The organism is Pseudomonas citri (assembly GCF_025336485.1).
In the GTDB taxonomy this organism is placed as follows: Bacteria; Pseudomonadota; Gammaproteobacteria; order Pseudomonadales; family Pseudomonadaceae; genus Aquipseudomonas; species Aquipseudomonas citri.
In genome coordinates this window covers 1-113,685 of the sequence record NZ_JAODAB010000005.1, presented here as the reverse complement: position 1 = coordinate 113,685, position 113,685 = coordinate 1, and the positions used below count along the sequence as shown (strand labels likewise).

105 protein-coding genes and 3 pseudogenes (1 of these 108 only partly in view) are annotated in these 113,685 nt (G+C 61.9%); 35 read left to right on the top strand and 73 right to left on the bottom strand.

The features are described 5' to 3' along the window. The 18 genes from tilS to rpsB form a co-directional block, all read right to left on the bottom strand. On the bottom strand, window positions 1-574 hold the 5' end (the start) of the coding sequence (gene tilS, locus N4Q37_RS07700) for a tRNA lysidine(34) synthetase TilS (RefSeq protein WP_260956622.1). Its footprint begins 752 nt before the window's first position; only the first 574 of its 1,326 coding nucleotides appear in the window; it begins with the start codon at window positions 572-574; the stop codon falls past the left edge of the window. 133 nt (window positions 575-707) lie between these two features. Continuing rightward, entirely contained in the window at window positions 708-1,655 is a 948-nt protein-coding gene (locus N4Q37_RS07695) for an acetyl-CoA carboxylase carboxyltransferase subunit alpha (RefSeq protein ID WP_260956620.1), read from the bottom strand. A gap of 149 nt (window positions 1,656-1,804) precedes the next feature. After that, a complete protein-coding gene (gene dnaE / locus N4Q37_RS07690; RefSeq protein WP_260956618.1) occupies window positions 1,805-5,326 on the bottom strand; it encodes a DNA polymerase III subunit alpha in 3,522 nt (1,173 codons plus the stop codon). 82 nt (window positions 5,327-5,408) lie between these two features. Next, window positions 5,409-6,050 carry a ribonuclease HII gene (rnhB, locus tag N4Q37_RS07685; protein WP_260956616.1) on the bottom strand — a complete coding sequence of 214 codons (642 nt, stop codon included), beginning with the start codon at window positions 6,048-6,050 and terminating at the stop codon, window positions 5,409-5,411. Further along, window positions 6,047-7,177, bottom strand: coding sequence for a lipid-A-disaccharide synthase (gene lpxB / locus N4Q37_RS07680; RefSeq protein WP_260956614.1), 1,131 nt, complete (start codon window positions 7,175-7,177; stop codon window positions 6,047-6,049). Before lpxB ends, rnhB begins: the two co-directional genes overlap by 4 nt. Window positions 7,178-7,179: 2 nt before the next feature. Then, the gene (lpxA, locus tag N4Q37_RS07675; protein WP_260956612.1) at window positions 7,180-7,956 is read right to left on the bottom strand and encodes an acyl-ACP--UDP-N-acetylglucosamine O-acyltransferase; all 777 of its coding nucleotides are present in this window, start codon (window positions 7,954-7,956) and stop codon (window positions 7,180-7,182) included. Then, entirely contained in the window at window positions 7,953-8,393 is a 441-nt protein-coding gene (gene fabZ / locus N4Q37_RS07670; RefSeq protein ID WP_260956610.1) for a 3-hydroxyacyl-ACP dehydratase FabZ, read from the bottom strand. Before fabZ ends, lpxA begins: the two co-directional genes overlap by 4 nt. Before the next feature lie 105 nt (window positions 8,394-8,498). Beyond that, complete coding sequence (gene lpxD, locus N4Q37_RS07665; protein WP_260956609.1) at window positions 8,499-9,554, bottom strand: UDP-3-O-(3-hydroxymyristoyl)glucosamine N-acyltransferase; 1,056 nt, start codon at window positions 9,552-9,554, stop codon at window positions 8,499-8,501. A 3-nt stretch (window positions 9,555-9,557) separates the two neighbouring features. Continuing rightward, window positions 9,558-10,061, bottom strand: coding sequence for an OmpH family outer membrane protein (locus N4Q37_RS07660; RefSeq protein ID WP_260956608.1), 504 nt, complete (start codon window positions 10,059-10,061; stop codon window positions 9,558-9,560). A 45-nt stretch (window positions 10,062-10,106) separates the two neighbouring features. Continuing rightward, window positions 10,107-12,482 carry an outer membrane protein assembly factor BamA gene (gene bamA / locus N4Q37_RS07655; RefSeq protein WP_260956607.1) on the bottom strand — a complete coding sequence of 792 codons (2,376 nt, stop codon included), beginning with the start codon at window positions 12,480-12,482 and terminating at the stop codon, window positions 10,107-10,109. A gap of 74 nt (window positions 12,483-12,556) precedes the next feature. After that, entirely contained in the window at window positions 12,557-13,909 is a 1,353-nt protein-coding gene (gene rseP, locus N4Q37_RS07650) for an RIP metalloprotease RseP (RefSeq protein WP_260956606.1), read from the bottom strand. 52 nt (window positions 13,910-13,961) lie between these two features. Further along, a complete protein-coding gene (gene ispC / locus N4Q37_RS07645) occupies window positions 13,962-15,152 on the bottom strand; it encodes a 1-deoxy-D-xylulose-5-phosphate reductoisomerase (RefSeq protein ID WP_260956604.1) in 1,191 nt (396 codons plus the stop codon). Beyond that, entirely contained in the window at window positions 15,149-15,955 is an 807-nt protein-coding gene (locus tag N4Q37_RS07640) for a phosphatidate cytidylyltransferase (protein WP_260956602.1), read from the bottom strand. The genes ispC and N4Q37_RS07640 overlap by 4 nt, the downstream gene beginning before the upstream one ends. Beyond that, complete coding sequence (uppS, locus tag N4Q37_RS07635; protein WP_260956600.1) at window positions 15,955-16,710, bottom strand: polyprenyl diphosphate synthase; 756 nt, start codon at window positions 16,708-16,710, stop codon at window positions 15,955-15,957. The genes N4Q37_RS07640 and uppS overlap by 1 nt, the downstream gene beginning before the upstream one ends. Before the next feature lie 13 nt (window positions 16,711-16,723). Beyond that, the gene (frr, locus tag N4Q37_RS07630) at window positions 16,724-17,281 is read right to left on the bottom strand and encodes a ribosome recycling factor (protein ID WP_260956598.1); all 558 of its coding nucleotides are present in this window, start codon (window positions 17,279-17,281) and stop codon (window positions 16,724-16,726) included. Further along, on the bottom strand, window positions 17,278-18,021 hold the full coding sequence (gene pyrH, locus N4Q37_RS07625) for a UMP kinase (RefSeq protein ID WP_003198235.1): 744 nt from the start codon (window positions 18,019-18,021) through the stop codon (window positions 17,278-17,280). Before pyrH ends, frr begins: the two co-directional genes overlap by 4 nt. 214 nt (window positions 18,022-18,235) lie before the next feature. Further along, a complete protein-coding gene (tsf, locus tag N4Q37_RS07620; RefSeq protein WP_260956587.1) occupies window positions 18,236-19,102 on the bottom strand; it encodes a translation elongation factor Ts in 867 nt (288 codons plus the stop codon). Between the two features lie 193 nt (window positions 19,103-19,295). Then, complete coding sequence (gene rpsB, locus N4Q37_RS07615; RefSeq protein WP_033034560.1) at window positions 19,296-20,033, bottom strand: 30S ribosomal protein S2; 738 nt, start codon at window positions 20,031-20,033, stop codon at window positions 19,296-19,298. A 347-nt stretch (window positions 20,034-20,380) separates the two neighbouring features. On the opposite strand from rpsB, the gene map reads away from it, so the two are divergent. The 4 genes and pseudogenes from map to N4Q37_RS07595 all read left to right on the top strand — a co-directional run. After that, entirely contained in the window at window positions 20,381-21,163 is a 783-nt protein-coding gene (gene map, locus N4Q37_RS07610; protein WP_053118843.1) for a type I methionyl aminopeptidase, read from the top strand. Window positions 21,164-21,201: 38 nt separating this feature from the next. Beyond that, window positions 21,202-23,904, top strand: a complete 2,703-nt coding sequence (locus N4Q37_RS07605; RefSeq protein ID WP_260956577.1) for a [protein-PII] uridylyltransferase — start codon at window positions 21,202-21,204, stop codon at window positions 23,902-23,904. Window positions 23,905-23,966: 62 nt separating this feature from the next. Then, window positions 23,967-25,166, top strand: a complete 1,200-nt coding sequence (gene dapC / locus N4Q37_RS07600; protein WP_260956575.1) for a succinyldiaminopimelate transaminase — start codon at window positions 23,967-23,969, stop codon at window positions 25,164-25,166. A gap of 254 nt (window positions 25,167-25,420) precedes the next feature. After that, window positions 25,421-25,661: pseudogene (locus N4Q37_RS07595) on the top strand (Fis family transcriptional regulator); the annotation flags it as partial. A 37-nt stretch (window positions 25,662-25,698) separates the two neighbouring features. Here the strand turns inward: N4Q37_RS07595 and N4Q37_RS07590 are convergent. Continuing rightward, a complete protein-coding gene (locus N4Q37_RS07590) occupies window positions 25,699-26,058 on the bottom strand; it encodes a DUF6124 family protein (protein WP_260956574.1) in 360 nt (119 codons plus the stop codon). A gap of 608 nt (window positions 26,059-26,666) precedes the next feature. Between N4Q37_RS07590 and N4Q37_RS07585 the strand changes: the two genes are divergently transcribed. The 5 genes from N4Q37_RS07585 to N4Q37_RS07565 all read left to right on the top strand — a co-directional run bounded on the left by N4Q37_RS07585 (window position 26,667) and on the right by N4Q37_RS07565 (window position 30,267). Continuing rightward, window positions 26,667-27,062 carry a type II toxin-antitoxin system PemK/MazF family toxin gene (locus N4Q37_RS07585; protein ID WP_260956572.1) on the top strand — a complete coding sequence of 132 codons (396 nt, stop codon included), beginning with the start codon at window positions 26,667-26,669 and terminating at the stop codon, window positions 27,060-27,062. A 95-nt stretch (window positions 27,063-27,157) separates the two neighbouring features. Further along, window positions 27,158-27,520 carry an ArsC family reductase gene (locus tag N4Q37_RS07580; protein WP_260956570.1) on the top strand — a complete coding sequence of 121 codons (363 nt, stop codon included), beginning with the start codon at window positions 27,158-27,160 and terminating at the stop codon, window positions 27,518-27,520. A 32-nt stretch (window positions 27,521-27,552) separates the two neighbouring features. Continuing rightward, window positions 27,553-28,587: a 2,3,4,5-tetrahydropyridine-2,6-dicarboxylate N-succinyltransferase gene (gene dapD, locus N4Q37_RS07575; RefSeq protein WP_260956568.1), complete on the top strand. Its 1,035-nt coding sequence runs from the start codon at window positions 27,553-27,555 to the stop codon at window positions 28,585-28,587. 73 nt (window positions 28,588-28,660) lie between these two features. Beyond that, window positions 28,661-29,866 carry an aminotransferase class V-fold PLP-dependent enzyme gene (locus N4Q37_RS07570; protein WP_260956565.1) on the top strand — a complete coding sequence of 402 codons (1,206 nt, stop codon included), beginning with the start codon at window positions 28,661-28,663 and terminating at the stop codon, window positions 29,864-29,866. Continuing rightward, window positions 29,863-30,267, top strand: coding sequence for a SufE family protein (locus N4Q37_RS07565; RefSeq protein ID WP_260956563.1), 405 nt, complete (start codon window positions 29,863-29,865; stop codon window positions 30,265-30,267). The genes N4Q37_RS07570 and N4Q37_RS07565 overlap by 4 nt, the downstream gene beginning before the upstream one ends. A 41-nt stretch (window positions 30,268-30,308) precedes the next feature. Here N4Q37_RS07565 and tcdA read toward each other — a convergent pair whose 3' ends face one another. Then, a complete protein-coding gene (tcdA, locus tag N4Q37_RS07560; RefSeq protein WP_260956561.1) occupies window positions 30,309-31,127 on the bottom strand; it encodes a tRNA cyclic N6-threonylcarbamoyladenosine(37) synthase TcdA in 819 nt (272 codons plus the stop codon). Between the two features lie 209 nt (window positions 31,128-31,336). On the opposite strand from tcdA, the gene dapE reads away from it, so the two are divergent. The 3 genes from dapE to N4Q37_RS07545 all read left to right on the top strand — a co-directional run bounded on the left by dapE (window position 31,337) and on the right by N4Q37_RS07545 (window position 33,754). Further along, the gene (gene dapE / locus N4Q37_RS07555; protein ID WP_260956559.1) at window positions 31,337-32,488 is read left to right on the top strand and encodes a succinyl-diaminopimelate desuccinylase; all 1,152 of its coding nucleotides are present in this window, start codon (window positions 31,337-31,339) and stop codon (window positions 32,486-32,488) included. After that, window positions 32,488-33,297 (top strand): putative RNA methyltransferase, encoded by an 810-nt coding sequence (locus N4Q37_RS07550; protein WP_260956557.1) that lies wholly within the window; start codon window positions 32,488-32,490, stop codon window positions 33,295-33,297. Before dapE ends, N4Q37_RS07550 begins: the two co-directional genes overlap by 1 nt. Before the next feature lie 79 nt (window positions 33,298-33,376). After that, window positions 33,377-33,754, top strand: a complete 378-nt coding sequence (locus N4Q37_RS07545; RefSeq protein WP_260956555.1) for a hypothetical protein — start codon at window positions 33,377-33,379, stop codon at window positions 33,752-33,754. 82 nt (window positions 33,755-33,836) lie between these two features. On the opposite strand, the gene N4Q37_RS07540 is transcribed toward N4Q37_RS07545, so the two are convergent. After that, window positions 33,837-34,046 carry a cold-shock protein gene (locus N4Q37_RS07540; RefSeq protein WP_053152705.1) on the bottom strand — a complete coding sequence of 70 codons (210 nt, stop codon included), beginning with the start codon at window positions 34,044-34,046 and terminating at the stop codon, window positions 33,837-33,839. A gap of 250 nt (window positions 34,047-34,296) precedes the next feature. Between N4Q37_RS07540 and plsB the strand changes: the two genes are divergently transcribed. The 3 genes from plsB to N4Q37_RS07525 are packed head-to-tail and all read left to right on the top strand — an operon-like array spanning window position 34,297 to window position 37,974. Next, the gene (gene plsB, locus N4Q37_RS07535; protein WP_260956550.1) at window positions 34,297-36,798 is read left to right on the top strand and encodes a glycerol-3-phosphate 1-O-acyltransferase PlsB; all 2,502 of its coding nucleotides are present in this window, start codon (window positions 34,297-34,299) and stop codon (window positions 36,796-36,798) included. Window positions 36,799-36,852: 54 nt separating this feature from the next. Continuing rightward, on the top strand, window positions 36,853-37,251 hold the full coding sequence (locus N4Q37_RS07530) for a YbaY family lipoprotein (protein WP_260956548.1): 399 nt from the start codon (window positions 36,853-36,855) through the stop codon (window positions 37,249-37,251). Between the two features lie 33 nt (window positions 37,252-37,284). Beyond that, window positions 37,285-37,974 carry a DUF4197 domain-containing protein gene (locus N4Q37_RS07525; protein ID WP_260956546.1) on the top strand — a complete coding sequence of 230 codons (690 nt, stop codon included), beginning with the start codon at window positions 37,285-37,287 and terminating at the stop codon, window positions 37,972-37,974. A 67-nt stretch (window positions 37,975-38,041) separates the two neighbouring features. Here the strand turns inward: N4Q37_RS07525 and N4Q37_RS07520 are convergent, their stop codons facing one another. Together N4Q37_RS07520 and N4Q37_RS07515 are read right to left on the bottom strand one after the other, a co-directional pair. Further along, window positions 38,042-41,107, bottom strand: a complete 3,066-nt coding sequence (locus tag N4Q37_RS07520; protein ID WP_260956544.1) for an efflux RND transporter permease subunit — start codon at window positions 41,105-41,107, stop codon at window positions 38,042-38,044. Between the two features lie 5 nt (window positions 41,108-41,112). Continuing rightward, entirely contained in the window at window positions 41,113-42,213 is a 1,101-nt protein-coding gene (locus N4Q37_RS07515) for an efflux RND transporter periplasmic adaptor subunit (RefSeq protein ID WP_260956543.1), read from the bottom strand. A 95-nt stretch (window positions 42,214-42,308) separates the two neighbouring features. Between N4Q37_RS07515 and N4Q37_RS07510 the strand changes: the two genes are divergently transcribed. Further along, window positions 42,309-42,944, top strand: coding sequence for a TetR/AcrR family transcriptional regulator (locus N4Q37_RS07510; protein WP_260956541.1), 636 nt, complete (start codon window positions 42,309-42,311; stop codon window positions 42,942-42,944). On the opposite strand, the gene N4Q37_RS07505 is transcribed toward N4Q37_RS07510, so the two are convergent. Then, window positions 42,941-43,723: a class I SAM-dependent methyltransferase gene (locus N4Q37_RS07505; RefSeq protein WP_260956539.1), complete on the bottom strand. Its 783-nt coding sequence runs from the start codon at window positions 43,721-43,723 to the stop codon at window positions 42,941-42,943. The two genes, N4Q37_RS07510 and N4Q37_RS07505, sit on opposite strands and share 4 nt — an antisense overlap. A 91-nt stretch (window positions 43,724-43,814) precedes the next feature. On the opposite strand from N4Q37_RS07505, the gene N4Q37_RS07500 reads away from it, so the two are divergent. Further along, a complete protein-coding gene (locus N4Q37_RS07500; RefSeq protein ID WP_260956538.1) occupies window positions 43,815-44,435 on the top strand; it encodes an energy transducer TonB in 621 nt (206 codons plus the stop codon). Window positions 44,436-44,441: 6 nt separating this feature from the next. Here the strand turns inward: N4Q37_RS07500 and N4Q37_RS07495 are convergent, their stop codons facing one another. From N4Q37_RS07495 to ppc, 7 genes are all read right to left on the bottom strand, one after another. Next, a complete protein-coding gene (locus tag N4Q37_RS07495) occupies window positions 44,442-45,119 on the bottom strand; it encodes an extensin-like domain-containing protein (RefSeq protein ID WP_390897912.1) in 678 nt (225 codons plus the stop codon). Window positions 45,120-45,156: 37 nt separating this feature from the next. Beyond that, window positions 45,157-45,978, bottom strand: coding sequence for an isocitrate lyase/PEP mutase family protein (locus tag N4Q37_RS07490; protein ID WP_260956535.1), 822 nt, complete (start codon window positions 45,976-45,978; stop codon window positions 45,157-45,159). Window positions 45,979-46,010: 32 nt separating this feature from the next. Next, on the bottom strand, window positions 46,011-46,871 hold the full coding sequence (locus tag N4Q37_RS07485; protein WP_260956533.1) for a DUF72 domain-containing protein: 861 nt from the start codon (window positions 46,869-46,871) through the stop codon (window positions 46,011-46,013). Continuing rightward, a complete protein-coding gene (locus N4Q37_RS07480; RefSeq protein ID WP_260956531.1) occupies window positions 46,871-47,179 on the bottom strand; it encodes a hypothetical protein in 309 nt (102 codons plus the stop codon). The genes N4Q37_RS07485 and N4Q37_RS07480 overlap by 1 nt, the downstream gene beginning before the upstream one ends. Before the next feature lie 194 nt (window positions 47,180-47,373). Then, the gene (gene tsaB, locus N4Q37_RS07475; protein WP_260956529.1) at window positions 47,374-48,051 is read right to left on the bottom strand and encodes a tRNA (adenosine(37)-N6)-threonylcarbamoyltransferase complex dimerization subunit type 1 TsaB; all 678 of its coding nucleotides are present in this window, start codon (window positions 48,049-48,051) and stop codon (window positions 47,374-47,376) included. A 93-nt stretch (window positions 48,052-48,144) separates the two neighbouring features. After that, entirely contained in the window at window positions 48,145-48,792 is a 648-nt protein-coding gene (adk, locus tag N4Q37_RS07470; protein ID WP_260956527.1) for an adenylate kinase, read from the bottom strand. Between the two features lie 289 nt (window positions 48,793-49,081). Continuing rightward, window positions 49,082-51,712 (bottom strand): phosphoenolpyruvate carboxylase, encoded by a 2,631-nt coding sequence (gene ppc / locus N4Q37_RS07465; RefSeq protein ID WP_260956525.1) that lies wholly within the window; start codon window positions 51,710-51,712, stop codon window positions 49,082-49,084. Window positions 51,713-51,904: 192 nt separating this feature from the next. On the opposite strand from ppc, the gene N4Q37_RS07460 reads away from it, so the two are divergent. The 3 genes from N4Q37_RS07460 to N4Q37_RS07450 all read left to right on the top strand — a co-directional run bounded on the left by N4Q37_RS07460 (window position 51,905) and on the right by N4Q37_RS07450 (window position 53,813). Beyond that, window positions 51,905-52,249: a pilin assembly protein gene (locus tag N4Q37_RS07460; RefSeq protein ID WP_260956523.1), complete on the top strand. Its 345-nt coding sequence runs from the start codon at window positions 51,905-51,907 to the stop codon at window positions 52,247-52,249. A gap of 310 nt (window positions 52,250-52,559) precedes the next feature. Next, the gene (locus tag N4Q37_RS07455; RefSeq protein WP_260956521.1) at window positions 52,560-52,973 is read left to right on the top strand and encodes a DUF4398 domain-containing protein; all 414 of its coding nucleotides are present in this window, start codon (window positions 52,560-52,562) and stop codon (window positions 52,971-52,973) included. Between the two features lie 51 nt (window positions 52,974-53,024). Further along, window positions 53,025-53,813 carry an OmpA family protein gene (locus N4Q37_RS07450; protein ID WP_260957036.1) on the top strand — a complete coding sequence of 263 codons (789 nt, stop codon included), beginning with the start codon at window positions 53,025-53,027 and terminating at the stop codon, window positions 53,811-53,813. Window positions 53,814-53,885: 72 nt separating this feature from the next. On the opposite strand, the gene N4Q37_RS07445 is transcribed toward N4Q37_RS07450, so the two are convergent. The 14 genes from N4Q37_RS07445 to N4Q37_RS07380 all read right to left on the bottom strand — a co-directional run bounded on the left by N4Q37_RS07445 (window position 53,886) and on the right by N4Q37_RS07380 (window position 69,408). Continuing rightward, window positions 53,886-54,215, bottom strand: coding sequence for a hypothetical protein (locus N4Q37_RS07445; RefSeq protein ID WP_260956518.1), 330 nt, complete (start codon window positions 54,213-54,215; stop codon window positions 53,886-53,888). Beyond that, window positions 54,212-55,117 (bottom strand): alpha/beta hydrolase, encoded by a 906-nt coding sequence (locus tag N4Q37_RS07440; protein WP_260957034.1) that lies wholly within the window; start codon window positions 55,115-55,117, stop codon window positions 54,212-54,214. Before N4Q37_RS07440 ends, N4Q37_RS07445 begins: the two co-directional genes overlap by 4 nt. A gap of 83 nt (window positions 55,118-55,200) precedes the next feature. After that, on the bottom strand, window positions 55,201-56,478 hold the full coding sequence (locus tag N4Q37_RS07435) for a flavohemoglobin expression-modulating QEGLA motif protein (RefSeq protein WP_260956516.1): 1,278 nt from the start codon (window positions 56,476-56,478) through the stop codon (window positions 55,201-55,203). A 36-nt stretch (window positions 56,479-56,514) separates the two neighbouring features. Continuing rightward, window positions 56,515-57,066, bottom strand: a complete 552-nt coding sequence (locus N4Q37_RS07430) for a hypothetical protein (RefSeq protein WP_260956514.1) — start codon at window positions 57,064-57,066, stop codon at window positions 56,515-56,517. 142 nt (window positions 57,067-57,208) lie between these two features. After that, the gene (locus N4Q37_RS07425) at window positions 57,209-57,925 is read right to left on the bottom strand and encodes a TetR/AcrR family transcriptional regulator (RefSeq protein ID WP_260956513.1); all 717 of its coding nucleotides are present in this window, start codon (window positions 57,923-57,925) and stop codon (window positions 57,209-57,211) included. Window positions 57,926-58,026: 101 nt separating this feature from the next. Further along, complete coding sequence (gene lysS / locus N4Q37_RS07420; RefSeq protein WP_260956511.1) at window positions 58,027-59,529, bottom strand: lysine--tRNA ligase; 1,503 nt, start codon at window positions 59,527-59,529, stop codon at window positions 58,027-58,029. A gap of 89 nt (window positions 59,530-59,618) precedes the next feature. After that, window positions 59,619-60,714 (bottom strand): peptide chain release factor 2 gene (gene prfB / locus N4Q37_RS07415; protein ID WP_260956508.1). Its coding sequence is split into 2 segments (ribosomal slippage): window positions 59,619-60,641 and window positions 60,643-60,714, totalling 1,095 coding nucleotides; the frame shifts between segments, so codons are not numbered across the junction. 247 nt (window positions 60,715-60,961) lie between these two features. Next, window positions 60,962-61,963 carry a response regulator gene (locus N4Q37_RS07410; protein WP_260956506.1) on the bottom strand — a complete coding sequence of 334 codons (1,002 nt, stop codon included), beginning with the start codon at window positions 61,961-61,963 and terminating at the stop codon, window positions 60,962-60,964. Between the two features lie 46 nt (window positions 61,964-62,009). Next, window positions 62,010-63,020, bottom strand: a complete 1,011-nt coding sequence (gene cheB, locus N4Q37_RS07405) for a chemotaxis response regulator protein-glutamate methylesterase (protein WP_260956504.1) — start codon at window positions 63,018-63,020, stop codon at window positions 62,010-62,012. Beyond that, window positions 63,017-65,302: a hybrid sensor histidine kinase/response regulator gene (locus N4Q37_RS07400; RefSeq protein ID WP_260956502.1), complete on the bottom strand. Its 2,286-nt coding sequence runs from the start codon at window positions 65,300-65,302 to the stop codon at window positions 63,017-63,019. The genes cheB and N4Q37_RS07400 overlap by 4 nt, the downstream gene beginning before the upstream one ends. After that, window positions 65,299-65,970 (bottom strand): chemotaxis protein CheW, encoded by a 672-nt coding sequence (locus N4Q37_RS07395; RefSeq protein WP_260956500.1) that lies wholly within the window; start codon window positions 65,968-65,970, stop codon window positions 65,299-65,301. Before N4Q37_RS07395 ends, N4Q37_RS07400 begins: the two co-directional genes overlap by 4 nt. Next, window positions 65,967-67,253 (bottom strand): CheR family methyltransferase, encoded by a 1,287-nt coding sequence (locus N4Q37_RS07390; protein ID WP_260956497.1) that lies wholly within the window; start codon window positions 67,251-67,253, stop codon window positions 65,967-65,969. Before N4Q37_RS07390 ends, N4Q37_RS07395 begins: the two co-directional genes overlap by 4 nt. Further along, a complete protein-coding gene (locus N4Q37_RS07385) occupies window positions 67,250-67,786 on the bottom strand; it encodes a chemotaxis protein CheW (RefSeq protein WP_260956495.1) in 537 nt (178 codons plus the stop codon). The genes N4Q37_RS07390 and N4Q37_RS07385 overlap by 4 nt, the downstream gene beginning before the upstream one ends. Further along, a complete protein-coding gene (locus tag N4Q37_RS07380; RefSeq protein WP_260956491.1) occupies window positions 67,786-69,408 on the bottom strand; it encodes a methyl-accepting chemotaxis protein in 1,623 nt (540 codons plus the stop codon). Before N4Q37_RS07380 ends, N4Q37_RS07385 begins: the two co-directional genes overlap by 1 nt. A gap of 236 nt (window positions 69,409-69,644) precedes the next feature. Here N4Q37_RS07380 and ydcS point away from each other — a divergent pair, with 236 nt between their 5' ends. The 5 genes from ydcS to N4Q37_RS07355 all read left to right on the top strand — a co-directional run bounded on the left by ydcS (window position 69,645) and on the right by N4Q37_RS07355 (window position 75,230). Beyond that, on the top strand, window positions 69,645-70,796 hold the full coding sequence (gene ydcS, locus N4Q37_RS07375) for a putative ABC transporter substrate-binding protein YdcS (protein ID WP_260956489.1): 1,152 nt from the start codon (window positions 69,645-69,647) through the stop codon (window positions 70,794-70,796). A gap of 155 nt (window positions 70,797-70,951) precedes the next feature. Continuing rightward, the gene (locus N4Q37_RS07370; protein ID WP_260956487.1) at window positions 70,952-71,989 is read left to right on the top strand and encodes an ABC transporter ATP-binding protein; all 1,038 of its coding nucleotides are present in this window, start codon (window positions 70,952-70,954) and stop codon (window positions 71,987-71,989) included. Between the two features lies 1 nt (window position 71,990). Further along, a complete protein-coding gene (locus N4Q37_RS07365; protein WP_260956485.1) occupies window positions 71,991-72,938 on the top strand; it encodes an ABC transporter permease in 948 nt (315 codons plus the stop codon). Next, window positions 72,928-73,746, top strand: coding sequence for an ABC transporter permease (locus N4Q37_RS07360; RefSeq protein ID WP_260956483.1), 819 nt, complete (start codon window positions 72,928-72,930; stop codon window positions 73,744-73,746). The genes N4Q37_RS07365 and N4Q37_RS07360 overlap by 11 nt, the downstream gene beginning before the upstream one ends. A gap of 59 nt (window positions 73,747-73,805) precedes the next feature. After that, a complete protein-coding gene (locus tag N4Q37_RS07355) occupies window positions 73,806-75,230 on the top strand; it encodes a gamma-aminobutyraldehyde dehydrogenase (protein ID WP_260956480.1) in 1,425 nt (474 codons plus the stop codon). A 54-nt stretch (window positions 75,231-75,284) separates the two neighbouring features. On the opposite strand, the gene N4Q37_RS07350 is transcribed toward N4Q37_RS07355, so the two are convergent. The 3 genes from N4Q37_RS07350 to N4Q37_RS07340 are packed head-to-tail and all read right to left on the bottom strand — an operon-like array spanning window position 75,285 to window position 76,281. After that, window positions 75,285-75,686, bottom strand: a complete 402-nt coding sequence (locus N4Q37_RS07350; RefSeq protein WP_260956479.1) for a type II toxin-antitoxin system VapC family toxin — start codon at window positions 75,684-75,686, stop codon at window positions 75,285-75,287. After that, window positions 75,686-76,093, bottom strand: coding sequence for an AbrB/MazE/SpoVT family DNA-binding domain-containing protein (locus N4Q37_RS07345; protein WP_260956477.1), 408 nt, complete (start codon window positions 76,091-76,093; stop codon window positions 75,686-75,688). The genes N4Q37_RS07350 and N4Q37_RS07345 overlap by 1 nt, the downstream gene beginning before the upstream one ends. A gap of 2 nt (window positions 76,094-76,095) precedes the next feature. After that, window positions 76,096-76,281, bottom strand: a complete 186-nt coding sequence (locus tag N4Q37_RS07340; protein WP_260956475.1) for a hypothetical protein — start codon at window positions 76,279-76,281, stop codon at window positions 76,096-76,098. A gap of 335 nt (window positions 76,282-76,616) precedes the next feature. On the opposite strand from N4Q37_RS07340, the gene N4Q37_RS07335 reads away from it, so the two are divergent. Beyond that, window positions 76,617-78,242 (top strand): glucan biosynthesis protein D, encoded by a 1,626-nt coding sequence (locus tag N4Q37_RS07335; protein WP_260956473.1) that lies wholly within the window; start codon window positions 76,617-76,619, stop codon window positions 78,240-78,242. 123 nt (window positions 78,243-78,365) lie between these two features. On the opposite strand, the gene N4Q37_RS07330 is transcribed toward N4Q37_RS07335, so the two are convergent. From N4Q37_RS07330 to N4Q37_RS07320, 3 genes are all read right to left on the bottom strand, one after another. Continuing rightward, window positions 78,366-79,472 (bottom strand): NADH:flavin oxidoreductase/NADH oxidase, encoded by a 1,107-nt coding sequence (locus N4Q37_RS07330; protein WP_260956471.1) that lies wholly within the window; start codon window positions 79,470-79,472, stop codon window positions 78,366-78,368. 312 nt (window positions 79,473-79,784) lie between these two features. Continuing rightward, window positions 79,785-81,494, bottom strand: coding sequence for a single-stranded-DNA-specific exonuclease RecJ (recJ, locus tag N4Q37_RS07325; protein WP_260956469.1), 1,710 nt, complete (start codon window positions 81,492-81,494; stop codon window positions 79,785-79,787). A gap of 99 nt (window positions 81,495-81,593) precedes the next feature. Next, window positions 81,594-82,136, bottom strand: a complete 543-nt coding sequence (locus tag N4Q37_RS07320; RefSeq protein WP_260956467.1) for a YaeQ family protein — start codon at window positions 82,134-82,136, stop codon at window positions 81,594-81,596. A 138-nt stretch (window positions 82,137-82,274) separates the two neighbouring features. Between N4Q37_RS07320 and N4Q37_RS07315 the strand changes: the two genes are divergently transcribed. Beyond that, window positions 82,275-83,474: a CaiB/BaiF CoA transferase family protein gene (locus tag N4Q37_RS07315; RefSeq protein WP_260956465.1), complete on the top strand. Its 1,200-nt coding sequence runs from the start codon at window positions 82,275-82,277 to the stop codon at window positions 83,472-83,474. A gap of 222 nt (window positions 83,475-83,696) precedes the next feature. Here N4Q37_RS07315 and N4Q37_RS07310 read toward each other — a convergent pair whose 3' ends face one another. The 11 genes from N4Q37_RS07310 to ffh all read right to left on the bottom strand — a co-directional run bounded on the left by N4Q37_RS07310 (window position 83,697) and on the right by ffh (window position 94,204). Beyond that, window positions 83,697-83,984, bottom strand: coding sequence for a DUF3509 domain-containing protein (locus N4Q37_RS07310; protein ID WP_260956463.1), 288 nt, complete (start codon window positions 83,982-83,984; stop codon window positions 83,697-83,699). Between the two features lie 185 nt (window positions 83,985-84,169). Next, window positions 84,170-85,540: a transporter substrate-binding domain-containing protein gene (locus N4Q37_RS07305; protein ID WP_260956461.1), complete on the bottom strand. Its 1,371-nt coding sequence runs from the start codon at window positions 85,538-85,540 to the stop codon at window positions 84,170-84,172. A gap of 118 nt (window positions 85,541-85,658) precedes the next feature. Further along, the gene (gene thrC, locus N4Q37_RS07300) at window positions 85,659-87,068 is read right to left on the bottom strand and encodes a threonine synthase (RefSeq protein WP_260956459.1); all 1,410 of its coding nucleotides are present in this window, start codon (window positions 87,066-87,068) and stop codon (window positions 85,659-85,661) included. A gap of 105 nt (window positions 87,069-87,173) precedes the next feature. Next, window positions 87,174-88,478, bottom strand: coding sequence for a homoserine dehydrogenase (locus N4Q37_RS07295; RefSeq protein ID WP_260956457.1), 1,305 nt, complete (start codon window positions 88,476-88,478; stop codon window positions 87,174-87,176). A gap of 131 nt (window positions 88,479-88,609) precedes the next feature. Continuing rightward, complete coding sequence (locus tag N4Q37_RS07290) at window positions 88,610-89,341, bottom strand: thioredoxin fold domain-containing protein (RefSeq protein WP_260956456.1); 732 nt, start codon at window positions 89,339-89,341, stop codon at window positions 88,610-88,612. A 261-nt stretch (window positions 89,342-89,602) separates the two neighbouring features. Beyond that, on the bottom strand, window positions 89,603-90,499 hold the full coding sequence (xerD, locus tag N4Q37_RS07285; RefSeq protein WP_260956454.1) for a site-specific tyrosine recombinase XerD: 897 nt from the start codon (window positions 90,497-90,499) through the stop codon (window positions 89,603-89,605). A 132-nt stretch (window positions 90,500-90,631) separates the two neighbouring features. Next, entirely contained in the window at window positions 90,632-90,982 is a 351-nt protein-coding gene (gene rplS, locus N4Q37_RS07280) for a 50S ribosomal protein L19 (protein ID WP_003175895.1), read from the bottom strand. Window positions 90,983-91,027: 45 nt separating this feature from the next. Beyond that, complete coding sequence (trmD, locus tag N4Q37_RS07275; RefSeq protein WP_260956452.1) at window positions 91,028-91,801, bottom strand: tRNA (guanosine(37)-N1)-methyltransferase TrmD; 774 nt, start codon at window positions 91,799-91,801, stop codon at window positions 91,028-91,030. Then, a complete protein-coding gene (gene rimM / locus N4Q37_RS07270; protein ID WP_260956450.1) occupies window positions 91,783-92,319 on the bottom strand; it encodes a ribosome maturation factor RimM in 537 nt (178 codons plus the stop codon). The genes trmD and rimM overlap by 19 nt, the downstream gene beginning before the upstream one ends. A 5-nt stretch (window positions 92,320-92,324) precedes the next feature. Beyond that, window positions 92,325-92,576 (bottom strand): 30S ribosomal protein S16, encoded by a 252-nt coding sequence (rpsP, locus tag N4Q37_RS07265; protein WP_007927680.1) that lies wholly within the window; start codon window positions 92,574-92,576, stop codon window positions 92,325-92,327. Between the two features lie 251 nt (window positions 92,577-92,827). After that, the gene (gene ffh / locus N4Q37_RS07260; protein ID WP_260956443.1) at window positions 92,828-94,204 is read right to left on the bottom strand and encodes a signal recognition particle protein; all 1,377 of its coding nucleotides are present in this window, start codon (window positions 94,202-94,204) and stop codon (window positions 92,828-92,830) included. Window positions 94,205-94,400: 196 nt separating this feature from the next. On the opposite strand from ffh, the gene N4Q37_RS07255 reads away from it, so the two are divergent. The 7 genes from N4Q37_RS07255 to cmoB all read left to right on the top strand — a co-directional run bounded on the left by N4Q37_RS07255 (window position 94,401) and on the right by cmoB (window position 102,907). Continuing rightward, window positions 94,401-95,213, top strand: a complete 813-nt coding sequence (locus N4Q37_RS07255; RefSeq protein ID WP_260956441.1) for a cytochrome C assembly family protein — start codon at window positions 94,401-94,403, stop codon at window positions 95,211-95,213. 12 nt (window positions 95,214-95,225) lie between these two features. Next, entirely contained in the window at window positions 95,226-96,461 is a 1,236-nt protein-coding gene (locus N4Q37_RS07250; protein WP_260956439.1) for an HlyC/CorC family transporter, read from the top strand. Window positions 96,462-96,580: 119 nt separating this feature from the next. Continuing rightward, on the top strand, window positions 96,581-97,891 hold the full coding sequence (locus N4Q37_RS07245) for an MFS transporter (RefSeq protein WP_260956437.1): 1,311 nt from the start codon (window positions 96,581-96,583) through the stop codon (window positions 97,889-97,891). Between the two features lie 203 nt (window positions 97,892-98,094). Next, on the top strand, window positions 98,095-100,509 hold the full coding sequence (gene lon, locus N4Q37_RS07240) for an endopeptidase La (RefSeq protein WP_260956435.1): 2,415 nt from the start codon (window positions 98,095-98,097) through the stop codon (window positions 100,507-100,509). A 215-nt stretch (window positions 100,510-100,724) separates the two neighbouring features. Then, window positions 100,725-101,117, top strand: a complete 393-nt coding sequence (locus N4Q37_RS07235; RefSeq protein ID WP_260956433.1) for a protease inhibitor I42 family protein — start codon at window positions 100,725-100,727, stop codon at window positions 101,115-101,117. 93 nt (window positions 101,118-101,210) lie between these two features. Next, window positions 101,211-101,954 (top strand): carboxy-S-adenosyl-L-methionine synthase CmoA, encoded by a 744-nt coding sequence (cmoA, locus tag N4Q37_RS07230; protein ID WP_260956431.1) that lies wholly within the window; start codon window positions 101,211-101,213, stop codon window positions 101,952-101,954. Beyond that, window positions 101,951-102,907, top strand: coding sequence for a tRNA 5-methoxyuridine(34)/uridine 5-oxyacetic acid(34) synthase CmoB (gene cmoB / locus N4Q37_RS07225; protein ID WP_260956429.1), 957 nt, complete (start codon window positions 101,951-101,953; stop codon window positions 102,905-102,907). Before cmoA ends, cmoB begins: the two co-directional genes overlap by 4 nt. Before the next feature lie 111 nt (window positions 102,908-103,018). Here cmoB and tadA read toward each other — a convergent pair whose 3' ends face one another. The 7 genes and pseudogenes from tadA to N4Q37_RS07195 form a co-directional block, all read right to left on the bottom strand. Then, entirely contained in the window at window positions 103,019-103,516 is a 498-nt protein-coding gene (gene tadA, locus N4Q37_RS07220; RefSeq protein WP_260956427.1) for a tRNA adenosine(34) deaminase TadA, read from the bottom strand. Further along, a complete protein-coding gene (locus tag N4Q37_RS07215) occupies window positions 103,516-104,892 on the bottom strand; it encodes a multicopper oxidase family protein (protein WP_260956425.1) in 1,377 nt (458 codons plus the stop codon). Before N4Q37_RS07215 ends, tadA begins: the two co-directional genes overlap by 1 nt. 153 nt (window positions 104,893-105,045) lie before the next feature. Further along, window positions 105,046-105,570, bottom strand: coding sequence for a helix-turn-helix transcriptional regulator (locus tag N4Q37_RS07210; RefSeq protein WP_260956423.1), 525 nt, complete (start codon window positions 105,568-105,570; stop codon window positions 105,046-105,048). Window positions 105,571-105,574: 4 nt separating this feature from the next. Further along, window positions 105,575-105,848, bottom strand: a pseudogene (locus N4Q37_RS27690) (hypothetical protein). A gap of 242 nt (window positions 105,849-106,090) precedes the next feature. After that, complete coding sequence (locus N4Q37_RS07205) at window positions 106,091-106,498, bottom strand: DUF6632 domain-containing protein (RefSeq protein ID WP_260956422.1); 408 nt, start codon at window positions 106,496-106,498, stop codon at window positions 106,091-106,093. Window positions 106,499-106,700: 202 nt separating this feature from the next. Next, the gene (locus N4Q37_RS07200; RefSeq protein ID WP_260956419.1) at window positions 106,701-107,564 is read right to left on the bottom strand and encodes a class I SAM-dependent methyltransferase; all 864 of its coding nucleotides are present in this window, start codon (window positions 107,562-107,564) and stop codon (window positions 106,701-106,703) included. 40 nt (window positions 107,565-107,604) lie between these two features. Continuing rightward, complete coding sequence (locus N4Q37_RS07195; RefSeq protein WP_260956413.1) at window positions 107,605-108,498, bottom strand: NAD(P)/FAD-dependent oxidoreductase; 894 nt, start codon at window positions 108,496-108,498, stop codon at window positions 107,605-107,607. A 107-nt stretch (window positions 108,499-108,605) separates the two neighbouring features. Here N4Q37_RS07195 and N4Q37_RS07190 point away from each other — a divergent pair, with 107 nt between their 5' ends. Next, on the top strand, window positions 108,606-109,250 hold the full coding sequence (locus N4Q37_RS07190) for a TetR/AcrR family transcriptional regulator (protein ID WP_260956411.1): 645 nt from the start codon (window positions 108,606-108,608) through the stop codon (window positions 109,248-109,250). Window positions 109,251-109,388: 138 nt separating this feature from the next. Here N4Q37_RS07190 and guaA read toward each other — a convergent pair whose 3' ends face one another. The 4 genes and pseudogenes from guaA to N4Q37_RS07170 all read right to left on the bottom strand — a co-directional run. Next, on the bottom strand, window positions 109,389-110,966 hold the full coding sequence (gene guaA, locus N4Q37_RS07185) for a glutamine-hydrolyzing GMP synthase (protein WP_260956408.1): 1,578 nt from the start codon (window positions 110,964-110,966) through the stop codon (window positions 109,389-109,391). A 79-nt stretch (window positions 110,967-111,045) separates the two neighbouring features. Next, entirely contained in the window at window positions 111,046-112,515 is a 1,470-nt protein-coding gene (gene guaB / locus N4Q37_RS07180; RefSeq protein WP_260956406.1) for an IMP dehydrogenase, read from the bottom strand. Window positions 112,516-112,692: 177 nt separating this feature from the next. Continuing rightward, window positions 112,693-113,250 carry a sugar ABC transporter ATPase gene (locus N4Q37_RS07175; RefSeq protein WP_260956404.1) on the bottom strand — a complete coding sequence of 186 codons (558 nt, stop codon included), beginning with the start codon at window positions 113,248-113,250 and terminating at the stop codon, window positions 112,693-112,695. Window positions 113,251-113,316: 66 nt separating this feature from the next. Next, window positions 113,317-113,610 (bottom strand): annotated as a pseudogene (locus N4Q37_RS07170) (TSUP family transporter); the annotation flags it as partial. Between the last annotated feature and the right edge of the window lie 75 nt (window positions 113,611-113,685).

Sequence of the window (113,685 nt, the reverse complement as noted above, 5' to 3'; positions counted from 1 at the left end):
GATGGTCGTCGTTGGAGGGGTCCTCGATCCAGCTCAAGCCTTGTTGCGTGGCATAGGCCTCCAACTCCGCGCGGGACACATCGAGCAGTGGCCGCAATAAATGCCCTTGGCCCAAAGGGCGCTGCCGCGGCATCGCCGCCAAGCCCCTCACCCCTGCCCCTCGCAACACGCGAAACAGCAGCGTTTCAGCCTGATCGTCGCGGTGCTGGGCAGTGAGCAGCACCTCATTACTATGGAGCGCGGCGGCGAACGCGGCATAACGCGCTTCCCGCGCGGCGCGCTCGACACTGGCGCCGGGCAGGACCTGGACACTCACTATCTCCAGCGGCACGCCAAGCGCCTCGCACACCGAACGGCAATGACCCGGCCAGGCATCCGCCGCCGCTTGAAGGCCGTGGTGAACATGGATGGCGCCCAGGGGGGGCAGGGAATGGTGGGTTGCGAGAGACGCGAGCAGATGCAACAGGACGGTGGAATCGAGGCCGCCGGAGAAGGCGATGCGCCAGGTGGCGGCGTTGCGCCAGGGGGCTAACTGGGTGAGGAGGCGGGTGGGTAGATCCGCACAGGAGTTCATAGGATTTCAGCCCTGGCACAAAACCAATGTGGGAACGAGCCTGCTCGCGATAGCGGCGTTGCATGTGCCGCCGTCATCGCGAGCAAGCTTTGCTCCCACGGACTCGCTCCCACATAGGGGTATTGCAGTCGGATCAGAGACCGTAGCTCATCAACCGCTCGTAGCGACGGGCCAGCAAGGTGTCGTTGTCGAGTTTTTTCAGCGTCGCCAGTTGTGCGCTCAGCTCAGCACGGATCAATGCCGCCGCTGCGGCTGGGTCACGGTGGGCGCCGCCCACGGGCTCATTGATCACTTTGTCGACGATGCCCAAGCCTTTCAGGCGCTCGGCGGTAATGCCCATGGCTTCAGCCGCATCCGGCGCCTTCTCGGCGGTTTTCCACAGGATCGATGCACAGCCTTCCGGCGAGATCACCGCGTAGGTGGAATATTGCAGCATGTTCAGTTGGTCGCAGACGCCGATGGCCAGTGCGCCGCCGGAACCGCCTTCGCCAATCACGGTGGCGATGATCGGGGTCTTCAGGCGCGCCATGACCCGCAGATTCCAGGCAATCGCTTCGCTCTGGTTGCGTTCTTCGGCGTCGATGCCCGGGTAGGCGCCCGGCGTGTCGATGAAGGTCAGGATCGGCATCTTGAAGCGCTCGGCCATTTCCATCAGGCGGCAGGCCTTGCGATAGCCTTCCGGACGCGGCATGCCGAAGTTGCGACGCACCTTCTCGCGCACTTCGCGGCCCTTCTGATGACCGATGACCATGACCGGCTGGTCGTCCAGGCGCGCGACGCCGCCGACGATCGCGGCGTCGTCCGCGAAGTGACGGTCACCGTGCAACTCATCGAACTCGGTGAAGATGTGGTCGATGTAGTCCAGGGTGTAGGGACGACGCGGGTGACGCGCCAGGCGCGCGATCTGCCAGCTGGTCAGCTTGCCGAAGATGTCTTCGGTCAGCGTGCGGCTTTTGTCCTGCAGACGAGAGATTTCATCGCCGATATTCAGTGAATTGTCATTACCGACCAAGCGCAACTCTTCGATCTTGGCTTGCAGGTCGGCGATCGGCTGTTCGAAATCTAGAAAATTCGGGTTCATAGGCGTCCGTCTAGGGTCACGTCCAAGAGAGCTTGGGCCGGCCGGTTGTCTATTCGCGCCCTACCTTAAGGGAGAGGCGCGTTCAGGTCGAGATTAAAAATTCGGGTCGGGATCAGGGGCGCTCTGGTTGCAAGAGTGGCCCCTGGCCGTCAACGGTATTGGAGGAAGACGTTGTCTTTACCAAACTGGTCACGCAACGCTTGAATCAACGCATCCGCCGGATCGATCCGCCAGCCTTCGCCAAACTGCAGCACAGCCTTGGCGTCGGGGCGCACATACTCCATGGTGATCGGGCAAGCGCCGCGATGACGCTGGAACAACTCGCCCAGCCAACGCAACTGATCGCCCTTGAGATCCTGGGTCTGCAACTTCAGGCGCAGGCTCTCGGCCAGGTTGGTGCGGGCGTCCTCCATGCTCATCACCCGCTTGACCCGCAGCCGCAGGCCACCGGAGAAGTCGTCGTTGCTGACCTCGCCTTCGACCACCACCATCGCGTCGGTCTGCAACAGCGATTGCGCCGAATGGAACGCATCGGCAAACAACGACGCCTCGATCCGTCCGGAGCGGTCATCCAGGGTGATGAAGCCCATCTTGTCACCCTTTTTGTTCTTCATCACCCGCAAGGCAATGATCATACCGGCAACCGTCTGCGTATCGCGAGCCGGCTTGAGGTCGATGATCCGCTGACGGGCGAAGCGGCGGATTTCGCCTTCGTATTCGTCGATGGGGTGACCGGTAAGGTAGAGCCCCAGGGTGTCTTTCTCGCCCTTGAGGCGTTCCTTGAGGGTCAGTTCCTTGGCCTTGCGATGATTGCCGTAGACATCGGCGTCTTCCTCGACGAACAGGCCGCCGAACAGGTCGGCGTGGCCGCTGTCGTGGGTCCGCGCCGTCTGCTCGGCCGCTTTGATCGCTTCTTCCATGGCCGCCAGCAACACCGCCCGGTTGCGGTCGATGTTGGCCTGGTAGGCCTTGGGTTCATCGTGGAAGTACGGGCCCAGGCGGTCCAGCGCGCCACTGCGGATCAAGCCGTCGAGGGTGCGCTTGTTGATGCGCTTGAGGTCGACCCGGGCGCAGAAATCGAACAAATCCTTGAACGGGCCGTCCAGACGCGCCTCGGTGATGGCCTCCACCGGCCCCTCGCCGACGCCCTTGATCGCGCCCAACCCGTAGATGATGCGACCTTCGTCGTTCACCGTGAACTTGAACTCGGAAGTGTTCACGTCCGGTGCGTCGAGGCGCAGCTTCATGGTCCGCACTTCCTCGATCAAGGTCACGACCTTGTCGGTGTTGTGCATATCCGCCGAGAGCACGGCGGCCATGAACGGTGCCGGGTAATGGGCCTTGAGCCAGGCCGTCTGGTACGACACCAGGCCGTAGGCGGCGGAGTGGGATTTGTTGAAGCCGTAGCCGGCGAACTTTTCCACCAGGTCGAAGATGTTGCCGGCCAGGTCCGCATCGATGCCGTTGCTCGCACAACCTTCGATGAAACCGCCGCGCTGCTTGGCCATTTCCTCGGGCTTTTTCTTACCCATCGCCCGACGCAGCATGTCCGCGCCGCCGAGGGTATAGCCGGCCATGACCTGGGCAATCTGCATCACCTGTTCCTGGTACAGGATGATGCCGTAGGTCGGCGCCAGCACAGGCTGGAGGCCGTCGTACTGGTAGTCCGGGTGCGGGTACGCCAGCTCGGCGCGCCCGTGCTTGCGGTTGATGAAGTCGTCCACCATGCCCGATTGCAGCGGGCCCGGACGGAACAGGGCCACCAGTGCGATCAGGTCTTCCAGGCAGTCGGGCTTGAGCTTCTTGATCAGCTCCTTCATGCCCCGGGATTCAAGCTGGAACACCGCCGTGGTCTCGGCCTTTTGCAGCAGGCTGTAGGTCGGCTTGTCGTCCAGCGGGATGAAGGCGATGTCCAGCGGTTCTTCGCCGACCTTGGCCCGGTCGCGGTTGATGGTTTTCAGCGCCCAGTCGATGATGGTCAGGGTCCGCAGGCCGAGGAAGTCGAACTTCACCAGGCCCGCCGCCTCGACGTCATCCTTGTCGAACTGGGTCACCAGGCCGTCACCCTCTTCGTCGCAATAGATCGGCGAGAAGTCGGTCAGTTTGGTCGGTGCGATCACCACGCCCCCGGCGTGCTTGCCGACGTTACGCACCACACCTTCGAGCTTGCGGGCCATCTCCCAGATTTCCGCGGCCTCTTCATCGACCTTGATGAAGTCCCGCAGGATTTCCTCCTGCTCGTAGGCCTTTTCCAGGGTCATGCCGACTTCGAACGGAATCATCTTCGACAGACGGTCCGCCAAGCCGTAGGACTTACCCTGCACCCGCGCCACGTCGCGCACCACCGCCTTGGCGGCCATGGAACCGAAGGTGATGATCTGGCTCACCGCGTTGCGACCGTACTTCTCGGCCACGTAGTCGATCACCCGGTCCCGACCGTCCATGCAGAAGTCGACGTCGAAGTCGGGCATGGAAACCCGTTCCGGGTTGAGGAAACGTTCGAACAGCAGGTCATATTCCAACGGGTCGAGGTCGGTGATCTTCTGCACGTAGGCCACCAGCGAGCCGGCACCCGACCCACGGCCGGGCCCCACCGGCACGCCGTTGTTCTTGGCCCACTGGATAAAGTCCATCACGATCAGGAAGTAACCGGGAAAGCCCATCTGGATGATGATATCCAGCTCGAAGTTCAAGCGGTCGACATAGACCTGGCGCTTGGCTTCGTAATCTTCGGTGGTGTCCTTGGGCAACAGGACGCTGAGGCGCTCTTCGAGGCCATCGAAGGACACCTTGCGGAAATACTCGTCGATGGTCATGCCATCGGGGATCGGGAAGTTGGGCAGGAAGTGCTTGCCCAGCTTCACTTCGATGTTGCAGCGCTTGGCGATCTCGACGGTGTTTTCCAGCGCCTCGGGCAGGTCGCTGAACAGCTCGGCCATCTCCTCGGCGCTCTTGAGGTACTGCTGATCGCTGTAATTCTTCGGCCGGCGAGGATCGTCCAAGGCCCGCCCCTCACCGATGCAGACGCGGGTCTCGTGGGCTTCGAAATCTTCCTGCTTGATGAAGCGCACGTCGTTGGTCGCCACCAGCGGCGCGCCGATCTTGTCGGCCAGGGCCACGGCAGCGTGCAAGTGTTCCTCATCGTTGGCGCGATTGGTGCGCTGAACCTCGACGTAGAAGCGATCCGGGAATACCGCCATCCATTCACGGGCCAGTTTCTCGGCTTCATCGGGATTGCCACCGAGCAGGGCCAAGCCGATCTCACCTTCCTTGGCCGCCGACAGCATGATCAGGCCTTCGCTGGCCTCGGCGACCCATTCGCGCTCGATGATAATCGAGCCATTGCGCTGGCCATCGATAAAGCCGCGGGAGATCAGCTCGGTGAGGTTGCGGTAACCCAGGGGGTTCATCACCAACAGGCTGATACGGCTCAGCGGGGCATCGGGGTCCTTGTTCGACAACCACAGGTCGGCGCCGCAGATCGGCTTGATCCCGGCCCCCATGGCGGTCTTGTAGAACTTGACCAGGGAACACATGTTGTTCTGGTCGGTGACCGCCACGGCAGGCATGTTCATGCCCGCCAGGGTCTTGACCAGCGGCTTGATCCGCACCAGGCCATCGACCAGGGAATATTCAGTGTGCAGGCGTAGATGAACGAATGAAGCCGGCATAGTGATCCTGCGTTAGGTCATGAAAACAACAAGGCCCGGATTGTACCGGGCCTTGGGTAAAACATCAGCCTGCAACCGGGCTTTAGCTTTCGATCAACCCTTCACGAGCCTCATAGGCCAGCCGCACCGGGGCGAACGAACGCCGGTGGATGGGTGTTGGCCCAAGGCGTGCCAGGGCTTCGAGGTGAACGGGCGTCGGGTAGCCCTTGTGACTGCCAATGCCGTAGCCCGGATAGACCAACTCGAACGCCGCCATCTCGCGGTCGCGACTGACCTTCGCCAGGATCGAGGCCGCGGCGATGGCCGGCACCTTCGCGTCGCCCTGGACGACCGCCTCGGCACGCATCGACAGTTTCGGGCAGCGATTACCGTCGATCATCGCCAGTTTCGGCGTGATGTGCAGGCCCTGCACGGCACGCTGCATGGCGAGCATGGTGGCGTGGAGGATATTGAGCTTGTCGATCTCTTCGACTTCGGCCCGGGCAATGCACCAGCTCAAGGCTTTTTCGCAGATCTCGTCGTAGAGTTTTTCGCGACGGGCCTCGGTGAGTTTCTTGGAGTCATTGAGGCCGAGAATCGGACGAGTGGGATCCAGGATCACCGCCGCTGTCACCACCGCGCCACACAATGGGCCGCGACCGACCTCGTCGACACCGGCCACCAACTCTTCCACCTCGGCGACCAGATTGAAGTCCAGGCCCATCTGCTGCTTCGAATGGTTCATGGTTTTGCGCCGATCAAGATCAATACCGCGTCTGCGGCCTGGTTGGAAGCATCGCGACGCAAGGTCCGGTGGATCTCGTCAAAACCGCGGGTTTGTTCCTCGCCACCGTCGATCAGCGGCGAAAGCGTGTTGGCCAGCGCCTCGGCGGTCGCCGCATCCTGCAGCAACTCCGGCACCAGCAAGCGCTGGGCCAGCAGGTTCGGCAAGGAAACGTAAGGACTCTTGACCATACGCTTGAGGATCCAGAAGGTCAGCGGCGCCAGGCGATAGGCAACCACCATCGGACGCTTGTACAACAATGCTTCAAGGGTAGCCGTGCCGGAGGCAATCAGTACTGCATCACAGGCAGCCAATGCATCATGGGAGCGGCCATCGAGTAACGTGACCGGCAGATCGCGACCGACCAGCAGCGCTTCCAATTGCTCTCTACGCTGCGCACTGGCGCACGGCAGGACAAAGCGCACCCCCGGGCGCATCGCCCGAAGGCGCTCGGCAGCATCGAAAAACAGACCACCCAGGCGACTCACTTCGCCGCCACGACTGCCAGGCATCAGCGCCACCAGCGGACCATCGGTCAGCCCCAGCGCCCGACGCGCCGCTTCGCGATCAGCTTCCAGGGGAATGGTATCGGCCAAGGTGTGGCCGACAAACCGCACTGGCACGCCCTTCTCTTCATAAAACCTGGCTTCGAACGGCAACAGCGTGAGCATCAGGTCGCAGCCCTCGCGGATCTTCAGCACACGCTTTTGCCGCCAGGCCCAGACCGACGGACTGACGTAGTGCACGGTCTTGATACCGGCCTGGCGCAATTTGAGTTCGATGTTGAGCGTGAAATCCGGCGCATCGATGCCGATGAACACATCCGGCTTCTCTTCGATCAACGTCGCGATCAGTTTCTTGCGTCGGGCAAGCAACTCCCGCAGGCGCCCGAGCACTTCCACCAGCCCCATTACCGAAAGGCGCTCCATGGGGAAATAGGACGCCATGCCCTCGGCTTCCATCAACGGCCCGCCGACGCCCATGAACTCGACCGCCGGATGCTGTGCCTTGAGCGCCCGCATCAGACCGGCGCCCAGGATATCGCCGGAAGCCTCTCCCGCCACCAGCGCAATACGCAAATTAGCCATGATTAACGGGTAATGCCGCGGGTCGACGACTGGATGGAGTCGCGAAAGACGGCGACTTCCGGGTACTGCTCCGACGCTTCGGCCAGTTCGGCGAGCGCCTGCTCGACTGTCAGGCCCTGGCGATACACGACCTTGTAGGCGCGGCGCAACGCACCAATGGCGTCTTCGCTGAAGCCACGGCGGCGCATGCCTTCGAAGTTCATGCTACGGGCTTCGGCCGGGTTGCCGAACACGGTGACGTAGGCCGGGACGTCCTTGCCAATGGCCGTGCCCATGCCGGAAAAGCTGTGGGCGCCAATGTGGCAATACTGGTGCACCAGGGTGAAACCGGACAGGATCGCCCAGTCGTCCACATGCACATGGCCCGCCAGTGCGGTGTTATTGACCAGGATGCAATGGTTGCCGATCACACTGTCGTGGCCGATGTGAGCGTAGGCCATGATCAGGTTGTGGTCGCCCAGAGTCGTTTCGGAACGATCCTGAACGGTTCCACGGTGAATCGTCACGCCTTCACGGATCACGTTGTGATCGCCAATGACCAGGCGGGTTGGTTCACCTTTGTACTTGAGGTCGGGCGTGTCCTCGCCTACCGAAGAAAACTGGTAGATGCGGTTGTGACGGCCGATCCGGGTCGGTCCCTTGAGCACTACGTGAGGACCGATCACCGTACCCTCGCCGATTTCCACACCTGCGCCGATGATCGACCACGGGCCGACCTCGACATCGGCGGCCAGGACGGCCGTCGAATCGATGATTGCGCGAGGGTCAATCAAACTCATAGCTTGCGTTCCGCACAGATGATCTCAGCGGAGCAGACTGGCTTGCCGTCGACCGAAGCCTGGCATTCGAACTTCCAGATCTGGCGCTTGCAACTGATGAACTTGGCTTCGAGGATCAACTGATCGCCCGGCGTGACCGGCTGGCGGAAACGCAGTTTGTCGGAGCCGACGAAGTAGTAGAGCGTGCCGTCGGCAGGCTTTACGTCGAGCATTTTGAAACCAAGGATCCCGGCAGCCTGAGCCATCGCCTCGATGATCAGCACGCCCGGCATGATGGGATGCGCGGGAAAGTGACCATTGAAGAACGGTTCGTTGACGCTGACATTCTTGTAGGCGCGAATGCGCTGGCCTTCAACATCAAGGTCCACTACCCGGTCCACCAACAGGAACGGGTAACGGTGAGGCAGGTATTCGCGAATCTCGTTGATGTCCATCATTTCGGGGGGAAGCCTATGTAAAGATTGGGAGCGCACCGGTGATGCGCACTCCGCTAGCAAATCAAGAAGCCCTAACGGCTGTGCATACTTGATATGGAAATGGTATCAGCCATCTGATGAGGCATTACCGTCAGGGGTCACGTCCCCTACACGCTTTTCCAGCTGTCGCAGACGTCGCGCCATGTCGTCGAGCTGACGGATGCGGGCCGCGCTCTTGCGCCATTCGGCCGCCGGCTGCATGGCCGTACCGGAAGAGTAGGCACCCGGCTCGGTAATCGAGTGGGTCACCATGGTCATCCCGGTGAGGAAAACGTTGTCACAGATCTCGATGTGCCCCACCAGCCCCACGCCACCGGCAAGCATGCAGTGCCTGCCGATCTTGGTGCTGCCGGAAATGCCCACGCAGGCGGCCATGGCGGTGTGATCGCCGACCTGGACGTTATGGGCGATCTGGATCTGGTTATCGAGCTTGACGCCATTGCCGATGATCGTATCGGCCAGCGCGCCGCGGTCGATGGCGGTATTGACACCGATCTCCACGTCATCACCCACCGTGACACCACCGATCTGGGCGATCTTTTGCCAGACGCCTTTCTCGTTGGCGAAACCGAAACCTTCACCGCCCAGCACCGCGCCGGACTGGATGACCACCCGCTTGCCGATGCGCACATCGTGGTACAGGGTGACCCGCGGAGCCAACCAACCACCTTCGCCGACCTCGCTGCGGGCGCCGATGAAGCAATGGGCGCCCAACGTCACACCGGCGCCGATCCGCGCGCCACTTTCGATGACGACACAGGGGCCGATGCTGGCCGTGGGGTCGACCACCGCATCCGCCGCAATCACCGCACTGGCATGCACGCCGGCGGTCGATTTGGGCTTGGGATCGAACAAATGGGAGATCCGCGCATAGGCCAGGTACGGATCGGGCACGATCAGCGCGTCGCCAGCGAACCCTTCGGCATCAGCCGCCTTGAGCAGCAGCGCGGCGGCCCGGCTGTCGGCCAGGTACTTGCGATATTGAGGATTTGCCAGAAAGCTCAACTGAGCTGGGCCAGCCTCTTGCAAAGTGGCTAGCCCAGTAATTGCCTTCTGCGGGTCGCCACGTAGGGTAGCGCCGAGGAACTCGGCCAATTGGCCGAGCTGGATAGTCGCTGTCATGGATTACTTCAGCTGATTCATGCGCTCGATAACCTGGCGCGTGATGTCGTACTGAGGTTTGACATCGATCACGGCGCCGCGCTCCAACACCAGGTCGAAACCACCTTTCTTGATGACTTCTTCCACGGCGCTGTCGAGTTTTGGCTTGAGCTGCTTGAGCATTTCACGGTCGGCAACAGCCTTCGCTTCGTTCAATTCCTTGGACTGGAACTGGAAGTCACGGGCCTTTTGCTTGAATTCAAGCTCCAGGCGCTCACGCTCGCCCTGGGCCATCTTGTCGCCACCGGATACCAGGCGATCCTGGATGCCCTTCGCGCTGCTTTCCAGGCCCTTGAGCTTGGTCAGTTGCGGACCGAACTTCTTCTCGGCGTCCACAGCGTATTTCTTCGCCGCATCGGACTCCAGCAGAGCCATCTGATAGTTCAGAACGGCGATCTTCATGTCGGCAAAAGCCGGACCTGCGACCAGGACGGTCGCCAGGAGAACCAATTGAGTCAACTTACGCACGATGCACTCCTACAAAATCCATTGTCGTTGTCATGGGGCAGACGCTTAGAACGTCTGGCCGAGAGAGAATTGGAACACTTGGGTTTCAGCGTCATCCGGTTTCTTGATCGGCATGGCCAACGCGAAGCTCAAAGGCCCCAGCGCGGTGACCCAGGTCACGCCCACACCGACGGAACTGGCCATGTTGCTCAGGCTGATGTCGTTGCACTGAGTGTTGGACTTGGTGCCGTTGGCGTTGGTGGTGTTTTCACACTTGGAGTCAAATACGTTACCCACATCCCAGAATACCGAGGTACGTAGGGAGCGTTGATCCTTGACGAACGGCATCGGAAACAGGACTTCCATCCCCCCTTGGATCAGCACGTTACCGCCGAACGGCAACGGATCTTGATCTGGATCTTTCACCGTACCTGGGTTGGTGCCCTGACTCGGCGTACTGCGTGGACCAAGGGTGCTGTCCTTGAAGCCACGTACCGAGTTGAAACCACCGGCATAGTAGTTCTCATAGAACGGCAGCCCGTCGGTGGAACCGTAGCCATCACCATAGCCCAGTTCGGTGTGGAAGCGCATGGTGTAGTTGTCGGTCAGCGGCTGGAACAGCTGGCCGCGATAATCGAGCTTGAAGAACGACAGGTCGCTGCCCGGCGTGGTGGTTTCGAACACCAGGCTCTGGGAATGACCACGGGTCGCCAGCACGCCTTTGTTCAGGGTCGATTCGGACCAGCCGGCCGACGCTTTGAAGTTCAGGTAGCTGTCGCCTTCCTTGTTCACGAAGTCGAAGATCTCGTCGACGGTGTAGCGACCGGTGTTGATCTTGTCCTGCTGGGCAGTGAGGCCGAAGGTCAGGCGCGAGGTTTCGCTGATCGGGTAGCCCACGTTGGCGCCCACACCGTAGCTGTCTACCGCATAACTGGAGATATCGGAATCGAGTTCGTCATAGTCGGTGGTGCGATAGAAGGCGTTGTAGCCCAGGCTCACACCGTCGGCAGTCCAGTAGGGGTCCACGAAACCGAAGTTGTACCGGGTCTGGTATTCGCTGCGGGTCAAGCCGATGCTGACCTTGTTACCGGTACCCAGGAAGTTGTTCTGGGTGATGGAGCCACCGAGGATCAGGCCGGCGCTCTGGGCGAAACCGACACTGGCGGTGATCGAGCCGGAAGCCTGCTCCTCGACGCTGTAGTTCACATCGACCTGGTCATCGACGCCCGGTACGGCCGGGGTCTCGACGTTGACTTCCTTGAAGAAGCCCAGGCGGTCCAGACGGGTCTTGGACTGGTCGATCAGGTAGGTCGACGCCCAGCCACCTTCCATCTGGCGCATTTCACGGCGCAGCACTTCGTCTTCGGACTTGGTGTTGCCACGGAAGTTGATGCGGTTCACGTAGGCACGCTTGCCCGGGTCCACGGCGAAGGTGATGTCGACGGTATGGTCGTCATCGTGGGGCTGTGGCACGCCGTTGACGTTGGCGAAGGTGTAGCCTTCGTTACCCAGGCGGCGGGTGATCAGTTCGGACGTGGTGGTCATCAGCTTGCGCGAGAACACCTGGCCTTTCTGCACCAGCAACAGTGACTTGACCTGCTCTTCCGGTACCTTCAGGTCACCGCTGAGCTTGACGTCACGAACGGTGTACTTCTCGCCTTCGTTGACGTTGACGGTGATGTAGACGTGCTTCTTGTCCGGAGTGATGGACACCTGGGTCGAAGCGATGTCCATGTTGATGTAGCCACGGTCCAGGTAGTAGGAACGCAGACGCTCCAGGTCACCGGAGAGTTTTTCACGGGCGTATTTGTCGTCGTTCTTGAAGAACGACAGCCAGTTGGTGGTCTTGAGCTCGAACAGGTCGGTGAGGTCTTCTTCGGGGAATACGGTGTTGCCCACCACGTTGATGTGCTGGATGGCCGCCACGGTGCCTTCGTTGATGTTGACCTTCAGGGCGACGCGGTTGCGCGGCTGCGGCACCACTTCGGTGTCGACGGTGGCCGAGTAGCGGCCCTGGGCCACATACTGGCGCTGCAGTTCGTTACGCACGCCTTCGAGGGTGGCTCGCTGGAAGATCTCGCCTTCGGCCAGGCCCGATTGCTTGAGGCCTTTCATCAGGTCTTCAGTGGAGATGGCCTTGTTGCCTTCGATCTCGATACTGGCGACCGACGGGCGCTCGACTACGGTGATGACCAGGACATTGCCGTCACGGCCCAGCTGGATATCTTGAAAGAAGCCGGTCTTGAACAACGCACGAGTGGATTCCACCAGGCGCCGATCATCCGCCTGCTCGCCGACGTTCAACGGCAAGGCACCAAAGACGCTACCCGCGGAAACCCGCTGGAGGCCGTTGACGCGAATATCAGAGATAGTGAAGGACTCGGCGTGAACTTCGGCGATCATCAATACGGTGAGAACCGCAGTTAGCAGCAGACGTTTCATGAAGTCCTTTCTTATTCCAACTGGCAATAAACAAACTGCCGCAAAATGCGGCAGGTTCGCAATTCAGCGAAGCGTTACAGGCGACCCAGATCGTTGACCAAGGCAAGCAGCATGACCCCGACCACCAAGCTGATACCGATCTGTACCCCCCAACCTTGCACCCGATCCGACAAGGGACGACCACGCGCCCACTCGATCAGATAAAACAGCAAATGCCCCCCATCGAGTACAGGAATGGGCAGCAAATTCAGAACTCCCAGGCTAATGCTCAGATAAGCAAGGAAATTCAGGAAATCGGCAACGCCCGACTGGGCAGAAGCGCCCGCCACTTTAGCAATGGTTATCGGTCCACTCAAGTTTTTTACCGAGAGCTCGCCGAACAACATTTTCTTGAGCGAGTCGAGGGTCAGGACACTCATGTTCCAAGTGCGACGCGCCCCCTCGCCAATCGCCGCCACGGGGCCAAAGCTGACCTCGCGCACCATTTCCGGCGGCCATTCGACGGCCTTGACACCCGCCCCCAGGTAGCCGGTCGGCGCCTTGCTTTCGCCACGGACGGCCAGGGTGACCGGGACGTCGATTGGAACACCGTCACGCTCAACGCGCAGCACAATTTTGGTATCAGGACGTACACGAACCAAGTCGACCACTTGCTGCCAGTCGCTGACCGATTGCCCATCGAATGCCAGCAGCCGGTCACCGGTCTTCAGGCCCGCAGCCTGGGCCGGGCCTTTCGGATCGAGCTCGGCCAGCACCGGCGGCAGCGCGGGACGCCATGGGCGTATGCCCAGGGAACGAATCGGGTCCGGCTCGTCAGCCCCCTTGAGCCAATTATCCAACACCAGTTCCCGGGGCGAATCCACCGTGGAGCCCTGCTCGCGCACTATCAATTGCAACGAACCGCTCTCACCCAGGCGACGCACCAGTTGCAGGTTGACCGCCGCCCATCCCGACGTCGGCTCGCCATCGATCGCAACGATTTCCTGTCCCGCCCCCAACCCGGCCCGTGCCGCGACGCTGCCGACCTCGACCGCACCGATGACCGGGCGCACCTGCTCGCTGCCCAACATGGCCAGCGCCCAGAAAAACACCATGGCCAGCAGGAAATTAGCGATGGGCCCCGCCGCCACGATGGCGATGCGCTGCCGGACGGACTTGCGATTGAACGATTGATCGAGCAGATCGGCGGGCACTTCGCCTTCACGCTCATCGAGCATCTTCACGTAGCCGCCCAGCGGGATCGCCGCCACGACGAACTCCGTGCCAGTCTTGTCATGCCAGCGCAGTAGCGGCATGCCGAAGCCGACGGAAAAGCGCAGCACCTTGACGCCACAGCGACGCGCGACCCAGAAATGACCGAATTCGTGAAAAGTGACCAACACCCCCAGCGCAACCAGGGTGCCGACAATCATATAGAGCGCGCTCATCAGTTTTCTCCGCAATCCTGTCCAGGGCAGCCCTGGCTAACGTACCGCAGTTTCAACGCCCGTGGCGCTTCAACCACTGGCCGGCCAGCTCACGAGCCCTGGCGTCGGCCGTGAATACCGTGTCGAGATCGTCGACCGAAACAACCGCCTCGAGATTCAAGACTTCCTCGATCATACTCGCGATCTCGAGATAACGGACACGTCCGTCGAGAAACGCCGCAACCGCCACCTCATTAGCGGCATTGAGCATGGCCGGCGCACTGCCGCCCGCCTCGGCCGCCTGTCGCGCCAGGCGCAGGCAAGGGAAACGCAGTTCATCAGGGGCCTGGAAATCCAGGCGGGCAATGGCGAACAAGTCCAACGGCGCTACACCCGAGTCAATCCGCTCCGGCCAGGCCAGCGCGTTGGCAATCGGGGTGCGCATATCCGGGTTACCCAACTGGGCCAGCACCGAACCGTCGACATAGTCCACCAGGGAGTGGATAACGCTCTGCGGATGGACCACGACCTCGACCTGGGACGGCTTGGCATCGAACAGCCAGCACGCCTCGATCAGCTCCAGCCCCTTGTTCATCATGCTCGCCGAGTCCACGGAAATCTTGCGGCCCATGGACCAGTTGGGATGCGCACACGCCTGTTCGGGCGAAACATGCGTCAGCTCTTCCAGCGGTGTCTGTCGGAACGGGCCGCCGGAGGCTGTCAGGAGGATCCGACGAACGCCCACCGCGCCCAGGCCACGGGAAAAGTCCTGCGGCATGCATTGAAAAATCGCGTTGTGCTCGCTGTCGATGGGCAGCAACACCGAACCACTCTTGCGCACCGCCTGCATGAACAGCGCGCCAGACATTACCAGCGCTTCTTTATTGGCCAGGAGGATCTTCTTGCCAGCCTCCACGGCGGCCAGCGTCGGACGCAAGCCCGCAGCACCGACAATCGCCGCCATCACCGCGTCGACCCGTGGGTCGGCAGCCACCTGGCACAACCCCTCCTCCCCCACCAGTACCTGCGTGGACAAGCCGGCGGCGCGCAGATCACCCTGCAGCGTCCGCGCCAAGCCCGCCTGAGGCACCACGGCGAACTGCGGCACATGCCGTATACACAAGGCCAGCAATTCACTCAGACGCGAGTAACCGCTAAGGGCAAACACCTGGTAGCGCTCCGGGTGCCGGCCAATGACGTCAAGCGTACTCAGGCCAATCGAACCGGTCGCCCCCAGGACGGTGATCTGCTGGGGACGATTCACGATGCCGCCATCCACAGCAGCACGGCGAAGATCGGTACCGCCGCGGTCAGGCTGTCGATGCGATCGAGCACGCCGCCGTGCCCTGGCAAGAGGTTACTGCTGTCCTTGATGCCGGACTGGCGCTTGAACATGCTCTCGGTCAGGTCGCCGACGACCGACACGAACACGATGAGCGCGGCGCCAATCAACCCCATGAACAACTGGGCGACCGTCCAATCCCGTACGAAAGCGACCACGGTGGTGATCACCAGGCTGAGGGCAAGCCCGCCATAGACCCCTTCCCAGCTCTTGCCAGGGCTGACCTTGGGTGCAAGCTTGCGCTTGCCAAAGGCCTTGCCGGAGAAATAGGCCCCGACATCGGCGCCCCAGACCAGAATCATCACAGCCATGATCTGCCAGTTACCGAGCACACCTTGCTTGATCCAGATGAGCCCTTGCCAGGCAGGTAGCAGGATCAGCAGGCCAATCAACAGCTTGGTGGCGGTGTTGGCCCAATGGTGCGAGGTCCGTGGATAGGTCAAGACCAGGAAGGTCGCCGCGGACCACCACAAGACGGCAGCCCCCAGCACCCAAGGTGCGAGCCCCGGTACCAGGTACAGGATGAACAGCATCGCCGCCACGGCAGCGGCATAGGCCACGCGCGCCGACTGCGTGGGAAAACCCGCCAGCCGCGCCCACTCCCATGCCCCCAGCGTCACGACCAGCCCGATGAACAGGGCGAAGTTCGCCCCTTCGAGCAAGAAGAACCCGCCCAAGGCGATAGGCAACAGGATAAGCGCTGTAATGATTCGTTGTTTGAGCATTAAACCCCGGCTCCAGCTTCGATCTGCTCGCTCGTTTTACCGAAACGACGCTGACGGGAAGCGAAATCGGCCAGTGCGGTGCGCATGGCTTCGTGTTTGAAGTCCGGCCAGAACAGGTCGGAGAAATACAGCTCGGCGTAGGCCAGCTGCCAAAGCAGGAAATTGCTGATGCGGTGCTCACCACCGGTGCGGATGCACAGGTCCGGCAACGGCAAGTCGCCCGTCGCCAGACAAGTCTGCAACAGCTCGGGACTGATATCCTCCGGCCGCAGATGGCCGGCCTGGACTTCCCGCGCCAGCCGCTGGGCCGCCTGGGCAATGTCCCACTGACCGCCGTAGTTGGCGGCGATCTGCAGGACAAAGCGGTCGGCACCCGCCGTCGCGGCCTCGGCTTCGCGCATCGCAGCCTGTAGCTCAGGATGGAAGCGCGAGCGATCGCCGATGATGCGCAGGCTGATCTTGTTCTCGTTGAGGCGCTTGGCCTCACGACGCAAGGCCTTGAGGAACAGCTCCATCAAGGCACTGACCTCATCGGCAGGGCGCTGCCAGTTTTCGCTGGAGAAAGCGAACAGGGTCAACACCTCGACACCGGCCTCGGCGCACACTTCAATGACCGCGCGCACCGCATCGACCCCGGCCTTGTGCCCGGCAACCCCAGGCAGAAAACGCTTCTTCGCCCAGCGGTTATTCCCATCCATGATGATCGCCACGTGGCGCGGCACCGCGAACGACACGGCCTGCTTGGTCTTTTCCATGAAAGCGAGACCCTTATACGGCCATCAGGTCTTTTTCTTTCTGGGCCAGATCGGCGTCGATCCTAGCCACGTACTTCTTGGTCAGGTCGTCGATCTCGCCTGTGGCGCGGCGCTCTTCGTCTTCGCTGATTTCCTTTTCCTTGACCAGGTCCTTGAGGGAGCTGTTGGCATCCCGACGAATGTTGCGCACAGCAACACGAGCGTCTTCCGCCACATCACGGGCCTGCTTGGTGAAGCCCTTGCGGGTTTCCTCGGTCAGGGCCGGCATGGAGATCAACAGCAGTTCACCCAGGTTGGTCGGGTTCAGGTTCAGGCCGGCACTGCCAATGGCCTTGTCGACAGCGGCGAGCATGTTGCGCTCGAAGGCCACCACCTGCAGGGTACGAGCGTCCTTGACGGTGATGTTGGCCACTTGCTTGATCGGGGTATCGGCGCCGTAGTACGGCACCATCACGCCTTCAAGGATGCTGGGGTGCGCCTGGCCGGTGCGGATGCGACCGAAGTTGTGGGCCAGGGACTCCAGGGATTTCTTCATGCGCTGTTCAGCGTCTTGCTTGATTTCGTTGATCATTGCTGGACTTCCTCGATCAGTGTTCCTTCGGCGCCGCCGTGGACGATGTTCAGCAGGGCACCGGGCTTGTTCATATTAAAGACGCGCAGCGGCATCTTGTGGTCGCGGCACAGGCAGATAGCCGTCAGGTCCATGACACCCAGCTTGCGATCCAGCACTTCATCGTAGGTCAGATGATCGAACTTCTCGGCATGCGGGTCCTTGAACGGGTCAGCAGTGTAGACACCATCGACCTTGGTGGCCTTGAGCACGACATCGGCATCGATCTCGATCGCTCGCAGGCAGGCAGCCGAATCCGTGGTGAAGAACGGATTACCGGTACCGGCGGCGAAAATCACCACTTCCTTGGAGTTGAGGTGACGCATCGCCTTGCGACGGTCGTAGTGGTCCGTCACGCCGACCATGGAAATGGCCGACATCACGATGGCCGAGATATTGGCACGCTCCAGCGCATCACGCATAGCGAGGGCGTTCATCACAGTGGCCAGCATGCCCATGTGGTCGCCCGTGACCCGATCCATGCCGGCCGCGCTCAGCGCCGCACCGCGGAACAGGTTGCCACCACCGATGACCAGGCCGACCTGGACACCTATTCCGACCAACTGGCCGACTTCCAGGGCCATGCGATCGAGCACTTTCGGATCGATCCCGAACTCTTCCGAGCCCATCAGGGCCTCGCCGCTAAGCTTGAGTAGAATGCGTTTATAGCGAGCCTGATAACCACTGCCCTGCTGAGCCATTGCGAATCTCTCCTGCGGCGTATTTTTTCGAAAATTCTGTGCAAGCTGTTTGCAGCCCGCGTTCACAGTCATTTGACGCTGACACAGCGCCATCGGAACACGGCTTTGTAAGCCAGTTCCGACAGGAAACCAATAAAAATCGGCATCCTCATCCAAAAAGAGGCTGCGCGCGTGAGCGGGCAGCCTCTTCTGGGCGACAGTTGAAAAAACCGTCTTATTGCTTGCTGGCAGCAGCTACCTGGGCAGCAACTTCTTCAGCGAAGTTGTCGACCGGTTTCTCGATGCCTTCACCTACGGCGAAGCGAGTGAAGGAAACGATTTCAGCGCCGCCCTTCTTGGCCAGGGCACCCACGGTGATTTCTGGATCCTTGACGAAGGCTTGCTCAACCAGGCTGGCTTCGGCCAGGAACTTGCTGATACGGCCACCGATCATTTTTTCAACGATTTCGGCAGGCTTGCCTTTCATCTTGTCTTCGTTGAGCTGCAGGAACACGGCTTTTTCGCGTTCGATAGCTTCAGCGGACACTTGCGATGGCAGCAGGAACTCAGGGTTGCTGGCAGCTACGTGCATGGCGATGTCCTTGGCCAGTTCAGCAGAACCGCCCTTGAGGACAACAGCAACACCGATCTTGTTACCGTGCAGGTAAGTACCAACCACGTCACCTTCAACGCGAGTCAGACGACGGATGTTGACGTTTTCGCCAGTCTTGCCTACCAGGACCAGGCGAGCTGCTTCCTGAGCTTCGATCAGCGGAGCTGCGTCGGTCAGTTTGTCAGCGAAGGCTTTCTCGACGCTGGCAGCGACGAATGCCTTGAAGTCGTCCTGCAGAGCCAGGAAGTCGGTCTGGGAGTTGACTTCCAGCAGAACGGCGGCCTTGCCGTCGTCCTTGATGGCGATGGCGCCTTCAGCGGCAACGTTGCCTGCTTTCTTGGCAGCCTTGATGGCGCCCGAAGCACGCATGTCATCAATGGCTTTCTCGATGTCGCCGCCAGCCTTGGTCAGGGCCTTCTTGCAATCCATCATGCCTTCGCCGGTACGCTCGCGCAGTTCTTTGACCAACGCTGCAGTAATCTCTGCCATTTCAAAATCCTCTTGGATAGGTTTTCAACCATTCCACCCGACCGAACGGGCGATCAATTCTTCCTGAAAACCACTGTTTATAGGCCTCGGCAGATTACAAACAGGCAATTGCGCGGGCGACGAATGGTTTTCGAGGTGGCAAAAAGGGGGCCAAGCCCCCTTTTTGCTTACTGAGTCAACGCCAGGGCGTCAATTACTCAGCGGCTGCTGCCGGAGCTTCTTCAGCGAAGACTTCGGTGCCGCCTTGAACGTTATTGCGACCACGGATAACAGCGTCAGCCATCGAACCCATGTACAGCTGGATGGCGCGGATGGCGTCATCGTTGCCTGGGATGATGTAGTCAACGCCTTCCGGGCTGCTGTTGGTATCGACAACGCCGATGACCGGGATGCCCAGCTTGTTGGCTTCGGTGATCGCGATGCGCTCGTGATCAACGTCGATCACGAACAGTGCGTCAGGCAGACCGCCCATGTCCTTGATACCGCCCAGGGAACGGTCCAGCTTTTCAAGATCGCGAGTGCGCATCAGCGCTTCTTTCTTGGTCAGCTTGGCGAAAGTGCCGTCTTCGGACTGGACTTCAAGGTCACGCAGACGCTTGATGGAAGCGCGAATGGTCTTGAAGTTGGTCAGCATGCCGCCCAACCAGCGGTGATCGACGTACGGCGAACCGCAACGTGCTGCTTCTTCAGCAACGATCTTGCCAGCGGAACGCTTGGTGCCGACGAACAGAATCTTGTTTTTGCCCTGGGCCAGGCGCTCTACGAAGGTCAGTGCTTCGTTGAACATTGGCAGGGTTTTTTCAAGGTTGATGATGTGGATCTTGTTACGCGCGCCGAAAATGTACTTGCCCATTTTCGGGTTCCAGTAACGGGTCTGGTGACCGAAGTGCACACCGGCCTTCAGCATATCGCGCATGTTGACTTGGGACATGATAGTTCCTTGATAAGTCGGGTTTGGCCTCCACGTATCCCAATGACCAACCAGAGGCTATATATAAGCCAAAGGCACCCAGGTCATCGTGTCGACACGTGTGTGGATTTAAGCTTGCGGGGTCATCCCCGGAAAGCGGCGCATTTTATACCACAGCAAGGGAGAAAACGGAACATGGATTCTGAATTCCTCCATGGCGAGGGGATTTGCCCCTTCACCATAGAGTTCCAGCCATAGAGCTCTTTGCGCCGATCGTCTGTTAGAATCGGCACTTTCAGGGCCACGGGACTCATCCTCCGCCGCCCATTCCGTTTTGAACAGCGCCGTCGGGCGCAGAGAGAGCCTGTATGACCGTTACCCTCAAGACCCCCGAGGACATCGCAAAAATGCGCGTCGCCGGCAAACTCGCCGCCGAAGTGCTGGAAATGATTGCCGACTATGTCAAGCCGGGCGTCACCACCGAGGAGCTGGACCGCATCTGCCACGACTATATCGTCAACGAGCAGAAGGCGATCCCGGCCCCGCTCAACTATAAAGGCTTCCCGAAGTCGATCTGCACCTCGATCAACCACGTGGTCTGCCACGGCATCCCCAACGAAAAACCGTTGAAGGATGGCGACACCCTGAACATCGACGTCACCGTCATCAAGGACGGCTACCACGGCGACACCAGCCGCATGTTCCATGTCGGCAACGTCCCGGAGTGGGCCCAGCGCCTGTCGAAGGTCACCCAGGAATGCATGTACATGGCCATCGAACTGGTGAAACCGGGCTGCCGCCTCGGCGACATCGGCGAGGTGATCCAGAAGCACGCCCAGAAGAACGGCTTCTCGGTGGTACGTGAATTCTGCGGCCATGGCATCGGCAAGGTATTCCACGAAGAACCGCAGATCCTGCACTACGGCCGCGCCGGCACCGGCATGGAGCTGCAAGCGGGCATGACCTTCACCATCGAGCCGATGATCAACCAGGGGCGCGCCGACACCAAGGTACTGGGCGACGGCTGGACCGCCATCACCAAGGACCGCAAGCTGTCTGCCCAGTGGGAACACACGCTGCTGGTGACCGAGACCGGCTACGAGATCTTCACCCTGCGCAGCGATGACACTATTGCGCGCGTTTCCGCCTGATCCGAACCCAGCCTATAGATAGAAAGGAAAGCGATTCAATGCCGCAGGTGGATCCCGAACTCTTCGACCGCGGCCAGTTCCAGGCTGAACTGGCCCTGAAGGCAAGCCCCATCCCGGCGTTCAAGAAAGCGATCCGCCAGGCCCGCGAAGTGCTCGACCAGCGTTTTCGCAATGGTCGCGACATTCGGCGATTGATCGAAGACCGGGCCTGGTTCGTCGATAACATCCTGCAGAAGGCCTGGGAGCAGTTCAACTGGAGCCTGGACGCCGACATCGCCCTGGTGGCGGTGGGCGGCTATGGCCGCGGCGAACTGCACCCCTACTCCGACATCGATCTGCTGATCTTGCTGGACAACGCCGATCATGAGGTTTTCCGCGACTCCATCGAGCGTTTCCTGACGCTGCTATGGGACATCGGCCTGGAAGTCGGCCAGAGCGTGCGTTCGGTGCAGGAATGTGCCGACGAGGCCCGCGCCGACCTGACAGTGATCACCAACCTGATGGAAAGCCGCACCATCGCCGGTCCCGAGCACCTGCGCCAGCGCATGCTCGAGGTGACCAGCACGGCGCATATGTGGCCGAGCAAGGACTTCTTCCTGGCCAAGCACGCCGAACAGAAGGCCCGGCACCACAAGTACAACGACACCGAATACAACCTGGAACCCAACGTCAAGGGTTCGCCCGGCGGGCTGCGGGACATCCAGACGATCCTCTGGGTGGCCCGCCGCCAATATGGCACGCTGAACCTGCGGGCCCTGGCGGGCGAAGGTTTCCTAGTGGAAAGCGAAAACGCCCTGCTGGCCTCGTCCCAGGAATTCCTGTGGAAAGTCCGCTACGCCCTGCACATGCTGGCCGGGCGCGCCGAAGACCGTTTGCTGTTCGATCACCAGCGTTCGATTGCCGACCTGCTGGGGTTCACCGGGCAGGATGCCAAGCAATCCATTGAAAACTTCATGCAGCAGTACTATCGGGTGGTTATGAGCATCGCCCAGCTCAGCGAGTTGATCATCCAGCACTTCGAAGAAGTCATCCTCGCCCCGGAAGATGAAGAACCGCCGCAGCCGATCAACTCACGCTTCCAGTTGCATGATGGCTACATCGAGGCGCGCAACGCCAATGTGTTCCGCCGCACCCCCTTCGCCATGCTCGAAATCTTCGTGCTCATGGCCCAGCAGCCGGAAATCAAGGGCGTACGCGCCGACACGATTCGCCTGCTGCGGGAAAACCGTCATCTGATCGATAAGGATTTCCGCCACGACATCCGCAACACCAGCCTGTTCATCGAGCTGTTCAAGTGCAAGATCGGCGTGCACCGCAACCTGCGGCGCATGAACCGCTACGGCATCCTGGGGCGCTACCTGCCGGAGTTTGGTTTCATCGTCGGGCAAATGCAGCACGACCTGTTCCACATCTATACCGTCGATGCCCACACGCTGAACCTGATCAAACACCTGCGCAAACTGCAGTACACCCAGGTGTCGGAGAAATTCCCGCTGGCCAGCAAGCTCATGGGCAAGCTGCCCAAGCCCGAGCTGATCTACATGGCGGGGCTGTATCACGACATCGGCAAAGGCCGCCAGGGCGACCACTCGGAGGTCGGCGCCGTGGATGCGGAGGCGTTCTGCCAACGCCACCAGTTGCCTACCTGGGACAGCCGACTGATCGTCTGGCTGGTACAGAACCACTTGCTCATGTCGACCACGGCCCAGCGCAAGGACCTGTCCGACCCACAAGTGATCCACGACTTCGCCCAGATCGTCGGCGACGAGACCCGCCTGGATTATCTCTATGTGCTGACGGTGGCCGACATCAACGCCACCAACCCGACCCTATGGAACTCCTGGCGCGCCAGCCTGTTGCGCCAGCTCTACACCGAGACCAAGCGTGCCTTGCGCCGCGGCCTGGAGAATCCGGTCGATCGCGAGGAGCAGATCCGCCGTACCCAAAGTGCCGCCCTGGACATCCTGGTACGCGGCGGTACCGATCCGGACGATGTCGAGCAGCTCTGGTCGCAACTGGGCGATGACTACTTCCTGCGCCATACCGCCGGCGACGTGGCCTGGCACAGCGACGCGATCCTCCAGCAACCGGCCGACGCAGGCCCCCTGGTACTGATCAAGGAAACCACCCAGCGCGAGTTCGAGGGTGGCACCCAGATCTTCATCTACGCACCGGACCAGCATGATTTCTTTGCCGTGACCGTGGCCGCGATGGACCAGCTCAACCTCAACATCCACGACGCCCGGATCATCACCTCCAGCAGCCAGTTCACCCTCGACACCTACATCGTGCTCGACACCGACGGCGACTCGATTGGTGACAACCCGGCACGGATCAAACAGATTCGCGACGGTCTCACCGAAGCCCTGCGCAACCCGGCGGACTACCCGACCATCATCCAGCGCCGGGTGCCGCGCCAGCTCAAGCACTTCGCCTTCGCCCCCCAGGTCACGATCCACAACGACGCCCAGCGCCAGGTCACGGTGCTGGAACTCAGCGCCCCGGACCGCCCGGGCCTGCTGGCGCGGGTCGGGCACATATTCCTGGAGTTCGACCTGTCACTGCAGAACGCCAAGATCGCTACCCTCGGCGAGCGGGTGGAAGACGTCTTTCTCATCACCGACGCGCATAACCAGCCGCTGTCCGATCCGCACCTATGCAGTCGCTTGCAGGAGGCAATGGAACAGCACTTGAGCGTCAATCAGGAACCCGATGGCCACCTGACGCGCATTAATATCTGAACGAACACATTTTTCCCTGTGGGAGCGGCGGTGCGGCGCCCCCACATTGAACGAGGCTCCGAATGAACAACGCTCTGTCCCAGCTCCAGCCCTACCCGTTCGAAAAACTGCGCGCCCTGCTCGGCAGCGTCACGCCTAATCCGGACAAGCGCCCGATCGCGTTGTCCATTGGCGAGCCCAAGCACCGTTCGCCAAGTTTCGTGGCTGAAGCCCTGGCCAGCAATCTGGAAAAAATGGCCGTGTACCCGACCACCCTCGGCCTGCCGGAGTTGCGCGAAGCCATCACCGGCTGGTGCGAGCGCCGCTTCAACGTGCCAAACGGCTGGCTGGACCCGGCGCGCCATGTGCTGCCGGTCAATGGCACCCGCGAAGCGCTCTTCGCCTTCACCCAGACCGTGGTCAACCGCGGCGACGATGCCCTGGTCGTCAGCCCGAACCCGTTCTACCAGATCTACGAAGGCGCAGCGTTCCTGGCCGGGGCCAAGCCGCATTACCTGCCGTGCCTGGACGAAAACGGTTTCAACCCGGACTTCGATGCCGTCTCGCCCGACATCTGGAAACGCTGCCAGATCCTGTTCCTGTGCTCGCCCGGTAACCCGACCGGCGCGCTGATTCCTGTGGACGTGCTGAAAAAACTCATCGCCCTGGCCGACGAGTACGACTTCGTGATCGCGGCGGATGAGTGCTACAGCGAACTGTACTTCGACGAACAAACCCCGCCGCCGGGCCTGCTCAGCGCCTGCGTCGAACTGGGTCGCAAGGACTTCAAACGCTGCGTGGTGTTCCACAGCCTGTCCAAGCGCTCCAACCTGCCAGGTTTACGCTCAGGTTTCGTGGCCGGCGATACAGATGTCCTCAAGGGCTTCTTGCTGTACCGCACCTACCACGGCTGCGCGATGCCGGTTCAGACCCAACTGGCGAGCGTCGCGGCCTGGAACGACGAAGTGCACGTACGCGCCAACCGTGCGCTGTACCGGGAGAAATTCGACGCCGTGCTGGAGATCCTCAGCCCGGTGCTGGACGTGCAGCGTCCCGACGGCAGTTTCTACCTGTGGCCAAACGTAGCGGGCGACGATGCGGCGTTCTGCCGTGACCTGTTCGAACAGGAACACGTGACCGTGGTGCCGGGTTCCTACCTGTCCCGCGACGTGGATGGCGTCAACCCAGGCGCCGGCCGCGTGCGCATGGCCCTGGTCGCGCCATTGGCCGAATGCGTGGAAGCGGCGGAGCGGATTCGGGCGTTCATCCAGCGTCGCGGATGATGGGACGTATCGGTTGAACACTAAACTTGTGGCGAGGGAGCAAGCTCCCTTGCCACAAGAGCTCTCTGACCCGGCATCAATCTTCGCTGTCTGACATTGCCTCATTGCGAGCAGACTCGCCCCAACACTGGCGGCAGCGCTTACCGCATCCAGACCTCCATTGAGAGTAGGAACCCCGTACAGAATCCCAGCGACGCCAAAGTTGCGCAATGCACCTATTTCGATACATTTCGCTGATGACTGAGGTACCGCAAATGAACAAGCATATTGGATCTGATTTTGATGACTTCCTCGCCGAGCAACGCATTGCCGAAGAGGTTTCCGCGGCTGCGCTCAACCGTGTTATTTCCTGGCAGATTGCCGAAGCAATGAAGCCAGAAAGCGACCAAAAAGCCCCTAGCAAAGTAGATGCATACCAGTCGCACGGCCGTTGATTGTGCGCTCGACCAGAACGACGCAGGAATGACGCTGGCAACGCTTGCCAGCGCAGCGCGTGGCGAACAGGCTCACGATAAGGTCGGCACTTATTACATCAGGTCCGAAGCTCTACCCGATCCAGAGCCTTGTTCGCCAACAACGCTCCCAACTCAATCATCTGCGCCACCCCCAACGCCACATGCCGCCGCGAGCCCTCCAGGCCAAACGCCAGGTCGTTGAGCATCGCATTGGCCGAGGCCAGGGTTTCGCTGAGGTTGGCTAGCATGGCTTCGGTATCAACGCTGTCCGACACGGTGAACAACTGTACCGAGGGCTTGGGGTCTGACTCGCCGCCGTCAGGCTTGAGGTAATGATCCAGCGCACGATCAGCGGCTTCTTGCAGTTTTTCGGGGGCATAGTCGCCGTAGGGGAACGTGGTGGCTGGTTTTGGAGGATTCGGCGTTTCTTTGATCATGTTATTGCTCCTAGGGGAATTAGAAGCCGCCACCGAGTCTTCTCACGGACTGGAAGGTGGCAGCCGTACGCGGGGTGAGAATCCGAACCCCCTAGAAGCCCGGCCATGCCAAAGCATGCCCGCGCACAGCCGCCATAACATAATGCCCAGACGAAAAGCGCCTGCACTTTATATGGTCGGCGCCTGCGCGCCTACTAGGGGAAATCGGATTCTCACGTCCGGTCGCTGAATTGGCAGCGACACCCAGAGGCTAGAGCCCTCGCTTCCGACGGACAACCTTAAAAACTTGTCGGAAACTTCGGCGCGTCTGTCAGACCACGATGTCCTGCTCAGACAAGAAAAGAAATAAAACGAACTCCGATAAGTGAAGCCATTGATTTCGTTGGCTTAATACACCGACACATGCCATGCAACGCTGTGACGAGGGTTCAAGTTGGCTTGAGTTCGCTATTTCCGATAGCCATAATCGACCTCGTCACCAGCGAGAGCTGGCAGGAGTCTGGGTCCCTCTCGGGGTTGAGCCAGCGGCGCAGAAAGGGCGAAGCAAGCTCAACTGCGCGTCGATTGAAGCCGCCTTCGGGCGGCTTTGCTTTTTATGAGGATAAGGAATGCCTCTCTATTACCATCCCAAGCAAGGCGATGTTCTTCTGTGCGACTTCACACGGGGCTTTGTCGCTCCCGAAATGCTGAAGATACGCAAGGTCGTAGTGATATCCCCTACAGCCACACACCATCGCAAGCTCTGTACCGTGGTACCGATATCTTCGACGGCTCCAAAAACTCAGCTCGACTGGCATCACTTGCTCCGCACCAATCCGCTCCAGTCCGATGGTTACAAAGAGCTGTGGGTGAAGTGCGACATGATTTACACCGTGAGTTTTGAGCGTTTGGACAAGCTGCATAAAAAGACCAGATCCAAGGGCCGAGAGTATTTTGTCCCTCGCCTCGGTTCTGAAGACATGCAAGGGGTGATCACCGGCGTGAAGGCGTACCTCCCACTCTGAAAGACCGCAAATCAACCCTGAGCCGTCGCGAAACCATCCGGTCATGGCATAATCCTTCACCTTTTATTCCCAGCACCTGCAAAGGGGGCAGTTCCTTGACCGATTCAAGCAAAACGTTGCACCTTTTCGGCATCAAAGCCTGTGACACGATGAAAAAAGCGCGCACCTGGCTCGATGAACACGCTGTACGCTACGACTTCCACGACTACAAGAGCGCCGGCATCGACCGTGAGCACCTGACCCAATGGTGCGACGAGCATGGCTGGCAAGTGGTGTTGAACCGGGCCGGTACGACCTTTCGCAAACTCGACGACGAACGCAAAGCCGATCTCGACCAAGCGAAAGCCATCGAACTGATGCTCGCCCAACCCTCGATGATCAAGCGCCCGGTGCTCGATCTCGGTGACCGAACCCTGATTGGCTTCAAGCCAGATAGTTATGCGGCAGAAATCAAGTAAGCCTGCCCAGCCCATTTTGTAGAGGTAATTTCATGTCCACTACCCTGTTCAGCCTGGCCTTCGGCGTTGGCACTCAAAACCGTGAAGGCGCCTGGCTGGAAGTGTTCTACGCCCAGCCACTGCTCAAGCCATCGGCTGATATCGTCGCCGCCGTCGCGCCGATCCTTGGCTACAGCGAAGGCAACCAGGCCATCACCTTCACCACCACCCAGGCTTCGCAATTGGCAGACGCGCTCAAGGGCGTCGATGCCGCGCAAGCCGCGCTGCTGACCCGCCTGGCCGAAAGCCACAAGCCGCTGGTCGCCACCCTGCTGGCTGAAGACGCGCCACTGAGTTCCACCCCCGAGGCCTACCTCAAGCTACACCTGTTGTCCCATCGCCTGGTCAAGCCCCACGGCCTGAACCTGGCCGGCATCTTCCCGCTGTTGCCAAACGTGGCCTGGACCAGCCAGGGCGCGATTGACCTGAGCGAACTGGCCGAGCACCAGCTCGAAGCCCGCCTGCGTGGCGAGCTGCTGGAAGTGTTCTCGGTGGACAAATTCCCGAAGATGACCGACTACGTTGTCCCGGCCGGCGTGCGCATTGCCGATGCCGCCCGTCTGCGCCTGGGCGCCTATGTGGGCGAAGGCACCACCGTGATGCACGAAGGTTTCGTCAACTTCAACGCCGGCACCGAAGGCCCGGGCATGATCGAAGGCCGTGTCTCGGCAGGCGTGTTCGTCGGCAAGGGCTCGGACCTGGGCGGCGGTTGCTCGACCATGGGCACCCTGTCGGGCGGTGGCAACATCGTGATCAAGGTTGGCGAAGGCTGCCTGATCGGCGCCAACGCCGGTATCGGTATCCCGTTGGGCGACCGCAATACCGTGGAGTCGGGCCTGTACGTGACCGCCGGCACCAAAGTGGCGCTGCTGGATGAGAACAACCAACTGGTCAAAGTGGTCAAGGCCCGCGACCTGGCCGGCCAGCCCGACCTGTTGTTCCGTCGCAACTCCGAAACCGGCGCAGTGGAATGCAAGACCCACAAGTCGGCCATCGAGCTGAACGAAGCACTGCACGCGCATAACTAAGCCGCTTCACCGTCACCTGTGGGAGCAAGCCCGCTCCCACAGGGTCCGGCGTAACCCAGCAGGGCCCGAAAGCATGTTGATACCCTCTCCCTGGCGTGCCGACTTTCCGGCCATCGCCGCCCTGCAACGGCAAGGCCAGACCTACCTGGACAACGCCGCCACCACGCAAAAACCCCAAGCCCTGCTCGATGCCCTGGCGCACTACTACGCCAACGGCGCGGCCAACGTGCACCGTGCGCAACATTTGCCGGGCGCACACGCCACCCAGGCGTTCGAGGACAGCCGTCTCAAGGTCGCGCAATGGCTCAATGCGGGAAACAGCGGGCAAATCATCTTCACCCATGGCGCCACGTCGGCGCTGAATCTGCTGGCCTACGGGCTGGAACATCTATTCAACCCAGGCGACGAAATCGTCATCAGCGCCCTGGAACACCACGCCAACCTGCTGCCCTGGCAACAACTGGCCGAGCGGCGCGCATTGTCGCTGGTGGTGCTGCCATTGGACGTGGACGGCGTGATCGACCTGGATGCGGCGGCCGACCTGATCGGTCCGCGCACACGCCTGTTGGCGGTGAGCCAGTTGTCCAACGTGCTGGGCACCTGGCAGCCGCTGCCGGTGCTACTGGCCTTGGCCAAGGCCCAAGGCGCGCTGACGGTGATCGACGGCGCCCAGGGCGTGGTCCACGGGCGCCACGATGTGCAGGCGCTGGGCTGCGATTTCTACGTATTTTCCAGCCACAAGCTCTACGGCCCGGACGGGCTCGGCGTGCTGTTTGGCCGTACCGAAGCGCTTGGCCACCTGCGCCACTGGCAGTTCGGCGGCGAAATGGTGCAACAAGCGGACTACCACAACGCGACCTTCCGTCCGGCACCGCTGGGCTTTGAAGCCGGTACACCACCGATTGCCAGCGTGATCGGCTTGGGCGCGACCCTGGATTACCTGGCCGGTCTCGACGCACAAGCCGTCGTCGACCACGAGGCGGCGCTGCACGACTACCTGCTCCACGGCCTGCTGGCGCGCAACGACGTACGCCTGGTGGGCCATCCGCACCTGGCCCTGGTGAGTTTCGTCGTCGACGGCATCCACAATGCCGACCTGGCGCACCTGCTGACCGAGCAAGGCATCGCGGTGCGTGCCGGACATCACTGCGCGATGCCGCTGTTCAGGCATTTGAAGCTGTCGGGGGCGATTCGGGTGTCGTTGGGGCTGTACAACGACTCGGCCGACCTTGAACGCTTCTTCGAAGCCCTGGACCAAGCCCTGGAGCTGCTGCGATGAACCTGCCAACCGAGGCCGCTGCCGCGCTGCAAATCTTTCAGGACGCGTCCGGTTGGGAACAACGCGCGCGGCTGCTGATGCAATGGGGTGAACGCCTGCCGCCGCTGGATGATGCGGACAAGTGCGAGGCCAACCTCGTCCACGGCTGTGAAAGCCAGGTGTGGCTGGTGGGCCGACTGGAGAACGGGCATTGGCTGTTTTCCGCCAGCAGCGATGCGCGGTTGATCCGGGGGTTGGTGGCGTTGCTGCTGGCGCGGGTCAATGGGTTGTCGGCGACCGAGTTGCGGCAAGTGGACTTGCCGGACTGGTTCAACCAACTGGGCCTGTCGCGGCAGCTTTCGCCGTCACGCAGCAATGGGTTGAATGCGGTGTTGAAGCGAATGTTCGAGTTGGCGCAATAACGTCTGTGGCGAGGAAGCAAGCTCCCTCGCCACAACAGCGCTCACTGCGCAGGCTTGGCCCTATCAGCCGGCCGCCGCACCCCCGCCACGATCTTATCCACAGCCTTGGTCGCCGCGACCATGCCGAACGTTGCCGTCACCATCATCACCGCGCCGAACCCACCGGCGCAGTCGAGTTTCACCCCGTCGCCGACAAAACTCTTCTGCAAGCAGATGCTGCCGTCCGGTTTCGGATAGCGCAGTTGTTCGGTAGAGAACACGCACGGCACGCTGTAGTGACGGGTCACCGTACGGGAAAATCCGTAGTCGCGGCGTAAGGTGGAACGCACTTTCGAGGCCAGCGGATCGTTGAACGTACGGTTCAGGTCGCAGACCTGGATCAACGTCGGGTCGATCTGCCCGCCCGCTCCGCCGGTGGTGATGATCTGGATCTTGCGGCGCTTGCACCAGGCGATCAATGCCGCCTTGGCGTTGACGCTGTCGATGCAGTCGATCACGCAGTCAATGTTCGGCGTAATGTATTCGGCCATGGTGTCGCGGGTGACGAAATCCGCCACGGCATGCACGGTGCAGTCGGGGTTGATCCCGCGCAGGCGCTCGGCCATGACGTCGACCTTGGGCTTGCCCACTGTGCTGTCCAGCGCGTGCAACTGACGGTTGGCATTGCTGACGCAAACGTCGTCCAGATCGAACAGCGAAATCTCGCCCACGCCACAACGGGCGACGGCCTCCGCCGCCCAGGAACCGACCCCGCCGACGCCGACAATCGCCACATGGGCCGCCCGCAAGCGCTCAAGGCCTTCGAGGCCATATAGACGGGCGATGCCGGCAAACCGTGGATCTTCTGTACTCATGACCATTACCCCAAAAACCGGCGCGCATTATAGGGCTTTGCCACGGCAATTTAAGCAAAACCTCTGTGGGAGTTCCCGCCCGCAGGATTTGTGCTCCAACTGACCAGCACCTGGGCCCATGGTGGTCGTTTTGCTATAAGATAACCGCCATTTTGCGCGAGCCCGCCCCGCGCCAGCACAAGCCTTGCGTCCATACTAATATTCCCGGAGTTTCCATGACGGCCCACGCCGACCTCTCGCCGACCCTGCAACTCGCCTGCGACCTGATCCGCCGTCCATCCGTGACCCCCGTGGATGCCGATTGCCAGAAACTGATGATGCAGCGCCTGGGCAGTGCCGGTTTCAATCTCGAGCCCATGCGCATCGAGGATGTGGATAACTTCTGGGCCAGCCATGGCAAGCACGCCGGCCCGGTGCTGTGCTTCGCCGGCCATACCGACGTCGTGCCGACCGGCCCGGTGCAGGCCTGGCAGCTCGATCCGTTCGACGCGGTCATCGATGAACACGGCATGCTCTGCGGCCGAGGCGCGGCGGACATGAAAGGCAGCCTGGCGGCCATGGTGGTGGCGGCCGAGCGCTTCGTCGCCGACTACCCGGACCACAAGGGTTCGATCGCCTTCCTGATCACCAGCGACGAAGAAGGCCCGGCCCACCACGGCACCAAGGCCGTGGTCGAACGCCTCAAGGCCCGCAACGAACGGCTGGACTGGTGCATCGTCGGCGAGCCATCGAGCACCACCCTGGTGGGTGACGTGGTCAAGAACGGCCGGCGTGGTTCCCTCGGCGCCAAACTGACCGTGCGTGGCAAACAAGGTCACGTGGCTTATCCGCACCTGGCAAAGAACCCGATCCACCTGGCCGCTGCGGCCCTGGCCGAACTGGCCGCCGAGCATTGGGACCACGGCAACGACTTCTTTCCACCCACCAGCTTCCAGATCTCCAACCTCAACGCCGGCACCGGCGCGACCAACGTGATTCCCGGCGAGCTGGTGGCGGTATTCAACTTCCGCTTCTCGACCGAATCCACCGTCGAAGGCCTGCAACAACGCGTCGCCGACATTCTCGACAAGCATCAACTGGACTGGCACATCGACTGGGCGCTGTCGGGCCTACCGTTCCTCACCGAACCGGGGGCGCTGCTGGATGCCGTGTCGTCGAGCATCAAGGACGTCACCGGTCGCGAAACCCATGCCTCTACCAGTGGCGGCACCTCCGACGGTCGCTTCATCGCCACCATGGGCACCCAGGTCGTGGAACTGGGGCCGGTCAACGCGACCATCCACCAGGTCAACGAACGCGTGCTGGCGGCCGATCTCGACGTACTGACCGAGATCTACTACAAGACCCTGATCAAGTTGCTCGCCTGATGCTCGCTTGCCCGATCTGCAGTGAACCGCTCAACGCGGTGGACAATGGCGTGGTATGCCCGGCCGGGCATCGGTTCGACCGCGCACGCCAGGGTTACCTGAACCTGCTGCCGGTGCAGCACAAGAACAGCCGCGACCCAGGCGACAACCAGGCCATGGTCCAGGCCCGTCGCGACTTTCTCAACGCCGGGCATTACGCCCCGGTGGCCCGGCGCCTGGCGGAATTGGCCGCCGAGCGCGCACCCGGGCGCTGGCTGGACATCGGCTGTGGCGAGGGTTACTACACCGCGCAGATCGCCGAGGCGCTGCCCCAGGCCGACGGTTATGCCCTGGACATTTCCCGCGAGGCGGTCAAGCGCGCCTGTAAGCGCAACCCGCGGTTGACCTGGTTGATCGCCAGCATGGCCCGGGTACCGCTGGCGGACGGCTGCTGCCAGTTTTTGGCCAGCGTGTTCAGCCCGCTGGACTGGCAAGAAGCCAAACGCCTGCTCAGCCCCGGCGGCGGCTTGATGAAAGTCGGCCCGACTCGCGGGCACCTGATGGAGCTGCGCGAGCGACTGTACGACGAAGTACGCGAATACACCGATGACAAGCACCTGGCCCTGGTGCCGCCGGGCATGGTGCTGGATCACAGCGAAACCCTCGAATTCAAGCTGACGCTCGACAATGGCCTGGACCGCGCCAACCTGCTGGCCATGACGCCCCACGGCTGGCGCGCCAGCGCCGAACGCCGCGCCAGCGTGATCGAGCAGGTCGAGCCGTTCGAGGTCACGGTGTCGATGCGCTACGATTATTTCGTTCTTCAATAATTAACCTGGGGCCTCGGGCAATCGCCTGGGGCCAGTTAAATCCGCGAATGGATTTTTCAAGACCGCAGTGAGGACATCCATGCGCCAACCCGATATCGAGATTTACCTCAAGGACGCCGACGTCGACCACAAGGCCATCGCCGCCTGGCTCGGCCAGGCCCTGGGACCGTGCAGCGCATGGGTACAAAAAGGCCAGACCTACAAATGCAAGGCTGGCAGCGTTCCGGTGACCTGGCTACCCAAGGCCGTGGGCAAATGGAACAGCCTGTACCTGGAAAGCGACCAGACCCCATGGGAAGACGACATCGCCTGCGCCCGCGCCGCCTTCGCCGCACTGAATGTCGAAGTACGCTGCGCACCGGGTTCGTGGGTAGAAGAAGAGGATGAAGCGGCGGCGGATCGCTGGATTCGCATCAGTGCCGATGGGGAAGAAGAGATTACCTGGAGGACGGCGTGACGCGGCCAGTTCCAATGTAAAAACAGCCCCCAGTGGGAGCAAGCTTGCTCCCACTGGGGTTTACGATGACTTCAAGTGCAGGTTACAACCCCACCACATCCTCAGCCTGCAAACCCTTCTGACCTTCCACCACCGCGTATTCGACCTTCTGGCCTTCAGTCAGGGAACGGTGGCCCTCGCCGCGGATCGCGCGGTAGTGCACGAATACATCCGCCCCACCTTCGCGCTGGATGAAGCCGTAGCCTTTTGCGTCGTTGAACCACTTCACGTTGCCGGTTTCGCGTGCTGCCATGATGCTCACTCCCATTTCTTATTTTTAAGTCAGCTTCTGCCCCACTTCAGCAGGCAGGGCTGTACGAACTTTCGCCGCCGTCCAACCGTCCCAGTGGAAAGCGGAGGCAGCCAGCCGCCCGAGTATATGTCAGACACAAAAACTCTCAACTGACTTTACTTCGGTGCAGTTTTGCCGATTTTCGACGAATCCGGCACACTGGCGACCTTTCGGGCAGCCGCTCGATTCCATTCACTCACGCAGAAGCCGTATGACCCGCTCTCCGCTCCGCCGTCTTGTATTCGGCACCCTGCGCCGCCTGCTGTACCTGTGGGTTCGCTCCGAGACGATCAACCACTCGTCCCTGACCCTCAACCTCGACCGCAGCCGCCCGGTGTTCTACGTCCTGCAAGATCCCTCGATCACGGACCTGGCGGTGCTCGACCGCGAATGCACCAAGGCCGGCCTACCCCGTCCGGTGCTGCCAGTCTCGGTGGGCAACCTGCTGGAGCCGGCGGCGTTTTTCTACCTGACACCAGCACCCGACTGGCTCGGTCGCCAGGACAAACGTGGCGCACCGCCGACCCTGAAACGACTGGTCGACGCCCTCACCCACAACGTGGCCGAAGACGCGCAGATCATTCCGGTCAGTGTGTTCTGGGGCCAGTCGCCCGACAGCGAGTCCAGCCCGTGGAAACTGTTGTTCGCCGACAGTTGGGCGGTCACCGGGCGCCTGCGCCGCTTGTTGAGCATCATGATTCTGGGGCGCAAGACCCGCGTGCAGTTCTCCGCGCCGATCCACGTGCGTGCATTGATCGAGCACGACAAGGGCCACGAGCGCACCGTGCGCATGGCACAGCGGATCCTGCGGATGCACTTTCGCAACGCGAAAGCGGCCGTCATCGGTCCCGACATTTCTCACCGGCGCAACCTGGTCAAGGGGCTGCTGAACCAGCCACTGGTCCGCCAGGCGATCGCCGAAGAAGCCGAACGGGAAAAAATCTCCGCCGAAAAGGCCAAGGCCCAGGCCCTGCGCTACGGCAACGAGATCGCCTCGGACTACACCTACACCGCGATCCGCTTCCTGGAAGTGGTACTGAGTTGGTTCTGGAACAAGATCTACGACGGCATCAAGGTCAACCACATCGAGAGCGTGCAGAACGTCGCCCCCGGCCACGAAGTCATCTATGTACCGTGCCACCGCAGCCATATCGACTACCTGCTGCTGTCGTATCTGCTGTTTCGCAACGGCCTGACGCCACCGCACATCGCCGCCGGGATCAACCTCAACATGCCGGTGATCGGCAGCCTGCTGCGCCGTGGCGGGGCGTTCTTCATGCGCCGCACCTTCAAGGGCAATCCACTCTACACCGCCGTGTTCAACGAATACCTGCACACGCTGTTCACCAAGGGTTTCCCGGTGGAGTACTTCGTCGAGGGCGGCCGTTCGCGCACCGGGCGCATGCTGCAACCCAAGACCGGCATGCTCGCCATCACCTTGCGCAGTTTCCTGCGCTCCTCGCGCACGCCCATCGTCTTCGTGCCGGTCTACATCGGCTATGAGCGAGTGCTGGAAGGCCGTACTTACCTGGGTGAATTGCGCGGTGCCAGCAAGAAGAAAGAATCGATCTTCGACATCTTCAAGGTCATCGGCGCCCTCAAGCAGCGTTTCGGCCAGGTGGCGGTGAACTTCGGCGAACCGATCAAGCTGGCGCAATTCCTCGACGACGAACAGCCCGGCTGGCGCGAGCAAGACCTCGGCCCGCAATTCAAACCGGCCTGGCTCAACGCGACCACCCACCGCCTCGGCGAGCGCGTCGCCCGCCACCTGAACGAAGCCGCGGCCATCAACCCGGTCAACCTCGTCGCCCTGGCATTGCTCTCCACCAGCCGCCTGGCCCTGGACGACCAGGCCATGGCACGCGTGCTGGACCTGTACCTGGCGCTGCTGCGCAAAGTGCCCTACTCGCCGCATACCACGCTGCCCGAAGGCGACGGCCAGGCGTTGATCGAACATGTGAAGGGCATGGACCTGCTGTCGGAACAGAACGACGCCCTGGGCAAGATCCTGTACCTGGACGAACAGAACGCGGTGCTGATGACCTACTACCGCAACAACGTCCTGCATATCTTTGCGCTGCCGGCCTTGCTCGCCAGCTTCTTCCAGAGCAGCTCGCGCATGAGCCGCGAGCAGATCCTGCGCTACACCCGCGCCTTGTACCCGTACCTGCAATCGGAGCTGTTCATTCGCTGGTCGCTGGAGGAGTTGGATGCGGTGGTCGACCAATGGCTCGAAGCGTTCGTCGAGCAAGGCCTGTTGCGTTTCGAAGACCAGGTGTACTTGCGCCCGGCCCCGAGTTCGCGGCACTTCGTGCTGCTGACCCTGCTGTCGAAAAGCATTGCCCAGACCCTGCAACGCTTCTACATGAGCGTCTCGCTATTGCTCAACAGTGGCCAGAACAGTCTCAGTGCCGAGGAACTGGAAGATCTCTGCACCGTGATGGCCCAGCGCCTATCGATCCTGCATGGCCTCAACGCACCGGAGTTCTTCGACAAGAGCCTGTTCCGCCACTTCATCCAGACGATGCTGGACCTCGACGTGCTGCGCCGGGACGAAGCCGGCAAGCTAAGCTATCACCCCATGCTGGGCGAACTGGCCGAAGGCGCGGCCAAGCGGGTGCTGCCGGCGGAGATTCGCCTGTCGATTCGCCAGGTGGCGTTGCAGCGCAATGAAGACACGGCGCAGCAGGTCGCCCCGGCGGCCCAGGACTGATTCCCACGGGTGCCGTGTCTTTCTGCGGCGCCGTTTCCAACAAGGAAAAACACCATGAAAAAACTTCTTCTCATCACCGTTGCCGCGCTGCTCAGCGCCTGTTCCAGCGCGCCACTGGCGGGCAAGCACAGCCTCGACGGCGAGGTGTTCTACCTGCAACGTATCGCCCTGCCACCGGGAGCCACCTTGAGCGTGAGCCTGCAGGACGTTTCCCTGGCCGATGCGCCGGCAACGGTGCTCGACGAACAGAGCGGTCCAGTCAAGGGCCAGGTCCCACTGCCGTTCCACCTCACTTATGATCCGACCCAGGTCAAGCCCGGGCATCGTTATGCCGTGAGCGCCCGGATCGAAGTGGACGGCCAGTTGATGTTCATCACCACCGAACAACACACCGTGCAACTCGATGGCAAGGATCCGCAGCCATTGAAGATCCGCGTCAACGCCGCACACTGATTACTTTTTCCACCTGTTCTCAAGGACGCCATCATGTTCCGCTCTACCCTCCGCTTCACCGGCCTGTGCGCGGGCCTGCTGATCTGTGCCAACGCCATGGCCCTGTCCCTCGGCGATCTCTCGCAGACGGACGCCACGGGTGGCCTCAAGGACGCACTGACCCAAGGTGCGCAAGTGGCCGTCAAGCAACTGGGCACGCCCGGCGGTTTCAGCAACAACCCGGATGTGAAGATCGAATTGCCAGGCAAACTCGGCAAGGTCGCCAGCAAGATGAAGGCCTTCGGCATGGGCGAGCAGGTCGATCAGTTGGAAACCAGCATGAACCAGGCCGCCGAAGCGGCCGTAGTGCAGGCCCAGCCGATCCTGGTCAACGCCGTGAAGAACATGAGCGTGAGCGATGCCAAGGGCATCTTGAGCGGCGGTAACGACTCGGCCACGCAATACCTGGACAAGAGCAGCCGCGAGCAGATCCGCGTCAAGTTCCTGCCCATCGTCAAGCAAGCCACCGACAAGGTCGGCCTGGCCCAGAAATACAACGCCTTCGCCGGCCAGGCCGCCACGTTCGGCGTGCTGGACGCCAAGAGCGCCAACATCGAGAACTACGTGACCGAACAAGCGCTCGACGGCCTGTTCGAGATGATCGGCAAGCAGGAAGCGACCATTCGCAAGAACCCGGCAGCAGCGGCGACGAGTTTGGCGAAGAAGGTTTTCGGCAGCCTCTAAAACCCTACGAAAAACCTGTGGCGAGGGAGCTTGCTCCCTCGCCACAGGTTTGGTGTGCGCCTGTTGATCAGGTTTTCTTGACCCTGAACCACGCCGCATACAACGCCGGCAGGAACAACAGCGTCAGCGCCGTCGCCACGATCAGCCCGCCCATGATCGCCACGGCCATCGGACCGAAGAACAGACTGCGCGACAGCGGGATCATCGCCAGCACCGCCGCCAGGGCGGTCAGCACGATTGGCCGGAAGCGCCGCACCGTCGCTTCGATGATCGCCTGCCAGGGCGCCAGCCCCGCCTTGATGTCCTGTTCGATCTGATCCACCAGGATCACCGAGTTACGCATGATCATCCCTGACAAGGCGATGGTGCCGAGCATGGCGACGAAGCCGAACGGTTGGCGGAACACCAACAGGAACAGCGTGACACCGATCAGCCCCAGGGGCGCGGTGAGGAACACCATGGCCGTGCGCGAGAAACTGCGCAGTTGCACCATCAATAAGGTCAGCACCACGACGATGAACAACGGCACGCCAGCGTTTACCGATTTCTGTCCGCGGGTCGAATCCTCGACCGTACCGCCCACTTCCAGCAAATAGCCGTCCGGCAACTCGGCGCGAATCGGCTCCAGGGTTGGGAAGATCTGTTGCACCAGCGTCGCCGGTTGCTCCTTGCCATAGATGTCAGCCCGAACGGTCACGCTCGGCAGGCGATTACGGTGCCAGATCACCCCCTCTTCGAAGCCATACTCCAGTGTCGCGATCTGCGACAGCGCTACGCTCTGGCCATTATTGGTGGGGACCGCCAGGCTCGGCAGTCGAGACAGTTCAGTACGTTCGTGCACCGTGCCGCGCAGCAGGATCTCGATCAGCTCGTTATCTTCCCGATACTGGCTGACGCTGGACCCGGTCAGGGAACTGCGCAGGAAGCTCGCCAGATGGGTGGTGCTCACGCCCAAGGCGCGCGCCCGGTCCTGGTCGATATTCAGGTAGACCACCTTGCTCGGTTCTTCCCAGTCCAGGTGCACATTGCTCACGTAGGGGTTCTCGCGGACCTTTATCGCCACCTTGCGCGCCAGGGCCCGGACTACCTCGATGTGCTCGCCCGTTATGCGAAACTGCACCGGGTAACCCACCGGCGGACCGTTTTCCAGGCGCGTGACCCGCGAGCGCAGGGTCGGGAACTGCTCGTTCAACGTGCCGATCAGCCAACTGCGCAACTGCTCACGGTCTTCGATGGTCTTGGCCAGTACGACGAACTGGGCGAAGCTGGGCGCCGGCAGCTGTTGATCCAGCGGCAAATAGAAACGCGGAGAGCCAGTGCCGACGTAGGCCACGTAATTGTCGATGCCCACATGGTCCTTGAGCAGCGCTTCCAGGCGCTTGACCTGCTCGGCGGTGCTGGTCAGCGAGGCGCCTTCCTCCAGTTTCAGGTCGACCATCAGTTCCAGTCGCCCGGACGCCGGGAAAAACTGCTGCGGCACGAAGCGGAACAGCACCACCGAGCCTACGAACAGCAACACCGTCAGGGCGATGACGGTCTTGCGGCGGCGCACGCACCATTCCACCATCCGCCGCACCCGCTGGTAAAACGGCGTGCCATAAGGGTCGGTCTGGCCGTCAGCCGTGCCGTGTTTGGCCGCATGAATTTTCGCCAGGTCCGGCAGGAGTTTCTCCCCCAGGTACGGCACGAACACCACGGCGGCGACCCAGGACGCCAACAGCGCGAGGGTCACCACCTGGAAAATCGAACGGGTGTATTCGCCGGTGCCCGATTGCGCGGTGGCGATCGGCAGGAAGCCGGCCGCGGTGATCAGCGTACCGGTGAGCATCGGGAACGCCGTGCTGGTCCAGGCAAAACTGGCCGCCTTGATCCGGTCGAAGCCCTGCTCCATCTTGATCGCCATCATCTCCACCGCAATGATCGCGTCGTCCACCAGAAGCCCCAGTGCCAACACGAGCGCGCCAAGGGAGATCTTGTGCAGGCCGATGCCCAGGTAGTACATCGCCGCGAAAGTCATCGCCAGCACCAGCGGGATCGCCAGGGCCACCACCATGCCGGTGCGCAGCCCGAGAGAGAAGAAGCTCACCAGCAAGACGATCGTCAGCGCTTCCACCAGCACCTGGACGAACTCACCGACGCCTGTCTTCACCGCCGCCGGCTGGTCCGACACCTTGCGCAGTTGCATGCCCGCCGGCAGCGTGTCCTGGATACGGGAAAACTCCATTTCCAAAGCCTTGCCCAGGATCAGGATGTCGCCGCCCTCCTTCATCGCCACGGCCAGGCCAATGGCATCTTCGCCCATGAAACGCATGCGTGGCGCCGGTGGTTCGTTGAAGCCGCGCCGGACATCGGCCACATCGCTGATACGGAATGTCCGGTCGGCGACGCGGATGGGGAAGTCGCGGATTTCTTCCACGCTGCGGAAATTACCCGAGACCCGCAATTGCACCCGCTCGCTGCCGGTCTCGAAGAAGCCGGCGGTCGACACCGCATTCTGCTCCTCAAGAGCTTGCTGGACCGCCGCCAAGGGCAGGCCGAGGGTCGCCAGCTTGACGTTCGACAGTTCGATCCAGATTTTCTCGTCCTGCAGACCGAGCAGTTCGACCTTGCCTACATCCTTGACCCGCTGGAGCTGGATCTGGACGCGATCGGCGTAGTCCTTGAGCACGGCGTAGTCGAAACCTTCACCAGTCAGCGCATAGATGTTGCCGAAGGTGGTGCCGAATTCGTCGTTGAAGAACGGCCCCTGGATGCCCGGCGGCAAGGTGTGGCGGATGTCCGCGACCTTCTTGCGGATCTGATACCACAACTCCGGGATCTGCGCCGAATGCAGGGAGTCACGGGCCATGAACGTCACTTGGGACTCGCCCGGGCGGGAAAACGAGACGATCCGCTCGTAATCGCCGGTTTCCATCAGTTTCTTTTCGATGCGTTCGGAGACCTGTCGGGAGACTTCCTCGGCCGTCGCCCCCGGCCAGTTGGTGGTGATCACCATGGCCTTGAACGTGAACGGCGGGTCTTCGCTCTGACCCAGCTTGGTGTAGGAAAGCGCGCCGACCATAGCCAGCAACAGCATCAGGAACAGTACGATCTGGCGATTGCGCAACGCCCATTCGGAAAGGTTGAAACCCATCGGGACTACTCCTTGACCGCCAGGTTGACCACGCGGTTGGAGCGATCCACCGGCCGCACCTGCTGGCCGTCGAGGAGCACATGCACGCCGGCGGCCACGACCCAGTCATTGGGGGCCAGGCCTTCGAGCACCGGAACGGTCTTTTCGCCGAAGGCACCGACCCGCACCGGGACCTTTCTCAGCGTGTTGTTGGCGTTGACCACCCACACGTAGGTGGCGCCATTCTCGGCCGTGAGGGCTGAAAGCGGCACGGACAACGGCACCTTGTCGACGACCTGGATAAACACCCGGGCGCTCTGGCCCAGCTCAGCCGGAACGCTGGCGGCGGTGAAGGCCACGCGGGCGGCAAAGGTACGCGATTTGGGATCGGCGGCCGGCGAGAGTTCGCGAATATGGCCACTGAAACGCCGGTCGGGCTGGCTCCACAGCTCCACCGAGACAGGCTGGCCGATCTTGAACCGGCCGATACTCTGCTCCGGCAGGCTGATCAGCACTTCGCGCTCGCCGTCGGTGGCCAGGGTAAACACCGTTTGACCGGCAGACACCACTTGCCCGACTTCCACCAAGCGTCGCGCGACCACGCCATCCTGGGGCGCACGCAACACCGAATAGCTGGCCTGGTTACTGGCAACGTCGAACTCAGCCTTGATCTGCTTGAGCCGCGCAGCACCGGCGCGATACAGATTTTCGGCATTGTCGTACTGCGAGCGACTGACCATCTGCCGCTCCATCAGGGTCTTGTAGCGATCACGCTCGGCCCGCACCAGGTTCAGGTTCGCCTCGGCGGCCGCGACTTGGGCGCGGCTGGCTTCCAATTGCAGGCGCACATCCTCGGGATCGAGCTCGGCCAACGGCTGGTTGGCCTTGACCCGCTGGCCCTCTTCGACCAGTCGTCGGCTCACCTTGCCGCCAATGCGAAAGGCCAGGTCCGGCTCGAAACGGGCACGGACCTCACCGGGATAACTGTCCATCGCCTGGGTCGACGGCTCCGGCTGCACGACCATGGCGGGGCGTACGGTGACGGCCGCCGGTTCCTCATGACCGCACGCAGACAATAAAAAAGCCAGGCTGACTGGCAAAGCGAGGGGCAGGGCATAGCGGAACATGACGAGAGACCTTTCGCTAAGGACACTTTGAATATTTATACTGACGGGTATGTTATTAATAGCAAACTCACCAGTCCAGTATTAAAAGTCAAGTAATGTCGAACAATCCAACACCTCCTGCCGGGCCGGGTCGTCCCAAGGATCTGGCCAAGCGCCAGGCCATTCTCGACGCGGCAAAGCACCTGTTCACAAGCCTGGGCTACGCCAACACCAGCATGGACGCCGTCGCCACCGAGGCCGGGGTCTCGAAGCTGACGGTCTACAACCACTTCAACGACAAGGAGACGTTGTTTTCCGCCGCCGTGATCGCCAAATGCGAGGAGCAGGTGCCGCCGCTTTTCTTCGAATGGCCGGATGGCGTTCCGATCGAACAGGTGCTGCTGAATATCGCCCGGGGCTTCCACCAGTTGGTCAACAGCGAAGAGTCAGTAAACCTGCATCGCTTGATCATGGCCTTGGGCAGCCAGGACCCGAAACTCTCGACGATTTTCTATGAGGCCGGCCCGCAGCGAATGCTCTCGGGCATGGAGCGACTGCTGGCCAAGGTCCATCAGAGCGGCGCCCTGGACATCGGCAAGCCGCTGCATGCGGCCGAGCATTTTTTCTGCCTGATCAAGGGCGCGGCGAATTTCCGGCTGTTGTATGGCTGCGCCCCGCCGCTGCCACCTGAAGCAGCCGAGGCCCATGTGCGGGAGGTGGTGGGGTTGTTCATGCGGGCGTACAGAGCCTAGGGTTTGAGCGCTTTCTTCGGGTAGATGTCATAGCGGCTGGACTTGCCCTCGAGCCCATGGCTGGGCTTTGGCCCTTCGATGCAGGGGGCCTTGCGCGGGCGCTTGACCACCACGCGGTGAGTCGCCAGGGCCAGGGCGGCGGCCAACAGTTGCGCAGCGTCCGGATCATCACCCACCAACGGGCGGAACAGGCGCATTTCCTTCTTTACCAGGGCGGTTTTCTCACGATGGGGAAACATCGGGTCGAGGTAGATCACCTGCGGCGGCTCGCCTTCCCATTGGCGCATCACCTCGATGGCATTGCCCTTGAGTAAACGCATGCGGGCCACGATCGGTGCCACGTCGAAATCTTCTGCACCACGGGCCAAGCCATCTTCCAGCAGCGCACCAATCAGTGGCTGGCGCTCGATCAGGGTCATTTCGCAGCCCAGGCTGGCCAGCACGAACGCGTCCTTGCCCAACCCGGCCGTGGCATCCAGCACCTGCGGCCGCACGCCCTGGGCAATACCGACCGCCTTGGCGATCATCTGCCCATTGCCACCGCCATACAAACGCCGATGAGCCGCCCCGCCCTCGACGAAATCGACCCGTACCGGCCCCGGCGCATCCGGACCCAGTTGCTGCAATTGCAGCCCTTGCTCACCCACCTGCAAGGCAAATTCGCCGTCGTCCACTTGCATCGGCAAGCCAAGCTGTCCGGCCCAGTGTTCGGCCTGCGCCTGGAAAGCCGGGGCCAGGGCCTCGACATGGATGCGGCAGGCCGCGGGTTGCTCACTCATGAAAACACGCTCAAAAAATTAAGGATCGGCAAAAACGGCCGATAACAACGGTGAACGGCATTTTGCCAGAGCTGAGCGTCGACCGAGAAAAATGTCAGACATTCAATCCCCATTGATAGGCGTGATCTCCCCCTACGGCGATTACAGCCTGCGCAACACCCAGGCGCTGAGCGGCGTCAGTCACCTGTGGCAGGATTTCTTTGCCCGGGCCCTGGCCGATCAACTGGGTGAAAACGCGCCGGCGCCTGGCAGCTACCAGCCAGTGCCGCTCGATGAGGCTGTTGAACCGACCCTCGGCGCCGAACTGCTGGACCACATCGTCAGCCAACGCACGTGCGACGTTACCGAAACCCAGGTCAAGCCGCCTGAGCCGCTCTTCCTGCCGATCGCCGAGTTCGAACTCGACTTGCTGGACAAGCCCTTCCCGCCCTTCCCGCCGGAAGAAATCGCCGCCCAGCAGAAGCAGCAGAATTTCGAAAGCCATTGGGTTCGTCCTACCGTCCTCGCCGCCGGCCAGCCGCTGCCGGAGCCGGGCCCAGCGCCCCAGCCACGACCTTTGCACCTGCCGATCGCCGAATTCGAACTGGACCTGCTGGACAAGCCGTTCCCGCCGTTCCCGCAGGAAGAATTGGTGGCGCAGCAGAAACAACTGGACTTCGACACCCGCTGGGCACGCCCGATCGTGCTGCAGAACCTGCGCATCGCCGCCTGATCCTGATCAGCGACAGATCCACCAAGGCCCCACATCCAAGTGAAAATGGTTGCGGTGCGCCGCGTTGTAGTCAGGGCTCAACACCACACTGAACATGTCGCAGGCACCGTCGCGCACCTGACGCAGGAACTGCGCATCGGCGTTGTCTTTCGGCCAGTCCCTGAGCACGCTGACCGTGCGGCCATTGGCCAGGCGAAACCCGGCGATGTCCAGCGCACTGGCCGTGGCGTGCTGGCTGCGCGAGCCGCTCTCCCGACCGTACATGTTGCGACAGGCAAAGCTGCCCAGGTGGTCGACCCGCGTCACGGCCTGCCCGTAGGCCGCCGCAGCCGCCGGTTGCAGCGTATGGTGCTCGAACAATGCGTACGCCACCGCCAGCGGGCAACTGGCCAGGAAGCTGCTGCTCAGCGCCACTTCGCCGCCCTGTACCCGCAGCACGTTGGTCAGCGGGCAATCGCTATTGACGCCACTGTCAGCCTGGCGCGCGACCCGCAGCCGCGACGTGGCGAGGGCCTGGTCACACAGCTGCGGGTCGTTGCGCAGGGCCATCAACTTGAAGCGGGTCAGCCAGTTGGGGGGAACCCGGACGTCCAGGGGCGCCCAGGGATTCCACTGCGGCGGCAGCACCAGCCAACCACGCCAGACGCCCAGCACTGCGACACCCACGAGCAGTGCCAGGACCATGAAACCTTTCAAGAACCGCACGACAACGCCTCTGGCATCAACCCTTGAACAATTGGTTGGCCTGCTTGAACGGCATCGAGCGGCGAGTGAAGGTGAACGTGCCCTGCTGCTGGATTTCCTCGGCGGCGCGGAAGAACTCGCCATACGCCGCCAACGCCAGGGCTGAGCCGACACTGATGCGCTTGACGCCCAGCTCGCTCAACTGGGCGACGGTCAGGTCCAGCGCTCCGGACATCAACACATTCACCGGCTTCGGCGCCACGGCCTGCACCACCGCCAGCACTTGCCCGGCGGTGTTCAGCCCCGGCGCGTAGAGCACGTCGGCCCCCGCATCCGCGAAGGCTTTCAGGCGGCGAATGGTGTCGTCCAGGTCGGGATTGCCGTGCAGGAAGTTTTCCGCCCGGGCCGTCAGCAGGAAGGGATATGGCAAACTGCGCACGGCCTCGGCGGCGGCCTTGACCCGCGCCACGGCGTGGTCGAAGCAATAGATCGGGCTGGCTTCACGCCCGGTGGCGTCCTCGATCGAACCACCCACCGCACCGGCCTCTGCAGCATAGAGCAGGTTACGGGCACAGTCCTCGGGCGCATCGGCAAAACCGTTTTCCAGGTCGACGGCCACCGGCAAGTCAGTGGCGGCGACAATTGCCCGAACGTTCGCCAGGGTGTCTTCCAGGCCTAATGCACCATCAGGTCGCGCCAGGGAAAACGCGTGGCCGGCACTGGTGGTCGCCAGGGCCTCGAAGCCGAGGCTGGCGAGCATCTTGGCTGACCCGGCGTCCCATGGGTTGGGAATGACAAAAGCCCCTTCGCGTTCGTGCAAGGCCTTGAACGCCTGGGCTCGACGGGTTTGCGCATCCATGAAGTCGCTCCTGAGCAAAGAAGGGTTACGCCTCAGAGCAAACCCAGTTGCTCGACGGCGGGCTCTCTATATAGCTCAGGCAGCGCCGGCAAGCCAGGCAATCGGCTCATCAGTCGGCGGTGAAAATGCTGCGCGAGTTTCGCCGCCAACAGGTTGTCGGCGGTGTGCAGGAAGATATACGGCGTGCGTCCCTCTTCGATCCAGCCGGCGATTTTCTCTACCCAGGGCGTGAGGAACGGCTCGTTGGCTTCCAGCACCGGATGGCCGATGAAGCGCACTTGTGGACATTGGGTGAATGCCGTCGGCCGAGGCGGCACCCGCGGCTTTTTCGATTGGGCGTGGAGCACGGAAGGCTCGGTCGAGGTGCAATTGAACAACGCCCGAGGGTCGAGGCAGATGCGTTCGATGCCGCGATCGAGCAACAGTCGATTGAGCTGCCGTTCGGCGTCGCCCTTGGCAAAGAATTCGTCGTGGCGTACCTCTACGGCCAGGGGCCGCTCAAAGGCGTCGATGAACCCCGCCAATTCCGGCAGTCGCTGCGGGGTGAAGGCCTTGGACAGTTGCAACCAGAACGGCGTGACCCGCGCGCCCAAGGGGCTGAGTAACTGCACAAAGGTTTCGGCGGCCGTCAGTTGCTCGCGCAGGTCACCGTTATGACTGATGTCGCCGGGCAGCTTGGCGGTGAAGCGAAAGTCCGCGGGCATGGTCTCGGCCCAACGCTGCACGACCGTCGCAGAGGGGCTGGCGTAGAAAGTCGTGTTGCCTTCCACGGCGTTGAAGACTTGCGAATACAAGTTCAGGAAGTCGGTGCTTTTGGCGTCCTGGGGATAAAGGTAATCGCGCCAGGCGGGTTCGCTCCAGGACGGACAGCCCAGGTAATAAGGCAAACCCATCAGATGTAGAGGTCGAGCCCCAGCACTTCCATGTCCCAATCGACGAAGCCTGCGGTGCTCAGGTAGCTGGCCAGGGCGGTGGCCACGCTGCGGGTCATGGCGCGGTGGTAAATCATGTCTTGCTGGCGGGCGGGAAGATTGCTCAGGCGTTGCGCTGAAGCCTTGGCGGCGCGGGCGGCCAGTTGTTCTTCGGACGGAGCTTCCAGTTCGCCATCAATGTCGTCGAACGACTCAGGTTCAGCGACCTTGCTTGCGCGAGGCTTGCGCTTGATGGGGTAAGACTGGGAGGAAACGCCGTCTATACGCATGACAAAATGCTCGGTATTGATGATGGCAATTTAGCGGCACTTTCGTATCCGCGCAAATGCGCAAGTGCAAACTAGAACACATAAAGCCAAAAAGGTTTAAAAACGGGGTAAAAAAATGACGACTGGTAATATTGGGTGTGACTTTTAGGGGGAGAGCCACAACTGTGCTCGCTTGAATGCTCGTCGCGGTCGCGTTATCGCTCGGACTTGGGTGTTGCCACCTTGTCCCGCAGGTACACCGGCTGCGCCTGGTCCGCCGGGATGGCTTCGCCGCGGGCCCAGGCGAAACGTGCCAGGGTGAGCAAGTCTTCGGCATGGGGCAGCATTGAGGCGTCCTGACCGACGAGGCTGGCACCGATGCGTTCGCCATAGCCCCAACCGGTACCGGCGCCAAACCAATCGCCGCTGGCATCGCCCGGCAATGCCGCCGCTTCGGGCGGCAACACCGCTTCGCAGCCCACCAGGCGCATCTCGCCGTCGGTTTCGCGGTAGCAGCCCCAGTAGACTTCATCCATGCGCGCATCGATGGCCGCCGCGACCTGACGGGCACCGTGTTCACGCAATGCGCGCTGGGCCAGCACCGCCAGGTTGGACACCGGCAGCACCGGGCGATCCAGCGCAAACGCCAAGCCCTGCACCACGCCAATGGCAATGCGCACGCCCGTGAACGCGCCGGGCCCGCGGCCGAAGGCAATCGCCTCCACCGCCTGCAAGGTCGTCCCGGCATCGCTGAGCAGTTGCTGGATCATCGGCAACAGCTTCTGGGCATGCAGGCGCGGAATCACCTCGTAATGGCTCGTGACCTTGCCGTCGTGCAGCAAGGCAACGGAGCAAGCTTCGGTTGCGGTGTCCAGGGCCAGCAAGGTGCTCATCGGTGTGTCCGTAGATCAAGTGAAAAAAGTGCGCCAGTATAAACAACTACGGCCCGCAAGCGGGCCGTAGTTCAGTGCAGCGGATCAGACTTTTCAGCTCAGCGCTTCGAGTACCTTGCCGGTGATCGCATCGACCGAGCCAACACCCGGGATGTGGCTGTACTTGGGCTTGCCCTTGTCGGCGGACAGGTTCTTATAGAAGTCCACCAACGGCTTGGTCTGGGAATGGTAGACCGACAGGCGATGACGCACGGTTTCTTCCGTATCGTCCTTGCGCTGCACCAGTTCTTCACCACTGACGTCGTCCTTGCCGGCAACCTTCGGTGGGTTATACACGATGTGGTAGACGCGGCCGGAAGCCTCGTGGACGCGACGGCCAGCGATGCGCTGGACGATTTCTTCGTCGTCAACGGCGATCTCGACCACGTGGTCAAGCTCCACGCCAGCAGTCACCAGGGCTTCGGCCTGGGGAATGGTGCGCGGGAAACCATCGAACAGGAAGCCGTTGGCGCAATCGGCTTGAGCGATGCGATCCTTGACCAGGGCGATGATCAGGTCATCCGACACCAGGCCGCCGGCATCCATGATGCTCTTGGCCTTGACGCCCAGCTCGGTGCCAGCCTTGACCGCGGCACGCAGCATGTCGCCAGTGGAGATTTGCGGGATACCGAATTTTTCGGTGATGAACTTAGCCTGAGTACCTTTACCGGCCCCGGGAGCTCCCAGCAGAATGACGCGCATCGATGTGCTCCTCAATTTTTTTATGTAAAACGCTCGGATTCGCCTCGTGGGGCCAATCTCGGAAAACTGGATCGCGGCCGCCCAAACGGCCAAGGGCTGCTCAAGATACACAGCAGGCCCGACCCACACAAGCCGCCGAAAGTCGGAGGAACCCCCACCCGACGCGACCTTTGGACGAGGTGGCGAAAGTCGCAACCAAGCAACGGGTTGTCGCCTGGCCGACCGGTTTCGCCCCCGATAAACAACACCCGTCGATGCCGGGTGAGCCGTTTCGGCTCGCTGATCGCCATCAGCCGGTGTTGCGCAAACCGGCGGCAATGCCTGCCACAGACACCAGCAGCGCCTGTTCTACGGGGCTGCCCTGGGCCACACCCTGCTGCCGCGAACGGGCCAGCAGTTCGGCCTGCAACAGGTGCAACGGGTCCAGGTAGGTGTTGCGCAAGCGAATGAATTCCAGGGTTTCTGGGCTATGTGCCAGTAGCTGCGACTGACCGGTCAACCCCAGGACCACGGCGCAGGCCTGCGACAATAGGTCGCGTAAATGCGCACCCAAAGGCAACAGTCCAGGTTCGACCAGACGCTCGTCGTAGGAACGCGCGATATCGGCGTCGGCCTTGGCCAACACCATCTCCAGCATGTCGATGCGCGTGCGGAAGAACGGCCATTGCTCGCGCATTTCGCCCAGCAACTGGCCCTCGCCGCGCTCCAACGCCTTACCCAGGGCGGTTTCCCAGCCGAGCCAGGCCGGCAACATCAAGCGCGTCTGGGTCCAGCCGAAGATCCACGGGATCGCTCGCAAGCTTTCGATGCCCCCGGCCCGGCGCTTGGCCGGCCGGCTGCCCAGGGGCAGCCGGCCGAGCTCCTGCTCCGGCGTGGACTGGCGGAAGTACTCGACGAATTGCGGATTTTCCCGCACCACCGCGCGATAGGCGCTGACGCCGTCGGCCGCCAGCTCATCCATCAGATGCCGCCACTGCGGCGTAGGCGGCGGCGGTGGCAGCAAGGTGGCTTCCAGCACCGCCGCGAGATAGAGGTTGAGGTTCTGTTCGGCGATGTCCGAGAGCCCGAACTTGAAGCGAATCATCTCGCCCTGTTCAGTGGTACGGAAACGCCCCGCCACCGAGCCCGGCGGTTGCGACAGGATCGCCGCATGGGCCGGACCGCCGCCACGCCCCACGGTGCCGCCGCGACCGTGGAACAACAGCAACTCGACCTGTTGCTCGCGGCAGATCTCCACCAATCGTTCCTGGGCCCGATACTGCGCCCAGGCCGCCGCCGTGGTGCCAGCATCCTTGGCCGAATCGGAATAGCCGATCATCACTTCCTGGGGACCTTGCAGGCGCGAACGATAACCCGGCAGCAGCAACAACCGCTCGATCACCGGCCCGGCGTTGTCGAGGTCGGCCAGGGTTTCGAACAGCGGCACCACCCGCATCGGCCGCAACACGCCGGCCTCTTTCAACAGCAACTGCACCGCCAGGACATCGGAAGCCGCACCGGCCATGGAGATCACGTAGGAGCCCAGGGATGCCGCAGGCGCCGCGGCCACTTCCCGGCACGTGGCCAGGACTTCCGCGGTATCGGCCGATGGCTTGAAATGCGCCGGCAGCAGCGGACGCCGGTTGTTCAATTCGCCCAGCAGGAAGCCGATGCGCTGCTCCTCGTTCCAGTCCTCATAGCGCCCCAGGCCCAGGTAATCGGTGATTTCCGTCATGGCCGCGCTGTGGCGCGTCGAATCCTGGCGTACATCGAGCCGGACGAGGAACAAACCGAAGGTCACTGCCCGGCGCAGGCAGTCGAGCAGCGGCCCGTCGGCGATCACGCCCATGCCACATTCATGCAGCGACTGGTAGCACAGCTCCAGCGGGTCCAACAGTTCACGATTGCTTTGCAACACGTCGGCAGGCGCCGGGATACTGGCTTTCAAGGCAGCCTGGGCCCAGTTGCGCGTGGCCCGCAGGCGCTCACGCAATTGCTTGAGCACCGCACGATAAGGTTCGGCGCTGTCGCCGGCCTGGGCACGCAGGGCTTCGCTGGCTTTTTGCATCGACAGCTCGCCGGCCAGGTGGTCGATGTCGCGCAGGTACAGGTCAGCCGCCATCCATCGCGCCAGCAGCAGCACTTCACGGGTGACCGCGGCAGTGACATTCGGGTTGCCGTCACGGTCGCCGCCCATCCACGAGGCAAAGCGGATCGGTGCGGCCTCCAGCGGCAGGCGCAGCCCCGTGGCGGCCAGCAAGGCCTGGTCGGCCTTGCGCAGGTAATTGGGAATGGCCTGCCAGAGCGAATGCTCGATCACCGCGAAGCCCCATTTGGCTTCGTCCACGGGCGTCGGCCGGGTGCGGCGGATTTCCTCGGTGTGCCAGGCCTCGGCGATCAACCGTTGCAGCCGCTGGTGGATCTGCGCGCGTTCGGCGCCGGTCAGGTCGCGATGGTCCTGGGCGGCCAGTTGCGCGGCGATGGCGTCGTACTTCTGGATCAAGGTACGCCGCGCCACCTCCGTGGGGTGGGCAGTGAGGACCAGCTCGATTTCCAGTCGCCCCAATTGCCGCGCCAGGGACTCGGCCCCGTGCCCCTCGGCCCGCAGCCGGGCGAGCAGTTCAGGCAGCACGCGTGACTCGAACGGTGCCGGCTGCGACTCTTCGCGGCGGTGGATCAACTGGTACTGCTCGGCGATGTTCGCCAGGTTGAGAAACTGGTTGAACGCGCGGGCCACTGGCAGCAATTCATCCTCGCTCAACTGGTTCAGGCTGGCGCTGAGCTCGGCGTCCATGGAACCGCGTCGATCGGCCTTGGCGCCCTTGCGGATCTGCTCGATCTTGTCGAGAAAGGTGTCCCCGTACTGGTCGCGAATGGTGTTGCCCAGCAACTCACCGAGCAGGTGGACATCCTCGCGCAGGCGGGCATCGATATCGGTCATCAGCAGTTCTCCAGCAAAAGGTCCGGACAGCAATCGGTTGAGACGCAGGAGATAGAGAGTGCCGATGCCCGTCGCTGATGACAAGCGACGAAGGGTCTTTAAACCTTGTAGGACGAAGCTAGTCTCATGAATAGGCCACACAACGGCTTGCCACTCACCGCGCCTGCCACGAGCAGGCTTAATGAGGCCATCATGAAAATCCGCGAGCTTGCCCAGCATTGGGAAGAAAACGCCAAGGGCCACCTGACCCAGACTGGCTACACCATTCACCTGGACGTGGAAGCCGCCGCGCGACTGGCGGCGATCTGCGACATGTACCCCAAACGCCACCCGGAGGAACTGCTGGGCGAACTGATCGGCGCGGCCCTGGAAGAGCTGGAGGCCAGCTTCCCCTACATCAAGGGCTCGCAAGTCGTCGCCACCGATGAAGAAGGCGACCCGCTGTACGAAGACGTGGGGCCGACGCCGCGATTCCTTGCGTTGTCCCGCCGTCACCTGCACGAACTCAGCGCGCAGAACGACAAAGCCAAGCACTGATTGATGAGTAGGAGTTGCCGAGCGAAACGAGGCGGCTCCTACTCGCGCGCCCTGCCTAAAAACACCTGCCTGCTGATGCCGGGAATACCGCTGCACGCCTTGAAAGTTCAGCTTTTCTGGCGCTGACCGCTCAGTCAGCAATTCTTTTGGCGAATGGCCATCTTCTCTGAACTTTTGAAAAACGCCCCGGGTCACACCGAGTAACCATACTGGAACGGCCGTTTAAATAAACGCGCCCTGGCGCCCGCGCCAAAACAGACGTCACGGCTTCGGTCCCAGCATGGATGTGTCGTTTTTCAGGAGATTTCCAATGGAGTTGAAGCCTATGAATACCTGCACTGCCAAACCCTCATCCACAGGCCTGCGCGGTTTGAAATTGGCTGCCCTGGCCATCGGTAGCAGCTTCATCCTGGCCGGTTGTGCCGGCAACCCACCTTCGGAGCAGTACGCCGTGACGCAATCAGCGGTCAACAGTGCCGTCAGCGCCGGTGGTACCGAATTCGCCGCGGTGGAAATGAAGTCGGCCCAGGACAAGCTCAAGCAGGCCGAACTCGCCATGCATGACAAAAAGTATGACGAAGCGCGGCGTCTGGCCGAGCAGGCCGAATGGGATGCCCGCGTCGCCGAGCGCAAGGCCCAGGCCGCCAAGGCCGAACAGGCACTCAAGGATTCCCAGAAAGGGGTTCAGGAACTGCGTCAGGAAGGCATGAACAAGGTTCAGTAAAGCGTTCACGCCACGACGCAATGCTCATTGATAAAAGGACGACAGATTATGATGCACAAACATTTGATGATGCCCGCCCTGCTGGCCGCCTGTGTCGCGCTGGCCGCTTGCTCCTCCGACCCGAACGCGAACCTGGAGCAGGCCCGCACCAACTACAACGGCTTGCAGGCTGACCCGGCCGCCACCAAGGTTGCCGCCCTGGAAACCAAGGATGCTGCCGACTACCTGGCCAAGGCCGACCAGGCCTACCAGGACAAGGAAGACGAGGCCAAGGTCGATCAACTGGCCTACCTGACCAACCAGCGCGTCGAAGTGGCCAAACAGACCATCGCCCTGCGCAACGCCGAAGCCGAGTTGAAAAACGCCGGCGACGAACGCGCCCGGGCACTGCTCGACGCGCGTAACGCGCAGATCAAGCAACTGCAAGACAGCCTCAACGCCAAGCAGACCGAGCGCGGCACGCTGGTGACGTTCGGTGACGTGCTGTTTGCCACCAACAAGTCCGAGCTGCGCGCCAGCGGCATAGCCAACGTGAACAAACTGGCGCAATTCCTCCAGGAAAATCCGGACCGCAAGGTGATCGTCGAAGGCTACACCGACAGCACCGGTTCGGACTCCTACAACCAGTCGCTGTCCGAACGCCGCGCCAGCTCAGTGCGTACCGCCCTGGTGAAAATGGGCGTCGACCCGGCCCGCATCGTGATCCAGGGTTACGGCAAGGAATTCCCGGTGGCTGATAACGGCAGCGTCTCGGGCCGTGCCATGAACCGCCGGGTGGAAGTGACCATCTCCAACGACAACCAGCCGGTGGTCCCGCGTTCGAGCCTGAGCGCGAACTGACCAGTCGGCTGCGACGAAAAAGCCCCGCCGGGTGTGCCCGGGCGGGGCTTTTTCGTCACCGAATCAATCGAATTACGGCTGCAGCTTCTGCGGCGTTTCCTGGCCCATGCACCGCACCGCGCGTTTCTTGTCGTTGACCAGCACGCCGGTCAGGCCTTTCTGTTCGGTGTCGAACAACACCAGCACGCCGTCGACACACTGGGCCACCTGGGTCGCCGGTTCCAGGGAGACCTTGTAGTCCTCGCCCGGCACGGTCTTGAGCATGGTGAACTCATTGAGCAGCAACGCATCCTCGGGCTTGGCGAAGTGCAAGTAGCCGTAGTACCACAGCACCGCAACGGTGCCGAGGATGGTGCAGATACCGGTGATGATCAGGGGGATGGCGTTACGTTCTTCGCTCATTGCGGACTCTCTGGTGATTCAACGGGTAATTTCGGGTAATTCGGGACTTCGCCCAGGCGGCGCAGGCCGTCGAAGTGGCTGGGGTCGTCCAGGTAGCGCAGCATCACGGCTCGCCAGGTCGGGTCGGCGAACGTCTGCACGTGCCCGCCGCGGGTCAGTTGCAGGACCCTCGGCGGGGGCGCAGCTTGATACAGACGGATGCCGTTGGAAAGCGGCACGATGGGATCGTCGAGGCTGTGGTAGATCAATTTCGGCACGCTGGTCAATTGCGTCATGGAACTGATCGCGCTGTCGCCGTCCGGCACCAGCCAGGACAGCGGCACCTGGAATGGCCAGGTCGCCCAAGAGGTGCTCAGGGCGAAACGTCCGACCTCGCGATAACTGGCCGGCACGCCGTCGAGCACCAGGGCCTTGAGTTGGCGCTGGCGCTGTGGATGCTCCACCAGGTAATGCACCGCCAACGCGCCACCGAGGCTCTGGCCAAGCAGCACCAGCGGCTTGCCCTGGACCTCGGGCGACTGGTCGAGCCATTGGAACGCCGCGTCGATGTCCTGGTAGATCGCCGGCAGCCCCGGCTCGCCTTCAGACACCCCGTAGCCACGGTAATCGACCATCAACACTTGGTAGCCCTGCTCCGGCAACCACCAGCTCCCACCCAGGTGCCAGGCCAGGTTACCGCCATTGCCATGCAGGTGCAGCACCGTCCCCTTGACCGCCACGCCCGATTTCACCGGCAGCCACCAGCCGCGCAATTTCAGGCCATCGGCGGTGGTCAGGGTAACGTCGCGATACTCGAGCTTCGCCCGCTCCGGGGTGAACGGCAGGCCGCGTTCGGGGTAGAACAGCAGGGAGCTGCAGCCGTTGAGGGCCAGCAGCAGGAACATGATGCCGAGGGTTCGCATCCGGTTGAAACCTCGTAAGTCAGACATTAAAAGCACTCTCCCTGTGGAGCGAGCCTGTTCGCTCCACAGGGAGAGTGTTGCGGTTAAAGGATATTGGAATAGTCCGCTTCGATCCGGTCCAGGCTCAGGTGGTTCAGGAAGTTGGAGAAACACATCCAGGCCGACAGCGCGTTCATGTCGCGGAACTGCTCGGGCAAGTATTTGGGCGGCACGACCAGGCCCTCATCCACCAATTGGCGCAGGGTGCGCATGTCCTCGAGGGTGGTCTTGCCACAAAACAGCAGCGGCACCTGCTCCAGCTTGCCTTTGCGTACGGCCAGCTGAATGTAGTTGTAAACCATGATGAAGCCCTTGAGGTAGGACAAATCCTTGGTGAATGGCAGACCGGTCGGCACCGAACCCCGGAAGACCCGACTGGCGTTGCCATAGCTTTCGGCCATTTCAAAACCTTGCCCGCGGAAGAATTCGAAGATCTGCAAGAAGTCGGCACCCTCCTCCACCATATGAATGGCCCGCGTACGGTTGGTGAGCTTGCGCAAGCGACTGGGATAGGAGGCGAACGTGATGATTTCCATCAGGATCGCCAGGCCTTCCTGGGTCACGGTGGACGAGGGTGGCCCCTTGGACAGGAAGGTGCAGATCGGCTGGTTCAGGCCGTTGAGCGTGGTGCCGACGTGCACCAGGCCTTCGTGGACCTCCAGGGCACGTACGTCCCGTTCGTTGAACATCGCGTCGGTGCGGATCTTGATGTAGTCCGCCCCGGCCGCCGCGTCGGCGACGATTCCGTCGGACTCGAACACCCGGATGGTTTCCTCGGCTTCACCGAAGACCCGGTTGAGACGATGCTGCAGCAGGTTGACGGCTTCCTTGGCATTGAGGACTTTCGGCTCGTCCTTCAGGTCGCCACGGCCGTCGATGTTGTTCAGGTAGTCGGACAACATCAGGCCCAGGTCCGACAGGGTCGGGTCGCCGGCGTGGAAGGCGTCGGAAGCGGCGCCGTAGAGTTCCTGGGAAATCAGCCCGAAATCCTCGGTGCCACGCGCTTCGAGCATGCGCACCACCATGCGGTACTCCTTGCACATGCGCCGCATGATCTGGCCGACGGGGTTGAACTGACCGAGCTGGCGGGTGATGTCGCGCTCGATGTTCTGGAATTCCAGCTTCACCTTGCTGGAATCAAAGGACAGTGGCCGGTTGAGGTAGTAGTCGCGGTCCACGGCAGGCATTTCCTTGCCCTTGGCCTTGAGGAACCCCTTGCGGATGTTTTCGTCCCACTTCACTGCGTCGAGAATGCGAATCGGCGCCTGCGCCAGCACAATGCGATCGGACAAGGTGCGTATCGTCTGCTGGTAATCGTCCACCCGGAACTCCTGTGAAAAAATATCCGTCTGCTGCGGTTATTGGGATTTGCCCAGCCGCCGGTAGCGTACGGCCTCCGAGAACACATCGGTATTGGCCGGGTCGTCGAGGTAACTGAAGACCTTGTTCATGTCGCTGTCCACCAGCACGCCGTCGCCCTCTTCGCTCGGGTTCGGCTGGCCGCTGAGGCGTTGCTGGCCGATGGCCTGGTTGATCTGCTCGAGGTCGAGGTTGTAGACCACCAGTTCCTGCTTATCGGTCAGTTCGAAACCGGCGATGACGAAATGCCCGCCATAGCGCGCCGGCACCTTGGCCGACAGGTACCAGCGGCTGCCGTGGCGAGAAACGGTCAAGGGAATGGCTTCGCGCTCCTGGGGACGTGCCCGGAAATAGCTGATGGCCTGGTAATGGTGCTTGCCGACTTCCGTCAGCTCCAGGTTCAGCGGTTCGCCCCAGGCATTGGTGCTGGTCCAGTGTCCGAGCAGGCCCTTGGGCGCGGCTTCGCTGTCGGGTAACGGCGCCTTGAACGATACCAGGCAACCACTGAGCGACAGCGACACGGCCAATACAACGGCACGCCAGGCTTTCATTGAAACTCCCTATGGTAGGTGGCGCCGTGTTTCCTGTGGCGAGGGAGCTTGCTCCCGCTTGAGTGCGCAGCACTCACAAACAGGGGCCGCTGCGCAGCCCAGCGGGAGCAAGCTCCCTCGCCACAGGACAGCGGTGCGGGTCCTACACCGACGCCAACACCAAGTGCATGTAGCGGGTCAGGATGCCGAGCATGTCTTCGTCGGCGACCGGCTCGGCGCCATTGAGCAAGCCCTGATATTCCATCCGTCCGATAATCGCCGTCAACACCTTGGCGTCCTGCTGGGGCTCGCGCGAGCCCAGTACCTGGAAAAACTGGCAGGTACCGTGCAACAGGATCTGCTGGTGGGAGCGTACCAGTTCCGCCAAGCGCGGGTTAAGCAGGGCCTCCTGGCGAAAAGCCTGTTCGGCCATCAGGTAGTCGCGGCGGCTGTCCAATTGGCGCTGCACGTAGTCGGCGGTCATCCGGGCGATGTCATCGGCCAGTTGCGAGCGCGATGCGGGGCTGCCATCACCGTAGGCGACCATTTCGCGCAACAGGCCTTCGTTATTGGCCCACAACTTGGCCATGAACGCCGCGCTGCGCTCCACGTACTGGGCGAAGGTATCGGTGAGCAGGTCATCGATATCCTTGAAATAGTAGGTGGTCGCCGACAACGGCACGCCGGCTTCGGCGGCCACGGCGCGATGGCGTACGGCGCGCACGCCATCGCGCACCACAATGCGCATGGCCGCGTCGAGAATCTCCTGGCGACGCTGCTCACTGCCCTGTCGGCTGGCCTTGCGGCCCTGGTACTGAACACTTTCAGCGACAGCAGTGGCAACGCCTGCTGCACCTTCCGAAGCCATTGCACGATTCACGACAGGTCTTTCCTCGCTCTTTCAAAAGTAACCAATTGATACGTTTGTACCAGACAGGCAATAAAAAGCCGCCCTTCCAGGCGGCTTTTTATTTGAAACATTCAGGCTTGGGGCCGCATGTGCGGGAAGAGAATCACATCCCGGATCGACGGTGAGTTGGTCAACAACATCACCAGGCGATCGATGCCGATGCCTTCGCCAGCGGTCGGCGGCATGCCGTACTCCAAGGCGCGGACGAAATCGGCATCGTAGTGCATGGCTTCGTCGTCACCCGCGTCCTTGTCGGCCACCTGGGCCATGAAACGCTCGGCCTGGTCTTCGGCGTCATTGAGCTCGGAGTAGGCATTGGCGATTTCGCGACCACCGATGAACAGCTCGAAACGGTCGGTGACGTTGGGGTTCTCGTCGTTACGACGGGCCAGCGGCGACACTTCGAACGGGTACTGGGTGATGAAGTGCGGCTGTTCCAGCTTGTGCTCCACCAGTTCCTCGAAAATCATCACCTGCAATTTGCCCAGGCCTTCGAAGCCCAGCACCTTGGCTCCGGCCTTCTTGGCAATGGCGCGAGCCTTGTCGATGTCGTTCAGGTCGGCGGCGGTCAGCTCAGGGTTGTACTTGAGGATCGAGTCGAACACCGACAGGCGCACGAACGGCTCGCCGAAGTGGAACACCTTGTCGCCGTACGGCACGTCGGTAGTTCCGAGAACAAGCTGCGCCAGTTCGCGGAACAGTTCCTCGGTCAGGTCCATGTTGTCTTCGTAGTCGGCGTAGGCCTGGTAGAACTCGAGCATCGTGAACTCAGGGTTGTGCCGGGTCGAAACGCCTTCGTTACGGAAGTTGCGGTTGATCTCGAACACCTTCTCAAATCCACCGACAACGAGCCGCTTGAGGTACAGCTCCGGCGCGATACGCAGGAACATCTCCATGTCCAGGGCGTTGTGGTGGGTCTCGAACGGCTTGGCCGCCGCACCGCCAGGGATGGTCTGCAGCATCGGCGTCTCGACTTCCAGGAAGTCGCGCTTCATCAGGAAACTGCGGATGTGGGCGATCACCTGCGAGCGCACGCGGAACGTCTGGCGCACGTCTTCGTTGACGATCAGGTCGACGTAGCGCTGGCGATAGCGCTGCTCGGTGTCGGTCAGGCCATGGTGCTTGTCCGGCAGCGGGCGCAGGGATTTGGTCAGCAGGCGCACGCTGGTCATTTCGACGTACAGGTCGCCCTTGCCGGAACGGGCCAGGGTGCCTTCGGCGGCGATGATGTCGCCCAGGTCCCAGGTCTTGACGGCGGCCAGGGTTTCTTCCGGCAGGGTCTTGCGGTTGACGTAGACCTGGATGCGCCCGCTCATGTCCTGGATCACCATGAACGAACCGCGGTTGAGCATGATACGACCGGCCACCTTGACGGGAATCGCAGCCTCGGCCAGCTCTTCCTTGGTCTTGTCCGCATACTGCTTCTGCAGGACGTCGCAGTAGGCGTCACGGCGGAAGTCGTTGGGGAAGGCCTGGCCCTTGGTGCGCTCGGCAGCCAGCTTTTCCTTGCGCAGGGCGATCAGGGAGTTTTCTTCCTGTTGCAGGGCTTGCGGGTCGAGTTCTAGGTCGCTCATGTCTTTAAGGATTCCATCACAGGTTCGTTGCCACCGGCCCCGGGCCGCGCTTTCGCAAAAGCGTGCCCGGCTGCCGCATGGGTGTCGCGTTACAGGCCTTGCTTGAGGCTCGCTTCCAGGTATTCGTCGATGTCGCCGTCGAGCACCTTGTCGCAGTCGCTGCGTTCGATGTTGGTGCGCAGGTCCTTGATCCGCGAAGCGTCGAGCACGTACGAACGGATCTGGTGACCCCAGCCAATGTCGGACTTACTGTCTTCCAGGGCCTGGGACGCGGCGTTGCGCTTCTGGATCTCCTGCTCGTACAAACGGGCCCGGAGCATTTTCATCGCCGTGTCTTTGTTGGCGTGCTGGGAACGTTCGTTCTGGCAGCTGACCACGGTGTTGGTCGGCACGTGGGTGATCCGCACCGCCGAGTCGGTGGTGTTAACGTGCTGGCCACCCGCGCCCGAGGAACGGTAGGTGTCGATGCGCAGGTCCGCCGGGTTGATCTCGATTTCCACCTTGTCGTCGATTTCCGGAGACACGAACACCGCCGAGAACGAGGTGTGGCGACGGTTGCCGGAGTCGAACGGGCTCTTGCGCACCAGGCGGTGCACGCCGATCTCGGTGCGCAGCCAGCCAAAGGCGTACTCGCCCTTGATGTGCACGGTGGCGCCCTTGATCCCGGCGACTTCACCGGCCGACAGTTCCATGATGGTCGCGTCGAAACCGCGCTTGTCGGCCCAGCGCAGGTACATGCGCAACAGGATGTTGGCCCAGTCCTGGGCCTCGGTGCCGCCGGAACCGGCCTGGATGTCCAGGTAGGCGTTGTTCATGTCCATCTCGCCGCTGAACATGCGACGGAATTCCAGCTTGGCCAGGGCTTCCTCGAGGCGGTCCAACTCGGCGACCACGTCACCGACGGCGCCTTCATCGGCTTCTTCGACCGCCATGTCCAGCAGGTCGCGGCAATCGCTCAGGCCGCTGGACAGCTCGTCCAGGGTCTCGACGATCTGCGCCAGCGCGGAACGCTCGCGGCCCAGTTCCTGGGCATATTCCGGCTTGTTCCAGACATTCGGATCTTCAAGCTCGCGATTGACTTCGATCAGACGCTCATGCTTTTGATCGTAGTCAAAGATACCCCCGAATAGTTTCGGAGCGCTCGGACAGGTCCTTGATGGTGTTCAGGATCGGGTTGATTTCCATGACGGGCAGCACTCGTGGCGAACTTTTGAAAGCCGGCGAGTATAACGTAATCAAGCGCCAGCGGCAGCCCGCCTGGCGGCTTTAGGGGCAATGAGATTGGCCTGCGACGCTGGGATCTGTGGGAGCAAGGCTTGCCCGCGCTGAAGTTGATGCGATTCAAGGGAGTACCGAGGCGCCCTTATCGCGGGCAAGCCTTGCTCCCACAAGCTCATCCCTCACCCCAGCAAGCCTCTTCAGCAACCCGGTGCTACTCAACCCCAACCCGATTGCGCCCATTGTGCTTGGCCATGTACAGCCCCTTGTCCGCCGCCGAGATCAGTTGCCGGCAGTCGCTGCCCTGCTGCGGGGTGACGGTCGAGACGCCGACGCTGACGGTCAGGCTCTCGCCCACGCCCGGCGTGGTGTGGGGGATTTTCAGGGCAACGACGCTCTGGCGCAGTTTTTCGGCCATCAACCGGGCGCCACCGGGCGAGGTGCCGGGCAGGACCAGGGCGAACTCCTCGCCGCCGTAGCGAGCCGGCAGGTCGGAAGGACGGCTGCACGACTCACGGATCGCCGCCGCGACCTTGCGCAGGGCTTCGTCCCCCTCCAGATGCCCGAAGTTGTCGTTGTAGGACTTGAAGTAATCGACATCGATCATCAGCAGCGACAGCTGGCTCTGGTCGCGTATCGCCCTCCTCCATTCCAGCTCCAGATACTCATCGAAGTGACGACGGTTCGACAGGCCGGTCAGGCCGTCGGAATTCATCAACCGTTGCAGCACCAGGTTGGTGTCGAGCAACTGCTGCTGGCTGACCCGCAAGGCACGGTAGGCCGCGTCACGCTGCAACAACATCATGTAGGAGCGCGAGTGATAGCGGATGCGCGCCACCAGTTCGATGTTGTCCGGCAACTTGACCAGGTAGTCGTTGGCCCCGGCGGCGAACGCCGCGCTCTTGATCAGGGGATCTTCCTTGGTGGACAGGACAATGATCGGAATGTCGCGGGTGGCCGGATGGTTACGGTATTCGCGCACCAGGCTCAGGCCGTCGAGGCCGGGCATCACCAGGTCCTGGAGGATGACCGTCGGCTTGATGCGGATCGCATGGGCGATGGCCTGGTGCGGGTCGGAGCAGAAATGGAAGTCGATGTTGTCTTCGTTCGACAGCCCGCGTCGCACCGCCTCGCCGATCATCGCCTGGTCGTCGACAAGCAGGACCATGGCGGCGTTCTCATCACTCTTGAATTCGTCGAGCTGAAGCTCAGTCATGAGGGCTCACCTGAGTAAGGCTGGGGGCAAGGCTGCCGGGAGGACATCATTGGGTAAAAATCTCCAACAACCGTGGCGCGATAGCGTCCAGGGCAAGAATGTGGGTGGCGGCGTCGATGGCCGCTGCCGCCTTTGGCATGCCGTACACGGCACTGCTGCGCTGGTCCTGGGCGATGGTCACACAACCTTGCTGGCGCATGAGTTTAAGCCCTTGGGCGCCGTCTCGTCCCATGCCGGTGAGCAAGACCCCTGCCGCATCGCCGCTCCAGAAACGGGCGACACTTTCGAAAAATACATCGATGGAAGGCCGGTAGATCTCGTTCACCGGCTCGGCGGTATAGGCCAGGGTGCCGTCTTTCAGCAAGCGCAGGTGATGATTGGTCCCGGCCAGCAACACCGTGCCGCTTCGGGGCGTCTCGCCATGCCGGGCCAGGCGCACAGAATGACCCGATACGCTGCCCAGCCACTCGGCCATGCCGGCGGCAAACACCTCGTCCACATGCTGGACCAGCACGATGGCCGGGGCAAAGTCGCGCGGCAGTGCCTTGAGCAGCACCTCCAGCGCCGCCGGCCCGCCCGCTGACGACCCGATGGCCACCAGGCTCGTACGCGACGCCGCCGGGCGCTGGGCGGCCAGCGCCGGTCGTTCGCGCTTGTTGCGCTCACCGATCAGCCAGCCGATGTTGGCGATCTTGCGCAGCAACGGCGCCGCCGCGTCCCCGGGGTTGCCTACGCCCAAGGCAGGCGTGTCGACCACGTCCAGCGCGCCGTGGCCCATGGCTTCGAACACCCGGTGGACGTTCTGCTGGCTGTCGCCGGTGACGATCACAATGGCGCACGGGGTTTCAGCCATGATCCGCCGGGTCGCTTCCACGCCGTCCATGACCGGCATGAACAAATCCATCAAAATCAGGTCCGGGGTGTATTCGGCACAGCGCTGCACCGCTTCAGCCCCGTTGGCGGCCACCCAGACCAGTTGATGCGCCGGCTCGAACGCTAGCGCACGGCGCAGGGCCTCGACCGCCAGGGGCATGTCATTGACGATGGCGACCTTCAAGCGCGTGCTCCTCCAATCAATTCGACCACGGCGTCGAGCAAGGCGTCGTCATGGAAACTCGCCTTGGCTAGATAATAGTCGGCTCCGGCATCCAGGCCACGACGGCGATCTTCTTCGCGGTCCTTGTAGGACACCACCATCACCGGCAGCGATTGCAAGCGGTTGTCGCGCCGCAGCAGCGACACCAGCTCGATGCCGTCCATGCGTGGCATGTCGATGTCGGTGATCAACAGATCAAAGGCCTCGGAGCGCAACGCGTTCCAACCGTCCATGCCATCCACCGCCACCGCCACGTCATAGCCGCGGTTAAGCAGCAGCTTGCGTTGCAGCTCGCGCACGGTAAGGGAGTCGTCCACCACCAGGATGCGCTTGCGTGCGGCCTGGGCCTGGTCCTGTCGGGCGATACGCTCCAGGCGCCCGGTGTCGAGCAACTTGTCCACCGAGCGCAACAGGTCCTCGACATCGACGATCAACACCACCGAGCCGTCGTCGAGCAAGGCACCTGCGGAAATGTCCTGGACCTTGCCCAGGCGTTCGTCCAAGGGCAGGACCACCAGGGTTCGCTCACCGACGAAGCGTTCCACGGCGACCCCATAGATGGCCTCGCGCTCGCGGATGACCACGACCTTGAGGGTCTGGCCGCTGGCCTGCGACGCCGGGCGATTGAGCAACTGGCTGGCGGCGACCAGCCCGACATGCCGGCCCTCGTGCCAGAAATGCTGGCGACCTTCGATCTGGACGATGTCTTCCGGCACCAGGTCGCACATGCGTTCGATGTGGGCCAGGGGAAAGGCGTACGCTTCCTGGCCGACTTCCACCACCAGGCTGCGCACCACCGAAAGCGTCAGCGGCACCTCGAGATGGAAGCGACTGCCCTGGCCCGCCGTTTGCTCCAACGCCACCGCACCGCGCAACTGCCGGACCATGTGCTGGACGGCGTCCAGGCCGACGCCACGCCCGGACACTTCGGTGACCTGCTCGCGCAGGCTGAAGCCGGGCAGGAACAGGAAACTCAGCAACTCCTCTTCACTCATGCTGGCGGCGGTCTGTTGCTGGGAAAGTCCGCGCTCGACGATACTGCGGCGAACCCGTTCCAGGTCCACGCCCGCCCCGTCGTCGGCCAACTCCAATACCAACAGTCCGGCCTGATGAGAGGCCCGCAGGCGGATCAGGCCCTCGGCGGGCTTGCCGGCCAGCAGCCGTTGTTCCGGGGTTTCGATGCCATGGTCCACGGCGTTGCGCAGCAAATGGGTCAGCGGGGCTTCGAGTTTCTCCAGTACATCGCGATCAACCTGGGTTTTTTCGCCCTCGATTTCCAGGCGCACCTGTTTGCCCAGGCTGCGGCCCAGGTCACGGACCATCCGCGCCTGTCCGGAAAGCACGTCGGCGAACGGCCGCATGCGACACGCCAATGCCGTGTCGTACAACACCTGCGCACGCTGGCTGGCCTGCCAGGCAAACTCGTCCAGCTCGGCGGTTTTCTCTGCCAGCATTTGCTGGGTTTCGGCCAACAGGCGCCGGGCATCGCCGAGGGCTTCCTGGGCCTGGAGGCTCAGGGCGTGATCCTTGAGGTGGACGTTGAGTTCTTCCAAGGCTCGCAAGCCGTTGCCCTGCTGGCGCTTGAGCCGTTGCATCGTCGCCAGCCAGGGCTTGAGGCGCTGGGTTTCCACCAGGGATTTGCTGGACAGGTCCAACAAGCTGTTCAGACGTTCGGCCGTGACCCGCAGGACCCGCTCACCCCCTTCGGTCACGCGCTTGTGTTTGGATGCCGGCTCCACGGGGGCGACCGGCTCCGGTTCGGCCAGCTCGACAGGCGCGGGCTCTGCGGCCACAGGCTCAGGCGTGACGGGGGGCTGGGTTTTGACCGGTGCGCCCCTCGGTGCCTGCGTGGCGGCAGGATCGAGCAGGTGCCCGAGCAGCGCCACGTAGGCGTCGATGTCCGCTTGTTCAACGCTGTTGCCCGGCGTCGCAATGCGCGTCAGCAGGTCGGTGCCCAGCAACAAGGCATCAATGTGTTCGGCCCTCAACAGCAACCTGCGCTCCTGGGCGCTGACCAGGCAGTCTTCCATGACATGCGCCACGCTGACCCCGGCGTCCACCCCGACGATTCGTGCGGCGCCCTTGAGGGAATGGGCCGCACGCATGCACGACTCAAGGTACTCCGCCTGGGTCGGGTCGCGCTCCAGGGCCAGCAAGCCGCTGCTCAGCACCAGGGTCTGGGCTTCGGCTTCCAGGCTGAACAATTCCAGCAGCGAGGCGTCGCGCATCTGATCGGGGTTCATGACAGGCTCCGGGTCACGGCGGACAGCAATTGTTCCTCGTCCAGCCAACGCAGGCTGCGGTCCCGGTATTGCAAGACCCCACGGGTGTACTTGCCGGTCGATTGCGAAGCGCTCGCCAGGATGCGCTCGTCGATGGCATGGATGCCGTCCACCTCGTCCACCGGCACCACCACCGGGCCACCCTGGGCGGCGACAATCAGCAGGCGCGGCATGATCCGCCCGCCTGGGGCCGCCGGCCCACCGGGCTCCAGGTCCAACAACTCCATCAGCGACAGGCAGGCCACCAGCGCCCCGCGTACGTTCACCACGCCGAGCAGGGCCCGTGAACGCTGGTGGGGCAAGGAGTGGATCGGCTGCAACGGCGCGACCTCCACCAGGCTGCGGGTGGGCAGGCCCAACCACTCTTCGCCCAGGCGGAACACCAGCAGCGAACGCGTGACGGTGTCGACGTCCACCGGGGCACTGGTCAGGTCCTGGTCGTCCTGCTGCAAGGCGTAGCGGTCGAGCAAGCGCGTGGCTGCGGCCGAATACACCGAACAGTTGCGGCAATGGACATGCTCGACCAACAGCGGACAGGATTTGTCGCCATGCACGCCGATGCGATTCCAGCAATCGTCGATGGCCTGGGCATCGTCATGGGTTACGTTGAAAAAAGCCGAACCGCTCATCGTCTACGCTCACTGTCTGCCGTGCGCCCGCTGCGGGCGGCACGTTCCTGCAATCGACGGGCTCCGGCCGCGTCTCCCTGAGAAGCCAGCAGCGCGGCCAGATGCACCAGGGCTTCGGCGTGTTGCGGTTCAAGATAAAGCGCCTTGCGGTAGAAACCCTGGGCTTCGAGGGCGCTACCGGCCATGTCGCTGAGCAGGCCCAGCCAGTAGAACACCTGGGCCTTGGGTTCATGGCTGCGCAGGTACTGTTCGCAAGCGGCGCGGGCCTCGGCGCTTTTTCCGCTGTTGGCCAGTTCGGCGATGCTCGCCAGCAACAGAGAGGCATCGCCGCCCTTGGGCTCGACCTTCGGCGGCGCACTGGTGACAGGGGCGCGAGCGGCAAAGGGGCGTGGCCGCGTCACGGGGGGAATCGCCTGCGGTGGCGGCGAGCGAACCGGCAGCGGGGTCGGCATCAGCATCGGCGTGGGTTGCGGCACAGGCGCGGACGCCCCTTGGCGGCTGAAGGCAAACGACTGCGCAACGCCGATCGAACGCATCCCCAACCGCCCCAGCAAGCTGCCCTCCGCCGGGCCGATGAACAGCACACCGTCCTGTTGGGTCAGGCGCTTGAGGACTTCGAACACCAGGCGTTGGGTCGGCTGGTCGAAATAGATCAGCAGGTTACGGCAGAACACGAAATCGTAAGGGGGCTCGTTCGCCAGCAAGGTCGGATCCAGCAGATTGCCCACTTGCAGGCGCACCTGTTCACGCACCCGCTCACTGAGACGATAGCTATCCCCTTCGGCGACGAAATGGCGCTCGCGAAACCCCAGGTCGGCACCGCGAAAGGAGTTCCTGCCATAGCGCGCTTCCCTGGCCCGCTCCACCGACATCGGGCTGACATCCAACCCGTCGATCTTGAACTGATGCGGCGCAAGGCCCGCATCGAGCAAGGCCATGGCAATGGAATAGGGTTCCTCGCCGGTGGAACACGGCAAGCTGAGGACCCGCAAGGCGCGCAGGTGCCGGATCTCGGTGAGGCGCTTGACGGCCAGCCGGGCGAGGGTCGCGAAAGACTCGGGGTAACGGAAGAACCAGGTTTCCGGGACGATCACCGCCTCGATCAGCGCGTGCTGTTCGTCAGCTGACTGTTGCAGGCACTGCCAGTACTCATCGGCGGTCCGCCCTGGCTGGGCAATGATGCGCTGGCGCACGGCCCGCTCGATGATGGCGGTGCCGACGGAGGTGACATCCAGGCCGATGCGATCCTTGAGGAACGTGAAAAAACGCGCGTCATCGTTCATGGCTGGGCCTGCAAATCATCGAGGTTCAACGGCGGCGAGGGAAACAACACGGCCCGCACCGCGTCGTCGAGCAGATCGTCGACCCGTACCCATTGCAGCAGCCCTTGGGCGTCTTGGCGCACCGGCCCGAGGTACGGCGCCTGGCGGTTCTCCAGGCCATAGGGTTGGAAATCCGCCGGATCGCAACGCAAGGTGTCGGTGGCCTGTTCCAGGATCAGCCCCAGCACCTGCTGTGGCTGTTGCGCGTCGGGCCGGTAGTGCACCAACACCAACCGCGTGCTGGTGCGGGCCGCGGCGCCCTGGCCGAACGTCAGGGAGCACAGGTCGATCACCGGCACCACCCGCCCGCGCCAGGCAAACACCCCGGCCACCCAGGACGGCGCCCGGGCAATCGGCTTGAGGGGCAGGCGTGGCAAGACCTCCACCACGTCGAGGGCCTGCAGGGCGTAGCGCTCGTTGCCGATGCAGAACACCAGGAACAACGCTTGGCGGGCCGCCGAGGCGGCGTTACGCCGGGGCTCGAGGTCGCCCATCAGACTTTGAAACGCGAGACGCCGCTACGCAGCCCCACGGCCACCTGGCTCAGTTCGTCGATGGCCGAACTGGCCTGGCGCAAGGACTCGACCGTCTGGCTGCTGGCGTCGCCCAGCTGGACCAGCGCGTGGTTGATCTGCTCGGCCCCCGTGGCCTGGGCCTGCATGCCTTCGTTGACCATCAACACCCGCGGCGCCAGCGCCTGGACCTGATGGATGATCTGCGACAGTTGCTCGCCGATCTGCTGCACCTCGGCCATGCCGCGGCGTACCTCTTCGGAGAACTTGTCCATGCCCATCACCCCGGCCGACACCGCCGACTGGATCTCGCGCACCATCTGCTCGATGTCGTAGGTGGCGACGGCGGTCTGGTCGGCCAGGCGCCGCACCTGCGTGGCAACCACGGCGAAACCGCGCCCATACTCACCGGCCTTCTCGGCCTCGATGGCGGCATTGAGTGACAACAGGTTGGTCTGGTCAGCCACCTTGACGATGGTCACCACCACTTGATTGATATTGCCGGCCTTCTCGTTGAGGATCGCCAGCTTGGCGTTCACCAGGTCGGCGGCGCCCATCACCGAATGCATGGTTTCTTCCATGCGCGCCAACCCTTGCTGGCCGGAACCGGCGGCCACCGAGGCCTGGTCGGCGGCGGTGGAGACTTCGGTCATGGTGCGCACCAGGTCCCGGGAGGTGGCGGCGATTTCCCGGGACGTCGCGCCGATCTCGGTGGTGGTGGCGGCGGTTTCGGTGGCCGTGGCCTGTTGCTGGCGTGAAGTGGCGGCGATCTCGGTCACCGACGTGGTGACCTGCACCGACGAGCGCTGGGCCTGGGACACCAGCGACGTCAGCTCGGCCATCATGTCGTTGAAGCCGGTCTGCACGGCACCGAACTCGTCCTTGCGCGCCAGGTCCAGGCGCCCGCTCAGGTCGCCGCTGCGCATGACCCCGAGGATGTCCACGATGCGACTCATCGGCGCCATGATCGCCCGCATCAACAAGAGCCCGCAGAGCGCGGCAATGACCAGCGCGACGAGGAACGACAGGCCCATGGCGACATAGGCGGCCATCACGGCATCGTCGATGGTCTGCGTGGCCCCTTCCGCCAGCTCGCGATTGCGCTCGATGATGTGGTTCAGGTGCGTGCGGCCGCCGATCCAGGCTGGCGTCAATTCTTTCTCCAACACCTGCCGCGCACCTTCGTAATCCTTGCGCTGATACAGGTCCAGAACCTTCGCCATGGCCTGGTTGAACGCCTGGTGATTGGTTTCGAACTCATCGAAAGAGGCCTGGTCGGCCGGGTTCTGGATCAGCTTTTGATAATTCTGCATTTCGTCGCGCAGGTGCTGCTCGAAGCCTTGGTAGCGCGCCTTGTCATCCGCGGTGATCTCGCGGTTCCCCGAGAGACCGACGATTTGCTGGGTCAAGACGTAACTGTCGACCCAGCCTCCGCGGATCATGGAGCTGTAGTACACCCCAGGCACCGCATCGACCCGAACCCGTTCCTCACTGTCCTGGATCTTGAGCAACCGTGAGTACGCGACAACCACCATCAGCAGCATGATGGCGATGATCACCGCAAAACTCGCCAGGATGCGTTGGCGCAACGTCCAGTTTTTCACAGTAAAACCTCGGGTCCTTGAAAATGCTGGGGAGTATAGCCGAGGGTGGCGTCGGGCCTGTATGGCGCAGCGGGATGATTTTTCCAGCAGGGGAAGGCTTGCTCCAACACTTTCCAGAGCGTCACAAGATGTTGCCTGACGCCTGTGGATAACAGCACTACGCTAGTAACAGGTCATTCACGGCGTTCAGCCCGTCCAGGATGACCCCGCCCCTAATCAAAGCCAGAGGGATTTCCATGTACGCGCACAAGACCGTATTGCTCAGTGCAATCACCACGGCGCTGCTGACCAGCGTCAGCCTGCAGGCCGCCGAACCGCTCAAGGCCGTGGGTGCCGGCGAAGGCCAATTGGATATCGTCGCCTGGCCGGGCTACATCGAACGCGGCGAGAGCGACAAGGCCTACGACTGGGTGACGGGTTTCGAAAAGGAGACCGGCTGCAAGGTCAACGTGAAGACCGCCGCCACCTCCGATGAAATGGTCAGCCTGATGGCCAAGGGCGGTTACGACCTGGTCACCGCGTCGGGTGATGCCTCGTTGCGCCTGATCGCCGGCAAGCGTGTGCAACCGATCAACACCGCGCTGATCCCCAACTGGAAGAACCTCGACCCGCGCCTCAAGGATGCGCCCTGGTACGTGGTCAACCAGCAGACCTACGGCAGTCCCTATCAATGGGGGCCGAATGTGCTGATGTACAACACTGACGTATTCAAGAAAGCGCCCACCAGTTGGGGCGTGCTGTTCGACGCCCAGAGCCTGCCCGACGGCAAGCCCAACAAGGGACGCGTGCAAGCCTACGACGGCCCGATCTATATCGCCGACGCCGCGCTGTACCTCAAGAGTGCCAAGCCCGAGCTGGGCATCAAGGACCCGTACCAGCTCGACGAAGCCCAGTACAAGGCCGTGCTGGAGCTGCTGCGGGCCCAGCAACCGCTGATCCACCGTTACTGGCACGACACCACCGTGCAGATGAGTGATTTCAAGAACGAGGGCGTGGTGGCCTCCGGGTCCTGGCCGTATCAGGTCAATGGCCTGATGAACGAGAAACAGCCGATCGCCTCGACCATACCGAAAGAAGGCGCCACGGGCTGGGCCGACACCACGATGCTCCACGCCGAGGCCAAGCACCCCAACTGCGCCTATAAATGGATGGACTGGTCGCTGCAACCGAAAGTCCAGGGTGACGTCGCGGCCTGGTTCGGCTCATTGCCGGCGGTGCCGGCGGCGTGCAAGAGCAGCGAATTGCTGGGTGCCGAAGGCTGCAAGACCAACGGCTTCGACCAGTTCGACAAGATCGCCTTCTGGAAAACCCCGCAGGCCGAGGGCGGCAAGTTCGTTCCGTACAGCCGCTGGACCCAGGACTACATTGCGATCATGGGTGGGCGCTGAGGTTCGCCCAACTACCCAGTGAGTGAAGGTGAACGCTGTCCTTGTGGCTTCATCCTGTGGGAGCAAAGCTTGCTCCCACAGGATGAAGCCACAAGTCCGTGCCCGACAACCCAGCCATGCATCAATAGAACTCATGCTTTCTGGAGCCACGCGCCATGCCACTTGCAGTCCAGTTCACCCAGGTGTCCCGTCAATTCGGCGAGGTGAAGGCCGTGGACCGGGTATCTATCGACATCCAGGACGGCGAGTTCTTTTCCATGCTCGGGCCCTCCGGTTCGGGCAAGACCACCTGCCTGCGGCTGATCGCCGGGTTCGAGCAGCCCAACGCCGGTTCGATCCGCATCCATGGCGAAGAAGCCACGGGCCTGGCGCCGTATCAACGGGACGTCAATACCGTCTTCCAGGACTATGCCCTCTTCCCCCACATGAACGTGCGCGACAACGTGGCCTACGGCCTGAAGGTCAAGGGCGTGCCCAAGACCGAGCGCCTCAAGCGCGCCGAGGAGGCGCTGGAGATGGTGGCCTTGGCCGGCTACGGCGAACGCAAACCGGTGCAGCTCTCCGGCGGCCAGCGCCAGCGCGTGGCCCTGGCCCGCGCGCTGGTCAATCGCCCGCGGGTGTTGCTGCTCGATGAACCCCTGGGCGCCCTGGACCTGAAGCTGCGCGAACAAATGCAAGGCGAATTGAAGAAACTGCAACGGCAGCTGGGCATCACCTTCATTTTCGTCACCCACGACCAGACCGAAGCACTGTCGATGTCCGACCGCGTGGCGGTATTCAACAAGGGGCGCATCGAACAAGTCGACACACCACGCAACCTGTACATGAAACCGGCCACCACCTTCGTCGCCGAATTCGTCGGCACCTCCAACGTGATCCGTGGTGACCTGGCCCGGGCATTGAGCGGTTATCCACAGCCCTTCTCGATCCGCCCGGAACACGTGCGCTTCGCCGAAGGTCCGCTGGCCGGCCATGAGATCGAAGTGCGGGGCCTGCTCCACGACATCCAGTACCAAGGCAGTGCCACGCGCTACGAGTTGAAACTGGAAAACGGCCAGACCCTGAACCTCAGCCAGGCCAACACCCACTGGAACGACAGTAGCCCCCCACACCAGACCGGCCAGCAGTTGAGCGTGCGCTGGGCCCGGGAAGCGATGATCCCACTGCACGACAGCGTGGCAGGCGAGGCGTGACATGAACACACAGGCCATCGCCTCGGCGTCCCCCCCTGGCTCACCGTCGCGACGTTTTTCCAACCTGCTGTACCGGCGGCCCAACCTGTACCTGTCGTTGCTGCTGGTGCCGCCGCTGATATGGTTCGGCGCGATCTACCTGGGTTCGCTGCTGACCTTGCTCTGGCAGGGTTTCTACACCTTCGACGACTTCACCATGGCGGTCACGCCAGACCTGACCCTGGCGAATTTCACGGCACTGTTCCAACCGTCGAACTTCGACATCATCCTGCGCACCCTGGGCATGGCCATCGTAGTCTCCATCGCCAGCGCCACCGTCGCATTCCCGATTGCCTACTACATGGCACGCTACACCAGCGGCAAGACCAAGGCGTTCTTCTACATCGCGGTCATGCTGCCGATGTGGGCCAGCTACATCGTCAAGGCCTATGCCTGGACGTTGCTGCTGGCCAAGGGCGGTGTGGCGCAGTGGTTCGTCCAGCACCTGGGGTTGGGGCCGGCACTGCAATGGGTGCTGGGCATTCCCGGCGTCGGTGGCAGCACGTTGTCCACGTCGCACCTGGGGCGTTTCCTGGTGTTCGTCTACATCTGGCTGCCGTTCATGATCCTGCCGATCCAGGCCTCCCTGGAACGCCTGCCGCCGTCGCTGCTGCAAGCCTCGGCGGACCTGGGAGCCAAGCCCCGCCAGACCTTCATGAATGTGATCCTGCCGCTGTCGATCCCGGGTATCGCCGCCGGCTCGATCTTCACCTTCTCGCTGACCCTGGGGGATTTCATCGTGCCGCAACTGGTGGGCCCGCCGGGGTACTTCGTCGGCAGCATGGTGTATGCCCAGCAAGGGGCTATCGGCAACATTCCCATGGCGGCGGCGTTTACCCTGGTGCCCATCGTGCTGATCGCCGTCTATCTATCCATCGTCAAGCGACTGGGGGCTTTCGATGCGCTCTGACTCTCAAGACCGAGCCTCGTGGGGCTTGCGCTGCGCGGCGTGGGGCGGGTTGGTGTTCTTGCACTTTCCGATCCTGATCATCTTTCTCTATGCGTTCAACACCGAGGACGCGGCGTTCAGCTTTCCGCCCAAGGGCTTGACCTTGAAGTGGTTCAGCGTCGCCTTTTCGCGCCCCGATGTGCTGGAGGCGATCAGGTTGTCGTTGCAGGTCGCGGCCATCGCCACACTGATCGCCCTGGTGCTCGGTACGCTGGCCTCGGCCGCCCTGTACCGCCGCGACTTCTTCGGCAAGCAGGGCATTTCGCTGATGCTGATCCTGCCCATCGCACTGCCGGGGATCATCACCGGCATCGCCTTGCTGGCGACCTTCAAGGTCCTGGGAATCGAGCCGGGGCTGTTCACCATCGTCGTCGGCCACGCGACCTTTTGCGTGGTGATCGTCTACAACAACGTCATCGCGCGCCTGCGCCGTACCTCCCACAGCCTGATCGAGGCCTCGATGGACCTGGGCGCCGACGGCTGGCAGACCTTTCGCTACATCATCCTGCCCAACCTTGGCTCGGCGCTGTTGGCCGGCGGGATGCTGGCGTTCGCGCTGTCGTTCGACGAAATCATTGTTACCACCTTCACCGCCGGCCACGAACGCACCTTGCCGCTGTGGTTGCTCAACCAGCTCAGCCGCCCCCGGGATGTGCCGGTGACCAACGTCGTGGCGATGCTGGTGATGCTGGTCACGATGTTGCCTATATTGGGTGCCTATTACCTGACTCGCGGGGGCGAAAGCGTGGCGGGCAGCGGCGCAAAATAAGTAAATGGCTGAACCCAATCCCCACAAAGAATCACAAGCAAGATCAAGAGGACATGGACATGCAAACCAAACTGCTGATCAATGGCCAGTTGGTGACGGGCGAGGGCCCTGGCCAAGCTGTGTTCAACCCGGCGCTGGGACGGGTGCTGGTGGAGATCAACGAAGCCAGCGAAGCCCAGGTCGACGCGGCCGTGCGCGCCGCCGACAGCGCCTTCGACAGCTGGTCGCAAGTCAGCCCAAAGGACCGCTCCCTGTTGCTGCTCAAGCTGGCCGAGGCCATCGAAGCCCACGGCGAAGAGCTGGCGAAACTGGAGTCGGATAACTGCGGCAAACCCTTGAGCGCGGCGCTGAACGACGAGATCCCGGCCATTGCCGATGTGTTCCGTTTTTTCGCCGGGGCCAGCCGCTGCATGACGGGCTCGGCGGGCGGTGAATACCTGCCGGGGCACACCTCGATGGTCCGTCGCGATCCGGTGGGGGTCATCGCCTCCATCGCGCCGTGGAACTACCCGCTGATGATGGTTGCCTGGAAGATCGCCCCAGCCCTGGCCGCCGGCAATACCGTGGTGCTCAAGCCATCGGAACAGACCCCGCTGACGGCGCTGCGCCTGGCGGAACTGGCGTCGGAGATTTTCCCGGCTGGCGTGCTCAACGTGATCTTCGGCCGTGGGCCGAGCGTTGGCCAGCCGCTGGTCACCCATCCGAAAGTGCGCATGGTGTCGCTGACCGGCTCCATCGCCACCGGCTCGCACATCATTTCCAGCACCGCCGACAGCGTCAAGCGCACCCATATGGAACTGGGCGGCAAGGCCCCGGTGATCATCTTCGACGATGCCGACATCGACGCAGCCGTGGAAGGCATCCGCACGTTCGGCTTCTACAACGCCGGCCAGGACTGCACCGCCGCCTGCCGCATCTATGCCCAGCAAGGTATCTACGACCGGTTCGTCGAGAAGCTCGGCGCGGCGGTGGCCAGCATCAAGTACGGCCTGCAAACCGCACCCGACACCGAGATGGGCCCGCTGATCACCGCCCAGCATCGCGACCGCGTGGCCGGGTTCGTCGAACGGGCCATCGCCCAGCCGCACATCCGCCTGGTCACAGGCGGCAAGGCCGTGGAAGGCAACGGGTTCTTCTTCGAGCCGACGGTCCTGGCCGACGCCCAGCAGGACGACGAAATCGTTCGCAGAGAAGTCTTCGGACCGGTGGTGTCCGTCACGCCGTTCCTCGATGAAGCACAAGTGCTGGCCTGGGCCAACGATTCGGACTACGGCCTGGCCTCATCGGTATGGACCGCCGACATCGGCCGCGCCCATCGCCTGTCGGCACGCCTGCAATACGGCTGCACCTGGGTAAACACCCACTTCATGCTGGTCAGCGAAATGCCCCACGGCGGCCAGAAACGTTCCGGCTATGGCAAGGACATGTCCATGTATGGGTTGGAGGACTACACGGTGGTGCGGCATGTGATGTTCAAGCATTGAGTCACATTCATCAGCCCGGCCAGACGACAGATCTGGCCGTGGCTATTCCAGTTATCAAGATGGCACCACCAACTCGACCGAAGGGAAATAATTTCGGTAGCGTCTGGCGTCCCGGGTAAGCAAAGGCAAGCGATTCACCGCAGCGTGGGCGCCTATGAAGAAATCTGCCAGCACGTTACTTTTTCCACCTCCTGCCTTTCGATAGCGCAAGAAAGCTTTCCCAGCCAGAAACAATGCAGGTCGAGGCACTTCTTGCACGAGCAGCCCAAGCTCCTCGACCACTTCATCCAAAGCCTCGAAGGTGGAGAATGTCTGAGACAGTTCGGCATAGATAATCGGATTGATGACCAGTTCATGGACTTGAGATTGGGCACGCAACTGTTGGACCGACCAATCAGCCCAAACCGGATCATCTTCCAGGACATCAATCAAAACATTGGTGTCGACCAGCATCATCAATCTTCACCACGTAGCAGCAACATAAGATCGTCAGTGCGCCATTTGATATCCGCCTTGCCGCGTACGGCCTCAAAACGGTCATGGACCTTTTTTTGGACTGCTCGAGCCTTACCTGAATGCAGCACCACTTCACCTTGCGCATTGACGCTGAATTCAACCGCGCTTCCGGGCATCAAGTGCAGCGCATCGCGAATAGGTTTAGGGATGGTGACTTGTCCCTTACTGGTCATAGTCGTCGCCATAACGCTCTCCTTTGAGGTATTACTTTTTGAAAGAAGGTAATACCTCGCTTCAAAACCTGCAATCGCCGCTGATCGTAAGCCTATTCGCTTCGGCCGATGGAATAACTCAGCCTGCTGCAAGGAAATAGCCAAAATTTTCGCCTGAAAAGCAGTAAACCCCATCTTCAAAACCGCGAAACACTGCGCATCGCATCCACCAGGTAGCGCATGGCGATCCGATCGTTCTCCGACAACTCTCGATAGCGCTCGACCAGTCTCATTTCTTCCAGGCTGAGCCGACGTGTCCGGCGCGGGTTGGCCATGCCTGGAAAGATCCCTAGCATTTGGGTAATGCCCTGTATTTTTGTCATGAGTTGTCCTTCCGTACGTCGAGTTGACCTGATAGCGCCATCCGCATCTAGAGAATAGGGAGGATTCCCCCCGTGAAAAGAGATTTTTAGAGTAATTAGTCAAAAAAGGTCATGATCGGGATAAAAAAAGAAACATCTGTAAGAAAATTTGACCAAGCCACGCTTTCCTTTCTCTTTAAGCGTGTATTTCCCCTATGATTTTGCGCCTCGGTGAACCGATCCAATTCTCAGGCATCTGTTCTACGTTCGTCGCGTTTGGCAAGGCATGGCCGAACTCCTCCACTGATCTCTGTTGCCAGGAACGGCACGGAATTGCTTCGAGAAAGGTTGTATTTATGCACCGCAGGAATCTGCTCAAGGCCTCCATGGCCTTCGCCGCCTACACCGGACTTTCGGCCTCTGGGCTCATGGCCGCCCGTGCCTGGGCTGCTGACCAGACTGCCGACGGCGACGCCCGTCCCTTCGACTTCAATGACCTGAAAGACCAGGCCCGGCAACTTGCCAAAGGCCGCTACGTCGACACCAAGCAAGTTCTGCCGCCCACCCTGGCAATGATGTCGCCATTGCAGTTCAACGCCATTCAATACGACGCCAAGCACTCTCTGTGGAATCAACTGGGCGGCCAATTGGACTTGCAGTTTTTCCATGTCGGCATGGGTTTCAAACAGCCGGTGCGCATGTACAGCGTCGACTCGAAAAGCCGGGTGGCCCGTGAAGTGCACTTCCGCCCGGAGCTGTTCAACTACGAGAAGACCACGGTCAATACTTCGCAGCTCACCGGTGACCTGGGGTTCGCAGGCTTCCGGGTGTTCAAGGCCCCGGAGCTGGACCGGCACGATATCCTTTCGTTCCTGGGCGCCAGCTACTTCCGCGCCGTGGACGCGACCGGCCAATACGGGCTGTCCGCCCGCGGCCTGGCCATCGACACTTACGCCAAGAAGCGTGAAGAATTCCCCGACTTCACCAAATTCTGGTTCGAGACGCCGGACAAGAACAGCACCCGCTTCGTGGTCTATGCCCTGCTCGATTCGCCCAGCGCCACTGGCGCCTATCGTTTTGACATCGATTGCCAGCCGACCCGCGTGGTAATGGAGGTCGACGCCCATATCAACGCCCGTACCGCCATCGAACAACTGGGCATCGCACCGATGACCAGCATGTTCAGTTGCGGCACCGTCGAGCGGCGCATGTGCGACACCATTCACCCACAGATCCACGATTCCGACCGGCTGGCCATGTGGCGCGGCAACGGCGAGTGGGTATGCCGCCCGCTGAACAACCCGGCCACCCTGCAGTTCAATGCCTTCGCCGACAAGGATCCGAAAGGCTTCGGCCTGGTGCAGACCGACCATGATTTTTCCAGCTACCAGGACACCGTGGACTGGTACAGCAAGCGCCCAAGCCTGTGGGTCGAACCCACCACCGCCTGGGGCGAAGGCTCGGTGGATCTGCTGGAGATCCCGACGACCGGTGAAACCCTGGATAACATCGTCGCGTTCTGGACACCGAAGAAACCCGTCGCCGCCGGTGACTCGCTCAACTATGGCTACAAGCTCTACTGGAGCGCCCTGCCACCGGTGAGCACCGACCTGGCGCACGTCGATGCGACTCGCTCCGGCATGGGCGGCTTCATCGAAGGTTGGGCCCCAGGCGAACATTATCCGACGGTCTGGGCACGCCGATTCGCCGTGGACTTCAGCGGCGGCGGCCTCGATCAACTGCCCCCAGGTACCGGCATCGAACCCGTGGTCACCTGCTCCCATGGCGAGGTCAAGGACTTCAACGTGTTGGTGCTGGATGAGATCAAGGGCTACCGCATCACCTTCGACTGGTATCCAACCGACGACCGCGTGGACCCGGTGCAGATGCGCCTGTTCATTCGAACCAAGGACCGGACCTTGAGCGAGACCTGGCTGTACCAGTACTTCCCGCCGGCGCCGGATAAGCGCAAGTATCCCTGAGCCTGGGCCGGCCCTATGGCGAGCCCACTCGCGATAGGGCCGGTACAGATAGGGCCGGTACAAACACCGAAAAAGCAAAAGCCCCGGCCAAGACGACCGGGGCTTTTGCTTTGTATCGGACACTCAATCGCGCAAATCCGACTCATGGATCGGCTGGTCCCGGTGCGTCGCCCGCTGATACTGCGCCGGCCACACGGCCTTATGTCCGCCCAGGTCATCGTCGGCATGCAGCGCCCAATACGGATCGCGCAACAGTTCGCGGGCCAGGAAAATGATGTCGGCCTGGCAGGTTCGCAAAATGTGCTCGGCCTGGGCCGGTTCGGTGATCATGCCGACGGTGCCGGTGGCAATTTCCGATTCCTTGCGTACCCGTTCGGCAAAACGCGTCTGGTAGCCCGGGCCGGTGGGAATTTCCGCGTTCGCGGCAGTGCCCCCCGATGAGACGTCGATCAAGTCCACGCCCAACGTCCTGAAACGCCGCGCCAGCTCCACGGTCTCATCGGGGTTCCAACCATCCTCGACCCAATCGGTGGCGGAAACGCGCACGAATACCGGCAACTCTTCAGGCCACACGGCCCGTACTGCTTCGGTGACTTGCAGCACCAGGCGGATGCGGTTCTCGAACGAACCGCCGTACTGATCGCGCCGCTGGTTGCTCAAGGGTGAGAGGAACTGATGCAGCAGATAACCATGGGCGGCATGGACCTCGACCACTTTGAATCCCGCCGTCAAAGCGCGCCTGGCAGAAGCCACGAATGCCTGGATGACGCCGGCGATCTGCTCCTCGTCCAATTTGGCAGGCTGAGTGTGTTGCGGATCGAAGGCAATCGGCGACGGCCCGACCGGCACCCAGCCACCGTCCTCCGGTTTCACGCTGCCATGTTTGCCCAACCAGGGTCGCCAGGTGCTGGCCTTGCGTCCGGCGTGGGCCAGTTGGATGCCCGGCACGGCTCCTTGGGCGGTAATGAAACGCGTGATGCGTTGCAGGGGTTCGATCTGCTCATCGTTCCACAACCCCAGGTCCTGGGCGGTGATCCGACCGTCGGCGGTGACCGCGGTGGCTTCGGTGAAGACCAGGCCGGCACCACCCACGGCACGACTGCCGAGGTGCACCAGGTGCCAATCGTTGGCCAGGCCATCAGTGCTCGAGTACTGGCACATCGGCGACACCGCAATGCGATTGGGCAAGGTCAATTGGCGAACGGTAAAGGGTTCCAGCAGCAGACTCATGGGGCACCTCTCTAATCAGTGGGCAGGCTCCAGGGTTCTGTTTGAAAAGTCGACGAGTGACAAAAGGCACAACACCCGCCCCCGCGGGCAACGAAAATCGACAAGACGTCACAAGGGCTATCAACCAGTGCTTAGAGCCTAGTCGACAACCGGGAAGGAGGGAGGGTTCAGAACCTAAAAACCGGCCCTGATTACGATGTGGGAACAAAGCTTGCTCGCGAACCAGGCATCCCGTTCCTTGAAAGACCGCATCGCCTTCATCGCGGGCAAGCCTTGCTCCCACATCGCCACGCGGCAGATTACGATTTGTGCTTACCGCGGCTCGATGTGGGCAATCATCAACTGCACCGACTCCTGCCCGCGGAACTCGTTGAGATCGAGTTTGTAGGCCAGCTCGACCCAGCGCACGGTGGGGTTCGGCCAGATCTCGCGGTCGATGCCGAAGGCTATGCCGTCAAGCTTCACCGAACCGCATTCGCTCTTGAGCACCACCTTCAGGTGCCGCTCCCCCACCACGCGTTGTTCAACCAGTTGGAACACCCCGTGGAACATCGGCTCCGGAAAATGCTGGCCCCAGGGGCCGGCGTGGCGCAGCGCCCGGGCCAGCTCCAAGTGGAATTCCTCCACCGCCAGGGTGCCGTCCGACAGCAGCCGGCCGGTCAGGTCCTCTTCGCGCAACTGCCGGCGCACTTCCGCATCGAACGCCTCGGCGAACAACGGAAAATTCGCCTCCGACAGCGTCAGCCCCGCCGCCATGGCGTGACCGCCGTACTTGTTGATCAGGGTCGGATGCTGCGCCGCCACCACACTCAACGCATCACGGATATGAAAGCCCGGCACCGAGCGGCCCGAGCCCTTGAGCAAGCCATCCCCGGCATCGGCAAAGGCAATGGTCGGACGGAAATAGCGCTCTTTCATCCGCGAGGCGAGGATGCCAATGACCCCTTGGTGCCACTGCGGATCGAACAGGCACAAACCGAATGGCATCGACTCCACCGGCAGGTCCTTGAGCTGGGCCATGGCTTCGCGCTGCATGCCTTGCTCGATGGACTTGCGGTCCTGGTTCATGCCGTCCAGTTGCACGGCCATTTCCCGCGCCAGGGCCGCATCGTCGGTGAGCAGGCACTCGATGCCCAGGCTCATGTCGTCCAGGCGCCCCGCCGCGTTCAGGCGTGGGCCGAGGATGAACCCGAGGTCGGTGGAGGTAATCCGTGAGTGATCGCGCTTGGCGACTTCCAAAATGGCCTTGATGCCAGAACGGGCGCGACCGGCGCGAATCCGTTCCAGACCCTGATGCACCAGGATCCGGTTGTTGGCGTCCAGCGGCACCACGTCAGCCACGCTGCCCAAGGCCACCAGGTCGAGCAATTCGCCGATGTTCGGCTGCGGTTTGCTGGCGTACCAGCCCAGGCTACGCAGGCGCGCGCGCAGCGCCATCAACACATAGAAAATCACCCCGACCCCGGCCAGGGCCTTGCTCGGGAACTCGCAGCCCGGCTGGTTCGGATTGACGATGGCGTCGGCCACGGGCAGCTCCAGGCCAGGCAGGTGGTGGTCGGTCACCAGCACCTTGAGCCCCGCAGCCTTCGCCGCGGCCACGCCTTCCACGCTGGAAATGCCATTGTCCACGGTGATCAGCAATTGCGGCTCGCGCGCCAGGGCGACTTCGACGATTTCCGGCGTCAGCCCGTAGCCGTATTCAAAGCGATTGGGTACCAGATAGTCGACATGAGCGGCACCGAGCAGGCGCAAACCCAGCATGCCCACGGTGCTGGCCGTCGCGCCATCGGCATCGAAGTCACCGACGATCAGGATCCGCTGGCGTTGCTCCAGCGCCACCACCAGCAAGTCCACCGCCGCATCGATCCCCTTGAGCTGTTGGAAAGGGATCAAGCGCGCCAGGCTCTTGTCCAGCTCAGCCTCGGACTGTACGCCACGGGCGGCATACAGGCGGGTCAACAGCGGTGGCAAATCACCGAGAAACGGCAGGGTGTCGGGTAACGGGCGGGGTTCTATGCGCATGGGAGAACAGACATTTCTCTATTTTTTGGGGATCCTGGATCGTGGTGAGGGAGCAAGCTCCCTCACCACGATGCGTTCACTTGATACAGGGTCAATGACTCAACCGCGCTCGCCCAGCAACCACTGCAGTTGGACCTCATGCTGACCGCGGTCGTCGGTGACGAAGATCGTGCCTTCGCTGATCATCACATCCCACTTGATTACCCGCGGCATGTCCTGGGCCAGGGTTTCGAGCACGTCCTGGGGCACGGCGGCGATGTTAACGTTCTTCAGGTTCTTGACCGCCGGGACCACCTTGCCTTCCCAGACCCGCAGGCTGCCGTAGGCCAGCAGGCTGGTGCGCTCGGTGCGGCGCGAGCACCAGGTCAGGCGCTCGGCATCGGGCTGGCCGACTTCGATCCAGTGCAGCACCCGTTCGTCCAGGCTTTTTTCCCACAGCGCCGGTTCATCCACATCCGACAGCCCCCGACCAAACGACAGCAGCTCGTTGTACCAGAACGCGTAGGCCAGCAGGCGCACGGTCATGCGCTCCTCGGTTTCCGAAGGGTGGCGGGCGATGGTCTGTTTCACATTCTCATACACATTACGGTCGAGATCGGTGAGGTTCAGTTCAAACTTGTAAGTCGTGGACGGCTGGGCCATGAACGGGCTTCTTGATACGAGGAAAGGCGGCAAGTCTAACCGATGATGCGGGCAATCCACGAATTGCCGACCATCAACCTACGGCTAGCCTATGATAAAACGCTCTATCCGTTTTGCCTTTGTCCTACAGGATCCGTCATGTCGCTTACTGCCAAACCCCTTGCCGGCGTCAAAGTCATCGAACTCGGCACCCTGATCGCCGGGCCCTTTGCTTCAAGGATCTGCGGTGAATTCGGCGCCGAGGTGATCAAGGTCGAGTCGCCCGATGGCGGCGACCCGCTGCGCAAGTGGCGAAAACTGTACGAAGGCACCTCGCTGTGGTGGTTCGTCCAGGCCCGCAACAAGAAATCCGTGACCTTGAACCTCAAGCATCCGGAAGGCCTGGCCATCCTGAAACAACTGATCGGCGAAGCCGACATCCTGATCGAGAACTTTCGACCCGGTGTGCTGGAAAAACTCGGCCTGGGCTGGGATGTCCTGCACGCATTGAATCCGAAACTGGTGATGGTCCGGCTTTCGGGCTTTGGCCAGACCGGGCCGATGAAGGACCAGCCGGGGTTCGGCGCCGTGGGCGAGTCCATGGGCGGCCTGCGCTACATCACCGGTTTCGAGGACCGCCCACCGGTACGCACCGGGATTTCCATCGGCGACTCCATCGCCGCCCTCTGGGGCGTGATTGGCGCCCTGATGGCCTTGCGTCACCGTGAGATCAACGGCGGCACCGGGCAGGTGGTGGACGTGGCCTTGTACGAGGCGATTTTCGCCATGATGGAAAGCATGGTGCCGGAGTTCGACGTATTTGGTTTCATCCGCGAGCGCACCGGCAATATCATGCCCGGCATCACCCCCTCCTCCATCCACACCAGCGCCGACGGCAAGCACGTACAGATTGGCGCCAACGGCGATGCGATCTTCAAGCGCTTCATGCAGATCATCGGGCGCGATGACTTGGCCGATGATCCGCAACTGGCCAGCAACGATGGGCGGGACGCGCGGCGGGACGAGTTGTATGGCGTGATCGATCGCTGGGTGCATTCGCTGCCACTCGATACCGTCATCGAACAGTTGAACCTGGCCGGCGTGCCGGCCAGCCGGATTTTCAGCGCCGAGGACATGTTCAGCGACCCGCAATTCCTCGCCCGTGAGATGTTCCTGCAGGCCAAGCTGCCGGACGGCAAGGGGTTCAAGATGCCGGGAATCGTGCCAAAGCTCTCCGACACCCCGGGCAGCGCCGAATGGGTCGGCCCGGCGCTGGGAGAGCACAACGCGCAGGTGCTTGCGGAACTGGGCTACGACACGCAGCAGATCGCCAAACTGCGCACTGACGGCGCCATTTGAAGCAGGCCCCCACAAGGGGGCGGCGTTGCCCCCTTGGCTGAACGTGTTGCAAACCTTGAACGCCAGGCAAAAAGAAACCCCGAGAAGTGGGGAGACAACTCGGGGTTAAACAAGACCATTAAGGTCCGTGCAACAAGCGACAAGCACCGGAGCACAATGCTTGATCTTGTTGGTAAAGGGTCTGACTCACCAATACGTCGGAAGGTTCCCACAGAATCGGGATCAATTCGCTGCGGTCATGACCTTGTCGCGGGCCAGGTTACGCAGTGCCGCGATCACACAAGGCTCCAGGCGTCCCTCGGCGATCAGTACATCGCGGTGCAAGCCATCGACGACATCCGTCAGCTGGCGTTTGTCGGTCAATTGCGCTTGATGGAAGACTCGCTCGACGATAATGGCCCCGGCGGCATTCTTCAGGGTCACCAGGCATTCTCCCTTGGTACCGGAGGGCGTCAGCGTGACTTGATACGGGTTCAGGGCCTCACCCAGCAACAGGCGGATACTTTCCATTCGCTCACCCTTCAATAGTCCGAAAACAACTGCGCGTACACAGTCAATGACCGCGCGGCGCAACACAAAGTTCGTCGGCGCACCGAACCGGCACGCCTTGGACCCGTTCCACCGAGCATGCGCGTCCAATATGACAGGTAGACAACAGCCTTCGCTTGAAACGATCACCTTGAAGCCACCTGGATTCAGGCCAGGCTCTGATCGGAACGACGCCAGCGTCGACCCACGTCAATCCAGCCCCCCAGAAGACCGCGCAGTTGCCCGTCGGCCCCGTAGAAAGGCACCGACCAGTGGTAAACCTCCCGCAGTCCACCGCTGAACATCAATTGACGGTCGACAAACCGAGACTGGCCAGTTCGCAATTGCTCCATCACCTCCCCATGCAGCAGCTCGGCGGTGGCCGCAGGGAACGCTGCACATTCGTCCAGCCGCTTACCTCGCAACTTTTCGAAACGGGTCGCAAACTGGTCCTCATAGCTTTTGTTGCACATGACCAGGCGCCCTTGCAGGTCGCGGATGAAAATCGGGTCGGGGACGGCATCCATCAAGGCCCGCTGGAGCATCACCTGGTCCTTGAGGACCGCCTCGGCCTTGAGACGCTGGTCGATCTGTACCTGCAACCGGCGGTTCCACAAGAGGGACAGGAGGGCGAACAACACCATCACCGTCATGCACCAGTAACCCCAACCGGACAGCCGCTCCCAGGTCGAGGGCACCTGAACCGGAGTAACGCCGGCCATCCACTTGGACCGCAGCGCGCGCATGTCCTCGGCTGGGAAGGCTTCCAGCGCCTTGTTCAAGATACTGAGCAACAGGACCAGGTCCTGGCGCACTGCCAGGTAATCCGGCTCCCAGATGCCCTCAAGGCCTCTTCCTACTTGCAACTGCCCGGCAGGGTACAGATGCACCCCGGTTTCATTTTCGATGGTGGCATAGGCTTCGCGGCTCTCCACCAGCGCACGCGCCTCGCCATAGGTCTTGGTCGTGCGCAACTCGATGGCCGGGTAGTCCCGCCGGATCTGCGCCTCCAACGCATGCCGTGCCGGCAAGGCCAGGACCTTGCCTTCAAGCTGTTCCAAAGAATGCAGGATCGACTCCCCGTCACGGCCGACGAATACCCAGCCAGAGCCGCCGAACGCATGACTGAAACTCAGAAAGTCCCGACGTTCCTCATTCATTGCCAACAAGGTCGTCATGTCGGCCTCGCCATTTTCCAGCATCGTCATCAACTCTGCGGGGGAGAACGACTCCCGATGCACGAACTCAAGGCCCGTCATTTGCGCAATGCGCTGGAGAATGTCGTGATTCAGCCCATTCCATTGCCCCAGTTCATTCCTGAACAGGTACAACGGAAACTGCAGGGTAGCCACGATGACGCGGGGGTTCTCCTTGATCCACTTCAATTCCTGCGCGTCCAGCACCAGTCCCTTACCGGGATTGGCCGGTGGCGTTTCGAATGCCGCCAACTGGGCTGCGTGGGCCCCCTGCCCCCAATGCATCAGGGCCATGCCCATTATCCAGCCCAGGGCTGGCTTGCCTTTGGTAAAAAACAACATCTGCATATCCTTCGAAATGACTCGCCCACCCTCCAAGGGCGACACCCGACCAGTTTGGCATGCAGAAACAAGAAAGCCCGTCAGGAGACGGGCTTCAAAATGTGACAGGTTTCAGCGCTTAGAGGGGCTTGCCGCGGTTGCCATGCTGGCTGACAAAGGCCTGCACGGCCTTCAGGTCGTTGGGCAACACGGTGCAACGCTCATCTCGCTCAAACAAATCAGAAAGATGTGCAGGGAGTTCAAGCGCTTTTCCTACGCCCGCTTTCTGCACGGCTTCCGGGAACTTGACCGGATGCGCCGTGCCCAGGATCACCATCGGGATGTCCAGGCTGCGACGGCACTCACGGGCAGCCCTGACGCCAATCGCCGTGTGCGGGTCGAGCAACTCGCCGCTCTGCCCGAACACCTCGGCGATGGTTTCGCAGGTCTGCTCATCGTCCACGGCCAGGGAGTCGAACAGCTTGCGGGCCTCGGTCCAGCGCTCGGCTTCGACGCTGAAACCACCACCCTGCCGGAAGCTGTCCATCAGGCTGGCAATTGCCGCGCCATTGCGACCGTGCAGGTCGAACAGCAAGCGCTCGAAGTTCGACGACACCATGATGTCCATCGACGGCGACAGCGTGGCGTGCAGGGTTTCCTTGACGTACTGGTTACCGCTCATGAAGCGGTGCAGGATGTCGTTGCGGTTGGTGGCGACGATCAACTGGTTGATCGGCAGCCCCATGTTGCGAGCCAGGTAACCGGCGAAAATGTCGCCGAAGTTGCCGGTAGGTACCGAGAACGCCACCGAACGGGCCGGGCTGCCCAATTGCAGGGCTGCGTGGAAGTAGTAAACGATCTGGGCCATGATCCGTGCCCAGTTGATCGAGTTGACCGCCACCAGGCGGGTGCCCTTGAGGAAGCCCTGGTCGGCGAAGCTGGCCTTGACCATTTCCTGGCAGTCGTCGAAGTTGCCTTCGATGGCGATGTTGTGGATGTTATCGCCAAAAATCGTCGTCATCTGCCGGCGTTGCACGTCCGAGACGCGGTTGTGCGGATGCAGGATGAAGATGTCGACGTTTTCACAACGCTTGCAGCCTTCGATGGCCGCCGAACCGGTATCGCCCGAGGTGGCACCGACGATCACCACGCGTTCGCCACGTTTTTGCAGCACATAGTCCAGCAGGCGACCCAGCAGTTGCAGGGCAAAGTCCTTGAACGCCAGGGTCGGACCGTGGAACAGCTCCATGACCCATTCATTGCCGTTGAGCTGGCGCAACGGTGCGATGGCACTGTGGGAAAAGACGCCATAGGTCTCTTCCAGGATTTTCTTGAAATCGGCGTCCGGAATGCTGCCGGCGACAAACGGGCGCATGACCCGGAATGCCAGTTCGTGATACGGCAGGCCGGCCCAGGAAGCGATTTCCTCCTGGGTGAAGCGCGGCAGGTTCTCCGGCACGTAAAGGCCGCCGTCCGTGGCCAGGCCGGCCAACAGGACATCTTCGAAATTCAGGGCCGGTGCCTGGCCGCGGGTACTGATATAGCGCATGGGGGCAAACCTTTGGTTTGAGCTTCGAGCTTCAAGCTGCAAGCTACAAGTAGAAGCCGATCCGCTTTCAACTTGTAGCTTGTGGCTTGCCGCTTGCCGCTTTGATTAATTCAGATGCTCGACACGGATACGGACCACCGGGCCAACCACGCCCTGGAGCGCCTCCAGCGCCGTGATCGCATCATTGATGCGTTGCTCGACCACGCGGTGGGTCAGCAGGATCATCGGCACCAGGCCATCATGCTCCTCGACTTCCTTCTGCATGATCGACTCGATGTTGATGCCACGCTCCGACAGGATGCTCGCCACCTGGGCCAACACGCCCGGATGGTCCTTGGCCTGGATGCGCAGGTAGTAGGAGCTTTCGCACGCCTCGATCGGAAGAATCGGATGAGCCGACAGCGAATCCGGCTGGAAGGCCAGGTGCGGCACACGGTTTTCCGGGTCGGAGGTCATGGCGCGAACCACGTCCACCAGGTCGGCCACCACCGAGGAAGCGGTCGGCTCCATGCCTGCGCCAGCGCCGTAGAACAACGTCGAGCCAGAGGCATCGCCATTGACCATCACCGCGTTCATCACACCGTTGACGTTGGCGAGCAGGCGATCGGCCGGGATCAGCGTCGGATGCACCCGCAGCTCGATACCACTGGCGGTGCTGCGCGCCACGCCCAGGTGCTTGATGCGGTAGCCCAAGGCTTCGGCGTAGTTCACGTCAGCGGTGGTCAGCTTGGTGATGCCTTCGGTGTAAGCCTTGTCGAACTGCAACGGAATACCGAACGCGATGGATGCCAGGATCGTCAGCTTGTGCGCCGCGTCGATGCCTTCCACGTCGAACGTCGGGTCAGCCTCCGCGTAACCCAGCACCTGGGCTTCGGCGAGCACGTCCTCGAAAGCGCGACCCTTCTCGCGCATCTCGGTGAGGATGAAATTGCCGGTGCCGTTGATGATCCCCGCCACCCAGTTGATACGGTTGGCCGACAGCCCTTCGCGGATCGCCTTGATCACCGGGATACCACCGGCCACGGCCGCTTCGAAAGCCACGATCACGCCCTTCTCGCGTGCCTTGGCGAAAATCTCATTACCGTGAACGGCGATAAGCGCTTTGTTCGCGGTGACCACATGCTTGCCATTCTCGATGGCCTTGAGTACCAGCTCGCGGGCAACGGTATAGCCGCCCACCAGCTCTATGACGATGTCGATCTCAGGGTTCGTGGCCACTTCGAAGACATCGTTGGTAATCGCAATACCGGTCGTCTGGAACTGAGGCTTTGGCGTGCGCATGGCAATTTGTGCCACTTCGATTCCACGCCCGGCACGACGAGCAATTTCCTCGGCGTTGCGCTGAAGTACGTTGAAGGTGCCGCCACCGACGGTACCTAACCCACAGATGCCTACTTTGACCGGATTCACTCTTGACTCCCCATGAAACGGCCGACGCAAGGTCGGCCGTGAAATACAGCCGCGCAGCAACGCGACTTAGTGTTTAACGGCCCGACGAAGGTTTCGCCGAGCCGTACTCTTCAAAAGCAGATCGCCCATGATCATTTCGCGCCCAGAGCCAGTTTGGCGACTTGCGGCGCCGGCTGGTAGCCCGGAATTACCTGACCATCGGCCAAAACAATTGCAGGTGTACCGTTCACGCCTATTGACTGTCCGAGAGCAAACTGCTTGGAAACCGGGTTATCACATTTCGCGGCCTTGATTTCCTTGCCATCGACCATCTTGTCCATGGCCGCTTTCTTGTCCTTGGAGCACCAGACCGCCTGCAACTGCTCATCACCCGGCGAGCCCAGGCCCTGGCGCGGGAACGCGACATAGCGCACTTCGATGCCACGCTTGTTCAGCTCCGGCACTTCGGCATGCAGCTTGTGGCAATACGGGCACGTGGTGTCGGTGAACACGGTGATGTGGGACTTGGTTTCACCCACGGCCGGGTAAACCACGGTTTCAGCGACCGGAATACCATTGATCAACTTGGAAATGCCCTGGCGCTCGGTCAGTTCGGTAAGGTTGACCGGCTTGCCATCCTTGAGCTCGAACAGGTTGCCCTGGACGATGTACTGGCCATCGGCGCTGGCGTAGAGCACGCGGCTGCCCTTGAGCTTGACCTCATACAGGCCAGCCATGGGACTGGCTGAGATGGCCTCGATCGGCACTTCGAGCTGAAGGTTTTCCAGGCTCTTGCGGATAGCCTTGTCGGCCGCGTCATCGGCGATGACAAAGGTGCTGGCCAGCGCAATGGCGGCGGCGGTGAACAACTGGATCAAACGCATGGGGACTCCTGTGGCGAACAAATGGGACGTGCAAACGCCGAGCTGCAGATTCGGCTTCCAACCGCCCACTGTGCAAACCGACAAAGCCTACCACATAAGGCTCGCGTGACCGAATGCCGGTGATACAAGGCGTTGATGAACACTTTCTGTGGAAGCGGACTCGTGGGAGCAAGGCTTGCCCGCGATGAACGATAACGCGGTTCAGTTGTTACACCGCGGCGCGGCCATCGCGGGCAAGCCTTGCTCCCACAGGAGGGGCATTCAACCGCGTGGGTGATGCTTGGCGTGCAGGTCCTGCAGGCGTGCCCGGGCGACATGGGTGTAGATCTGGGTGGTGGACAAGTCACTGTGGCCGAGCAACATCTGCACCACCCGCAGATCGGCGCCGTGGTTGAGCAGGTGCGTGGCGAAGGCATGGCGCAAAGTGTGGGGCGAGAGGGATTTTCCGATCCCAGCCACCTTGGCCTGGTGCTTGATGCGATGCCAGAAAGTCTGGCGAGTCATTTGCTCGCCATTCCGGCTTGGGAACAGTACATCGCTGGGACGCCCGCCCAGCAGCTCGTGACGCCCGTCGCGCAGATAGCGCTCGACCCAGACGATGGCCTCCTCGCCCATCGGCACCAGGCGCTCCTTGCTGCCCTTGCCCATCACCCGCAGCACACCCTGGCGCAGGTTGACCTGTTCGAGGGTCAGGCTGATCAATTCGGTGACACGCAGGCCACAGGCGTACAGGACCTCCAGCATCGCCCGGTCGCGCTGGCCGATGGCATCACTCAGGTCAGGCGCCTTCAGCAACGCCTCCACGTCGGCTTCCGACAGGGATTTGGGCAGGGGGCGACCCAGTTGCGGCATGTCCACGCGCAAGGTCGGATCCACCGCGATCAGTTTTTCCCGCAGTAGATAGCGATAAAACCCACGCAAACCGGAGAGAAACCGCGCAGTCGACCGCGGTTTGTAGTTCTGCTCCAGACGCCACGCCAAATGATCAAGGATCAACTCCCGTCCGGCATTCACCAACTCCAGACGCTTGTCCTGCAACCAGCCGTTGAACAGCGCCAGGTCGCTGCGATAGGCATCGCGGGTGTTATCGGACAGGCCCTTCTCCAACCACAGGGCGTCGAGAAACTGGTCTATCAGCGGGTGATCGATGGCTGGCATAAAAACTCTTGGAGGATGCGGCACACACGGCATCGAAGTAAGGAATGAAGCTACGCAGGGTGCTCAAAGAGCAAATCGCAGGCAACAAAAAAGCAGCCCGCAGGCTGCTTTTTTTTGCATCGGAAGCTGGACTCAGGCCAGTTTTTCCTTGATGCGTGCTGCTTTACCGGACAGGTCGCGCAGGTAGTACAGCTTGGCCTTACGTACGTCACCGCGACGCTTCACAGCCATGCTGTCGATTTGCGGGCTGTAGGTCTGGAAAGTACGCTCTACGCCAACACCGTTGGAGATTTTGCGAACGGTGAACGCACTGTTCACGCCACGGTTACGCTTGGCGATAACAACGCCTTCGAACGCTTGCAGACGGGAACGGTCGCCTTCCTTCACTTTCACCTGGACGACAATGGTGTCGCCTGGGGCAAAGGTAGGGATTTCTTTGGTCATCTGCTCTGCTTCGAGTGCAAGGATGATTTTGTTAGTCATGCTGTGCTCCTAAGGCAAGTCGTCGGACTTACCATCGATACGTTGTTAACTATCGTCCCGCTCGCGGATGTATTCCTCGAGCAGCTTCTTCTCTTCTCCAGAAAGCGAGCGGCTTTCCAGAAGATCGGCGCGTCGTTCCCAGGTCCGACCAAGGGACTGCTGTAAACGCCAACGCCGGATGTGCGCGTGGTTGCCACTTAGCAACACGTCGGGAACACGCTGATCCGCATACACCTCCGGTCGGGTGTAGTGCGGGCAATCCAGCAGACCATCCGTAAAGGAATCTTCCTCGGCGGAATCCGCATGCCCTAAAGCTCCAGGCAGCAGTCGTGTAACCGCATCGATCAGGACCATCGCCGGCAGCTCGCCGCCAGACAGTACATAGTCGCCAATCGACCACTCTTCATCGACATGAGCCTCAATGAAACGCTCGTCAATGCCTTCATAACGGCCGGCAATCAGGATCAATGCATCCGAATTCGCCAGCTCGCGTACCGCCGACTGAGTCAGCTGGCGGCCTTGGGGCGACAGGTAGATCACCTTCGCACCCTCCCCGGCTGCCGCCCTGGCCTGAACCAGTGCATCCTCCAGGGGCTTGATCTTCATCACCATGCCCGGACCACCGCCAAACGGGCGATCGTCCACAGTGTGATGTCGATCCGTGGTGTAGTCCCGCGGATTCCAACAGGTCAGCTGCAACAGCTCCTGTTTCACCGCGCGGCTGGTTATGCCGTACTCGCTGATGGCGGAAAACATCTCGGGAAACAGCGTGATGACTTCAACGCGCAGATTAGCCACGTTCAGAAATCCGCATCCCATTCCACCTTCATCTCGCCTGCTGCAAGGTCGACGGCCAACACGCATTGCTCGGTATAGGGCAACAGGCGTTCGCGATCATCCAGGCTGCCGACGCAAGGCTTTACCACCATGACATCGTTCGAACCGGTCTCGAGCAGGTGATCGATCTTCCCGAGCAATTGCCCGAGGTGGTCGATGACCTTCAGACCTACCAGCTGGTACCAGTAGTACTCGCCGTCGGTCAGTTCAGGGAACAGGTTGCGCGGCACACAGATCTCATAACCGGCCAGAAGACGCGCTTCTTCACGATCATCGAGACCCTTGAGCTTTGCGACCAGGAACTTTTCGTTCCCGCGTCCGCTGACCAGCTCAACCTGCTTCACACTGCCCTCGCGCTTGAGCGTCCAGGCTTTGTAGTTCAACAGGTTTTTGATCGGATCAGTAAAGGAATACACCTTCACTTCGCCGCGAACGCCATGTACAGAATAGATTTTGCCGACAACGATCAGATCATCAGCATCTTTTGGCGTCGCGTTCATATTGCTCAGGCCGCAGCCTTAGCCGATTCCTTCAACAACTGAGCAACGCGCTCAGAAGGTTGTGCACCAACGCTCAGCCAGTAGGCAACGCGCTCTTGGTTCACGGACAGACGAACTTCCTGACCACGTGCGATCGGGTTGAAGAAACCAACCTGCTCTTTGTGGGAACCGTCACGCGGGTTGCGGCTGTCGGTTACGGTCAGGTGGTAAAACGGGCGCTTTTTGGAGCCGCCAAGGGCAAGACGGATTGTTAGCATGTGAACATCGTTCCTGTAGTCGGTGCTGCAAATCTAAATGCACAGCGGGCATGGGTGCCCGAAAGGCCGCATATTCTAAGGAATATCCGGACTTTTGCAAATGACTTTTTCCGGCGCCTGGCGCCGTGCAATCAAGATTCGCCATGGAGCCGTCATGAAAAACGGCAGGTCAGCTCCCGTCAGCACGGGTTTGCTGGAGATCCCCCGCATCCGTGCGGGGCAACGCCGACATGACAGCCGGCGCAGATTCTTTACATTTTCGGCATACCGCCACCGGGCAACATACCGCCCATGCCGCGCATCATCTTGGCCATCCCGCCCTTGGCGGAGAATTTCTTCATCATCTTCTGCATCTGCTTGTGCTGCTTGATCAAGCGACCGATGTCCTGCACCTGCGTGCCCGAGCCCAGGGCGATGCGGCGCTTGCGCGAGCCGCTGATCAGCTCGGGATCGCGGCGCTCGGCCGGGGTCATGGAGTTGATGATGGCTTCCATCTGCTTGAACTGCTTTTCAGCCGCGCTCTGGGCATTGCCCATCTGCGCCAGGTTCACGCCACCGATGCTCGGCAGCTTGTCCATGAGGCCGCCGAGGCCGCCCATGTTCTTCATCTGTTGCAACTGGTCGCGGAAATCCTCGAGGTCGAAGCCCTTGCCCTTCTTTAATTTCTTCGCAAGCTTGTCGGCCTTTTCCTTATCGAGGGTCTGCTCGGCCTGCTCGATCAGGCTGAGCACGTCGCCCATGCCCAGGATCCGCGAAGCGATACGCTCGGGATGGAACGGCTCGAGTGCTTCGCTCTTCTCGCCCATGCCGATGAACTTGATCGGCTTGCCGGTGATGGCACGCACCGACAGCGCAGCACCGCCGCGGGCATCGCCGTCGACCTTGGTCAGGATCACACCGGTCAGTGGCAGCGCATCGCCAAACGCCTTGGCGGTGTTGGCGGCGTCCTGGCCGGTCATGGCGTCGACCACGAACAGGGTTTCCACCGGCTTGACCGCGGCATGCAGCGCCTGGATCTCGCCCATCATCTCTTCGTCGATGTGCAGGCGACCGGCGGTATCGACGATGACCACGTCGATGAACTTGAGCTTCGCCTCCTTGATCGCCGCCTGGGCGATGTCCACTGGCTTCTGGCTCAGGTCGGACGGGAAGAAGGTCACGCCGATGTCATTGGCCAGGGTTTCCAGCTGCTTGATCGCCGCCGGACGGTAGACGTCCGCGGACACCACCATCACCGACTTCTTCTTGCGCTCTTTAAGCAGGCGCGCCAGCTTGCCGGCCGTGGTGGTCTTGCCCGCACCTTGCAGGCCGGCCATCAGCACCACCGCTGGCGGCACGGCGCTGAGGTTGAGGTCCTCGTTGGCCGCGCCCATCAGGCTTTCGAGTTCGGCCTGGACGATTTTCACGAACGCCTGGCCTGGCGTCAGGCTACGCGACACTTCGGTGCCGACGGCGCGCTCCTTGACCGAATTGACGAAGTCCTTGACCACCGGCAGGGCGACGTCGGCCTCGAGCAACGCCATGCGCACTTCGCGCAGGGTGTCTTTGATGTTGTCCTCGGTCAGTTTCGCCTTGCCGGTGACATGGCGCAGCGTCTGCGAGAGACGGTCGGTTAGGTTTTCAAACATGCGCGATCCTTTCAGGCCCAGGTGAGGCCGGGAGAGTGGCGGCCCGGACCGTATAAAATGTGCTCGGCGAGCCTGCGGCGTGGGCAGGTCGCGGATTATAGCGAAGAAGCGTGCGACGTACACCTCGCCGCGGTCTTTCGTGCAGGGGGGGATCTATGCCAAACTCAGCGCCTTTCGGGCCTGCTTAACTGGACTTATGCTCCCCTTGTCACCCAGCTTGCTTGTTACCCTCGCCGCCGCCTGCCTGTATGCCGCTGCGACCCTCTATCAAGGCACACGCCTGGCCACTGGCGCCAAGGCGAACAAACGCCTGCTGGTCACGCTGGGCGTGCTGGCGGTGCTCGGCCACGCGGCCAGCCTTTATACCCACCTGATGACGCCAATCGGCCTGGGCCTGGATTTCTTCAACGCCGCCAGCCTGATCGCCGTGGCCGTGATCGCCCTGACCCTGCTGGCCTGTTCGCGCATCCCGGTGGAGAACCTGCTGGTGCTGCTGTTCCCGCTGGGGATGGCCACGGCCCTGCTGGCGCAGTTCGCGCCATCGGGCACGGTGCAGGTCATCGACGAGGAACCGGGCATCCTGGCCCATATCCTGCTGTCGATCCTGGCCTACGGCCTGTTCACCATCGCGGTGTTCCAGGCCTTGCTGTTGCTGGTGCAGGATCACCAGCTCAAGCACAAGCACCCGTCCGGCCTGATCCGCAATTTCCCTCCGCTGCAAACCATGGAAAGCCTGCTGTTCGGCTTCCTCTGGGCCGGCTGGACGCTACTCTCGCTGTCGCTGATCTCCGGCTGGTTGTTCGTCGAGAACCTGTTCGCCCAGCACCTGGTGCACAAGACCCTGCTGGCCTGCCTGGCGTGGGTGGTGTTCAGCGTGCTGCTGTGGGGTCGGACCCGCCTGGGCTGGCGAGGCCACAAAGCCATCCGCTGGACCCTGGCCGGTTTCTGCCTGCTGATGCTGGCGTACTTCGGCAGCAAGCTGGTCCGCGAATACATCCTGCATATCTGACGGACGGCCCTGATGGATACGTTGCCCGTGGGGCCGCTGTTCGCCGTGTTGGTGGTACTGATCCTCTGGTCGGCCCTGTTCACGGCCGTCGAAGCTGCCCGGCAGCACTTGCAGGCACAACGCCGGGCCTCGCGCACCAATGACAAGCCACTGGCAAAACTGGCATTCCCCCTGGCCAGCCTGGTCCTCTGCAACACGCTCTGCCGCACCATGGCGGTGGTGATCGGCACCTTGCTATCGATCTTTGCCTGGCTGGAAAACGGCCCCTGGGTGGCCTGGCTTGGCACCAGCGCAGCATTGTTGATTTTCGCCGACTACCTGCCGCGCACCCTGGCAAGCCGCCAGCCCGACGCGGTACTGGCATTGGGCAATGCCTTGCTCGGCGCGCCCCTGAAGATCCTCTACCCCGTCGCCTGGCTGCTCAATGGCATCAGTCAATTGTTGCTGCGTCCCCTTGCCCGCAAGGCCAGGGTGATCGTGCCACGCGACGACGAAATGCCCACCCCACCGCGCAGCGAACAGGAGCCGGAACACAGCACGGGTCGGCCGCAGCCGGCTTCCGGCATCCATGCCCTGGATAACATCACCGTCAATGACATCCTCGTACCCCGCAGCGAGGTGGACGGCATCAACCTCGATGACCCGATCGGCGAAATCATCGAGCAGTTGCGCCTGAACCGACGCACCCGCCTGCCGGTGTTCCACAGCGACATCAACCAGGTGGAAGCAGTACTCAACACCCGCCAGGTGCGCCACCTGCTGGTGGACGCGAGCCTGACCAAGGAAGCGCTGCTGGCGGCTTCCCACGATCCCTATTTCGTGCCTGAAAGCACCCCCTTGCAGTTGCAACTGTTGAACTTTCACAAGCAGCAGCGGCGCCTGGGCATGGTGGTGGACGAATACGGCGAAGTGCTGGGCATCGTCACCCTGGAAGACATCCTGGAAGAAATCGTCGGCGAATTCGAAAGTGAACACGCCCTCGACAACCCCCACGTGCACCCCCAACCCGACGGACGCCTGATGATCGACGGTGCGGCGTCGATCCGCGAACTGAACAGGACCCTGGGCTGGCACCTGCCCTGCGACGGCCCCAAGACGCTCAATGGCTTGGTGACCGAAGCGCTGGAAACCATTCCCGAAAGCCCGGTATGCCTGAAAATCGGCCGCTATCGGCTGGAGATCATCGAGACCGTGGACAACCGTGTCAGCCAGGTGCTGGTGTGGCATAACAGTACAGCGATTCTCTAACGCCTCTTGTGGCGAGGGAACTTGCTCCCTCGCCACAACATTCAACGCAAGTTCCACCCCTAGCTGTTCGACCATAATAATTCGCTCCACCGGAGCACATGACTGTCAGGGATAACTGCATGACGACCCTCACCTGCAACGACGCTGTAGCCCAGCCAACCAACTCCGCCACGCGGGTGGCGACCGCCAGCTTCATCGGCACGGCCATCGAGTTCTACGACTTCTATGTCTACGCCACCGCGGCGGCCCTGGTGATCGGGCCGGTGTTCTTCCCGCAGACCTCAGGCACGGCACAGATGCTGTCATCCTTCCTGACCTTCGGCATCGCCTTCCTCGCCCGCCCGCTGGGCTCGGCCCTGTTCGGGCATTTTGGTGACCGGATCGGCCGCAAATCCACACTGGTGGCGTCGCTGTTGCTGATGGGCGTGTGTACCACCCTCATCGGCGTGCTGCCCGGTTATGCCAGCATTGGCGCCTGGGCGCCGATCCTGTTGTGCCTGCTGCGTTTCGGCCAGGGGCTCGGGCTGGGCGGTGAATGGGGTGGCGCGGCCTTGCTCGCCACGGAAAACGCCCCAAAAGGCAAACGCGCCTGGTATGGCATGTTTCCCCAACTGGGGCCGTCCATCGGCTTCCTCGCCGCTAATGGACTGTTCCTGACCCTGGCCATGAGCCTGGATGACGAGCAATTCCGCTCCTGGGGCTGGCGGATTCCGTTCCTGCTCAGCGCCGTGCTGGTGATCGTCGGCCTCTATGTACGCCTCAAGCTCCATGAAACCCCGGTCTTCGCCAACGCCGTGGCGCGTCAGGAACGAGTGAAAGTGCCGCTGGTCGAGCTGTTCAGCCAGTATTGGGCACCGACGTTGCTGGGCGCAGCGGCGATGGTGGTGTGTTATGCGCTGTTCTACATCTCCACAGTGTTCTCCCTGAGCTACGGCGTCGCCACCCTCGGCTACAGCCGCGAGACCTTCCTGGCCCTGCTGTGTTTTGCCGTGCTGTTCATGGCCGCCGCCACACCGTTGTCCGCCTGGGCCAGCGACCGCTTCGGGCGCAAGCCGGTGCTGGTCACCGGTGGCGTGCTGGCGATTGCCTCGGGCTTTCTCATGGAGCCCTTGCTGACCCAGGGTTCGACCGCAGGCGTGGCGCTGTTCCTGTGCATCGAGCTATTCCTGATGGGGGTGACCTTCGCCCCCATGGGCGCCTTGTTGCCAGAGCTGTTCCCTACCCATGTGCGCTATACCGGCGCTTCGGCAGCCTACAACCTGGGGGGCATCGTCGGCGCCTCGGCCGCGCCGTTCTTTGCCCAGAAACTGGTGGCGATGGGCGGGCTGGGTTACGTCGGCGGTTATGTCTCCGGGGCCGCCGTACTCAGCGTGATCGCCGTGCTGTGCCTGAAGGAAACCCGTCATAACGATCTGAACAAGGTCTCCTGAAATCCACAGATCTATGTGGCGAGGCGGGCGCTGCGCACCCAAGCGGGAGCAAGCTCCCTCGCCACGACAGCCCCCCCCCCATCAGGGGAATCTGTCACAAAGCTGAACAGCGCTTCATGAAATAGCGGCTAACAATTACCCGCCATTGAAACCGCCAACCACCTGCCCCATCTAAGTCCCATACCCCATTGCGCAGGTGCCCCATGAGCGACCAGCACTCTACTGAAGCCACGAACGAATACGCCGACTCCGAACGCATCGAACACACCGCCTCCGGCACCGGCCTGGCCCTGCCCGGCCAGAACCTGCCGGACAAGGTCTACATCATCCCCATCCACAATCGCCCATTCTTCCCGGCCCAAGTACTACCGGTCATCGTCAATGAAGAACCGTGGGCCGAGACCCTGGAATTGGTGGCCAAGTCCGAACACCATTCCCTGGCGTTGTTTTTCATGGACACGCCCCAGGAAGACCCGCGCCATTTCGATACGTCGGCGCTGCCGCTGTACGGCACCCTGGTCAAGGTGCACCACGCCAGTCGCGAAGGCGGCAAATTGCAGTTCGTCGCCCAGGGCCTGACCCGCGTGCGCATTCGCACCTGGCTCAAGCACCATCGTCCTCCCTATCTGGTGGAAGTCGAATACCCGCACCAGCCGAGCGAGCCGACCGACGAGGTCAAGGCCTATGGCATGGCGCTGATCAACGCGATCAAGGAACTGCTGCCGCTCAACCCGCTGTACAGCGAAGAACTGAAGAACTACCTCAACCGCTTCAGCCCCAACGACCCGTCGCCGCTGACCGACTTCGCCGCGGCGCTCACCTCCGCCACCGGCAATGAATTGCAGGAAGTGCTCGACTGCGTGCCTATGCTTAAGCGCATGGAGAAAGTGCTGCCGATGCTGCGCAAGGAAGTCGAGGTGGCGCGGCTGCAAAAAGAGATTTCCGCCGAGGTCAACAACAAGATCGGCGAACATCAGCGCGAATTCTTCCTCAAGGAGCAACTCAAGGTCATCCAGCAGGAGCTGGGCCTGACCAAGGACGACCGTAGCGCCGACCTCGAACAGTTCGAGCAGCGACTGGAAGGCAAAGTGCTGTCGGCCCAGGCGCAGAAACGCATCGAAGAGGAAATGAACAAGCTCTCGATCCTGGAAACCGGCTCGCCGGAATACGCGGTCACCCGCAATTACCTGGAATGGGCGACCTCGGTGCCATGGGGCGTGTACGGCCAGGACAAGCTCGACCTCAAGCACGCGCGCAAGGTGCTCGACCAGCACCACGCCGGCCTGGGCGATATCAAGGATCGCATCCTCGAATTCCTCGCCGTCGGTGCCTACAAGGGCGAGATCAGCGGCTCTATCGTACTGCTGGTGGGACCACCCGGCGTGGGCAAGACCAGCGTCGGCAAGTCCATCGCCGAGTCCCTGGGGCGGCCGTTCTATCGTTTCAGCGTCGGCGGCATGCGTGACGAGGCCGAGATCAAGGGCCATCGGCGCACCTACATCGGCGCGCAGCCGGGCAAGCTGGTGCAGGCGCTCAAGGACGTCGAAGTGATGAACCCGGTGATCATGCTCGACGAGATCGACAAGATGGGCCAGAGCTACCAGGGCGACCCGGCCTCGGCCTTGTTGGAGACTCTGGACCCGGAACAGAACGTCGAATTTCTCGATCACTACCTGGACTTGCGCCTGGATCTGTCGAAAGTGCTCTTCGTGTGCACCGCCAACACCTTGGACTCGATCCCCGGCCCGTTGCTGGACCGGATGGAAGTGATTCGGCTGTCGGGCTACATCACCGAGGAAAAAGTCGCCATCGCCAAGCGCCACTTGTGGCCCAAGCAATTGGCCAAGGCCGGCGTCGCCAAGGCCAGCCTGAGCATCAGCGACAGCGCCCTCAAGGCCCTGATCGATGGTTATGCCCGTGAAGCCGGGGTGCGACAGTTGGAAAAACAACTGGGCAAACTGGTGCGCAAAGCGGTAATGAAGCTGATCGACGAGCCAGACGCCGTGATCAAGCTGGGACCCAAAGACCTCGAAGCCTCCTTGGGCAAGCCAGTGTTCCGTAACGAACAGGTGCTGTCCGGCGTCGGCGTGATCACCGGCCTGGCCTGGACCAGCATGGGCGGCGCGACCCTGCCGATCGAGGCGACGCGTATCCACACGCTCAATCGCGGCTTCAAGCTCACCGGTCAGTTGGGCGAGGTCATGAAGGAATCGGCGGAAATCGCCCACAGCTACGTCAGTTCGCACCTGAAACAGTTCGGCGGCGATCCGAAATTCTTCGACGAAGCCTTCGTCCACTTGCATGTCCCCGAGGGCGCCACGCCCAAGGACGGCCCGAGCGCCGGGGTGACCATGGCCAGCGCCCTGCTGTCCCTGGCCCGCAACCAGCCGCCGAAGAAAGGCGTGGCGATGACCGGTGAACTGACCCTGACCGGGCACGTCCTGCCGATCGGCGGGGTGCGTGAGAAAGTCATCGCGGCGCGGCGGCAGAAACTCTTCGAGCTGATCCTGCCGGAGGCCAACCGGGGCAACTTCGAGGAGTTGCCGGATTACCTCAAGGAAGGCGTCACGGTGCACTTCGCCAAGCGGTTTGCGGATGTGGCGAAGGTGTTGTTCTGATGGCCCTGTAGTGCCTGTGCGTGGCCCATCGCGGGCAAGCCTTGCTCCCACAGGGTTTGGTGTGGATCACAAATGCTGTAGGCAACACACCGCCACTGTGGGAGCAAGGCTTGCCCGCGATAGCGTCATCAGCAACAACACATCCCTGCCAGACACACTCTGTAGCATCTTCGGTTATGCTCCCCGTTCGTCGTGAATGCCGGAGCCATTGCCTTATGTCCCCCACCCGCCTGCTCGCCCCCTTGAGCCTCGCCCTGTTGACTGCTTGCGCGACGCAACCGAAACACAACGTGACCGTGGAAGAACTGGACCAGTGCCCGGTACGGCTCGACAACGGGCAAAACCTGACCCTGAGTTTGCCGAGCAACCCCACCACCGGTTATCGCTGGGCGATCCAGGATTCGGCCGGCGGCGTGCTGAAATCCCTCGGCCCCGAGGTGTACCGCAACCCGGAAGATGCCGGCATCGTGGGCGCTGCCGGTGTGTCGACCTGGCGCTTCCAGGCATTCGCCGCCGGCACCGGCCGGTTGCGCCTGACTTATCAACAACCCTGGGCCCCGGAAGTCCCGCCCGTGGAAACCTTCGACTGCGCCATTGCGGTGAATTGACCGTACAGGAGAACGATTCAGGCGCAAGCTCGCGCCCACAGGTTTTTTGGTTAAAATGCCGGCCTTTTCATCACCCATCCCGCTGGAACCGCCGTGAGCAAAGAGCCCGACCGCCTATTCGCCCAACCCTTGGCCCAAGTGCCGGACTTCGCCTTCAACGAAGACGTGGTGCGGGTGTTCCCGGACATGATCAAGCGTTCGGTGCCGGGTTACCCGACCATCGTCGAGAACCTCGGCGTGCTCGCCGCGCAATTCGCCCAGCCGGGCAGCGTGCTCTATGACCTGGGCGCGTCCCTGGGTGCGGTGACCCAGGCGCTGCGTCGCCATGTGCGCACTGACGGGTGCCGCGTGATTGCGGTGGATAACTCGGCGGCCATGGTCGAGCGTTGCCGTGAATACCTCAACGGCCAGGACTCGATGTTCCAGGAGTTGCTGCCGGTCGAAGTGATCGAGGGCGACATCCTCGCCCTGGAATTCCAGCCAGCCTCGGTGGTGGCGCTGAACTTCACCCTGCAATTCATCGCGCCGGACCAGCGCACCGCGTTGCTGAGCCGCATCCGCCAATCCCTGCTCCCCGGGGGCGCCTTGATCCTTTCGGAGAAACTGCGCTTCAACGATGCCGAGGAACATGCTCTGCTTACCGACCTGCATGTGGCGTTCAAGCGCGCCAACGGCTACAGCGAACTGGAAATTGCCCAGAAACGCAGTGCCATCGAAAACGTCATGAAGCCCGACAGCCTCGAAGAACACCGCGAGCGCCTGCTGGCCGCCGGGTTCTCGAAAGTCGTGCCGTGGTTCCAATGCCTGAATTTTGCCTCGTTGATTGCCCTACCATGATCGATCTGTCTCCCCTCGCTCGCCGCTTGGGCGGCACCCCGCTGGCCGATTGGGCCAAGACGCTGCAAGCGCAACTCGACATCAAAATGGAAAAGGGCCATGGCGACCTGGAGCGCTGGCAAAACGCGCTGGATGCCTTGCCGGCGCTGCAACCGACCGAAATCGACCTGCTGAACGGCCTGACACTCGACACCGATTGTTCCGACGAAACCCGTGCCCAGATGCGTACGGCACTGATGGGTCTGTCGCCATGGCGAAAGGGCCCCTTCGACCTGTTTGGCGTGCACGTGGACACCGAATGGCGCTCGGACTGGAAGTGGTCGCGCGTGGCGCCGCACCTGGATCTCAAAGGCAAGCGCATCCTCGACGTGGGCTGTGGCAACGGCTACTACATGTGGCGGATGCTCGGCGCTGGCGCCGATACGGTGATCGGCGTCGACCCCAACTGGCTGTTCTTCTGCCAGTTCCAGGCAGTGCAGCGCTACCTCTCGCAACCCAACGCCTGGCATCTGCCGTTTCCCTTCGAAGACCTGCCTGCGGACCTCGAAGGCTTCGACACAGTGTTTTCCATGGGCGTGTTCTACCATCGCCGCTCGCCGATAGAACACCTGCTGGCCCTCAAGGACTGCCTGGTCAAGGGCGGCGAGCTGGTGCTGGAAACCCTGGTGATCGAAGGCGACGAACATCAGGTACTGGTGCCCGAGGACCGCTACGCGCAAATGCGCAACGTCTGGTTCCTACCCTCGGTCCCGGCCCTGGAACGCTGGCTGCGCCGCGCCGGCTTCAGCGACGTACGCTGCGTGGACGTGAGCCTGACGACCGTGGAAGAACAACGCAGTACGGAGTGGATGAAGTACCAGTCGCTGAGCGACTTCCTCGACCCCACCGACCACGGCAAGACCATCGAAGGCCTGCCGGCACCGATGCGCGCGGTGATTGTCGCGCGCAAGTAAATCACCCGAGCACACATTTCCCCCTGTGGGTGCGGGCTTTTGTGGGAGCAAGCCTTGCTCCCACAAAGATTCACTTCTACAAGGGGGTTCACTTCCACAAGGGATAAGTATTCAGTCTGAGGATCTGGCTCTTCGGGCCTTGAAGAACTCGCTCAGCATCGTGCTGCATTCCTCGGCCAGCACCCCGCCCTCGTACATCACCCGATGATTCAGGAAGCCCTGGCTGAAAAACTGCCCCTGGCTCTGCACGATGCCGGCCTTGGGCTCCAGGGCGCCATAGACGACCCGGGCGATGCGTGAGTGGACAATCAGGCCGGCGCACATGCTGCACGGCTCCAACGTGACGTAGAGGGTGCTGCCCGGCAGGCGATAGTTGCTCACCGCTTGGGCAGCGGCGCGGATGGCAACCATTTCCGCGTGAGCACTGGGGTCGTGGCCGCTGATCGGGCAGTTGAAGCCGCGGCCGATGATCTCGCCATCCTGCACCAGCACCGCGCCCACCGGCACTTCGCCCAGGGCCGCGCCTTGGGCGGCGAGGGCCAGGGCCTCGCGCATGAAATCCTGGTCACGGCTGCGATCGATGATCCGGGCAGGACGAATCTGACGCATCACGCCACCTCGATGGCGGCCATCAGGCCGGTTTCCATGTGGTCGATCACATGACAGTGGAACATCCACACCCCCGGGTTATCCGCCACCAGCGCCACCTGCGCCCGCTCGTTCTTGCCCAGCAAGTAGGTGTCGGTGAAATACGGCACGACCTTGTGCCGGTTCGACGCAATCACCTTGAAGCTCATGCCATGCAAATGGATCGGATGCTGGTACTGGGTCATGTTCTTCAGTTCGAAAATGTAGCTCTGGCCTTTCTTCAGCGTGGCGATTGGCCGGTCGGCGCAGGTCTTGTCGGTGATGTCCCAGGCCTTGCCGTTGATCTGCCACAGGCTCGGCGGTTTGCCGTTGTCCACATTCACCGACACCGAGCCGACCCACTCGAAATTGAAGTTGAGTTTTTCGGCATTGGCCAGGTCCGGCTCGGACACCGGATTAGGCGGCAGCGCGGGCGGCCACGGGGTCGGTTCGTCGTTGTTCGGCACCGAGCGCAGGGTACCCAGGCGCACCGGACCGTTGCGCAGCGACAGCTCTTCCCCGGCTGGCGGCGCCTTGATCGCCAGGCAGATGCGCATGCCCGGGCCGAGCCAGTACTCCTTGCCCAACGGGCGCGGCTCGATGGGGTTGCCGTCCAACGCGTAGATCTGCGCCTCGACGCCGGGAATGTTGATCCGATAAGTCAGGGTGTTGTCCAGGTTGAGCAGGCGCACGCGGCTGATCTGCCCGGCCGGCAGGTCGATCACCGCATCCGGCACGCCATTGATGGTCGCCAGCCGCCCGGCCGTCCCGCCACGGGCCGCTTCGCGAGGGATGCTGAATTCAACGAACTGGCCTTGCTCGTCAACGTGCCAACTCTTGAGGCTCAGGGTCTGTTCGTATTTGAAACCGGTGGGCTCGCGCTCTTCAACGATCAGCGGCCCCACCAGCCCGCGCCCCAGCTCTTCGCTGCTGTTGACATGGGGGTGATACCAATAGCTACCGGCGTCCGGCACACGGAATTTGTAATCGAAGTATTCGCCCGGCAGCACTGGCAGTTGCGAGACATACGGCACGCCGTCCATCTCCAGCGGCAGACGGATTCCGTGCCAGTGAATGGTGGTGGCAACCGGCAGGTGATTGACGAAACGCACCCGCAGCCACTCACCCTGACGCACCCGCAACTCGGTACCCGGCGCCGATGGCCCAAAGGCCCAGGCCTGGGTCTTGTGCCCGGCCACCAACTCCACGTCCAGCGGCGCCGCGATCAATTCATAGTCGTGCCCCGCGTTGGCATCCACTCGCTTGCCCAACCAATACCGCGATGCGCCTCCCGCGCCAACGCCCACGACAACAAGACCGGCCAGGCCACCGAGTATTTGGCGACGGGTAAACGACATGAATGCAACCACCTATTGAATCCGCGGCGAACCGGGAAGTCCGCAAAAGGCGAATACGATACACCCGCAGTTGAGAAAGATTAAGTGAAGGATGGCGCGCGGTCTCCGCCAGATGCGACGAGGGCGCCTCGCGGCGCCCCTCATACAAGATTGTCAGCCAACCAAAGCTTCCAAGTCTTTGGAAACCGCCCCTGGTAACCGTCGTCCTTCTTTCACAACGTTGATCTGCAAGGCTACCTGGGCCACATCCAACACACCCTTGCTAAGCGAATAACTGCCCTTGCCCTGCAGCCAGGTCAGAACGTCTGCCAAGTGCCAGATAGACGCACTGCCCTCGTGCACCGGCGTCGGGAAGCTGCTCGGGTGGGCCAACATCAACTTGCGCATGTTCTGCCGAGACACGCCGACGATCTCGGCTACGTCGGTTAACCCAACCAGATCAGGGGCAACCTCAATCAGCCTGGCCGATGGCACCGCACGACGCACGTCGCTCAAAGCGCTGAGCACGGCCTTAATCGCATCAGGAGCATCACGCGTGAACTCGAGAGCCAACCGTCCCGGCTGTCCTATACCGACCAGGGCATCGTCGCAGCCCGCTGCACCCAGCCGCTCTACCAGTTCATCCGAGGTATGGCCATCGTCAGCAAGCTGATATTTCAGGGTAAAGGTATATTCCATTGTCTTACTCCTCAGCATCGTCATCAGCCTCGCAACGACTGCGATGGGTAGTGCAATTGTCCACGACGCGTCGTAGTGCTCGCGCATGATTGCCGGAGTTTCTCGGCGTGCTCCATATCGATGTGATACAGAACTCACCGCAACGACACTCCTCGTCGTTATACGGACAATAAGTCCGTCCCCAGGCGTGACTGCCGCCGATCTCTACGCGCGCCCCAACGCTTCGGCATGCCTCAGCGCTTCTTCGACTTCTTTTTCGGATGCGAGGGACGAATCATCAGTGCTCTCCAGTATTCGCATGACCTTCCTGGTTGTCAAATGACAACCTTATCCTTCCCCCGGATGATAGGCATTCTCCGCGCACCGATGGGGGCCGAATCGTAGCGAAAGGTGACGGTACCGGACGGCTCGTCCGTCAGGGGCCAGAACAGCGCAGAGGAAAAACGGCAAGGCGCCAGCAAAAATGAAAAAGCCCTGGAGAGGTTATCCACAGGGCTTCAAGTACACTGCAACGCAAGGATCAACCCGCCAGTAAACGCGCCTTCTCGCCACGGGGTGTGAGGAACGCCAGCGCCGCCGCGACAACGAACAGCGCGGGCACGTCGCCGAGCAGGTGGCCGTAATGGCTCATGCCGTCCATGCCGACACTAAAGGACTGCACGGCCATGATTGCGCCATGCACGACACTCGACCACACCGTAAACCAGATCAGGCTCAGGTGCTTCATCGGATCCCGTGAAGCCCTCAGCAGGAACACGCCGAGGGTGGCGTAGAGGCCGACGATCATCAGTGGATAGTCGGAATGACCGCTGTGCCACGCCCAACCGGACGGCCACAGGATCATCAGCGGCCAGATCGCAAACACGGAGATCAGGCCCACCACGATCAAAACCATGCGCAAGGCGGCGAGTCTTTGGGTGTCGTTCATGACGGGCTCCTTATTGCAGCGCGGCTGGCGCCGAAACTGGACATCGCTGAGTATAGAAGGCACCGGCTGTAGGCGTCGCAGAAACAGAAAAACCGTGTGAACGCAGGTTCACACGGTTCTTTGTGCACACTCCAGCCATCGAGGCCTGGTGAGGCTCACTCACACTAGATTATGAATGCCAATCCAAACTCAATAAGGTCAACTAGTTACGTGGATTGCGTGCCATGACGATCCACGCCGCGCCATTGATCATCACCGACCGCTCGCCGGGGAGGCCTGCGAAGGCGGCACGAACCGCGGCCCAGGCGTGGGCGCGGATATCGTCGGGCTGATCAGCGAGCGCTCGCGACAGCGGGCCGCCCTCGAGCACCCTCTTCACCGTGTCGTCGATCGCCGCGTCCCGCGTCTCGCCCTCGCCGAATGTAATGGAGGCATCGAAGGGCGCGATAGCGATATCGGTGAAGCCGGCCGCTGTCAGGATGCGTGTCACGCGCGCCCGGTCGCCGAACGAGAACGGGCCGGGCGCTTCGGGATCGGGCGGTGTGGTCAACGGGACGATGCCCTTGAGCGCGACCATCGGCAGGCGTACCCAATCGTTCTCGACCGCGCCGCGCCAGCAGACGAAAGCGACCCGCCCGCCCGGCCGGAGCGCGCGTCGCATATGGGCGAACGCCCCTGTCGGATCGTCGAAGAACATCACCCCGAAACGCGAGAACAGGATGTCGAACGCGCCCTCGGGCAGCTCGGCGCCGCTGGCGTCGGCCACTCGGAACAGGGCCGGCGTATCCTGTGGTGCAAGCGCGCGTGCTCGGCCGATCAGCGGTTCGGAGATGTCCACGCCTAACACATAGCCCCCCGCACCGACGCGGGCGGCCAGATCCAGACTCGACGCCCCCGCGCCGCAGCCGACGTCCAGCACGCGTTCACCCGTGACAGGTGCGGCGGCTTCGATCGCGGCCTGGCCGAACACCGCCATCATGGCGTCGAGCCGAGCCTGGTTGGCGACCCAGTACTCCCCGCTTTGACCATTCCAGTCAGCGACCTGATAGGCATTTTGCTCTGTCATGACATTTCCTCGTTCTGATTCGAGAAGGGAATCTGTGCTCTCAAACCAACATCGACTGCTGGGCGAAAATTCCCGCCATCGCGCCTTGCCATGATGCCGTGGTAACCGAGTGCATGAGGGGATTGGCGAGGTCACCCGCGGCGTAAACGCCGGGCATGCTGGTTTCGCGGCGCTCGTCGACCTTGAGGGCGATGCCCTGGGGCGTATCGACCGTGGCGAGGCCCAGCGATTCATGCAGGCGTGCGGACGGCTTGTTGCGCGGATGCGCAAACAGGATGTCGACCACAACATTGGGGCTGGTATCGAGCTTGACGGTGGCGTTATGGCTCTCATCATGATCGATTTCGGTGATCCGGCCATCGACGACAGATATTTTGCGGCGCGCCAGATCAGCCCGGATATCGGGCGGAATATCATGACCATCGGCGAAGACCGTCAGCGTGTCGGTCCAATCGTGGTACAGCCTGACGTAGTTGTGCGACGGCAGGCCGGACCAGATGAGACCCCAATGCCGGCCGGCGACTTCAAAGCCGTCACAATAGGGGCAAGGCACGATGGAGCTGCCCCAGCCTTCGGCAAAGCCAGGAACTTCAGGCATCTGATCGGCGACGCCATAGCTCAGGATCAGGCGGCGCGCCCTGAGGCTTTCGCCATCACCAGTAAGGACCGAGAAATCATCGATGGCACCGGAGATGCTCTCGGCCCGGGCAGAGACCAGCCTGACCGTGGGGTAGCGCGCCAGCTGCTGCCGCGCCTCGGCCAGGATGTCCAGCGGCGGCTTGTGGTCGTGGCCGAGCAGTCCATGGGAGTGGTCGGCGAAGCGATTGCGCGGCAGGCCGGTATCGAGAACGGTGACCTTGCGGCGGGCACGGCCAAGCTGCAGGGCGGCGGCGAGGCCGGCAAAGCTGCCGCCGATGATGATGACGTCATTCATGGTGACGGACTCCGTGCTGTGAATGAAGGAGGATCGGCTTGCACACTTAAGATACTTTGGAGTACCCTAATTCAAGAATTAGAATACTGTCAAGTACTGGAATTTTTATGACCGAAAACAGCCAAGCTCGGCGCGGCCGGCCCACCAACGAGGCGCTTGGCCAAACGATCATCGACGCCGCGAGCGAACTCTTTGTGGAATTGGGTTTTCAAGCGACGACCATGGACAAGGTCGCCCAGCGGGCGAAGATATCCAAGCTAAGCATCTATCGGCACTTCGAGAACAAGGAGGCGCTGTTCAGCGCGGCCATCGCGGCCCACTGCCAGCAGTTTGCACCACGGGCCCTTTTTGAAGGCGTCGAGGGTTCGGCAGAAGATCAGCTCATGGCGGTGGGCTCAACCCTGCTTCGCACGCTGTTGAGCCCGGACGTGCGCAGTGTCGAAGCCATGATCATGGCCGACAAAACGAATCAAAAATCGTTAAGCAAGCGCCAATACGAAGCCGGCCCCGCCTATGTCATCGCCCAGATCGAGGCCCTGTTGCGTCAGTTGCACGCGAAGGCGCTTCTGAACGTGCCCGACCCTCTGCAGTCCGCCCGCTTGTTTGCCGCGCTGTTCAAAGGATCCGATCTCCTGATCATCGCGCGCTTCGATGAGGCGAGAGCAGAGGACGACAACGAAATCGAATCCTATTGCCGGTCGGCCGTCGCCATGTTCATCGCCGCGCACGGATTGAAGGTTTTGGCTTCGTAGCACCAAGCCATTGGAGGAGCTTACGTAAGTCGCACAAAGCTGCCGGAGTTTGCCAGACCCAAAAAGCCAAAAACCCGCAGTTACGCGGGCTTCAGGGTGTTTTTTGCTAGTTGGTGCCGGTCAGTGCCGGACGTCCAATCATTCCCACTCAATCGTCGCCGGCGGCTTGCTCGACACGTCATAAGTAACACGGGAGATGCCGTCGATTTCGTTGATGATGCGCCCGGAAACGGTTTCCAGCAGCTCATACGGCAGGTGCGCCCAGCGAGCGGTCATGAAGTCGATGGTTTCCACCGCACGCAGGGCCACGACCCAGGCGTAACGACGGCCATCGCCGACCACACCAACCGATTTCACCGGTTGGAACACCACGAATGCCTGGCTGACCTTGTGGTACCAGTCGGCCTTGCGCAGTTCTTCGATGAAGATGTGGTCAGCGCGACGCAGCAGGTCGGCGTATTCCTTCTTCACTTCACCGAGGATCCGCACGCCCAGGCCCGGGCCCGGGAATGGGTGGCGGTAGACCATGTCGTACGGCAGGCCCAGTTCCAGGCCGAGGCGGCGCACTTCGTCCTTGAACAGTTCGCGCAGCGGCTCGACCAGCTTGAGGTTCATCTCTTCCGGCAGGCCACCGACGTTGTGGTGGGACTTGATCACGTGGGCCTTGCCGCTCTTGGCGCCAGCCGACTCGATCACGTCGGGGTAGATGGTGCCCTGGGCCAGGTACTTGATGTTCTCCAGCTTGCAGGATTCGGCATCGAACACATCGATGAAGGTACGGCCGATGATCTTGCGCTTCTTCTCCGGGTCGGCCTCGCCGGCCAGGTTGGCCAGGAACTGCTCTTCGGCGTTGGCGCGGATCACCTTGACGCCCATGTTCTCGGCGAACATGGCCATTACTTGCTCGCCTTCGTGCAGACGCAGCAAGCCGTTGTCGACGAAGACGCAGGTCAGTTGGTCGCCGATGGCCTTGTGCAGCAGCGCCGCGACCACCGAGGAGTCCACGCCGCCGGACAGGCCCAGCAGCACGTTGTCGGTACCCACCTGGGCGCGCACCTGGGCGATGGCGTCTTCAGCGATCTTCGACGGGGTCCACAGGGCTTCGCACTCGCAGATGTCGAGGATGAAGCGCGACAGGATGCGCCCGCCCTGCTTGGTATGGGTCACTTCCGGGTGGAACTGCACGCCGTAGTAGCGGCGATCATCGTTGAACATGCCGGCAATCGGGCAGCTCGGGGTGCTGGCGAGGATGTGGAAGTCTTCCGGCATCCGGGTGACCTTGTCACCGTGGCTCATCCACACGTCCAGGCCGTACAGGCCGTCGGCGTCGACATGGTCTTCGATGCCGTCCAGCAGGCGGCTCTTGCCGACGACGTCGACACGGGCGTAACCGAACTCACGCAGGTCCGAACCTTCGACCTTGCCACCCAGCTGTTCAGCCATGGTCTGCATGCCGTAGCAGATACCGAAGACCGGTACGCCCAGGTCGAACACCGCTTGCGGGCAGCGCGGGCTGTTGGCTTCGTGCACGGACTCGGGGCCGCCAGCGAGGATGACGCCTTTGGGCGCGAATTCGCGAATCGCTTCGTCATCCATGTCGAACGGATGCAATTCGCAATACACGCCGATTTCACGCACGCGGCGGGCGATCAGTTGGGTGTACTGGGAACCGAAGTCGAGGATCAGGATGCGGTGAGCGTGAATGTCGAGGGCCATGACTCATTCTCATGTAGTGAATCAGAAACAACTCGGGGCTGAATGAACAGCCCCGGTGATTAACGTTTTGCTGGAAGCCTTAACCTACGCGGTAGTTCGGAGCTTCCTTGGTGATCTGCACGTCGTGGACATGGGACTCGGCCATGCCGGCACCGGTGATGCGCACGAATTCCGGCCTGGTGCGCATCTCTTCGATGTTGGCGCTGCCGGTGTAGCCCATGGAAGAGCGCAGGCCACCCATCAGCTGATGGATGATGGCGCTCAGGGTACCCTTATACGGTACGCGACCTTCGATACCTTCCGGTACCAGCTTCTCGGCACCCGCGGAGGAGTCCTGGAAGTAACGGTCGGAAGAACCCTGGGCCTGGGACATGGCGCCCAGCGAACCCATGCCGCGATAGGCCTTGTAGCTACGGCCCTGGAACAGTTCGATCTCGCCTGGCGCTTCTTCGGTACCGGCGAACATCGACCCCATCATCACGCAGTAGGCGCCGGCCACGATGGCCTTGGACAGGTCACCGGAGAAGCGGATACCGCCGTCGGCGATCAACGGAACGCCAGTGCCTTCAAGGGCGGCGGCGACGTTGGCGATGGCGCTGATCTGCGGCACACCGACACCGGCGACGATGCGGGTGGTGCAGATCGAGCCTGGGCCGATACCGACCTTGACGGCGTCGGCGCCCGCTTCGGCCAGGGCCTTGGCGGCAGCGCCGGTGGCGATGTTGCCGCCGATCACCTGGACTTCAGGGAAGTTCTGCTTGACCCAGCGAACGCGGTCGATCACGCCTTTGGAATGGCCGTGGGCGGTGTCGACGACAACGACGTCCACGCCGGCATTGACCAGGGCGGCGACGCGGTCACCGGTGTCCTTGCCAGTACCAACCGCCGCGCCGACGCGCAGACGACCCTGATCGTCCTTGCTGGCCAGCGGGTAGGCCTTGGCTTTTTCGATATCGTTGACGGTCATCATGCCCTTGAGGGCGAATTTATCGTCGACGATCAGCACGCGCTCGATGCGGTGCTTGTGCAGCAGTTCGCGGACTTCGTCCTTGCTGGTGCCTTCCTTGACGGTGACCAGGCGCTCTTTCGGCGTCATCACTTGACGGACGGTGGCATCCAGGCGGTTCTCGAAACGCACGTCGCGGGAGGTGACGATGCCGACCAGGTCGCCATCGTGCAGCACCGGAACACCGGAGATGTTGTGCATGCGGGTCAGTTCAAACAGATCGCGAACCGTGGCGTCAGCCTCGATGGTGATCGGGTCCTTGACCACGCCAGCCTCGAACCGCTTGACCTTGCGCACTTCGGCGGCCTGCTGTTCGATGGTCATGTTCTTGTGGATGATACCGATACCGCCTTCCTGGGCCATGGCAATGGCCAGACGGGCTTCGGTCACGGTGTCCATGGCGGCGGAAACCAACGGAATATTCAGTTCGATGCCACGGGTGAGACGGGTTTTGAGACTGACTTCGTTAGGCAGCACCTCGGAATAACCGGGTACAAGGAGAATATCGTCGAAGGTCAGGGCTTCTTGGCTGATACGCAGCATCGCGGGGGCTCCCGAGCGGGAAAATGGAAGCGCGCCATTATACTCATGCACCCTGCCTGGCTCAATGTAAAACTCTGCCTATTATTGGCGGGCTGATTGATGGGCTAATCACCGCCCTCAGGCCGTACATCGAACCCGTGGCGAGGGAGCTTGCTCCCTCGCCACGGGGTTTCAGGTTTACTCGCCCTGCAACTCCACCTTCACCCAACTCACCGGTTGGTCCAGCCAATCGGCAAACTCGTCGAGAAACGCCTGCTTGAACCCCGCCTCGAGCCAGTTGTTGAAGATGAACCCCAGGTTCGAGAAACCGCAGGGTTGCAGGAACAGGAAGCCGTTGATGTCATCTTCATGCCCGCATTCGGGGCAGGTGAAGTTGTCGGTGCGGGCCGGCATCCAGTCTTCCAGGCTTTCGAACAACGCTTCGCCCACTTCCTGGCGGCATTCGGCACAGCCCGCCTCCCCGAGAAACCCCTTGGCCGGCGTATAAATGCAGCGCTTGGTGATGATTTCCAGGCCATTGATCGGTTCGCCGAAGGGCAGCGCGTCGGGATGCGTGACCACCTCGCGGGCGCCCGGGGCAATGGCGTGGGCCATGCGGTTGCCGGTGCGCCCGCAGGTGGTCAGCTGTTCTTCGACGATGTTCTTGCGTACCAGCCAGCGCACGATCGCCCGGGCCCGTGGCTCATGGACCGGCAAGGTGGAGATTTTCGGGACAATGATGCTTTGCGAATTCATGGCGAGCCTGGGTATTTCCGTACGGGGCGGTTAAAGGCCGGCAGCTTAATCCCTGACCGAACCAGGTCAAGCGCTCAAGTAGCGCCCGATCAAGGCAATGCCGCTGGCAAGCACCAGCCAGGTGACCAGGCGCACGAACGCCTCGCGGGATAGCCGCATGGTCAGGCGGCGCCCTACCCACAACCCCAGCGCCATGGCCGGCAACAAACACAGCGCCAGTACCAACAAGGGTAGCTCGGCATACACACCCGCGATGACGAACAGGCTCAAGCGCACCACCGTGCTGCAACTGATCAGCGCACTTTGCGTGGCCCGGGCCGGATCCTTGGGCAAACGGCTATTAAGATAGATCGCATATAAAATCTATGGTCACCCCCATTTTTGCAATACTGATTAACGGGTGGTGTGGTTGGCTTGCTTAAATCTATCCGGCGT

What these genes read in the sequence shown, in the direction of transcription:
- N4Q37_RS07695 (WP_260956620.1), bottom strand. Translation starts at nt 1,655, where the DNA reads ATGAACCCGAATTTTCTAGATTTCGAACAGCCGATCGCCGACCTGCAA.
- dnaE (WP_260956618.1), bottom strand. Translation starts at nt 5,326, where the DNA reads ATGCCGGCTTCATTCGTTCATCTACGCCTGCACACTGAATATTCCCTG.
- rnhB (WP_260956616.1), bottom strand. Translation starts at nt 6,050, where the DNA reads ATGAACCATTCGAAGCAGCAGATGGGCCTGGACTTCAATCTGGTCGCC.
- lpxB (WP_260956614.1), bottom strand. Translation starts at nt 7,177, where the DNA reads ATGGCTAATTTGCGTATTGCGCTGGTGGCGGGAGAGGCTTCCGGCGAT.
- lpxA (WP_260956612.1), bottom strand. Translation starts at nt 7,956, where the DNA reads ATGAGTTTGATTGACCCTCGCGCAATCATCGATTCGACGGCCGTCCTG.
- fabZ (WP_260956610.1), bottom strand. Translation starts at nt 8,393, where the DNA reads ATGATGGACATCAACGAGATTCGCGAATACCTGCCTCACCGTTACCCG.
- lpxD (WP_260956609.1), bottom strand. Translation starts at nt 9,554, where the DNA reads ATGACAGCGACTATCCAGCTCGGCCAATTGGCCGAGTTCCTCGGCGCT.
- bamA (WP_260956607.1), bottom strand. Translation starts at nt 12,482, where the DNA reads ATGAAACGTCTGCTGCTAACTGCGGTTCTCACCGTATTGATGATCGCC.
- rseP (WP_260956606.1), bottom strand. Translation starts at nt 13,909, where the DNA reads ATGAGCGCGCTCTATATGATTGTCGGCACCCTGGTTGCGCTGGGGGTG.
- N4Q37_RS07640 (WP_260956602.1), bottom strand. Translation starts at nt 15,955, where the DNA reads ATGCTCAAACAACGAATCATTACAGCGCTTATCCTGTTGCCTATCGCC.
- uppS (WP_260956600.1), bottom strand. Translation starts at nt 16,710, where the DNA reads ATGGAAAAGACCAAGCAGGCCGTGTCGTTCGCGGTGCCGCGCCACGTG.
- frr (WP_260956598.1), bottom strand. Translation starts at nt 17,281, where the DNA reads ATGATCAACGAAATCAAGCAAGACGCTGAACAGCGCATGAAGAAATCC.
- pyrH (WP_003198235.1), bottom strand. Translation starts at nt 18,021, where the DNA reads ATGGCTCAGCAGGGCAGTGGTTATCAGGCTCGCTATAAACGCATTCTA.
- tsf (WP_260956587.1), bottom strand. Translation starts at nt 19,102, where the DNA reads ATGGCAGAGATTACTGCAGCGTTGGTCAAAGAACTGCGCGAGCGTACC.
- rpsB (WP_033034560.1), bottom strand. Translation starts at nt 20,033, where the DNA reads ATGTCCCAAGTCAACATGCGCGATATGCTGAAGGCCGGTGTGCACTTC.
- map (WP_053118843.1), top strand. Translation starts at nt 20,381, where the DNA reads ATGACCGTTACCCTCAAGACCCCCGAGGACATCGCAAAAATGCGCGTC.
- N4Q37_RS07605 (WP_260956577.1), top strand. Translation starts at nt 21,202, where the DNA reads ATGCCGCAGGTGGATCCCGAACTCTTCGACCGCGGCCAGTTCCAGGCT.
- dapC (WP_260956575.1), top strand. Translation starts at nt 23,967, where the DNA reads ATGAACAACGCTCTGTCCCAGCTCCAGCCCTACCCGTTCGAAAAACTG.
- N4Q37_RS07590 (WP_260956574.1), bottom strand. Translation starts at nt 26,058, where the DNA reads ATGATCAAAGAAACGCCGAATCCTCCAAAACCAGCCACCACGTTCCCC.
- N4Q37_RS07585 (WP_260956572.1), top strand. Translation starts at nt 26,667, where the DNA reads ATGCCTCTCTATTACCATCCCAAGCAAGGCGATGTTCTTCTGTGCGAC.
- dapD (WP_260956568.1), top strand. Translation starts at nt 27,553, where the DNA reads ATGTCCACTACCCTGTTCAGCCTGGCCTTCGGCGTTGGCACTCAAAAC.
- N4Q37_RS07570 (WP_260956565.1), top strand. Translation starts at nt 28,661, where the DNA reads ATGTTGATACCCTCTCCCTGGCGTGCCGACTTTCCGGCCATCGCCGCC.
- N4Q37_RS07565 (WP_260956563.1), top strand. Translation starts at nt 29,863, where the DNA reads ATGAACCTGCCAACCGAGGCCGCTGCCGCGCTGCAAATCTTTCAGGAC.
- tcdA (WP_260956561.1), bottom strand. Translation starts at nt 31,127, where the DNA reads ATGGTCATGAGTACAGAAGATCCACGGTTTGCCGGCATCGCCCGTCTA.
- dapE (WP_260956559.1), top strand. Translation starts at nt 31,337, where the DNA reads ATGACGGCCCACGCCGACCTCTCGCCGACCCTGCAACTCGCCTGCGAC.
- N4Q37_RS07550 (WP_260956557.1), top strand. Translation starts at nt 32,488, where the DNA reads ATGCTCGCTTGCCCGATCTGCAGTGAACCGCTCAACGCGGTGGACAAT.
- N4Q37_RS07545 (WP_260956555.1), top strand. Translation starts at nt 33,377, where the DNA reads ATGCGCCAACCCGATATCGAGATTTACCTCAAGGACGCCGACGTCGAC.
- N4Q37_RS07540 (WP_053152705.1), bottom strand. Translation starts at nt 34,046, where the DNA reads ATGGCAGCACGCGAAACCGGCAACGTGAAGTGGTTCAACGACGCAAAA.
- plsB (WP_260956550.1), top strand. Translation starts at nt 34,297, where the DNA reads ATGACCCGCTCTCCGCTCCGCCGTCTTGTATTCGGCACCCTGCGCCGC.
- N4Q37_RS07530 (WP_260956548.1), top strand. Translation starts at nt 36,853, where the DNA reads ATGAAAAAACTTCTTCTCATCACCGTTGCCGCGCTGCTCAGCGCCTGT.
- N4Q37_RS07525 (WP_260956546.1), top strand. Translation starts at nt 37,285, where the DNA reads ATGTTCCGCTCTACCCTCCGCTTCACCGGCCTGTGCGCGGGCCTGCTG.
- N4Q37_RS07520 (WP_260956544.1), bottom strand. Translation starts at nt 41,107, where the DNA reads ATGGGTTTCAACCTTTCCGAATGGGCGTTGCGCAATCGCCAGATCGTA.
- N4Q37_RS07515 (WP_260956543.1), bottom strand. Translation starts at nt 42,213, where the DNA reads ATGTTCCGCTATGCCCTGCCCCTCGCTTTGCCAGTCAGCCTGGCTTTT.
- N4Q37_RS07510 (WP_260956541.1), top strand. Translation starts at nt 42,309, where the DNA reads ATGTCGAACAATCCAACACCTCCTGCCGGGCCGGGTCGTCCCAAGGAT.
- N4Q37_RS07505 (WP_260956539.1), bottom strand. Translation starts at nt 43,723, where the DNA reads ATGAGTGAGCAACCCGCGGCCTGCCGCATCCATGTCGAGGCCCTGGCC.
- N4Q37_RS07500 (WP_260956538.1), top strand. Translation starts at nt 43,815, where the DNA reads ATGTCAGACATTCAATCCCCATTGATAGGCGTGATCTCCCCCTACGGC.
- N4Q37_RS07495 (WP_390897912.1), bottom strand. Translation starts at nt 45,119, where the DNA reads ATGGTCCTGGCACTGCTCGTGGGTGTCGCAGTGCTGGGCGTCTGGCGT.
- N4Q37_RS07490 (WP_260956535.1), bottom strand. Translation starts at nt 45,978, where the DNA reads ATGGATGCGCAAACCCGTCGAGCCCAGGCGTTCAAGGCCTTGCACGAA.
- N4Q37_RS07485 (WP_260956533.1), bottom strand. Translation starts at nt 46,871, where the DNA reads ATGGGTTTGCCTTATTACCTGGGCTGTCCGTCCTGGAGCGAACCCGCC.
- N4Q37_RS07480 (WP_260956531.1), bottom strand. Translation starts at nt 47,179, where the DNA reads ATGCGTATAGACGGCGTTTCCTCCCAGTCTTACCCCATCAAGCGCAAG.
- tsaB (WP_260956529.1), bottom strand. Translation starts at nt 48,051, where the DNA reads ATGAGCACCTTGCTGGCCCTGGACACCGCAACCGAAGCTTGCTCCGTT.
- adk (WP_260956527.1), bottom strand. Translation starts at nt 48,792, where the DNA reads ATGCGCGTCATTCTGCTGGGAGCTCCCGGGGCCGGTAAAGGTACTCAG.
- ppc (WP_260956525.1), bottom strand. Translation starts at nt 51,712, where the DNA reads ATGACCGATATCGATGCCCGCCTGCGCGAGGATGTCCACCTGCTCGGT.
- N4Q37_RS07460 (WP_260956523.1), top strand. Translation starts at nt 51,905, where the DNA reads ATGAAAATCCGCGAGCTTGCCCAGCATTGGGAAGAAAACGCCAAGGGC.
- N4Q37_RS07455 (WP_260956521.1), top strand. Translation starts at nt 52,560, where the DNA reads ATGGAGTTGAAGCCTATGAATACCTGCACTGCCAAACCCTCATCCACA.
- N4Q37_RS07450 (WP_260957036.1), top strand. Translation starts at nt 53,025, where the DNA reads ATGCACAAACATTTGATGATGCCCGCCCTGCTGGCCGCCTGTGTCGCG.
- N4Q37_RS07445 (WP_260956518.1), bottom strand. Translation starts at nt 54,215, where the DNA reads ATGAGCGAAGAACGTAACGCCATCCCCCTGATCATCACCGGTATCTGC.
- N4Q37_RS07440 (WP_260957034.1), bottom strand. Translation starts at nt 55,117, where the DNA reads ATGCGAACCCTCGGCATCATGTTCCTGCTGCTGGCCCTCAACGGCTGC.
- N4Q37_RS07430 (WP_260956514.1), bottom strand. Translation starts at nt 57,066, where the DNA reads ATGAAAGCCTGGCGTGCCGTTGTATTGGCCGTGTCGCTGTCGCTCAGT.
- lysS (WP_260956511.1), bottom strand. Translation starts at nt 59,529, where the DNA reads ATGAGCGACCTAGAACTCGACCCGCAAGCCCTGCAACAGGAAGAAAAC.
- N4Q37_RS07410 (WP_260956506.1), bottom strand. Translation starts at nt 61,963, where the DNA reads ATGACTGAGCTTCAGCTCGACGAATTCAAGAGTGATGAGAACGCCGCC.
- N4Q37_RS07400 (WP_260956502.1), bottom strand. Translation starts at nt 65,302, where the DNA reads ATGAACCCCGATCAGATGCGCGACGCCTCGCTGCTGGAATTGTTCAGC.
- N4Q37_RS07395 (WP_260956500.1), bottom strand. Translation starts at nt 65,970, where the DNA reads ATGAGCGGTTCGGCTTTTTTCAACGTAACCCATGACGATGCCCAGGCC.
- N4Q37_RS07390 (WP_260956497.1), bottom strand. Translation starts at nt 67,253, where the DNA reads ATGAACGATGACGCGCGTTTTTTCACGTTCCTCAAGGATCGCATCGGC.
- N4Q37_RS07385 (WP_260956495.1), bottom strand. Translation starts at nt 67,786, where the DNA reads ATGGGCGACCTCGAGCCCCGGCGTAACGCCGCCTCGGCGGCCCGCCAA.
- ydcS (WP_260956489.1), top strand. Translation starts at nt 69,645, where the DNA reads ATGTACGCGCACAAGACCGTATTGCTCAGTGCAATCACCACGGCGCTG.
- N4Q37_RS07370 (WP_260956487.1), top strand. Translation starts at nt 70,952, where the DNA reads ATGCCACTTGCAGTCCAGTTCACCCAGGTGTCCCGTCAATTCGGCGAG.
- N4Q37_RS07365 (WP_260956485.1), top strand. Translation starts at nt 71,991, where the DNA reads ATGAACACACAGGCCATCGCCTCGGCGTCCCCCCCTGGCTCACCGTCG.
- N4Q37_RS07360 (WP_260956483.1), top strand. Translation starts at nt 72,928, where the DNA reads ATGCGCTCTGACTCTCAAGACCGAGCCTCGTGGGGCTTGCGCTGCGCG.
- N4Q37_RS07355 (WP_260956480.1), top strand. Translation starts at nt 73,806, where the DNA reads ATGCAAACCAAACTGCTGATCAATGGCCAGTTGGTGACGGGCGAGGGC.
- N4Q37_RS07350 (WP_260956479.1), bottom strand. Translation starts at nt 75,686, where the DNA reads ATGATGCTGGTCGACACCAATGTTTTGATTGATGTCCTGGAAGATGAT.
- N4Q37_RS07345 (WP_260956477.1), bottom strand. Translation starts at nt 76,093, where the DNA reads ATGGGGTTTACTGCTTTTCAGGCGAAAATTTTGGCTATTTCCTTGCAG.
- N4Q37_RS07340 (WP_260956475.1), bottom strand. Translation starts at nt 76,281, where the DNA reads ATGACAAAAATACAGGGCATTACCCAAATGCTAGGGATCTTTCCAGGC.
- N4Q37_RS07335 (WP_260956473.1), top strand. Translation starts at nt 76,617, where the DNA reads ATGCACCGCAGGAATCTGCTCAAGGCCTCCATGGCCTTCGCCGCCTAC.
- N4Q37_RS07330 (WP_260956471.1), bottom strand. Translation starts at nt 79,472, where the DNA reads ATGAGTCTGCTGCTGGAACCCTTTACCGTTCGCCAATTGACCTTGCCC.
- recJ (WP_260956469.1), bottom strand. Translation starts at nt 81,494, where the DNA reads ATGCGCATAGAACCCCGCCCGTTACCCGACACCCTGCCGTTTCTCGGT.
- N4Q37_RS07320 (WP_260956467.1), bottom strand. Translation starts at nt 82,136, where the DNA reads ATGGCCCAGCCGTCCACGACTTACAAGTTTGAACTGAACCTCACCGAT.
- N4Q37_RS07315 (WP_260956465.1), top strand. Translation starts at nt 82,275, where the DNA reads ATGTCGCTTACTGCCAAACCCCTTGCCGGCGTCAAAGTCATCGAACTC.
- N4Q37_RS07310 (WP_260956463.1), bottom strand. Translation starts at nt 83,984, where the DNA reads ATGGAAAGTATCCGCCTGTTGCTGGGTGAGGCCCTGAACCCGTATCAA.
- N4Q37_RS07305 (WP_260956461.1), bottom strand. Translation starts at nt 85,540, where the DNA reads ATGTTGTTTTTTACCAAAGGCAAGCCAGCCCTGGGCTGGATAATGGGC.
- thrC (WP_260956459.1), bottom strand. Translation starts at nt 87,068, where the DNA reads ATGCGCTATATCAGTACCCGCGGCCAGGCACCGGCCCTGAATTTCGAA.
- N4Q37_RS07290 (WP_260956456.1), bottom strand. Translation starts at nt 89,341, where the DNA reads ATGCGTTTGATCCAGTTGTTCACCGCCGCCGCCATTGCGCTGGCCAGC.
- xerD (WP_260956454.1), bottom strand. Translation starts at nt 90,499, where the DNA reads ATGCCAGCCATCGATCACCCGCTGATAGACCAGTTTCTCGACGCCCTG.
- rplS (WP_003175895.1), bottom strand. Translation starts at nt 90,982, where the DNA reads ATGACTAACAAAATCATCCTTGCACTCGAAGCAGAGCAGATGACCAAA.
- trmD (WP_260956452.1), bottom strand. Translation starts at nt 91,801, where the DNA reads ATGGGATGCGGATTTCTGAACGTGGCTAATCTGCGCGTTGAAGTCATC.
- rimM (WP_260956450.1), bottom strand. Translation starts at nt 92,319, where the DNA reads ATGAACGCGACGCCAAAAGATGCTGATGATCTGATCGTTGTCGGCAAA.
- rpsP (WP_007927680.1), bottom strand. Translation starts at nt 92,576, where the DNA reads ATGCTAACAATCCGTCTTGCCCTTGGCGGCTCCAAAAAGCGCCCGTTT.
- ffh (WP_260956443.1), bottom strand. Translation starts at nt 94,204, where the DNA reads ATGTTTGAAAACCTAACCGACCGTCTCTCGCAGACGCTGCGCCATGTC.
- N4Q37_RS07255 (WP_260956441.1), top strand. Translation starts at nt 94,401, where the DNA reads ATGCTCCCCTTGTCACCCAGCTTGCTTGTTACCCTCGCCGCCGCCTGC.
- N4Q37_RS07250 (WP_260956439.1), top strand. Translation starts at nt 95,226, where the DNA reads ATGGATACGTTGCCCGTGGGGCCGCTGTTCGCCGTGTTGGTGGTACTG.
- N4Q37_RS07245 (WP_260956437.1), top strand. Translation starts at nt 96,581, where the DNA reads ATGACGACCCTCACCTGCAACGACGCTGTAGCCCAGCCAACCAACTCC.
- lon (WP_260956435.1), top strand. Translation starts at nt 98,095, where the DNA reads ATGAGCGACCAGCACTCTACTGAAGCCACGAACGAATACGCCGACTCC.
- N4Q37_RS07235 (WP_260956433.1), top strand. Translation starts at nt 100,725, where the DNA reads ATGTCCCCCACCCGCCTGCTCGCCCCCTTGAGCCTCGCCCTGTTGACT.
- cmoB (WP_260956429.1), top strand. Translation starts at nt 101,951, where the DNA reads ATGATCGATCTGTCTCCCCTCGCTCGCCGCTTGGGCGGCACCCCGCTG.
- tadA (WP_260956427.1), bottom strand. Translation starts at nt 103,516, where the DNA reads ATGCGTCAGATTCGTCCTGCCCGGATCATCGATCGCAGCCGTGACCAG.
- N4Q37_RS07215 (WP_260956425.1), bottom strand. Translation starts at nt 104,892, where the DNA reads ATGTCGTTTACCCGTCGCCAAATACTCGGTGGCCTGGCCGGTCTTGTT.
- N4Q37_RS07210 (WP_260956423.1), bottom strand. Translation starts at nt 105,570, where the DNA reads ATGGAATATACCTTTACCCTGAAATATCAGCTTGCTGACGATGGCCAT.
- N4Q37_RS07205 (WP_260956422.1), bottom strand. Translation starts at nt 106,498, where the DNA reads ATGAACGACACCCAAAGACTCGCCGCCTTGCGCATGGTTTTGATCGTG.
- N4Q37_RS07200 (WP_260956419.1), bottom strand. Translation starts at nt 107,564, where the DNA reads ATGACAGAGCAAAATGCCTATCAGGTCGCTGACTGGAATGGTCAAAGC.
- N4Q37_RS07195 (WP_260956413.1), bottom strand. Translation starts at nt 108,498, where the DNA reads ATGAATGACGTCATCATCATCGGCGGCAGCTTTGCCGGCCTCGCCGCC.
- N4Q37_RS07190 (WP_260956411.1), top strand. Translation starts at nt 108,606, where the DNA reads ATGACCGAAAACAGCCAAGCTCGGCGCGGCCGGCCCACCAACGAGGCG.
- guaA (WP_260956408.1), bottom strand. Translation starts at nt 110,966, where the DNA reads ATGGCCCTCGACATTCACGCTCACCGCATCCTGATCCTCGACTTCGGT.
- guaB (WP_260956406.1), bottom strand. Translation starts at nt 112,515, where the DNA reads ATGCTGCGTATCAGCCAAGAAGCCCTGACCTTCGACGATATTCTCCTT.
- N4Q37_RS07175 (WP_260956404.1), bottom strand. Translation starts at nt 113,250, where the DNA reads ATGAATTCGCAAAGCATCATTGTCCCGAAAATCTCCACCTTGCCGGTC.